The 114,406-nt window shown below is 72.3% G+C and carries 95 protein-coding genes, 6 tRNA genes, 1 other RNA gene, 2 pseudogenes and 1 riboswitch (2 of these 105 running past the window's edge); of the genes and pseudogenes, 52 read left to right on the top strand and 52 right to left on the bottom strand.

The window, feature by feature from the left end; translation table 11 throughout:
- Both ACIA6T_RS11840 and ACIA6T_RS11835 read left to right on the top strand, forming a co-directional pair.
- Positions 1-228 carry the 3' end of a response regulator gene (locus ACIA6T_RS11840; RefSeq protein WP_399446374.1) on the top strand. The gene continues 387 nt to the left of window position 1, outside the view, so 228 of the gene's 615 nt are visible here — the last part of the coding sequence; the start codon falls outside the window, past its left edge; its stop codon occupies positions 226-228.
- 22 nt (positions 229-250) lie between these two features.
- Positions 251-326, top strand: a tRNA-Gly gene (locus tag ACIA6T_RS11835).
- 42 nt (positions 327-368) lie between these two features.
- Here the strand turns inward: ACIA6T_RS11835 and ACIA6T_RS11830 are convergent.
- From ACIA6T_RS11830 to ffs, 6 genes are all read right to left on the bottom strand, one after another.
- Positions 369-1,268 carry a phosphoribosylaminoimidazolesuccinocarboxamide synthase gene (locus tag ACIA6T_RS11830; protein WP_399446373.1) on the bottom strand — a complete coding sequence of 300 codons (900 nt, stop codon included), beginning with the start codon at positions 1,266-1,268 and terminating at the stop codon, positions 369-371.
- Positions 1,269-1,337: 69 nt separating this feature from the next.
- Positions 1,338-2,864 carry a N,N-dimethylformamidase beta subunit family domain-containing protein gene (locus ACIA6T_RS11825; RefSeq protein ID WP_399446372.1) on the bottom strand — a complete coding sequence of 509 codons (1,527 nt, stop codon included), beginning with the start codon at positions 2,862-2,864 and terminating at the stop codon, positions 1,338-1,340.
- A 181-nt stretch (positions 2,865-3,045) separates the two neighbouring features.
- Positions 3,046-5,412, bottom strand: a complete 2,367-nt coding sequence (locus tag ACIA6T_RS11820; protein WP_399446371.1) for a hypothetical protein — start codon at positions 5,410-5,412, stop codon at positions 3,046-3,048.
- 281 nt (positions 5,413-5,693) lie between these two features.
- Positions 5,694-6,956 (bottom strand): phosphoribosylamine--glycine ligase, encoded by a 1,263-nt coding sequence (gene purD, locus ACIA6T_RS11815; RefSeq protein WP_399446370.1) that lies wholly within the window; start codon positions 6,954-6,956, stop codon positions 5,694-5,696.
- Positions 6,957-7,044: 88 nt separating this feature from the next.
- Entirely contained in the window at positions 7,045-9,240 is a 2,196-nt protein-coding gene (locus ACIA6T_RS11810) for a DNA polymerase III subunit gamma and tau (RefSeq protein ID WP_399446368.1), read from the bottom strand.
- A gap of 47 nt (positions 9,241-9,287) precedes the next feature.
- Positions 9,288-9,386: signal recognition particle sRNA small type (ffs, locus tag ACIA6T_RS11805), an RNA gene on the bottom strand.
- A gap of 73 nt (positions 9,387-9,459) precedes the next feature.
- Here ffs and ACIA6T_RS11800 point away from each other — a divergent pair.
- Positions 9,460-9,547, top strand: a tRNA-Ser gene (locus tag ACIA6T_RS11800).
- Between the two features lie 664 nt (positions 9,548-10,211).
- Here ACIA6T_RS11800 and ACIA6T_RS11795 read toward each other — a convergent pair.
- From ACIA6T_RS11795 to ACIA6T_RS11765, 7 genes and pseudogenes are all read right to left on the bottom strand, one after another.
- The gene (locus ACIA6T_RS11795) at positions 10,212-10,535 is read right to left on the bottom strand and encodes a hypothetical protein (RefSeq protein ID WP_399446367.1); all 324 of its coding nucleotides are present in this window, start codon (positions 10,533-10,535) and stop codon (positions 10,212-10,214) included.
- Between the two features lie 102 nt (positions 10,536-10,637).
- Positions 10,638-11,915, bottom strand: a complete 1,278-nt coding sequence (locus ACIA6T_RS11790; protein WP_399446366.1) for a WD40 repeat domain-containing protein — start codon at positions 11,913-11,915, stop codon at positions 10,638-10,640.
- A gap of 102 nt (positions 11,916-12,017) precedes the next feature.
- A pseudogene (locus ACIA6T_RS11785) lies at positions 12,018-12,293 on the bottom strand (WD40 repeat domain-containing protein); the annotation flags it as partial.
- Between the two features lie 104 nt (positions 12,294-12,397).
- Positions 12,398-14,494 (bottom strand): annotated as a pseudogene (locus ACIA6T_RS11780) (hypothetical protein); the annotation flags it as partial.
- Between the two features lie 3 nt (positions 14,495-14,497).
- The gene (locus tag ACIA6T_RS11775) at positions 14,498-14,938 is read right to left on the bottom strand and encodes a hypothetical protein (RefSeq protein ID WP_399446365.1); all 441 of its coding nucleotides are present in this window, start codon (positions 14,936-14,938) and stop codon (positions 14,498-14,500) included.
- Positions 14,939-15,360: 422 nt separating this feature from the next.
- Complete coding sequence (gene gap, locus ACIA6T_RS11770) at positions 15,361-16,359, bottom strand: type I glyceraldehyde-3-phosphate dehydrogenase (protein ID WP_399446364.1); 999 nt, start codon at positions 16,357-16,359, stop codon at positions 15,361-15,363.
- A 113-nt stretch (positions 16,360-16,472) separates the two neighbouring features.
- Positions 16,473-17,429 (bottom strand): GlxA family transcriptional regulator, encoded by a 957-nt coding sequence (locus ACIA6T_RS11765; RefSeq protein WP_399446363.1) that lies wholly within the window; start codon positions 17,427-17,429, stop codon positions 16,473-16,475.
- Positions 17,430-17,820: 391 nt separating this feature from the next.
- Here ACIA6T_RS11765 and ACIA6T_RS11760 point away from each other — a divergent pair, with 391 nt between their 5' ends.
- On the top strand, positions 17,821-18,483 hold the full coding sequence (locus ACIA6T_RS11760) for a maleylpyruvate isomerase family mycothiol-dependent enzyme (RefSeq protein ID WP_399446362.1): 663 nt from the start codon (positions 17,821-17,823) through the stop codon (positions 18,481-18,483).
- On the opposite strand, the gene ACIA6T_RS11755 is transcribed toward ACIA6T_RS11760, so the two are convergent.
- The 5 genes from ACIA6T_RS11755 to ACIA6T_RS11735 all read right to left on the bottom strand — a co-directional run bounded on the left by ACIA6T_RS11755 (position 18,473) and on the right by ACIA6T_RS11735 (position 25,068).
- Complete coding sequence (locus ACIA6T_RS11755; protein WP_399446361.1) at positions 18,473-20,227, bottom strand: copper resistance protein CopC; 1,755 nt, start codon at positions 20,225-20,227, stop codon at positions 18,473-18,475. The genes ACIA6T_RS11760 and ACIA6T_RS11755 overlap by 11 nt on opposite strands.
- 327 nt (positions 20,228-20,554) lie before the next feature.
- Positions 20,555-21,325 (bottom strand): SDR family NAD(P)-dependent oxidoreductase, encoded by a 771-nt coding sequence (locus ACIA6T_RS11750; RefSeq protein WP_399446360.1) that lies wholly within the window; start codon positions 21,323-21,325, stop codon positions 20,555-20,557.
- Complete coding sequence (locus tag ACIA6T_RS11745) at positions 21,322-21,795, bottom strand: cupin domain-containing protein (protein ID WP_399446359.1); 474 nt, start codon at positions 21,793-21,795, stop codon at positions 21,322-21,324. Before ACIA6T_RS11745 ends, ACIA6T_RS11750 begins: the two co-directional genes overlap by 4 nt.
- Entirely contained in the window at positions 21,792-22,403 is a 612-nt protein-coding gene (locus ACIA6T_RS11740) for a GNAT family N-acetyltransferase (protein WP_399446358.1), read from the bottom strand. The genes ACIA6T_RS11745 and ACIA6T_RS11740 overlap by 4 nt, the downstream gene beginning before the upstream one ends.
- Positions 22,396-25,068 (bottom strand): penicillin acylase family protein, encoded by a 2,673-nt coding sequence (locus tag ACIA6T_RS11735; RefSeq protein ID WP_399446357.1) that lies wholly within the window; start codon positions 25,066-25,068, stop codon positions 22,396-22,398. Before ACIA6T_RS11735 ends, ACIA6T_RS11740 begins: the two co-directional genes overlap by 8 nt.
- 43 nt (positions 25,069-25,111) lie before the next feature.
- Between ACIA6T_RS11735 and ACIA6T_RS11730 the strand changes: the two genes are divergently transcribed.
- The 3 genes from ACIA6T_RS11730 (at position 25,112) to ACIA6T_RS11720 (ending at position 27,366) form a co-directional block, all read left to right on the top strand.
- Positions 25,112-25,867, top strand: coding sequence for a siderophore-interacting protein (locus ACIA6T_RS11730; protein ID WP_399446356.1), 756 nt, complete (start codon positions 25,112-25,114; stop codon positions 25,865-25,867).
- A 454-nt stretch (positions 25,868-26,321) separates the two neighbouring features.
- The gene (locus ACIA6T_RS11725; protein ID WP_004943146.1) at positions 26,322-26,618 is read left to right on the top strand and encodes a type II toxin-antitoxin system VapB family antitoxin; all 297 of its coding nucleotides are present in this window, start codon (positions 26,322-26,324) and stop codon (positions 26,616-26,618) included.
- Between the two features lie 136 nt (positions 26,619-26,754).
- A complete protein-coding gene (locus tag ACIA6T_RS11720) occupies positions 26,755-27,366 on the top strand; it encodes a LytR C-terminal domain-containing protein (protein ID WP_399446424.1) in 612 nt (203 codons plus the stop codon).
- 27 nt (positions 27,367-27,393) lie between these two features.
- Here ACIA6T_RS11720 and upp read toward each other — a convergent pair whose 3' ends face one another.
- Positions 27,394-28,029 (bottom strand): uracil phosphoribosyltransferase, encoded by a 636-nt coding sequence (gene upp / locus ACIA6T_RS11715; RefSeq protein WP_030850262.1) that lies wholly within the window; start codon positions 28,027-28,029, stop codon positions 27,394-27,396.
- 137 nt (positions 28,030-28,166) lie between these two features.
- On the opposite strand from upp, the gene ACIA6T_RS11710 reads away from it, so the two are divergent.
- The 8 genes from ACIA6T_RS11710 (at position 28,167) to ACIA6T_RS11675 (ending at position 32,780) form a co-directional block, all read left to right on the top strand.
- The gene (locus ACIA6T_RS11710) at positions 28,167-28,370 is read left to right on the top strand and encodes a hypothetical protein (protein ID WP_399446355.1); all 204 of its coding nucleotides are present in this window, start codon (positions 28,167-28,169) and stop codon (positions 28,368-28,370) included.
- Between the two features lie 363 nt (positions 28,371-28,733).
- Positions 28,734-29,279, top strand: a complete 546-nt coding sequence (locus tag ACIA6T_RS11705; protein ID WP_399446423.1) for a hypothetical protein — start codon at positions 28,734-28,736, stop codon at positions 29,277-29,279.
- Between the two features lie 65 nt (positions 29,280-29,344).
- Positions 29,345-29,776 (top strand): tRNA adenosine(34) deaminase TadA, encoded by a 432-nt coding sequence (gene tadA, locus ACIA6T_RS11700; protein ID WP_399446422.1) that lies wholly within the window; start codon positions 29,345-29,347, stop codon positions 29,774-29,776.
- 45 nt (positions 29,777-29,821) lie between these two features.
- Positions 29,822-29,906 (top strand) — tRNA-Ser (locus ACIA6T_RS11695).
- A gap of 90 nt (positions 29,907-29,996) precedes the next feature.
- A complete protein-coding gene (locus tag ACIA6T_RS11690; protein WP_399446354.1) occupies positions 29,997-30,173 on the top strand; it encodes a hypothetical protein in 177 nt (58 codons plus the stop codon).
- The gene (locus ACIA6T_RS11685) at positions 30,173-30,466 is read left to right on the top strand and encodes a Dabb family protein (RefSeq protein ID WP_399446353.1); all 294 of its coding nucleotides are present in this window, start codon (positions 30,173-30,175) and stop codon (positions 30,464-30,466) included. The genes ACIA6T_RS11690 and ACIA6T_RS11685 overlap by 1 nt, the downstream gene beginning before the upstream one ends.
- Before the next feature lie 156 nt (positions 30,467-30,622).
- Positions 30,623-31,630 (top strand): RNA polymerase sigma factor SigF, encoded by a 1,008-nt coding sequence (locus ACIA6T_RS11680; RefSeq protein WP_399446352.1) that lies wholly within the window; start codon positions 30,623-30,625, stop codon positions 31,628-31,630.
- A 247-nt stretch (positions 31,631-31,877) separates the two neighbouring features.
- Positions 31,878-32,780 (top strand): RNA polymerase sigma factor SigF, encoded by a 903-nt coding sequence (locus ACIA6T_RS11675; protein ID WP_073933416.1) that lies wholly within the window; start codon positions 31,878-31,880, stop codon positions 32,778-32,780.
- Between the two features lie 515 nt (positions 32,781-33,295).
- Here ACIA6T_RS11675 and ACIA6T_RS11670 read toward each other — a convergent pair.
- Positions 33,296-33,493: a hypothetical protein gene (locus ACIA6T_RS11670; protein ID WP_399446351.1), complete on the bottom strand. Its 198-nt coding sequence runs from the start codon at positions 33,491-33,493 to the stop codon at positions 33,296-33,298.
- A gap of 264 nt (positions 33,494-33,757) precedes the next feature.
- Between ACIA6T_RS11670 and ACIA6T_RS11665 the strand changes: the two genes are divergently transcribed.
- The 3 genes from ACIA6T_RS11665 to ACIA6T_RS11655 all read left to right on the top strand — a co-directional run bounded on the left by ACIA6T_RS11665 (position 33,758) and on the right by ACIA6T_RS11655 (position 37,736).
- The gene (locus ACIA6T_RS11665; RefSeq protein WP_399446350.1) at positions 33,758-34,249 is read left to right on the top strand and encodes a MarR family winged helix-turn-helix transcriptional regulator; all 492 of its coding nucleotides are present in this window, start codon (positions 33,758-33,760) and stop codon (positions 34,247-34,249) included.
- 13 nt (positions 34,250-34,262) lie between these two features.
- A complete protein-coding gene (locus tag ACIA6T_RS11660; RefSeq protein WP_399446349.1) occupies positions 34,263-36,806 on the top strand; it encodes an MFS transporter in 2,544 nt (847 codons plus the stop codon).
- A gap of 108 nt (positions 36,807-36,914) precedes the next feature.
- Entirely contained in the window at positions 36,915-37,736 is an 822-nt protein-coding gene (locus ACIA6T_RS11655; protein ID WP_399446347.1) for a YceI family protein, read from the top strand.
- Positions 37,737-37,763: 27 nt separating this feature from the next.
- On the opposite strand, the gene ACIA6T_RS11650 is transcribed toward ACIA6T_RS11655, so the two are convergent.
- Positions 37,764-38,489 (bottom strand): ANTAR domain-containing protein, encoded by a 726-nt coding sequence (locus tag ACIA6T_RS11650; RefSeq protein ID WP_399446346.1) that lies wholly within the window; start codon positions 38,487-38,489, stop codon positions 37,764-37,766.
- A 245-nt stretch (positions 38,490-38,734) separates the two neighbouring features.
- Here ACIA6T_RS11650 and ACIA6T_RS11645 point away from each other — a divergent pair, with 245 nt between their 5' ends.
- Positions 38,735-39,091: an STAS domain-containing protein gene (locus tag ACIA6T_RS11645; RefSeq protein WP_399446345.1), complete on the top strand. Its 357-nt coding sequence runs from the start codon at positions 38,735-38,737 to the stop codon at positions 39,089-39,091.
- 9 nt (positions 39,092-39,100) lie between these two features.
- Positions 39,101-39,571: a PPOX class F420-dependent oxidoreductase gene (locus ACIA6T_RS11640; protein WP_399446344.1), complete on the top strand. Its 471-nt coding sequence runs from the start codon at positions 39,101-39,103 to the stop codon at positions 39,569-39,571.
- A gap of 56 nt (positions 39,572-39,627) precedes the next feature.
- Here the strand turns inward: ACIA6T_RS11640 and ACIA6T_RS11635 are convergent, their stop codons facing one another.
- The 7 genes from ACIA6T_RS11635 to ACIA6T_RS11605 form a co-directional block, all read right to left on the bottom strand.
- The gene (locus tag ACIA6T_RS11635; RefSeq protein ID WP_399446343.1) at positions 39,628-41,808 is read right to left on the bottom strand and encodes an ArnT family glycosyltransferase; all 2,181 of its coding nucleotides are present in this window, start codon (positions 41,806-41,808) and stop codon (positions 39,628-39,630) included.
- Positions 41,805-43,205, bottom strand: a complete 1,401-nt coding sequence (locus tag ACIA6T_RS11630; protein ID WP_399446342.1) for a glycosyltransferase — start codon at positions 43,203-43,205, stop codon at positions 41,805-41,807. The genes ACIA6T_RS11635 and ACIA6T_RS11630 overlap by 4 nt, the downstream gene beginning before the upstream one ends.
- Before the next feature lie 14 nt (positions 43,206-43,219).
- On the bottom strand, positions 43,220-44,791 hold the full coding sequence (locus ACIA6T_RS11625) for a sensor histidine kinase (RefSeq protein ID WP_399446341.1): 1,572 nt from the start codon (positions 44,789-44,791) through the stop codon (positions 43,220-43,222).
- A complete protein-coding gene (locus tag ACIA6T_RS11620) occupies positions 44,788-45,528 on the bottom strand; it encodes a response regulator transcription factor (RefSeq protein WP_398927433.1) in 741 nt (246 codons plus the stop codon). The genes ACIA6T_RS11625 and ACIA6T_RS11620 overlap by 4 nt, the downstream gene beginning before the upstream one ends.
- Before the next feature lie 102 nt (positions 45,529-45,630).
- Positions 45,631-46,533: an amidohydrolase family protein gene (locus ACIA6T_RS11615; RefSeq protein WP_399446340.1), complete on the bottom strand. Its 903-nt coding sequence runs from the start codon at positions 46,531-46,533 to the stop codon at positions 45,631-45,633.
- 217 nt (positions 46,534-46,750) lie between these two features.
- Positions 46,751-47,623 (bottom strand): DUF2797 domain-containing protein, encoded by an 873-nt coding sequence (locus ACIA6T_RS11610; protein ID WP_399446339.1) that lies wholly within the window; start codon positions 47,621-47,623, stop codon positions 46,751-46,753.
- A 41-nt stretch (positions 47,624-47,664) separates the two neighbouring features.
- Positions 47,665-48,063, bottom strand: a complete 399-nt coding sequence (locus ACIA6T_RS11605; protein ID WP_399446338.1) for an HGxxPAAW family protein — start codon at positions 48,061-48,063, stop codon at positions 47,665-47,667.
- Between the two features lie 95 nt (positions 48,064-48,158).
- Between ACIA6T_RS11605 and ACIA6T_RS11600 the strand changes: the two genes are divergently transcribed.
- From ACIA6T_RS11600 to ACIA6T_RS11590, 3 genes are all read left to right on the top strand, one after another.
- The gene (locus ACIA6T_RS11600; RefSeq protein WP_399446337.1) at positions 48,159-48,635 is read left to right on the top strand and encodes a MarR family winged helix-turn-helix transcriptional regulator; all 477 of its coding nucleotides are present in this window, start codon (positions 48,159-48,161) and stop codon (positions 48,633-48,635) included.
- An 83-nt stretch (positions 48,636-48,718) separates the two neighbouring features.
- Positions 48,719-49,150: a hypothetical protein gene (locus tag ACIA6T_RS11595; protein ID WP_399446336.1), complete on the top strand. Its 432-nt coding sequence runs from the start codon at positions 48,719-48,721 to the stop codon at positions 49,148-49,150.
- Between the two features lie 65 nt (positions 49,151-49,215).
- Positions 49,216-49,710, top strand: a complete 495-nt coding sequence (locus ACIA6T_RS11590; protein WP_399446421.1) for a potassium channel family protein — start codon at positions 49,216-49,218, stop codon at positions 49,708-49,710.
- Between the two features lie 65 nt (positions 49,711-49,775).
- On the opposite strand, the gene ACIA6T_RS11585 is transcribed toward ACIA6T_RS11590, so the two are convergent.
- Positions 49,776-49,848: transfer RNA gene (locus ACIA6T_RS11585), tRNA-Arg, on the bottom strand.
- A 191-nt stretch (positions 49,849-50,039) separates the two neighbouring features.
- Positions 50,040-50,130: transfer RNA gene (locus ACIA6T_RS11580), tRNA-Ser, on the bottom strand.
- 194 nt (positions 50,131-50,324) lie between these two features.
- Between ACIA6T_RS11580 and ACIA6T_RS11575 the strand changes: the two genes are divergently transcribed.
- The gene (locus ACIA6T_RS11575) at positions 50,325-50,810 is read left to right on the top strand and encodes an SSI family serine proteinase inhibitor (RefSeq protein ID WP_399446420.1); all 486 of its coding nucleotides are present in this window, start codon (positions 50,325-50,327) and stop codon (positions 50,808-50,810) included.
- A gap of 283 nt (positions 50,811-51,093) precedes the next feature.
- Positions 51,094-56,001 (top strand): PAS domain-containing protein, encoded by a 4,908-nt coding sequence (locus ACIA6T_RS11570; protein ID WP_399446335.1) that lies wholly within the window; start codon positions 51,094-51,096, stop codon positions 55,999-56,001.
- Between the two features lie 12 nt (positions 56,002-56,013).
- Here the strand turns inward: ACIA6T_RS11570 and ACIA6T_RS11565 are convergent, their stop codons facing one another.
- On the bottom strand, positions 56,014-56,592 hold the full coding sequence (locus tag ACIA6T_RS11565; RefSeq protein WP_399446334.1) for a TetR family transcriptional regulator: 579 nt from the start codon (positions 56,590-56,592) through the stop codon (positions 56,014-56,016).
- A gap of 130 nt (positions 56,593-56,722) precedes the next feature.
- Between ACIA6T_RS11565 and ACIA6T_RS11560 the strand changes: the two genes are divergently transcribed.
- A complete protein-coding gene (locus ACIA6T_RS11560; protein WP_399446333.1) occupies positions 56,723-57,946 on the top strand; it encodes an MFS transporter in 1,224 nt (407 codons plus the stop codon).
- A 103-nt stretch (positions 57,947-58,049) separates the two neighbouring features.
- Here the strand turns inward: ACIA6T_RS11560 and ACIA6T_RS11555 are convergent, their stop codons facing one another.
- From ACIA6T_RS11555 to ACIA6T_RS11545, 3 genes are all read right to left on the bottom strand, one after another.
- Positions 58,050-59,693: a long-chain fatty acid--CoA ligase gene (locus ACIA6T_RS11555; protein WP_399446419.1), complete on the bottom strand. Its 1,644-nt coding sequence runs from the start codon at positions 59,691-59,693 to the stop codon at positions 58,050-58,052.
- Between the two features lie 137 nt (positions 59,694-59,830).
- Positions 59,831-60,397, bottom strand: a complete 567-nt coding sequence (locus ACIA6T_RS11550) for a SigE family RNA polymerase sigma factor (protein WP_399446332.1) — start codon at positions 60,395-60,397, stop codon at positions 59,831-59,833.
- Between the two features lie 240 nt (positions 60,398-60,637).
- A complete protein-coding gene (locus tag ACIA6T_RS11545; protein WP_399446331.1) occupies positions 60,638-60,961 on the bottom strand; it encodes a hypothetical protein in 324 nt (107 codons plus the stop codon).
- Positions 60,962-61,330: 369 nt separating this feature from the next.
- Here ACIA6T_RS11545 and ACIA6T_RS11540 point away from each other — a divergent pair, with 369 nt between their 5' ends.
- The 4 genes from ACIA6T_RS11540 (at position 61,331) to ACIA6T_RS11525 (ending at position 64,861) form a co-directional block, all read left to right on the top strand.
- Entirely contained in the window at positions 61,331-62,203 is an 873-nt protein-coding gene (locus ACIA6T_RS11540; RefSeq protein WP_399446330.1) for a bifunctional DNA primase/polymerase, read from the top strand.
- Between the two features lie 77 nt (positions 62,204-62,280).
- Positions 62,281-62,727, top strand: coding sequence for a hypothetical protein (locus tag ACIA6T_RS11535; protein ID WP_399446328.1), 447 nt, complete (start codon positions 62,281-62,283; stop codon positions 62,725-62,727).
- A 428-nt stretch (positions 62,728-63,155) separates the two neighbouring features.
- Positions 63,156-64,334, top strand: coding sequence for a hypothetical protein (locus ACIA6T_RS11530; protein ID WP_399446327.1), 1,179 nt, complete (start codon positions 63,156-63,158; stop codon positions 64,332-64,334).
- 47 nt (positions 64,335-64,381) lie between these two features.
- Positions 64,382-64,861 (top strand): hypothetical protein, encoded by a 480-nt coding sequence (locus tag ACIA6T_RS11525; protein WP_399446326.1) that lies wholly within the window; start codon positions 64,382-64,384, stop codon positions 64,859-64,861.
- Positions 64,862-64,938: 77 nt separating this feature from the next.
- On the opposite strand, the gene ACIA6T_RS11520 is transcribed toward ACIA6T_RS11525, so the two are convergent.
- Together ACIA6T_RS11520 and ACIA6T_RS11515 are read right to left on the bottom strand one after the other, a co-directional pair.
- Positions 64,939-65,025, bottom strand: a tRNA-Ser gene (locus ACIA6T_RS11520).
- A 64-nt stretch (positions 65,026-65,089) separates the two neighbouring features.
- A complete protein-coding gene (locus ACIA6T_RS11515; protein WP_399446324.1) occupies positions 65,090-66,622 on the bottom strand; it encodes a S1C family serine protease in 1,533 nt (510 codons plus the stop codon).
- 288 nt (positions 66,623-66,910) lie between these two features.
- On the opposite strand from ACIA6T_RS11515, the gene ACIA6T_RS11510 reads away from it, so the two are divergent.
- From ACIA6T_RS11510 to ACIA6T_RS11500, 3 genes are all read left to right on the top strand, one after another.
- On the top strand, positions 66,911-67,741 hold the full coding sequence (locus ACIA6T_RS11510) for a glycerophosphodiester phosphodiesterase (RefSeq protein ID WP_399446323.1): 831 nt from the start codon (positions 66,911-66,913) through the stop codon (positions 67,739-67,741).
- Between the two features lie 166 nt (positions 67,742-67,907).
- Positions 67,908-68,552, top strand: a complete 645-nt coding sequence (locus tag ACIA6T_RS11505) for an ATP-binding protein (RefSeq protein WP_399446322.1) — start codon at positions 67,908-67,910, stop codon at positions 68,550-68,552.
- Between the two features lie 151 nt (positions 68,553-68,703).
- Positions 68,704-69,669, top strand: a complete 966-nt coding sequence (locus tag ACIA6T_RS11500) for a DUF5926 family protein (RefSeq protein ID WP_399446321.1) — start codon at positions 68,704-68,706, stop codon at positions 69,667-69,669.
- 817 nt (positions 69,670-70,486) lie between these two features.
- Here ACIA6T_RS11500 and ACIA6T_RS11495 read toward each other — a convergent pair.
- On the bottom strand, positions 70,487-71,152 hold the full coding sequence (locus ACIA6T_RS11495; RefSeq protein ID WP_399446320.1) for a bifunctional DNA primase/polymerase: 666 nt from the start codon (positions 71,150-71,152) through the stop codon (positions 70,487-70,489).
- A 504-nt stretch (positions 71,153-71,656) separates the two neighbouring features.
- On the opposite strand from ACIA6T_RS11495, the gene ACIA6T_RS11490 reads away from it, so the two are divergent.
- Positions 71,657-73,171, top strand: coding sequence for a PP2C family protein-serine/threonine phosphatase (locus ACIA6T_RS11490; protein WP_399446319.1), 1,515 nt, complete (start codon positions 71,657-71,659; stop codon positions 73,169-73,171).
- Positions 73,172-73,271: 100 nt separating this feature from the next.
- A complete protein-coding gene (locus ACIA6T_RS11485) occupies positions 73,272-74,729 on the top strand; it encodes an aminopeptidase P family protein (protein ID WP_399446318.1) in 1,458 nt (485 codons plus the stop codon).
- Between the two features lie 79 nt (positions 74,730-74,808).
- On the opposite strand, the gene ACIA6T_RS11480 is transcribed toward ACIA6T_RS11485, so the two are convergent.
- Complete coding sequence (locus tag ACIA6T_RS11480) at positions 74,809-75,273, bottom strand: ATP-binding protein (RefSeq protein WP_399446317.1); 465 nt, start codon at positions 75,271-75,273, stop codon at positions 74,809-74,811.
- A gap of 220 nt (positions 75,274-75,493) precedes the next feature.
- Between ACIA6T_RS11480 and ACIA6T_RS11475 the strand changes: the two genes are divergently transcribed.
- The 9 genes from ACIA6T_RS11475 (at position 75,494) to ACIA6T_RS11435 (ending at position 85,316) form a co-directional block, all read left to right on the top strand.
- Positions 75,494-76,291 (top strand): hypothetical protein, encoded by a 798-nt coding sequence (locus ACIA6T_RS11475; RefSeq protein WP_399446316.1) that lies wholly within the window; start codon positions 75,494-75,496, stop codon positions 76,289-76,291.
- A gap of 187 nt (positions 76,292-76,478) precedes the next feature.
- Positions 76,479-77,234, top strand: coding sequence for a YcnI family protein (locus ACIA6T_RS11470; protein ID WP_399446315.1), 756 nt, complete (start codon positions 76,479-76,481; stop codon positions 77,232-77,234).
- A 93-nt stretch (positions 77,235-77,327) separates the two neighbouring features.
- On the top strand, positions 77,328-77,984 hold the full coding sequence (locus ACIA6T_RS11465) for an SCO family protein (protein ID WP_399446314.1): 657 nt from the start codon (positions 77,328-77,330) through the stop codon (positions 77,982-77,984).
- Positions 77,981-78,430: a copper chaperone PCu(A)C gene (locus ACIA6T_RS11460; RefSeq protein ID WP_399446313.1), complete on the top strand. Its 450-nt coding sequence runs from the start codon at positions 77,981-77,983 to the stop codon at positions 78,428-78,430. The genes ACIA6T_RS11465 and ACIA6T_RS11460 overlap by 4 nt, the downstream gene beginning before the upstream one ends.
- 13 nt (positions 78,431-78,443) lie before the next feature.
- Positions 78,444-80,396 carry a copper resistance CopC/CopD family protein gene (locus tag ACIA6T_RS11455; protein WP_399446311.1) on the top strand — a complete coding sequence of 651 codons (1,953 nt, stop codon included), beginning with the start codon at positions 78,444-78,446 and terminating at the stop codon, positions 80,394-80,396.
- Positions 80,397-80,402: 6 nt separating this feature from the next.
- On the top strand, positions 80,403-81,689 hold the full coding sequence (gene efeB / locus ACIA6T_RS11450) for an iron uptake transporter deferrochelatase/peroxidase subunit (RefSeq protein WP_399446310.1): 1,287 nt from the start codon (positions 80,403-80,405) through the stop codon (positions 81,687-81,689).
- Between the two features lie 70 nt (positions 81,690-81,759).
- Positions 81,760-82,692, top strand: a complete 933-nt coding sequence (gene pheA, locus ACIA6T_RS11445) for a prephenate dehydratase (RefSeq protein ID WP_399446309.1) — start codon at positions 81,760-81,762, stop codon at positions 82,690-82,692.
- Positions 82,693-83,229: 537 nt separating this feature from the next.
- Entirely contained in the window at positions 83,230-84,507 is a 1,278-nt protein-coding gene (gene serS / locus ACIA6T_RS11440) for a serine--tRNA ligase (RefSeq protein ID WP_399446308.1), read from the top strand.
- On the top strand, positions 84,504-85,316 hold the full coding sequence (locus ACIA6T_RS11435) for an HAD family hydrolase (RefSeq protein WP_399446307.1): 813 nt from the start codon (positions 84,504-84,506) through the stop codon (positions 85,314-85,316). The genes serS and ACIA6T_RS11435 overlap by 4 nt, the downstream gene beginning before the upstream one ends.
- Before the next feature lie 465 nt (positions 85,317-85,781).
- On the opposite strand, the gene ACIA6T_RS11430 is transcribed toward ACIA6T_RS11435, so the two are convergent.
- From ACIA6T_RS11430 to ACIA6T_RS11415, 4 genes are read right to left on the bottom strand one after another with little or no spacing between them, the layout of a single operon-like run.
- Entirely contained in the window at positions 85,782-86,501 is a 720-nt protein-coding gene (locus tag ACIA6T_RS11430; protein WP_399446306.1) for an ABC transporter permease subunit, read from the bottom strand.
- A gap of 10 nt (positions 86,502-86,511) precedes the next feature.
- Entirely contained in the window at positions 86,512-87,423 is a 912-nt protein-coding gene (locus tag ACIA6T_RS11425; protein ID WP_385047006.1) for an ABC transporter ATP-binding protein, read from the bottom strand.
- On the bottom strand, positions 87,420-88,334 hold the full coding sequence (locus tag ACIA6T_RS11420) for an ABC transporter permease subunit (RefSeq protein WP_399446305.1): 915 nt from the start codon (positions 88,332-88,334) through the stop codon (positions 87,420-87,422). The genes ACIA6T_RS11425 and ACIA6T_RS11420 overlap by 4 nt, the downstream gene beginning before the upstream one ends.
- Positions 88,324-89,307, bottom strand: a complete 984-nt coding sequence (locus tag ACIA6T_RS11415; RefSeq protein ID WP_399446304.1) for an ABC transporter ATP-binding protein — start codon at positions 89,305-89,307, stop codon at positions 88,324-88,326. Before ACIA6T_RS11415 ends, ACIA6T_RS11420 begins: the two co-directional genes overlap by 11 nt.
- 158 nt (positions 89,308-89,465) lie before the next feature.
- Here ACIA6T_RS11415 and ACIA6T_RS11410 point away from each other — a divergent pair, with 158 nt between their 5' ends.
- From ACIA6T_RS11410 to ACIA6T_RS11395, 4 genes are all read left to right on the top strand, one after another.
- Positions 89,466-91,226 (top strand): SDR family oxidoreductase, encoded by a 1,761-nt coding sequence (locus ACIA6T_RS11410; RefSeq protein ID WP_399446303.1) that lies wholly within the window; start codon positions 89,466-89,468, stop codon positions 91,224-91,226.
- 263 nt (positions 91,227-91,489) lie between these two features.
- Complete coding sequence (locus ACIA6T_RS11405; RefSeq protein ID WP_399446302.1) at positions 91,490-92,038, top strand: RNA 2'-phosphotransferase; 549 nt, start codon at positions 91,490-91,492, stop codon at positions 92,036-92,038.
- Between the two features lie 63 nt (positions 92,039-92,101).
- Positions 92,102-93,004: an LLM class flavin-dependent oxidoreductase gene (locus tag ACIA6T_RS11400; RefSeq protein WP_399446301.1), complete on the top strand. Its 903-nt coding sequence runs from the start codon at positions 92,102-92,104 to the stop codon at positions 93,002-93,004.
- An 87-nt stretch (positions 93,005-93,091) separates the two neighbouring features.
- Entirely contained in the window at positions 93,092-93,979 is an 888-nt protein-coding gene (locus tag ACIA6T_RS11395) for an HAD hydrolase family protein (RefSeq protein WP_399446299.1), read from the top strand.
- A 1-nt stretch (position 93,980) separates the two neighbouring features.
- On the opposite strand, the gene ACIA6T_RS11390 is transcribed toward ACIA6T_RS11395, so the two are convergent.
- The 5 genes from ACIA6T_RS11390 to hisC all read right to left on the bottom strand — a co-directional run bounded on the left by ACIA6T_RS11390 (position 93,981) and on the right by hisC (position 102,540).
- Positions 93,981-95,033: a M23 family metallopeptidase gene (locus ACIA6T_RS11390; protein ID WP_399446298.1), complete on the bottom strand. Its 1,053-nt coding sequence runs from the start codon at positions 95,031-95,033 to the stop codon at positions 93,981-93,983.
- Between the two features lie 150 nt (positions 95,034-95,183).
- Positions 95,184-98,678, bottom strand: a complete 3,495-nt coding sequence (gene cydD, locus ACIA6T_RS11385) for a thiol reductant ABC exporter subunit CydD (protein WP_399446297.1) — start codon at positions 98,676-98,678, stop codon at positions 95,184-95,186.
- 12 nt (positions 98,679-98,690) lie between these two features.
- The gene (cydB, locus tag ACIA6T_RS11380) at positions 98,691-99,695 is read right to left on the bottom strand and encodes a cytochrome d ubiquinol oxidase subunit II (protein ID WP_399446296.1); all 1,005 of its coding nucleotides are present in this window, start codon (positions 99,693-99,695) and stop codon (positions 98,691-98,693) included.
- A 20-nt stretch (positions 99,696-99,715) separates the two neighbouring features.
- Entirely contained in the window at positions 99,716-101,221 is a 1,506-nt protein-coding gene (locus ACIA6T_RS11375) for a cytochrome ubiquinol oxidase subunit I (protein WP_399446295.1), read from the bottom strand.
- Positions 101,222-101,460: 239 nt separating this feature from the next.
- Positions 101,461-102,540, bottom strand: a complete 1,080-nt coding sequence (gene hisC / locus ACIA6T_RS11370; RefSeq protein ID WP_399446294.1) for a histidinol-phosphate transaminase — start codon at positions 102,538-102,540, stop codon at positions 101,461-101,463.
- 441 nt (positions 102,541-102,981) lie between these two features.
- On the opposite strand from hisC, the gene ACIA6T_RS11365 reads away from it, so the two are divergent.
- The 3 genes from ACIA6T_RS11365 to ACIA6T_RS11355 all read left to right on the top strand — a co-directional run bounded on the left by ACIA6T_RS11365 (position 102,982) and on the right by ACIA6T_RS11355 (position 106,803).
- Positions 102,982-104,094: a LacI family DNA-binding transcriptional regulator gene (locus ACIA6T_RS11365; protein ID WP_399446293.1), complete on the top strand. Its 1,113-nt coding sequence runs from the start codon at positions 102,982-102,984 to the stop codon at positions 104,092-104,094.
- A 564-nt stretch (positions 104,095-104,658) separates the two neighbouring features.
- Positions 104,659-105,750 carry a metallophosphoesterase gene (locus tag ACIA6T_RS11360; RefSeq protein WP_399446292.1) on the top strand — a complete coding sequence of 364 codons (1,092 nt, stop codon included), beginning with the start codon at positions 104,659-104,661 and terminating at the stop codon, positions 105,748-105,750.
- A gap of 183 nt (positions 105,751-105,933) precedes the next feature.
- A complete protein-coding gene (locus ACIA6T_RS11355) occupies positions 105,934-106,803 on the top strand; it encodes a hypothetical protein (protein ID WP_399446291.1) in 870 nt (289 codons plus the stop codon).
- Between the two features lie 103 nt (positions 106,804-106,906).
- On the opposite strand, the gene ACIA6T_RS11350 is transcribed toward ACIA6T_RS11355, so the two are convergent.
- The 3 genes from ACIA6T_RS11350 to thiC all read right to left on the bottom strand — a co-directional run bounded on the left by ACIA6T_RS11350 (position 106,907) and on the right by thiC (position 111,605).
- Complete coding sequence (locus tag ACIA6T_RS11350; protein ID WP_399446290.1) at positions 106,907-108,475, bottom strand: VWA domain-containing protein; 1,569 nt, start codon at positions 108,473-108,475, stop codon at positions 106,907-106,909.
- Between the two features lie 211 nt (positions 108,476-108,686).
- On the bottom strand, positions 108,687-109,553 hold the full coding sequence (locus ACIA6T_RS11345) for a hypothetical protein (protein ID WP_399446289.1): 867 nt from the start codon (positions 109,551-109,553) through the stop codon (positions 108,687-108,689).
- Between the two features lie 240 nt (positions 109,554-109,793).
- A complete protein-coding gene (thiC, locus tag ACIA6T_RS11340; RefSeq protein ID WP_399446288.1) occupies positions 109,794-111,605 on the bottom strand; it encodes a phosphomethylpyrimidine synthase ThiC in 1,812 nt (603 codons plus the stop codon).
- A riboswitch (TPP riboswitch) is annotated at positions 111,598-111,787 on the bottom strand. It overlaps the preceding gene by 8 nt.
- A 72-nt stretch (positions 111,788-111,859) precedes the next feature.
- On the opposite strand from thiC, the gene ACIA6T_RS11335 reads away from it, so the two are divergent.
- Positions 111,860-113,278, top strand: a complete 1,419-nt coding sequence (locus ACIA6T_RS11335; RefSeq protein WP_399446287.1) for a YibE/F family protein — start codon at positions 111,860-111,862, stop codon at positions 113,276-113,278.
- Positions 113,279-113,345: 67 nt separating this feature from the next.
- Here ACIA6T_RS11335 and ACIA6T_RS11330 read toward each other — a convergent pair whose 3' ends face one another.
- Entirely contained in the window at positions 113,346-113,780 is a 435-nt protein-coding gene (locus ACIA6T_RS11330; protein ID WP_030820186.1) for an SsgA family sporulation/cell division regulator, read from the bottom strand.
- Between the two features lie 98 nt (positions 113,781-113,878).
- Positions 113,879-114,406: the 3' portion of an IclR family transcriptional regulator gene (locus ACIA6T_RS11325; RefSeq protein WP_399446286.1), read on the bottom strand. 303 nt of this gene lie beyond the right edge of the window; the window shows 528 of its 831 coding nt (coding positions 304-831); its start codon lies off the right edge, out of view — the gene reads right to left on this strand; its stop codon occupies positions 113,879-113,881.

Here is a 114,406-nt window from a genome sequence, read left to right as displayed (position 1 = left end):
CCCGAGTTGGCCGCCGACGCGATCGCCGCCGGTGACTCCCCGCTGACCGCGCGCGAGGCCGAGGTGCTGGAACTCGCGGCGGACGGGGCGCCCGTGGCGGAGATCGCGGAGCGGGCCGCGCTGTCCCAGGGGACCGTGCGGAACTACCTCTCCTCGGCCGTCTCCAAGCTCGGCGCGGAGAATCGTCATGCGGCGGTCCGTCTCGCACGGGAGCGGGGTTGGGTATAGTGGGTGTCGCGCCACGGCGCATGCGAACGTAGCTCAGTTGGTAGAGCGCAACCTTGCCAAGGTTGAGGTCGCGAGTTCGAACCTCGTCGTTCGCTCCACATGAAGGCCCCGGTCGGTCGACCGGGGCCTTCGTCGTGCGCTCAGCCCCAGGTGGTGCCGGTCAGGCGCTCGTACGCCTCCACGTACTTGGTGCGGGTCGCGTCCACGATGTGCTCCGGCAGCGGCGGCGGGGGCTGCTCGCTCCTGCGGTCCCAGCCCGACTCGGCGGAGGTCAGCCAGTCCCGCACGAACTGCTTGTCGTACGACGGCTGCGCGCGGCCCGGCTCCCACTGCTCGGCCGGCCAGAAGCGGGAGGAGTCCGGGGTGAGCACCTCGTCGGCGATGACCAGGGTCTCGCCGTCGAAGCCGAACTCGAACTTGGTGTCCGCGAGGATGATGCCCCGGTCGCGGGCGATGTCCCGGGCGCGGGAGTAGGCGGCGAGGGTCGCCTGGCGCAGCTGTGCGGCGGTCTCCGCGCCGACCTGGCGGGCGACCTCCTCGTAGGAGACGTTCTCGTCGTGCTCGCCGACGGCGGCCTTGGTGGCCGGGGTGAAGATCGGGGCGGGCAGTTCGGAGCCGTCGACCAGGCCCTCGGGGAGGGCGAGGCCGCAGACCGTACGGGACTCGTCGTACTCGACCAGGCCCGAGCCGGTGAGATAGCCGCGGGCCACGCACTCCACCGGGACCATGTTCAGGGACTTGCAGACCAGGGTGCGGCCGGCCCAGTCGGCGGGGGCGCCATCCGGGAGCTCGGTGCTCAGGACGTGGTGGGGGAGCAGGTCGGCGAGCTGGTCGAACCACCACAGGGAGAGCTGGGTGAGGACCCGGCCCTTGTCGGGGATCTCGGTCGGCAGCACCCAGTCGTAGGCGGAGATGCGGTCACTGGCGACCATCACGAGGTCGCCCGCCTCGCTCCGGTACAGCTCGCGCACCTTGCCGGTGTGCAGATGCACCAGACCCGGAACCTGGATCGGCTCGGGCTTTTCGACGAATCCGGACACGGTTTCTCCTTGTGGTTCTTTCCAAGTGACTCGATTCTCCCGTACGGGGCGAACGGTCGCGGCCCGGGGTCAGTAGCGTTTGCAGATGCGGTCCAGGAGGTTGGCGGTGGCGCGCTGGACGCGGGGGTCGACGTGGCCGGGGCGGTCCAGGGCCGGTGACCAGGCGAAGGTGCCGGAGGCGAAGACCCAGGCGCCGGAGGGGGCCCGGTAGAGGGACGTCTCCTGGTGTTGGCGGACGCCCCGGCGGTCGGTGTACGGGGAGTGGGCGAGCAGCACGCGCTCCTCGTGCTCGGGCAGCGGGGTGCGCGGGTAGTAGCGGTCGGCCTCGGCCGCGACCATGCCCTCGATGCCGTCGCCCTCCTGCGCGCCGGTCGCCTCCCACATCCAGTGGCCGGCGTTGCGGACGATCAGCGGATGCGGCTCCGGGACGGGTCCCGCGTACTGGATGCCGAGCAGCTGCTGCTCGGCGCGGTCCTGTTCCCGCCACAGGGTCGGTCTGCCCGGACCCTGGCGTTTGCGGCAGGTCAGCAGGCGGGTGGGGCCGGACGGTGAGGGGGCGAGCTCCACCTGCCAGTACATGGTGTTGGCGGAGAGGAAGACGAGGGACGTGCCGTGCTCCCGGGCGTCCTCCACGGCGGTGCGCATGGGGGCCGACCAGTACTCGTCGTGGCCGGGGAAGACCAGGCCCCGGTAGCGGGCGGGGTCGATCCGGCCGGCGTGCAGGTCGCGGGCGTCGGCGTAGGCGAGGTCGTAGCCGTAGCGCTCGGCCCAGCGGATGACGTCGTAGGCGTGGCCGACGTGCAGCGGGAGGCCGGCGCCCGCGTACGGGCGGTCGAAGGAGACGGTGGTGGCGGCGTCGGCCTCGCCGAGCAGCCGGCCCTGCTCGTCCCAGGCGTGGTAGAGGCTCGCGCCGGTGCGGCCGTCCTCCGGGTAGAGGTTGTACGCCTGCCAGGTGACGTCGGGCAGGACCAGGAGAAGGTCGGCGGGGCGGTTGTCGCGGACGGTGAACGGGATGTGCGAGCGGTAGCCGTCGGCGGTGGTGAGGACGGCGACGTACGCGCCGACGCTCCAGTACGACGGGACCGGCAGCCGCCAGGACAGCCACCAGTGGTGGCAGGAGACGGTGCGGTCGGCGGTGAGGGGCGCCGGCTGCACGATGCCGGAGAGGCGGGGGCTGGAGGTGATCTTGGTGGCGCCATGGCCGCCGTAGTGGCCGATGCGGTAGACGTCGACGTCGAACGGCTGGGGCGGGTCGACGGTGATGTGGAAGTCGATGGACTCGCCGGGGGCGACCGCGCCGGTGGAGGCGAAGCCCTTGATCTGGCGGTGCACGTCGTCGGCGGCGCGGGGCCCGACGGAGTCGGAGGAGGCACGGGGGGCGGGGATCCTCGGGCCGCCCTGTTTCGGGAGGCGGGCGGCGGCCCGTTCCGTGTCCGTGTACGGCTCCGGGTCCACGTACCAGGGGACGACCTGGCCGCTGTCGCCGAAGTACGTCTCGCTGCCGCGCAGCCACGGGAGGGGGCCCTGTCCGAAGGGGTCGTTCACGGCGTGCGCCAGTGCTCCCGATTCCCAGCGGCGGATCTGCTCCGAACCCATGATCGCTCCCCTCCCTGGTGTTATGTGGTTGTCGTATGTCGCGCGCTCTTGCCAGTGGGCGCGAACGGTCCAAGCACATCACATTGCGCACGCCTTCCGTCACCGTTCGTCTTGAATTGACCGAAACCGGAAGGGTGAGCTCCGGAGCTCCGGGGGGAGGCAAAAGAGGCGGGGCGTCGGCTCAGACGAGCCGTACGGGCTTCTCCGGGCGTATGCCCTGCCGGGTCAGCCACAGCCGGAGGGCGGAGGGATCGCCGTCCTCGATGAGGGCCAGGACCTGGGAGGAGAGGTCGGTGGCCCGTGCGCCCCCGAGGAGAAGCGCGGGGCCGTCGAGCCAGTCGAGGCCGGGGGTGGCACCCGCGGTGTCCATCGCGGCGCAGCAGACCATCGCCGCGATGTGATCGGCGAGCAGCTCACGTGCGGTGCGCGGGGGCTGGAGCGGGAAAAGGGGGAGCGCCTGGTCGTCCCGGAGGGGAACGGTGTCCGCGCCGGCAGCGGAGAATCCCGCCGCCCCCTCCCGGGCCAGCTCGGCACTCAGCCGGACGGCGAGAGCGGCACTGCGGGGGGTGGCACCGGCCAGGTCCTCGTCATCGGGGTCGGGAGCCGAAGACAGGCCGAGACCCGTGACCGGCTCAGCGGGCCGGGCGGAGGGCGCGGCCGGGGCGGGCTCAGCGGGTGAGCCGGGCTCCGTGGAGGAGCCGGGCTCCGTGGAGGAGCCGGGCTCCGTGGAGGAGCCGGGCTCCGTGGAGGAGCCGGGCTCCGTGGAGGAGCCCGGATCCGTCGACGGGACGGGTTCCGTGGGCGGGATGGGCTCCGTGGACGGGACGGGTTCCGTCGACGGGACGGGCTCCGTCGACGGGACGGGCTCCGTGGACGGGACGGGTTCCGTGGACGGGACGGGTTCCGTCGACGGGACGGGCTCCGTCGACGGGACGGGCTCCGTCGACGGGACGGGTTCCGTCGGCGGGATGGGCTCCGTGGACGGGGCGGGCTCCGTCGGCGAGGGCGGCTCCGTGGACGGGCTGCGGTCCATGGGTGAGGCGGGCGCCGTAAGAGAGTCGGGGTCCGTAGGGCGGGCGGGCGCCGTGGACGAGGCACGGTCCGTGAACGGGGTGGCGGAGTCGCCCGACGGGTGCGACTCGGACGAGGCGGGATCCTCAGGTGAGGCGGGCGCCGTGGGCGGGACGGGCGCCGTGGACGGGCTGCGGTCCGTGGGTGAGGCGGGCGCCGTAAGGGGGCCGGGGTCCGTGGGGCGGGTGGGTGGGGTGGTCAGGTGGGCCAGGACTCGGGCGAGGGTGGGGCCGCCGGGGGCCGAGGGCTCGCCGGGGGCGGGCGTTACGTGGAGGGCGGCCAGGACGCGGTGGAGGCGGGCGGCGTCGGTGCGCCACTTGCGGTCGACGACCTCCTCCGGATAGTCGCCCCAGTGCACCGGGGACCAGTCCGGACCGGTTTCCGCGGGCCCGCCGTGGAAGAGACGGGCGGCGAGGAGCGAGGCGGCCTCGTCCACCGTGCCGGGCTCTTCCAGCAGGTCACAGGCCGGACGCTCGCCGAGACGGGAGGCGAAGCCCTCCGCCAGCCGGTCCCGACGGGACAGCTCGGTCAGCGCCGCCACCACCCCGGCGTTGAGCCGCGAGGGCCAGCGGCCCATCCGCCAGGCCGGCAGCGCCACCCGGGTGAGCAGCCGGTCCCAGCCCGCGTACGCCAGCCCCACCTGCTCCTGGGCGACGATCCGCAGCCCGTAGTCCACGGCCTGCGCACGCTCGGCCGCCGCCGCGGCGACCCCGCGCTCCATCTCGGCGGCATGCCCCCGGCAGCCGCGCAGCAGCAGACGGGCGACCCGGCCGACGCCGGCGAGCACCCCGCGGACCACCGGCCCCCGGCGGGGCGCCGAGGACACGGCCACCGCGGCGTCCAGCCCCCGCACGAAGCGCCGGGCGGCGGCTATGTCCGGGTGCGCCGACGGTCCCGTACCGGCGACGACCGGGGCGAGGACCGCGCGCAGCTCGCCCACCCGCATCCACCACAGGAACGGGGAGCCGATCACCAGCACGGGCGCGGCGGCGGCCCTGACCCGGGCGGGCTGCCCCGCACCGGCTATGTCACCGTGCTCCTCGGCGGGCGGGGGTCCGTGGGCCGGGTGGGTGCGGTCCTCCAGCCAGCTGTCGCAGTCCGGGGTGAGCGCTATCGCGGAGGGGGCGGGGACGTCGAGCCGGTCGGCGAGGTCGCGCACCATCCGGTACAGGTCCGGGGCCGAGTCCTCGGCGATCGGGACCGTGGGGCTCATGGCGGGCCGGGCCCGCGCGACGACCAGGGCGACACCGGTGGCGACGAGCAGGACCAGCACCGCGACCGGTGTGAGGAGCCGGCGGGCGAGGTCCCAGCCGCCGCCCGGCAGATGGCCGGTGGACCCGCCGACGAGCAGGATCACGGCGACGGCGGCCGGCAGCAGCGCGACGGCCAGCGCCCGGCTCCGGACGCGCAGCACGGCCAGCGCGTGCGACCGCGCGGTCCGCGCGCCCGTCTCCGCTCCCGCTCCGCTTCCGCTCATGGCCCGTCCTCACCCCCTCCCGGCGGTCCTGAATGCTGTCTCGGCGTTGCCCACTCCCCCACTGTGGCACCCGTCACCGACATCGCAATGCCGATGGGGCCAAGTGCCGGAACGCTTGCGCGGCACCATAGTTGGGGCCCCGGTTCTCGTCAGCCGGATGGCGTATCGCTCACCCGATGGAATGGCTTTGGGGAAAGGTGGACGACGGACGGCAAGGGTCAGGCCCCGGATCCTGAGACGGATCCGGGGCCTGCGGGGTTCATCGGCGTCGAGCGCCCGGCTTACGCCTCCCGCGCCTCCCGCGCCGCCTTCGCCGCGATGTCCGTACGGTGCTGGGAACCGTCGAGGCCGATGCGGGACACCGCACGGTAGGCGCGGTCGCGGGCCTCGGTGAGGTCCTTGCCGGTCGCCGTGACGGACAGCACGCGCCCGCCCGCGCTGACGACCGCGTCACCGTCCCGCTTCGTCCCCGCGTGCAGCACGTACGCGTGCGGGGCGTCCTGGGCGGCGACCTCGTCCAGACCGGTGATCGGGTCGCCGGTGCGCGGGGTGCCGGGGTAGTTGTGCGAGGCGACGACCACGGTGACCGCGGCCTCGTCGCTCCAGCGCGTCGGCTCCAGGTGGGCGAGGTTGCCGGTGGCGGCGGCCATCAGCACGCCGCCCAGCGGGGTCTTCAGCCGGGCCAGGACCACCTGGGTCTCGGGGTCGCCGAAACGGGCGTTGAACTCGATCACGCGGACACCGCGCGAGGTGATCGCCAGACCGGCGTAGAGCAGCCCGGAGAACGGGGTGCCACGACGCCGCATCTCGTCCACGGTCGGCTGGAGAACCGTCTCCATGACCTCGTCGACCAGCTTGGGGTCGGCCCACGGCAGCGGGGAGTACGCCCCCATGCCGCCGGTGTTCGGACCCTCGTCCCCGTCCAGCGCGCGCTTGAAGTCCTGGGCGGGCTGGAGCGGTACGACCGTCTCGCCGTCGGTGATCGCGAAGAGGGACACCTCGGGGCCGTCGAGGAACTCCTCGATCACCACGCGCTCACAGGCGCCGGCGTGCGCGCGGGCCGCCTCGACGTCGTCGGTGACGACGACACCCTTGCCGGCCGCGAGCCCGTCGTCCTTGACGACGTACGGGGCGCCGAACGCGCTGAGGGCCGCGTCGACCTCCTCGGGCGTCGTGCAGACGTAACTGCGGGCGGTGGGCACGCCGGCCCCCGCCATGACGTCCTTCGCGAAGGCCTTGGAGCCTTCGAGGCGCGCGGCCTCCTTGGAGGGGCCGAAGACCGGGATGCCCGCGTCGCGCACGGCGTCGGCGACACCGGCGACGAGAGGCGCCTCCGGGCCGACCACCACGAGGTCCGCACCGAGCCGCGCGGCCAGCGCGGACACGGCCGCGCCGTCGAGGGCGTCGACCTGGTGCAGCTCGGCGACCCCGGCGATGCCGGCGTTGCCGGGGGCGCAGTGCAGCGCCGAGACGTCGGGGTCGAGGGACAGGGAGTGGCACAGGGCGTGTTCGCGGGCGCCGCTGCCGATGACGAGGACCTTCACGGGGTCAGCCTAACGGGAGACGGCGGATTCGTTTTGTGCGGGCTTCCGAAGGGGCGAGCGGACGCCGTTCGTACATTCCTCCGAACGCCTAGTCGTTCGTGACCTCCTCGACGACCGTCGCGCCCAGCTCGCGGACGAGCAGGTCCTTCCCGGAGAGGGCGGACTCGTCCAGGTCGGGGTCGTCGTCCTCGGGAACGTCGTCCTCGGGCGAGACGGGCGGCGGCTCGGGGGCGGACGGGCGGGGAGCCGGGGCCGGCGCGGGCGGCGGGGTGCTCGCCGGCTGCGCGGGCGCGGCGGCCGGGGCGCCCGCCTGGGGGGCGGAGGGCCGCTGACCGCCACCGCCGTAGCCTCCGTTACGGCCACCGGCGGGTGGCCCGGCCGGCGCCATGGCCGGGGCCGGGGCCGTCATGCCCCCGCCCCCGCCACCGCCGGACGGGTCGACGACCGCCTCGATCTTCCACTGCACGTTGAACTGCTCGGCCAGCGCCTGACGCAGTACGTCCTCGCTGCCGCTGCTGAGGAAGTTGTCCCGCGCGCCGGCGTTCACGAATCCGATCTGGAGGATCGTGCCGTCGAAGCCGGTCACCTGGGCGTTCTGACTGAGCAGGATCCAGGTGAAGCGGCGGCGGTTCTTGACCGTCTCCAGGATGTTCGGCCAGAGCATGCGGGGGTCGAGCCCACCGCCGCCACCGCCCGAGGGCACGGGCGCGGGGGCCGCCTGGGGGGCGGCAGGCGTGGGCGCGGGGGCACCGGACGGAGCCGGGGCCGGGGGCTGGGCCCCGCCCGCCGGGGCGGCCGTGGGCCAGCCGCCCGGCCGACGGCCGCCCCCACCGGCGGAGGCTGCGGTGGGCCAGGCACCGGGGGCGCTGGGCGCGGGCGGAGCCTCGGACGGCACCGGGGCGGCGGGCGCCGGGGGCTGCTGAACCTGCGGGACGGGGGGAGCGGGCGCGGGAGCGGGCGGCGCCGGAACGGGGGCCGGACCGGGCCCTCGTACCGCCGCCCGGGCGGCAGCGGGACCGCCCCCCGGCTCGACGAAGCCCTGCCCCGGCGCTCCTCCGTGGGCCTCCGGCCCGGGAACGTACGCCACGGCGGGCATACCGGCACCGGCACCGCCCGCGGAGAAGTTCACCCCGCGCTCGATCCGGTCCAGCCGGGCCATGACCGAGCGCTCGTCGCCGTAGGCGGCGGGCAGCAGCACGCGCGCGCAGATCAGCTCGAGCTGGAGGCGCGGCGAGTTGGCGCCGCGCATCTCGGTGAGCCCCTCGTTGACGAGGTCGGCGGCGCGGCTCAGCTCGGCGGCCCCGAAGGTGCCGGCCTGTGCCTGCATCCGCTCGATCACGTCGGCGGGGGCGTCGATCAGCCCCTTCTCCGCGGCGTCGGGCACGGCGGCGAGGATGACGAGGTCCCGCAGCCGCTCCAGCAGATCGGCGACGAACCGCCGCGGATCGTTGCCCCCCTCGATCACCCGGTCGACGACCTCGAAGGCGGCGGCCCCGTCACCGGTCGCGAAGGCCTCGACGACGGAGTCGAGCAGCGAGCCGTCCGTGTACCCCAGCAGGGAGGTGGCCATGGCGTACGTCACACCGTCCGCACCCGCGCCGGCGAGGAGCTGGTCCATGACGGACATCGAGTCACGCACGGACCCGGCGCCGGCCCGCACGACGAGCGGCAGCACGCCCTCCTCGACCGGGATGTCCTCCTTGCCGCACACCTCGCCGAGGTAGTCCCGCAGGGTGCCGGGCGGCACCAGCCGGAACGGGTAGTGGTGCGTACGCGACCGGATGGTCCCGATGACCTTCTCGGGCTCGGTGGTGGCGAAGATGAACTTCAGGTGCTCCGGTGGCTCCTCGACGACCTTGAGCAGCGCGTTGAAACCGGCCGACGTGACCATGTGGGCCTCGTCGATGATGTAGATCTTGTAGCGGCTGCCCGCGGGCCCGAAGAACGCCTTCTCGCGCAGGTCACGGGCGTCGTCCACACCACCGTGGGAAGCGGCGTCGATCTCGATGACGTCGATCGAACCCGGTCCGTTGCGCGCGAGGTCCCGGCAGGACTGGCACTCCCCGCACGGCGTCGGGGTCGGGCCCTGCTCGCAGTTCAGGCACCGCGCCAGGATCCGCGCGCTGGTCGTCTTGCCGCATCCGCGCGGACCGCTGAACAGGTACGCGTGATTGACCCGGTTGTTCCGCAGCGCCTGCTGCAGCGGGTCGGTGACATGCTCCTGCCCGATGACCTCGGCGAAGGACTCCGGGCGGTAGCGGCGGTAGAGCGCGAGAGACGACACGCATACGAGGTTATAGGCGCCCACCGACAACCGGCCCCGGCGCCGGAAACACAAGCGCCCCCCACGCACCCGCCAGAGCCGACCTACCCTTGCTGCCTTCCGGCCCTGGGGGAGTTCAGTCAGATAGCGCCGCGTGAGGGGCTACGCCAGAGGCTACCCCATGTCGCGGGCGGAGAACGAGTTCGCGAGCACTCCTCTCGGTCATGTAATGTTCCCACCGGAGGATTCGCCTAGAGGCCTAGGGCGCACGCTTGGAAAGCGTGTTGGGGGCAACCCCTCACGAGTTCGAATCTCGTATCCTCCGCCAGTGCCTCACCGGGCACTAACGTCGAAGGGCCCCACCGCTTGCGGTGGGGCCCTTCGACGTGCGTGGTTGCAGTTCCCGTCCACCGCCCGTTGAGGACGGCCCGGCAGACGGTGCAGTACACGGCCGCGTTCCGCCCGTAGCGCCGCGTCATCCGGCCACAGCCGGCGCACAGCCCCAGCTCCCACGGCGGGCATCCCGGCGCGGCGGAGGCCGCTGCTCGTTCCACAATGGTGATCCGCATCGGGTCGCGGGAGCGCTGGACCGGCATGCGGGGAAGCGTGAAGCCGCCGGTCGGTTGGTCGAGGTCGCGGACGGGCCGGCCGTCGCTGACGAGCCGGCCCTCCTCTCCGGCTCGGCACGTGCGGCCGGTCTCCTGCTCGGCGAAGGTGATCACGTCGTCCTCGCCCTCGGCGGGGACCGTCGGGAGAGGGGTCTTCTCACCGACGAGCTCCCGCCACGGCGCGCGGTCGTCGGCCGACACCCACATATGCCGGCCGGCGCGGCCGTTCCCTCGGTTGGGCACGTGGACCGGGACGCCCTCGCCCGTCGCGCCCTGCAGGACGAGGCCCTCGATGTGGACGGGCTTCCGCTGCGGGAGGCACGGCGCGGGCACGAACCAGTCCGCGTGAATCGCGCCACAGTGACCCGCCCCCTCGCTGATGAGTCAGTGGAGCTCGCTGCCCGGTACGCACTTCCGGACTTCGAGGTACCGGTACCCACCGCGGATCACCATCTCCTTGCCGTCGGCGATGTCCCTCCACGGCATGTCGTCGACCCTCGCCCACGGAGCCCGGCCGATCAAGGAGGCCGTCCGGTCCTTCGCCACCCGGAGAGGGGTGATGCCGTGCTCCACGGCGTTGACCGAGCGCCTGTGCACGCTGCTGGGGCTGAGGTGGTGGTACCGGATCTCCCAGCCGGTCCTGAGACCCCCGGGACCGCAGAGGGGTGCCGACCAGCCGTGGTCGGCACCCTCCCCTGTTGATGTCATGGGCCGACAGCCGAACGACGGCTTGCCAGTCGTCGGCCCCGCCGTGCTCCCCGGGTTCCGTGCGCGATCCACAACCCGTGCACACGCCTCGCTGAACGCACGTCAGGCGCACGGCGGGGCGTACGCCACTCCCTCCCCGACGAAGCGGCGCCATTGCCCGGGGCTGAGGCGCTCGGTGTCGGCACAGATTCTCTCGATGCTTGTGTCCACGTCGAGCTGCCACAGCCGGGCCGACTGGTCGAGGCTGCCCGTGGCCAGCGTCTTCCCGTCCTGGCTGAAGACAACGGCGTACACGGAGTCGGTGTGGGCGTTCAGCGGCAGGCCGCGACGGCTCGGCCGGGCGGGCGTGCGGACGTCCCACAGCTGCACCGACGACTGACCGTAGCTGCCCGTGGCGAGGGTGCTGCCGTCCGGACTGAAGGCGAGGGCGAACACGGAATCGGTGTGTCCGGTCAGCGGCTCGCCAAGGCTGGTGGGGTGGCTGGGCGGGGAGATGTCCCACAGGCGCACCGAGAAGTCGTTGCTGCCGGTGGCGAGAGTCTTTCCGTCCGGGCTGAACGCCAGGGAGGAGACACCGTTGATGTGACCCTTCAGCGGCCGCCCGACGCGCTCGGGTCCAGTCCGGTCGCGTACGTCCCACAGCTGAGCCGTGGTGTCGTAGCTGCCGCTGACCAGCATGTCGCCGTCCGGGCTGAACGCCACGGCGAGCACCATGCCCTCGTGGTGCCGCACCGGACGGCCGACCGGCCCGGCGCGGCTTGGGTCCGTGACGTCCCACAGGCGGATTGTGGCGTCCTGGCCGCCAGTGGCCAGGGTCTTGCCATCCGGGCTGAACGCCATGGTCCAGATGCCGCCCTCGTGTCCGGTCAGAGGATCACCCAGGTACTTGGGTTCGGACGGTTCGGAGATGTTCCACAGCTGGATCACGCCGTCGTACCCGGCACTTGCGAAGAACTTCCCGTCCGGGCTGAACGCCAGGGACCTGACGCCGGCGGTATGAGCCTGGAACCCCCGACCGAGCAGTTTCGGAAGGCCGTGCTCCGACGTGTCCCACAGCCGCACCGCCCCGTCCAGACCACCGGTGGCGAAGAGCCGCCCGTCCGGGCTGAACGCCACCCCGATCACACCGTTGAAGTGGCCGGTCAGCAGCGTGCGCGGCACGTCCCACAGCCGGGCCGTCTGGTCGTAGCTGCCGGAGGCGAGGGTGTGTCCGTCGGGGCTGAACGCCACCGACGACACGGTGTTGCTGTGCCCCGTCCATGCCTGCCCGAGCGCCTTGGGACGTGTCGGGTCGGAGACGCTCCACATCTGCACGGTCGCGTCCGCGCTGGCGGTGGCCAGGACCCGCCCGTCCGGGCTGAACGCCACCGACGAGATCACGGCGCTGCGACCCTTGAGGAGCTGGTTCGCGTACGTCGGCTTGTCAGGGTCCGCGACGTTCCACAGCCGTACGGTGGAGTCGCCGCTGCCGGTGGCGAGGGTCCGGCCATCGGGGCTGAACGCCAGGGACGCGACAGTGTTGGTGTGGCCCTCGAGCGGGGTTCCGCGCCGCTTTGGCTCCTTCGGATCGGACACGTCCCACAGACGGGTCTTGAAGTCGTCCGCCCCGGTGGCGAGTGTCTTGCCGTCCGGGGAGAAGGCCACCGCCCAGAGCCTGCCCGGACCGTCCTTGAGCGGTTTGCCCACGAGCTTGGCATCGGCCGGGTCCGACACGTCCCACAGCCGAACCGTGGCATCGCCGGAGCTACTGGCGAGCAGGTGGCCGTCCGGGCTGAACGCCCCCCGCTGATGACGGCGTCATGGCCGGTCAGGGGCTGGCCGAGAGACTCGGGATCCGACGGGTCGGACACGTCCCACAGCCGGACCCACCGGTCGCGGTCATCACCGGCAGCGGCCAGAGTGCGCCCGTCCGGGCTGAACGCCACCGCCATCACGGCCTTGGTGTGGCCGGTCAGAGGCCGTCCCAGAGCGCGGGGGCTGCGTGGGTCGGAGTTGTCCCACAGTCGGATCGTGGCATCGCCGCTGCCGGTGGCCAGGGTGCGCCCGTCCGGGCTGAACGCCACCGACGAGACCCGTTCGGTGTGGCCCCGTAGCTGCTTGGACAGCGGGGTGCTCCCGGAGTTCAGCAGTCGGGTGTACGTCTCGTCGCCAGGCCGCATCCGGTGCGCCACGAGGTCGAGCTGGGAGGCCAGCGACTGGTCCGTGCCGCGCAGCCGGTCGGCTTCGGCGACGACCCGGTTGTAGACGGCGATGTCCCGCTGGTGCAATGCCTCCCCCTGCTGCTTGAGCGCCATGCCTGCGGCACCCGAGGCGAGCAGGGTCAGGACAACGAGGGCTGCGATGACCGCGCTCCGCAGCCGAGCGATACGGCGCCGCGCCCGCTCCCCAGCGGCAAGGAACGCCCTTGCCCTCGAACTCAAGCTGTCTGATGGTGCGTTGAGCGCCCGGGTACGCGCAATCTCAAGAGGGCTGCCACGAAACAGGAGCGCCGGGTCACGACCGCTCTCCTCCCACGCGGCCGCCGCCTCTTCCAGGTTCTGGAGGGTGAGGCGTCCGGCTCGGTCGGCGTCGATCCAGCCGCGGAGCCGGGGCCACGTACGCAGCAGAGCCTCGTGGGTGATCTCGACGGTCTCCTGCGCGCGGGTGAGCAGCCGGGCCCGAGTGAACGCGTCCACTACCGACTCGGCACGTTCGCCGCCGATATCCGCCAACTCGGCGCGATTCAGGTGCCGTCGGACGTCCTCCGTCCTGTCGCCGACCCGCACCATCCGCAGGAAGAGCGACTGCGCCACGCGCCGCTCGTCGTCGTCGAGTCCGCTGTAGACGCGGTCGGCGGTCGAGGCGATGGCGCCTTGGATGCCTCCGGTGTCGCGGTACCCGCGCACGGTGAGCGTGGCGCCGTGCCGCTGCTGCCAGCAGACACGCAGGGCGTGTGCGAGCAGCGGCAGGCGTCCTGCCTCGTAGCGCACTTCCCTTGCGGGCCCCATCGCCCTGGTGGCTCCCAGGTCGTGCAGGAGCAGCTCGACCAATCCGTCCTCCACGTCGAGCCCCACGTCCATGGCGGGCAGCAGGACGGCCGCGCGCAACTCCTCGTCCGTCATGGGACCGACGACCAGCGGGGCATCCTGCAGTGCGGCGCGCAGGGGCGGGTGATCGATGCACGCAGCGTAGAAGTCCGACCGGATGCCCAGGACCACGAGGGCCTGCGAGGTGCCCTCCGTACCGGTGCGTTCCTGGCCACCCGCAAGGCGGGTGAGCAGTGTGACGAAGGAGCGCCGTTCCTGCTCGTCGGTACACAGCGTGAAGAGCTCCTCGAACTGGTCGACCACGATGACCGCCCGCGCGGGCTGCCCCGGTAGGTCGTTTCGCAGAGCCGCGGCCAGGACCGAGAGGCACCGCAGCGGGTCGGCGACGAGATCTGCGGCCGTCACCTCCGAGCCGACGCCGCGGAGCGCCACGATCCGGTCGGTCAGAGCACGGAGCGGGTGGGCGCCGGGAGTGAGCAAAAGTTTCGGCCACCGGTCGGATCCGGGCAGCGCGGCCCGGTCCAGGTGCGGCAGCAGCCCGGCCCGCAGCAGCGAGGACTTGCCCGCGCCCGACGGGGCCACAACCGCCTGGAGTCGACCCGAGTCCAGGCGCTGGTCGAGGCGATCGGTCAACTCGGCGACGAGTGCCTCTCGTCCGAAGAACCACCGCTCGTGCTCCTGCCCGAAGGCGGCCAGCCCCGGGTAGGGGCAGTCCGGCACCGAACTTCCCACCTCGGTGCGGCGGCGTTTGCGCACTCCATCGGCGTAGTGGAAGTGCTGGTCACGGCCGGCGACGTTGATGCCCGCGTGATCGCGGGCGTATGCCCGGATATGGATGCCGTCGCCCGCATTGCGCGGCGCGCCGTCCGCCGGGTGGTCCGCGGAGTCCGGGCGTTCGGTGCCGTGATCCGCCTGCGGCTCTTCCGGGCTCATCGATCACCCTCCGCGGATGTGCTGATCGCGTCCAGCGACGGAGACCCGACTGCTGTCCGCGGCCCGCACGGACACCCTCACCGACGGCTCGTCCGGGCCGCTGCCGGACGGCTCGGGGCCCGGGTTGTCGGCGAGGATCCCGCGCAGTTCCGCGGCGAGTTCGGGCTCGGCCGCGAGTAGCCTGCGCAGCCGCCCCTGCCACTCGCCGACCAGCTCCGCTTCGGCCTGTTCGGCCTCGGCGGGATCGTTGGCGTCCTGCCGTGCGGCGAGCAGCACCGCACGGGATTGCCCGAGTTCGGACTCCACCGTGTTCGCCCGGTCCGGGTACACGCGACGCCACAGCGCACCCGTCGAGGTCTGGGCCCGCTCCCGACCGGCCGTCGTCAGCGGCCGCACCACTGTCGCAGCCGCTACGGAAGCAAGGCCCGCACGTTCCGGATCCATACGGTTCCCTCGTTCCCCCATGTCACTGCCGGCTCACTGCATCGTGTGTACTGCCTGAATCACCTCGGGCGCCAGAGGGAACCCGGTCGAATGACCGGAACTGCACGGGGTGCTGTCACGTTGCGGGTGGGGTCTGAGGCCCACTCCGCCGGTCTCGGTCCTGGTCTCGTTCGCGCACGTCCGGGCTCGTCCGGACCGCGTCGGCCCGAACGCTCCGCCGCAGTTCAGGACACCCCCGGCCCCGTCCGGACCCCGTACGAACAGTTGGAAAGCGTGTGGGGGGCAACCCCTCACGAGTTCGAATCTCGTATCCTCCGCCTGTGCCCCACCGGGCACGTTGTCGAAGGGCCCCCTGGGAACAGGGGGCCCTTCGACGTGTGTGGTCGCGGTTCCGCGGGGCGGGGCCGCCCCGCCCCGCCCCGTCAGCGGGTGGCGAGGAGTCCGAGCGTGTCGATCACGCGGTTCGAGAAGCCCCACTCGTTGTCGTACCAGGCGACCACCTTGACGTGACGGCCGTCGACGCGGGTGAGGGCCGAGTCGAAGATCGACGAGGCCGGGTTGCCCGTGATGTCGGACGACACGAGCGGGTCCTCCGAGTACTCGAGGACGCCGGCGAGCGGGCCTTCCGCCGCCGCGCGGTACGCCGCCAGCACCTCGTCGCGCGTCACGTCGCGGGCGACGGTCGTGTTGAGTTCGACGATCGAGCCCACCGGAACCGGCACCCGGATCGAGTCGCCCGACAGCTTGCCGTCGAGGTTCGGCAGCACCAGACCGATCGCCTTGGCGGCGCCCGTCGTGGTCGGCACGATGTTGACGGCGGCGGCGCGGGCGCGGCGGGCGTCGCGGTGCGGGCCGTCCTGCAGGTTCTGCTCCTGCGTGTAGGCGTGCACCGTCGTCATGAAGCCGTGCTCGATGCCGGCGAGCTCGTCGAGCACCGCGGCCAGCGGCGCGAGCGCGTTGGTCGTGCACGAGGCGTTCGAGACGATCGTGTGCACGTCCGGGTCGTACGCGTCGGTGTTGACGCCGAACGCGAGCGTGACGTCGGCGCCGTCCGACGGCGCGCCGACGAGCACCTTCTTCGCGCCGGCGTCGAGGTGGGCACGGGCGGCCTTGGCCGACGTGAAGCGGCCGGTCGCCTCCAGCACGATGTCCACGCCGAGCCCGGCCCAGGGCAGCCGCGCCGGTTCGCGCTCGGCGAGCACCTTGATGCGGCGGCCGTCGACGACGAGGGTGTCCCCGTCGGCGGTCACCGGGCGGCCGAGCCGGCCGGCCGTCGTGTCGTAGGCGAGCAGCCGGGCGAGGGTGGCGGGCTCCGTGAGGTCGTTCACGGCGACGACGTCGAGGTCGCTGTCGCGTTCGAGCAGTGCGCGCAGCACATTGCGTCCGATGCGGCCGAATCCGTTGATCGCGATGCGCGTCATGAGTGGTGTCCCTTCGGTCCCTGCGGGTTCGCCACCAGCGTCGCGTGCGGCGTCCGCCCGTGACAGCGGCGCGATCGCCATGGTTCAAAAGGATCGCGCCACGCGCCGGCGGGCTACTCACCCCGGGCGAAGGTGCGCCGGTACTCGCTCGGCGTGGTGCCGAGGATGTGCTGGAAGCGCAGCCGCAGATTCGCGCCGGTGCCGAGCCCGACGTCGGCGGCGATCTGCTCCACGCTCCGCTGCGAACGCTCGAGCAGTTCACGGGCCACGTCGACGCGGGCGCGCATGACCCACTGCATCGGCGTGTACCCCGTGTCCTCGACGAAGCGCCGCGACAACGTACGCGGCGAGACCCCCGCGTGCCGCGCGAGCACCTCCAGGGTGAGGGGCTCGCCGAGCCGGTGCAGCGCCCACTCGCGGGTGGCGGCGAACCGCTCGCCGAGCGGCTCGGGCACGCTGCGCGGCACGTACTGCGCCTGACCGCCGCTGCGGTAGGGGGCCGCGACCAGGCGCCGGGCCGCGTGGTTCGACGCGGCCACTCCGAGGTCGCCGCGCAGGATGTGCAGGCACAGGTCGATGCCCGAGGCGGCGCCCGCCGACGTCAGCACGCTGCCCTCGTCGACGAACAGGACGTTCTCGTCGACCCGGACGAGCGGATGCTTCGCCGCGAGCGCCCGCGTGTAGTGCCAGTGCGTCGTGGCGCGTCTGCCGTCGAGCAGGCCCGTGGCGGCGAGCGCGAAGGCGCCCGTCGAGATGGCGGCGAGCCGCGTGCCCCGGTCGTGGGCCGCGACCAGCGCGTCGACGACGGCCCCCGGCGGGTCGTCGCGGTCCGGGAACCGGTAGCCGGGGATGAAGACGATGTCGGCCCACGCGAGGGCGTCGAGACCGTGGGCGACGGAGTACGACAGCCCGTCGCCACCGGTTACCGGGCCGGGCACCGCCCCGCACACCCGCACCTCGTACGGCATGCTCGCGCGGGTCGTGAACACCTGCGCGGGAATGCCGACGTCGAGCGGCTTCGCCCCCACGAGCACGAGAACGGCGACACGATGCAGGCGGGAGGACGGCACGGGGACAGGGTACGAGGGAGCGCGGGCCCGGACCTCTCGTCCGGGTCCCCTCACCCGCCGCGTGCGGGACGAGCCGCCACCCGTGCCCACGCCGTCCACAGCCCGACGCTCCCGAACCCCGCCCCCGCGGCCGCCTCGTGCCGGAGTGCGCCGGGTGCGGCGTGCCCGGCCGCCCGGCCGCCTTCGTCGGCGGCCTGTGCCGGGGCTGCCGTACCGTCGCGCCGGGCCACAGCACGCGAGGCACCCCCACAAGGCAGCCGTACCGCCCCGCGCCGCCGTACTCGCCGCCCGCGACCACCGGAGACCGGTCACGTACCGTCGGACCTCGGCCTCGCCGACAAAGACCGCTCATGGACGATGACTTTGCTCCGGGGCAGGAGTCCTCCTTCGTATGACTGATCCGGCACTGACAACAGACCGTCCTCGCGGAACCGGGCTCTGGCCCCTGATCCACGCCGAACGGGCGGCGCTGGCGGCCGATCTCGCGGGCCTGACGGACGAGCAGTGGGAAACGCCCTCGCTCTGCACCGGTCTGACGGTGCGTGAGGTGCTGGCACACCTGACCGCGGGCGCGAGCCTCAACACCGTGCGCTGGCTGGCGGGCGTGATCCGCTGCCGGTTCGACTTCGACAAGCAGGTGGCCGTGCGGCTGGCCGAGCAGCTCGGCGCGACCCCCGGCGAGACCCTCGAACGCTTCCGGCGCGTCGTCCCGAGCACGACCAAGCCTCCCCTGCCCGCCATCGCCATGCTGGGCGAGACGATCGTGCACGGGGAGGACATCCGGCGCCCGCTGGGCATCCGCCGCGACCACCCGATCGACGTCGTCACGGAGACGGCCGAGTACTACCGGGGCACGGACCTCGTGGTCGTCGCCAAGGGGCGCATCGGCGGCCTGGGACTCGTGGCGGACGACGGTCCGTTCACGACCGGTTCCGGGCCCCTCGTGTCCGGCAGCACCTTGGCCCTGATCATGGCCATGACCGGGCGCGCGGCGTACTGCGACGATCTCGAGGGCGACGGTGTGGAACTCCTCCGCGGTCGCTTCAGCGGGTGATCTCCACCGAACGCGTCTCGCTCACCTGGTCCACCTCGGAGACCCGGATCGTCAGTCTCATCGTCCAGGTGCCTTCGAGGGGGAGGTCGAGGTCGTTGGTGGCCCAGTAGCCGCCGCGGTCGGTCAGTTTCGCGTCGATGGGGCCGATGTCCTTCGCCGCGAGGGTGAAGGAGGCGCGGAGTTCCGGTACGAAGGTCAGGGCACCTCGGGGGCCGAAGACCACCGCCTGGAGGCCGTTCTCGCCCACCCGGCCCGGGTCCATCGTGAGCTGCACCGTGCCCCGGCCGCCGGGGGTGCCCGCGTCGTAGGGGACCGTGAACGCCTCCGCGCCGGGGAGGCCGGCCACCTGCGGCTCGGGCGCCTTGGCCGCCTCCGCCTCCGCGCGGGCGGGGAGGGTGCCGGTCAGCACCGTGGTGACCAGCAGGACGACCACCGCCACGACGACTTCGGCCAGTACGGAGCGGCGCAGGGCGCGGCGGTGGCGGTCCTCCGGTCCGCCCGTTCCGTCCGCCGGTGAGGTCACCGGCCTCGGCTCCGGAGGAGCTCCGGACGCGCCCACCAGCTCCGGTACGCGTTCCTCGACCACCGCCGGTGTCGCCAGGAGGGCCGTCCAGCGGCGGGACAGGGCCGCCGCCGACAGCAGGAAGAGCGTCGCGGCGAGTTTGACGGTCAGGGTCCGGCCGTACGACGTCTCCGTGAGGGCGGACCAGGAGCCGAGGCCGCGCCAGGACTGGTAGACGCCGGTGACGACGAGGACGGTCACCGAGGCGAGGGCCAGGCGGGAGAAGCGCGTGACCGTGGCGGTCGGCGGCGGGGTCTTCGCGCGGTGGAGGGTGAGGAGGAGGGCCGTCAGGCCGCCGAGCCAGCACGCCATCGCCAGCAGGTGGAGCACGGACGACGTCATGGCCAGGGGGACCTGGATACCGGCGGAGGCGTGTTCGGCCGCCGCCCAGGTCAGGGCCAGGGCGAGGGAGAGTGCCGTGCCGGCCGCGAGGCGGGTCCGGGGGGCGCGGTGCCTCAGGAGCGGTACGAGAAGCGCTGCCGCCGGCAGCAGGGCCAAGCGGGTCGACAGGGCGATTCCCGGGCGGTCGGTGAGGGTGTCGGTGAACGCCGAGAGGTCGAGGGCGGTCGCCGGTGAGGTGCCGTTCTCGTACGGGGCGCGCAGGACGAGCAGGACGGTCGTGGCCGTCAGCAGGGTCCACCAGCCGGTGAGCAGCGGCAGCCGCAGCGGGGCGGGGTCCGGTGGCCGGCACAGTGCCGCGAACGCCGCCGTGCCGATGAGCAGCGCGGCGGCGATGTACGCGAGGTGGCGGCCGGTGTCGTAGAGGCTCTTGGTGACCGGGTGCTCGGCGTGGTCCGCCGGTGCCGCCGGTGCGGTGGGCGAGGGTTCGCCGATGGAGAAGGTGAAGGCGCCGGAGACCGGGTGGCTGTCGGCGGAGACCACCCGCCAGGCCACCGTGTACGTACCGTCGGCGAGGCCCCCGGGCAGGTCCGCGCGGGCGGTGTCGGAGGCGCCGTCCGCGTGCTGCGGCTCGCCCAGGTGGACCCGGCGGTTGTCGGGGCCGTAGACGCGGAAGGAGTCGTCGAGCAGGCCGACGGACTCCGTGAAGGTCAGGGTGAGCCGGTGGGGCGCGGACTTGACGACGCTTCCGTCCTCGGGGTCGCTGCCGCGGAGGGCGGCGTGGGCGCTCGCCGGGGCCGCGCCGCCGAGGACGAGCAGGACCAGCAGGGCACCCAGCAGCACCAGCCCTTGAAGTCGCCGTGTTCCGCGGCCGTTCGAGGTTCCGCAGCCATCCGGGATTCCGCGGCCGTTCGAGGTTCCGCGGCCGTTCGAGGTTCCGCGGCCGTTCGAGGTTCCGCAGCCATCCGGGATTCCGCAGCCATCCGGGATTCCGCAGCCATCCGGGATTCCGCAGCCATCCGGGATTCCGCAGCCATCCGGGATTCCGCGGCCGTCCGGGATTCCGTCTCGTCCGCCATCGCCCGCCGCCCCGCTCCGCCGTCGCTCCACGTCGTACCCGCCTCCCGGCCGTCCGCTCCGGGTTACGTACGGATGGCGGGCCCGGTGTGCTCACCAGGTCGGCCGGGCCGTGGCTCCCCCGTCCACCACCAGGTCGTGGCCGGTCACCCAGGACGCGAGCCGGGAGGCGAGGAACACGCAGGCGTCGCCGATGTCCTCCGGGCGGCCGAGCCTGCCCACGGCGGACGCCCGCCGCCAGCGTCGTACGCCCTCGGGCCAGGCGTCGGCCAGGCCCTCCCGGTCGATCAGGCCGGGCGAGACCGTGTTGACGCGCACGCCCCACGGGCCGTACTCCTGGGCCGCCGCGCGGGCGTGCGCCACCACCGCCGCCTTGGAGGCGGTGTAGTGGGCGTGGCCGGGCGCCGGGACGCGGGCCTCGACGGAGGCGATGTGGGTGATGGTGCCGCCGGCGTCACCGCGCATCAGCTCCGCCGCCGCCTGGGTGCAGGCGAAGACGGTGGTGAGGTTGGTGTCCACGACCGCCCGCCATTCGGCCGCCGTCATTCCGGCGAGTTCCCGGACCGGCTGGACGCCGGCGTTGTTGACGAGCGCGGTCAGCCGGCCGCCGAACCGGTCGGCCGCCTCGGCCACCACGCGGTGGCAGGCGTCCTCGTCGGTGAGGTCCGCCCGGAGGACGACGGCCTCGCCGCCCGACTCCCGGATGCGGTCGGCGGTCTCCCGCGCGGAGTCCACCGCCGTGCGGCAGTGCAGCGCGACGGCCGCGCCCTCCTCGGCGAACCGCCGCGCGACGCCCCGGCCGATGCCGCCGCCCGCGCCGGTGATCAGGGCGGTCTGGCCGTGCAGCAGACCCCGTTCGCTCATGGACGGCAGAGTTCCATGATGAGCGCCGTCTGATCCGGGTAGCGCGCCGTCAGTTCCGCCGCGTCACCGTGCTCGTAGCCCTCGTAGGTGAAGCCGGGCGCCATCGTGCAGCCGAACAGCGTCCAGGCGCCCGCCACGCGTGCGCCCATCCAGGTGCCGGCCGGGACGGTGAGCTGGACGTGCTGGCCGTCGAGGACGTCCGGACCGAGCACCGGTGTGCGGGCGGTGCCGTCGGGGGCGAGGAGGAGCAGGTGGAGCGGGTCGCCGAGGTAGTGGTGCCAGATCTCGTCGGCGGGCAGGCGGTGCAGGGCGGAGAAGTCGCCGGGGGCGTCGGTGAGCAGGACGACGACGGCGGTGCCCTCGGGGCGGCCGTCGGGGCGTGCGGGACCGGCCCAGGTCTGCCGGAACCGGCCGCCCTCGCGGGGGATCGGCTCCAGTCCGTAGTGGGCGACGAGGTCGTCGGGGGTCACCCGCCGAAGGCTACCTCCCGGGCCAGGAAGGCGAGTTGTGCCTTCTTCTCGGGCAGGTACACGTCCGGGAGGTCGATCTCCGGGAGTACGACCACGGGACCGGCGGTGAAACCCTGCCGGAGGAAGCGGGTGACGGCCTTCTCGTTGGCCACGTCCGGGTCGACCACTATGCGCTTGCGGTCGAGTCCGAGCAGGACGTACGCGGCCAGGGCGCCCATCAGGGCGGCGGTCCAGCCGTGGCGCGGACTCCCGGTTCCGGCGGCGGGGGCGAGCAGCAGGTGGATGCCGATGTCGCCGGGTTCGACGGGGTAGCAGTCGCCCACGCGGTCGGCCTCCGGTTCGTACGTCTGGAGCAGCGCGGCGGGTTCGCCGTCCTTGAGGACGAGGTACGCGTGGTGGGTGTCGAGGGTGTCCATGTGGGCGTAGATCTCGGCGACCTGCTGTGCGGTCAGGCCGTTCATGCCCCAGAAGACGGCGCGTTCCCCGCTCACCCAGCGGTGCAGGAGGGGCGCGTCGGCATCCGGGTCCAGCGGCAGGACGCGTACGGTGCCGAAGCCGTCGACCGCCTGCTCGTGGACGGTGGCGCGGGAGGCGTACGGGTCAGACATCGGTCTCCTTCTTCAGCCGTGCCCAGTCGGTGAGGACCGGGGCCAGGTCTCCGGCGAGCCACAGGGGCTGCTGGTCGCGGTGGTGGGGTGAGCCGGGTACGCCGGACGCGCCCAGCGGCACCACCCAGCGGCTGTTCTCCCGGTCGGCCAGGTCCCAGACGTAGCGGGCGGCCGGTCCGCGTGCGGCGAGGTCGGTGAGGCCGGGCACGGGGGAGGTGCACAGCACGCAGTCGTGGTCGCCGGAGAGGCCGGGTTCGTCGTACGGCGCGGCCGGCGGCAGCGCCCGCCAGGGGGCCAGACGGTGGGTGTCGCCCCAGGTGCCGGCGGGCGGCCGGGCGGCCACCTCCTCCAGCGCCGCGCGGACCACCGCCGGGCGGTCGATGCCGAACAGTTCCTCGGTGGAGAGGAGGTGTTCGAGGGCGTGACCGACGCGCGGGACGAGGGCGAGCCAGGGGAGGAAGACCTCGGGGTACGGGGGTGGTGTGGCCGCCGCGGCGAAGGCGGGCTGCGCGGCGAGCCGCCGTACGACGGCGCCCCGCACGGCCGCGAAGAGCGCCGCGTCGGCACTGTCCGCGTCCATGCGCCGGTCCCATTGGAGGAGACGGTCGCGCAGGGCGGCGGCGGGGGTGGAGAGGGGGCCACTGGCGGCCGGGGCGCCGAGCGCGGCAACGGGGGCACCCACGCCGGCGGGCGAACCACTCGACACCGGGTCGCCGAGCGCGGCAACGGGGGCACCCACGCCGGCGGGCGAACCACTCGACACCGGGTCGCCGAGCGCGGCGGCGGCGCCCACGCCCGAGCCGTCACTCCCGGCAACAGGGGCGCCCGAGCCGTCGGCCGCGGCGGCGGGGTCGTTCGGCGTGGGGCCGTCGAGGGCGGCGAGGAGGTTCAGGAGGGGGGTGGCGGAGGCGAGGTGGGTGTCCATGTGGATGGCGGACATGTCGGCGGCGGACCAGCGGGTCCGCCGCGCGAGCAGTGCGGTGATGCGGTCGGCGCGGTGCGGCGGGGCGAACTCGACGCCCAGCGGGGTCGCCGGGCCGCGCTGGTTCGCCATGACCGCGACACCGTCGGTCAGTCCGGCGCGCGGCGGCTCGTGCCAGCCCCGCCACTCGTGGCCGGGTTCCCACGCGGGCACCAGGCGGGTCCCGTTCGCCTCGGAGCGGACCGGGACCCGGCCGGCCACCCGGTGCAGGGTGCCGCCCTCGGTGTCGGCGGCCAGGACCACGTTGACCGGCTCGGCCCACAGGTCGACGGCCCGGTCCACGTCGGCGGCCCGGCGGGCCCGCAGCAGCGGCAGCAGGGCGCCGAAGCCGAGGTCACCGGTGACACGGGGCGGGTAACGCAGGGCGACGGCGAGCGGGGGTTCGCCGGGCTCGGGCACGCCGTCGTCGAGGCCTTCGGGGCCGCCGATGACGACGGGGCCGCGGTCGGTCTCGATGACCTCGACCTCGACCGGCTTCTCGCCCGCCACCTCGACGGTCTCGGTGTGGCGGGCGGCACGGCGCCACGTCCCGTCCGGTCCGAGCGCCTCCACGCCGGCGCCGGTGCGCCGCAGCCGCTCGCGGTAGAGGTCCTGGTAGTCGGCCATGGCGTTGGTGATGGCCCAGGCGACCGTGCCGGTGTGGCCGAAGTGGGCGATGCCGGGGACGCCGGGCACGGCGAGGCCGACGACGTCGAACTCCGGGCAGGACAGGCGGATCTGCTGGTAGACGCCGGGGTCCTCGATGAAGCGGTGCGGGTCCCCGGCGATGACCGCGTGCCCGGTGGTCGTACGGTCCCCGGTGACCATCCAGCCGTTGCTGCCGGCGGTGCCGGGACCGTCGGAGGCGAACAGGCCCACGGCGTCCGCACCGAGGTGGGCGGTGATGTGCGCCCGCCAGAGCTTGGCGGGGAAACCGGCGAACAGGATGTGGGTGGAGAGCCAGACCGCGAGCGGGGTCCAGGGCTCCCAGCGACCGGGACGAAGGCCCGCGCGGGCGAACTCGGGGACGACCCCGGACACCGGGCCCCCGCTGCCGGCCCGCCCGGCCGGGTCCCCGGCGGGGTGGTCCGCCGAGCCGGTCCCGCTCACGGCGGAGCCGCCGCCCGGCGCCTCGGCCCGGCCCCCGGAACCGGCCGCCGGCCTCCGCGTCCCCACGTCCCCGGCGGACGCGGGGACGGCCCCGGACGCCAGGCCCACGCCGCCGCCCTGCCCGGCGGAATCCCCGGCAAGGCGGTCCGCCGGAACGGTCCCGCTCACGGCGGAGCCGCCGCCCGGCGCCTCGGCCCGGCCCCCGGAACCGGCCGCCGGCAGACCGGGACCCTCGCCTCCGGCCGGCGCGGACGCCGGGGCGGAGTCCGCCTCACCGATGGATGCCAGGCCGTCGTTCACGCCGGACACGTACGCCCGTACCCACTCCGCCGTTTCCGGGTCCGTCCGCCGCAGTTCGGTCCAGCAGTGGCGGGCCGTGTCGGCCAGGCGGGCGCGGCGGGCGAAACGGTCCCAGGGGAGCGCCTCGGGGCCGAGGAACGAGGCCGAGGTGCCCTGCGCGCGGTGCCGTTCGACCTCGAGTTGCCAGGCCCGGTCGAGGGCGGTGACCCGGCCCTGGGCGTACGCGAGTTCGTTCGCGTTCCCCGCGCGCAGATGGGGGACGCCCCAGGGGTCCCGGAAGATCTCGCCACCCACTGTGCCCTCATTTCCCATTAGGTTAGGCTCTCCTAAGTGAACCGTGACGAAATCGTACGCGAAGGGTGAAGGCGGGAGGGGGCAGGGGCGGGGTTGGGAGGGCGCGGTCCTCAAACTGTTCCGCGCGAAGGACTTCACGTTCACCGCGACCGGCGCGGAGGACGTCACCGCCGACTACCGGCGGGTGCGCTTCACCGACGGCGGGATGCTGGCGGCGACCGGTGTCCACCCGACGATGTGGGTGCGGCTGTGGTTCGACAACGCGGGCAAACCGCACCAGCGGGCGTACACCCTGGTGGACCCCGACCCGGCGGCCGGCACCTTCGGCCTGGAGTTCGCCCTGCACGAGGGGTGCGCCGGCGACTGGGCCAGGACGGCGAAGCCCGGCGACACCATCGAGGCGACCGTGCAGAGCACGAGGTTCGAGGAGCCGGACCCCGGCCCCTCCCACATCGTCGCGATCGGCGACCCGGCCTCGCCGCCGGCCATCAACTCGCTGCTCGGCACGCTGAGTGCGGCCCCGGCGACCGTCTGGTTCGAGGGCGTCCTCGACGGGCTGCCCTTCCGGGCCGAACCCGGCCGGATCGAGGTGCGCGAGGTGCCCCGTTCGGGGGCCGGGGCGGCGCTGCTCGAACGGGTCCGGGCCGACCCGCCCGAGCTGCTGCGGTCCACCCCCGACCCGTACGCGTGGATCGCCTGCGACACCGCGACCACCCGCGCGCTGTCGGCGTTCGTGCGCAAGGAACTGGGCGTGCCGAAGCAGCGGGTGCACGCACTGGGGTACCGGCGCGCGGGCTGAGCCGGGACGCGGCCGGCCCACCGCGGACGATCCGGCCCACCGCGGACGATCCGGCCGCACACGGGATCGCGGCGTACGCCGCTGAGGCGTTCGCCGCGCGCCGGCACCTCGTCGAGCACTACGACGGTGACTCCGGGGCCGTCCGGCGGGGCGCCGCCGACGGCGGGGAGCCGCGGGGAAGACCGGAGGAGCCCCCGGCTCCGACAAGCGGCCCACAGCCCGGCGGGAGGCCGCGGCAACGGCCGCGAAGGATCCCGGGAAGCGGACCGAGGCCTCCCTCGGGGAGGGCGGAAGAACGGCCGGGGAGTCTCGGAGGTGGTGGCCGATGGCCCGGTCCCGTGATCGGTCGTATCAGATCACCATCCCGTTTCGCCCCGTATTCGGGTGCCTTTTCCGGCGTCGTACTGCGTCGCCATGGCTGCGCCCGGAACGCGTTGGCCGGTAGGCTTTCCGTGTGATCTTCAAGCGCATCGGAAACGGCCGGCCGTACCCCGACCACGGCCGGGAGAGCACCCGGCAGTGGGCGGACGTCGCGCCGCGCCCGGTCCGCCTCGATCAGCTCGTGACGACCAAGCAGCAGCTCGACCTCGAGACCCTCCTCGCCGAGGACTCGACCTTCTACGGCGACCTCTTCGCGCACGTCGTGAAGTGGCAGGGCGATCTGTACCTGGAGGACGGGCTGCACCGCGCGGTGCGGGCCGCGCTCCAGCAACGCCAGGTGCTGCACGCCCGCGTGCTCGAACTGGACTGACGCCCGACCGCCGTCCCCCCGCGCGGCACGGTTTGACCCTTTCGGGTTGGACTGCGCACAGTCGGATGATCATCTGGTATGCATTACCGTCCGAGCGCACTACGCTGCGCCCATGAGCATGCTCACTCCACCCGGCATGGGCGGCCAGTACCGGATCACGGGTGACAAGTACCCGCGGATGCGCCGGCCCCCGCGGCGCGGCAGGCTCGTCGTCCTGACCGTCGCCTCCGCAGCCGTGCTCGGCGTGGGCGGCTGGGGCACGCTCCAGCTCATCGACGTGTTCACCGGCGGCGGCGCCCCCGCTTCCGCGAACGGCACCAAGGCGGCCTGCGCCGACACGGTGAGCCGTACGACCGCCCCGAAGGCGCTGCCCCGGCCCGGGACCATCACGGTCAACGTCCTCAACGCCACGACCCGCGGCGGACTCGCCCAGAAGACCGCCGACGAGCTGAGGAAGCGCGGCTTCAGGATCGGCGAGGTCGGCAACGCGGCCAAGGAGTACGACAAGAAGGTCAAGGGCACCGGCGTACTCCTCGGGCCCGCCGCCGCCCTCGACACCTCGCTGCCGGTGCTCGGCACCCAGCTCGCCGACGCCGAACGCCGTACCGACCCCGCCCGCAAGGGCACCGAGGTCGACCTGATCATCGGCGACGGCTTCAGGACCCTGACGGCGAAGGCGGACGCCGACCGGGCCCTGACCGTACTGGCCGAACCCAAGGCGACGCCCGCCTCGAAGAAGAACTGCTGAGCCGCGGGGCCCACTGAGCCGCGGGGTCTACTCCGCCGCCCCGTACATCCGGTCCCCCGCGTCGCCGAGGCCCGGCACGATGTAGCCGTGCTCGTTGAGCCGCTCGTCGACCGACGCCGTCACCACCGTCACCGGGGTGCCGGCCAGCTCGCGCTCCATGATCTCGACGCCCTCGGGCGCGGCCAGCAGCACCACGGCGGTCACGTCGTCCGCGCCGCGCCGGATCAGCTCCTGGATCGCCGCGACCAGCGTGCCGCCGGTGGCGAGCATCGGGTCCAGGACGTAGACCTGGCGCCCGGAGAGGTCCTCCGGCATCCGGGTGGCGTACGTCGACGCCTGCAGCGTCTCCTCGTTGCGGATCATGCCGAGGAAGCCCACCTCTGCGGTCGGCAGCAGCCGGACCATGCCGTCCAGCATGCCGAGACCGGCCCGCAGGATCGGCACCACCAGCGGACGCGGGTGGGAGAGCTTGACACCCGTGGTCCGCTCGACCGGCGTCTGGATGTCGACCTGTTCGGTGCGCACGTCGCGCGTGGCCTCGTAGGCGAGCAGGGTGACCAGCTCGTCGGCGAGACGGCGGAAGGTCGCGGAGTCGGTGCGCTGGTCGCGCAGCGTGGTGAGCTTGTGAGCGACCAGGGGGTGGTCGACGACGTGGAGACGCATGGCGTCAACATTAACCGGGCCCGGTGGGCCCGGCGTCCCCGCACACGACAAGCCCCCCGTGCGCCCGCCACTCGTTCGCTGGCGTCAAACCGCCCGGCCGGGGGAAGGTGGGAGGGACGGACTGGGGTGGTGAACCGATGCCTGAGCAGGACGACCGAGACTTTCCGTCACCACGCGGGACACACGACCCGGAGGAGACGGAGGCCGAGCGGCGGCGGCGCCGCGCCCGGTTCCTGCGCGAACTCGCCGAGGCCCGGGCACTGCGCGACCGGGTCCAGCCGCGCCGTGCCAAGGCCGCCCGGCTGCGCCACGCGATGCGCATGCGCACCTTCCGCTGGTAGGCGGCACCGGAAGAATCGCACCCGGCCGCGGGAGACTCCCGCCCGGCCGCGGGAAAATCCCACCCGGCCGCGGGAAGATCGCGCCACTCGCACACGTTTGCCGAAGTGCCCGTGCGGGGAAGGCGCGTGAGTCCGCGTACGATCCGCACGTGGCGGCAAGGAGTGCGCTGGTGAGTCCTTCGTGGGCGCACTCGGCGTACTGCGATCAAAATGCCGGACACAGGGAGCCGAAGACGTCCCCTGATGGCCTTGTTTCTGCCACGATTCCGAGTGGGTGGGGCTCGGAGAACCGTCCCCCCGCCCGCGACACCTCCGCCGGGGGGACCCCCAACCGGCACGCCTATGACCAGTGGGAGAGTCACGGTGTACTTCGCCGCACTGCTCGCGCGCACCGAAGACGGGTGGGAAGCGAGCGACACGGAGATCGACGATGTGGAGACCCTGTCGGATCTGGCCGACCTGGCCCGGGAAGCCTCTCCCGACGAGGACACGGTGCTCGTGCTGATCGAGCAGGAGGACGGCTGGTTCGGTGTCGTCCGCGTGGACGGCGAGGAGGATCCCCGGGTCTACGTCTCCGACGCCGCCGCCGCCGCCCGCAGCAGCTACGGGGAGATCCTGCTCACCGACGAACTGCTCGGCCGGGAACCCGGTGACGACGGCACCGACCTGGACGCCCTCGACCTCGACGGCACGGAGGACGGTGAACCGGACGACGAGGACGACGGAGCGGACGACGGCGCCGCGTCCGCCGGCGGCGCCGACGCCGTGCCGCACGGGCCGGTCGGTGACGCGCAGGTCCTGGAGGACCTGGGCGTGAGCGAGAAGGAGCTGCGTTCGATGACCGAGGACGCCGTCACCGAGATCGCCGACGCCCTGGGCGCCTCGGAGGTCCTGGAGACCGTCCGCTGACCGTGTCGGCCACCACCACCCCGTCCGGACCGCCGGACCCGGTACGCGACCCCTGGCGGGCGGCGATGCGGCTCGCCCTGGACGAGGCCTCACGGGCCGTCCGGGGCGGGGACGTCCCCGTCGGCGCCGTCGTGCTGGCCCCGGACGGCACCACCGTGCTGGCCGCCGCCCACAACGAGCGCGAGGCCGCCGGCGACCCCACGGCCCACGCGGAGGTCCTCGCCGTCCGGCGGGCCGCCGCGCGGCTCGGGGAGTGGCGGCTGGCCGGCTGCACCCTGGTGGTGACGCTGGAGCCGTGCACGATGTGCGCGGGCGCTCTCCAGCAGTCACGGGTGGACCGGGTGGTCTACGGCGCCCGGGACGAGAAGGCGGGCGCGGTCGGCTCGCTGTGGGACCTCGTCCGCGACCGGCGGCTCAACCACCGCCCCGAAGTCATCGAGGGCGTACTCGCCGAGGAGTGCGCCCGGCTGCTCACGGAGTTCTTCCGGAACCGCTGAATACCGATTTCAAACCACGCCCCACCGTGCTGTAAGGTCTCCCTCGGTAGCGTGTCCGAGCGGCCGAAGGAGCTCGCCTCGAAAGCGAGTGTGGCGCAAGTCACCGAGGGTTCAAATCCCTCCGCTACCGCCGGTGAAGGGCCCCGTCGTCAGACGGGGCCCTTCGTGCGATCATGGGGCCGCTCGATGCTCGTGTGACACCAGTGACAGGGGGGCCGCGGTGGCGGTGAACGCGAAGAAGATCGCCGTCTACGTCCTTGTGGTCTTCGTGCTGTACCTGATCATCACGGACCCGGAGACCGCGGCCGACTACGTCCAGATAGGGTTCGAGGGCATATCGGACGCCGCGAAGGCCATCGGCGACTTCATGACCTGGCTGGCCAACGGAGGAAAGTGATGATCCGCCACCTGGTGCTCTTCCGACTGGACGAGGGCGTCGAGCGCGACGACCCCAGGGTCGTGAAGGGCGTGGAGGCCTTCCGTTCGCTGGACGGCAAGATCCCGGAGATCCGCTTCTGGGAGTGCGCCTGGAACATCAGCGACCGCCCCATCGCCTACGACTTCGCCATCAACTCGGCGTTCGAGGACGTGGAGGCGCTGCGCCGGTACGTGGAGCACCCGGAGCACCAGGCGGGTGTCGGACTGTGGCGCGAGTTCGCCACGTGGGTGATCGCCGACTACGAGTTCTGACACTCCGCTCCCTGGAGCCCCCCGCCGTGACGGCGGGGGGTTTTGTCGTTCCGTACGTCCGTTTTTGGCACTCAACACGGAATATGCGGTACTTGCGCATACTGAGTCAGTCTTGTGATGCTATGACCGCTTTTGAGGGATGAGTCGACGGACGATGTGAGCGATGAAGAGGTGGCGTTGACCGTGCCGGCCAGTACTGCGCCGCCCCAGGACGAGGTGTCCCCCGACGCGGTCCAGGCTCCGGCCCCCGACCGGTCCTCCCTCACCCCGTCCTCCCCTGCCCCGCCCTCTCCCGGCCCGCCCTCTCCCGACCCGGCCTCTCCCGGCCCGCCCTCTCCCGGCCCGGCCTCTCCCGACCCGGCCGCGACCGCCGACGACCGGCCGGTGAGCCCCGCCAAGCGGCGCGGCGCCGACACCCGGGCCCTGACCCAGCTGCTCTTCGGCCAGCTCAAGGAGCTGGAGCCGGGCATGCCGGAGCACGCCCGCGTGCGCGCCGCGCTCATCGAGGCCAACCTGCCCCTGGTGCGGTACGCCGCCGCCCGCTTCCGCTCCCGCAACGAGCCGATGGAGGACGTCGTCCAGGTCGGCACCATCGGGCTGATCAACGCCATCGACCGCTTCGACCCGGACCGGGGCGTGCAGTTCCCGACGTTCGCGATGCCGACGGTGGTCGGCGAGATCAAGCGGTACTTCCGGGACAACGTCCGCACCGTCCACGTGCCGCGCCGGCTGCACGAGCTGTGGGTGCAGGTCAACAGCGCGACCGAGGACCTGACGACCGCCTTCGGACGCTCCCCGTCGACCGCCGAGATCGCCCAGCGGCTGCGCATCACCGAGGAGGAGGTGCTGTCCTGCATCGAGGCCGGACGGTCGTACCACGCCACCTCTCTGGAGGCCGCGCAGGAGGGCGACGGGATGCCGGGACTGCTGGACCGGCTGGGGTACGAGGATCCCGCCCTGGACGGCGTCGAGCACCGCGACCTCGTCCGGCACCTGCTCGTCCAGCTCCCCGAGCGGGAGCAGCGCATCCTGCTGCTGCGTTACTACAGCAATCTCACCCAGTCGCAGATCAGTGCCGAACTCGGCGTCTCGCAGATGCACGTGTCCCGGCTGCTGGCACGTAGCTTCCAGCGGCTGCGGTCCGCAAACAGGATCGAGGCGTAACCGGAAAGAGCGAATCACCCCACAGCTCTTTTCTGTGCGCTTCTGGTCCGAAAGCCCGTCAGACCCCTTGTTTCCAGGGCTGATTCACATCTCAGATGTCGACATGTCACTACAGCGTGTTGCCGACATGTGACATTCTGCGGAAAGCGCGTTTGCCGGAGCCTCGGCGCCGGTATTCCAGGTGATGGCTGCGTTCCTCGATCGAGGAGCGTCCGCCGCGACCGTCCCGCGACCCAAAGGGGGTGGCATGTCCGCAGAACAGGGCAGCTCGAAGGTGCTCACGCTCGCGGAGAGCGAGACAGCTCCCCATGCTCTCGACGCACTCGGCCCCATCGACGAGGGCCCGGCCCTCCCGACCACGCCCGCTCCGGAACTCCCGGACACGGCGGCCCTCGACACCCGCACCCTGTCCCGCTCCCTGTTCCTGCGGCTCGCCGTACTGGACGAGGACAGCCCGGAGCGCGCCTACGTCCGGGACACCCTGATCGAGCTCAACCTGCCGCTGGTGCGGTACGCGGCGGCGCGGTTCCGCTCGCGCAACGAGCCGATGGAGGACATCGTCCAGGTCGGCACCATCGGGCTGATCAAGGCGATCGACCGCTTCGACTGCGAACGGGGCGTGGAGTTCCCGACGTTCGCGATGCCGACGGTGGTCGGCGAGATCAAGCGGTTCTTCCGCGACACGTCGTGGTCGGTGCGGGTGCCGCGCCGGCTGCAGGAGCTGCGCCTGGCGCTGACGAAGGCCGGCGACGAGCTCTCCCAGAAGCTGGACCGCTCCCCGACGGTCGCCGAACTCGCCGCCGTACTGGGCGTGTCGGAGGAGGACGTCGTCGACGGGCTCGCGGTCGGCAACGCGTACACGGCGTCCTCGCTGGACTCCCCCGCCCCCGAGGACGACGGCGGTGAGGGCTCGCTCGCGGACCGCCTCGGCTACGAGGACACGGCGCTGGAGGGCGTGGAGTACCGCGAGTCGCTCAAGCCGCTGCTGGCCAAGCTGCCGCCCCGGGAACGGCGGATCATCATGCTCCGCTTCTTCGCCAACATGACCCAGTCACAGATCGGCGAGGAGGTCGGCATCTCCCAGATGCACGTCTCTCGCCTGCTCACCCGGACGCTGGCCCAGCTGCGGGAGGGCCTCATCTCGGACTGAGGCACGGCACGGGGCACCGACGGGGCGCTCCGTACGTGGAATCGGATTCGTGGCCGCCGGGGCGCCTCGTACGGGCGCAACGGCGGCCGCCGCGTTTTCCGGTGATCCCGCACCCGGTTCTCCGGCGCCCGCGCCGGGCCACCGCGTTTTCCGGTGATCCCGCACACGGCTTTCCCGTACTCACGCCCGCGCGGGGCCACCGCGTTTTCCGGTGATCCCGCACACGGCTTCCCAGCGCTCGCGCCCGCGTCGGGCCGCCACCGTCACGCCTACGTGCCGGGAGCGGCCCCCGGCACCCTTCCCGTGCCTGGGCGGCTTCGCCCCCAGGCCCCGCTCGCGCCCACGTGGCAAAGTCGCACGCCGGTACGGCCCCGCGCCCCTGGGAGTGGCGTCACTTACAGGGGCGCGGGGAACTGCGCGAGGAACCACGACGTACCCGCGGCCGCCGGCTCCCGGTGAGCCGCAGCATGGCGGCGCGAACCGCGGTCATGGCGGCGCGAGCCGCGAGGCCGTCGTTACTTCAGTGCGAGCCAGGCCACCGCCGCGACGACCGCCACGGCGACGACGACGCCGACGATCAGACCGATCCGCGGGCCGCCGCCGGTGGTCGCGGCGGCCTGCCGGCTCTGGGGTTCCTCGTCGACGAACGCGCGGAACATCTGGGTGCTGCCGGCGGGGTCGTGGTTGCCCTGCGGGCCCTGGGTGTTAGCCATGCCCCGAGACCCTAGCGAATGCCCGGTGAGGCGCCCAAGTGGGGGCATGGGCAAGGGGTGATGGGCGGCCCCGGCGAGGGGTGGCGGGCGGCGTCGGCAGGGGCTGACGGGCGGTGTCGACGGTGCGGAAACGCCCGGACCTGCGGGTTTACTTTCGCGATTACTTGCCTTTGCCAAGTTTTTGGGCCAGGAGGCCCGTTTTTATTTGCCTTCAGCAACCATCGATTCTTATCGTTGCCCTAAGCAATCAAAACGGGAGGTGTCATGGCCGAGCAGGCGCAGTACGAGGAACTGGTTCGACAGTTCAGCGCCTTCGGCGCCGTCAAGCGGGAAATGAACCGGATCATGCCGACCGGCTGCCCCAGCGGCTCCGCCGCCGTGCTGGCGCTGCTCGGCCGCCACGGCGACATGCGCATGAGCAGGCTCGCCGAGCTGCTGTCCGTGGACATGTCGGTCACCAGCCGCCACGTCGCCCACCTGGCCGAGCGCGGCTGGATCGAACGCTCCCCCGACCCCGCCGACAAACGGTCCCGCATCCTGCACCTCACCCCCGCCGGCCGGACCCAGCTCGACGAGCTGTTCCGGCGGTCCACCCAGCTCCTCTCGGAGCGCCTGGACGACTGGTCCGACGACGAGGTCAGCCGGCTCACCCAGCTGATGACCCGGCTCAGGGACAGCTTCGGCGACTGCCGAGCGGTGCCCCGCCCGGCATCTCCCGCTCCCGAACAGACCACCCGTACACCCGCAAGCACGTAAGAGAAGGAAGTCCATGGCAACGACCACACCGAACGGTGTGCGGGCTCATGCCAAGCACGGGGGAGGCTCCTCCGCAGACGCTCCGATGACCCATCGGCAGATCATGGAGGCGCTGTCCGGGCTGCTGCTCGGCATGTTCTGCGCCATCCTGTCGTCGACCATCGTCACCAACGCCCTGCCCGAGATCGTGGGCGACCTCGGCGGCGGCCAGAGCGCCTACACCTGGGTCGTCACCGCCTCGCTGCTGACGATGACCGCCTCCACCCCCCTGTGGGGCAAGCTCGCCGACCTCACCAGCAAGAAGATCCTGGTCCAGGCGGCCCTGGTCGTCTTCGTCCTCGGCTCCGTCGTGGCCGGTCTGGCGCAGAACCCGGGCATGCTGATCACCGCGCGTGCCATCCAGGGCCTGGGCGCCGGCGGTCTGTCCGCCCTGGCGCAGATCATCATGGCCGCGATGATCTCCCCGCGCGAGCGCGGCCGCTACTCCGGCTACATCGGCGCCACCTTCGCCGTCGCGACCGTCGGCGGCCCGCTGCTCGGCGGCGTGATCACCGACACCAGCTGGCTCGGCTGGCGCTGGTGCCTCTACGTCGGCGTGCCCTTCGCGATCATCGCGCTGATCGTGCTGCAGAAGACGCTGAACCTGCCCGTGGTCAAGCGGAAGGTCAAGGTCGACTGGGCCGGCGCCTTCTTCGTCACCGCGGCCGTCTGCCTGCTGCTCGTCTGGGTCACCTTCGCCGACGACAAGTACTCCTGGATGTCCTGGCAGACCGGCGTCATGGTCGGCGGCGCGATCGTCCTGACGCTGATCTTCCTCCTCGTCGAGTCGAAGGCCGACGAGCCGATCATCCCGCTGCGCCTGTTCCGGAACCGCACCATCACGCTGGCCTCGCTGGCCTCGCTGTTCGTCGGTATCGCGATGTTCGCGGGCACCGTCTACTTCAGCCAGTACTTCCAGCTCGCCCGGGACAAGTCCCCGACGATGTCGGGCGTCATGACCATCCCGATGATCGGCGGCCTGTTCATATCGTCGACGGTCTCCGGCATCATCATCACCAAGACCGGCAGGTGGAAGAGCTGGCTGCTGGTCGGCGGTGTGCTGCTGACGGCGGGCCTGGGCCTGCTGGGCACCATGCGCTACGACACCCCGTACTGGCACATCGGCGTCTTCATGGCGCTCATGGGTCTCGGCGTCGGCATGATGATGCAGAACCTGGTCCTGTGCACGCAGAACCAGGTGGCCCCGAGCGACCTGGGCGCGGCCTCCTCCGTCGTGACCTTCTTCCGGTCCCTCGGCGGCGCGGTGGGCGTCTCCGTGCTCGGCTCGGTCATGTCCAGCCGGATCAGCGACTACGCCCGGGACACCATCGGGCAGCTCAGCCCGCAGGAGCAGGCCGCCGCCGCCAAGACCTCCGGCAGCGGCACGATCCCCGACATGGACCTGCTGCCCCCGTCCATCCGCACCTGGCTGGAGAGCGCCTACGGGCACGGCATCGCCGACATCTTCCTGTACGTCGCGCCGATCGCCCTGCTCGCCTTCCTGGTGACGCTGTTCATCAAGGAGGTCCCGCTGCGGACGTCCGGCGCGCTGGCCCAGGCCGCGGAGGCCTCGGACGGGACCGCCCCGGCGGAGGCCCCGGCCCCGGCGGGGGCCGCCCGTGCCGCCGCCGAGCCGGTTCCGGCCGGTGCGGTGACGGCCCCCTCGGCCGCCGGGACCGCCGGGACCGCCGCCACGCAGCGCCCCGCCGCCGTCGCCACGGCGGCCGGCCCCGGTGAGCCGGAGGCACCCGTCTCCGGTGGCATCCCGGTACGCGGTGTCGTGCGCGGCGCCGACAGCGCGCCCGTGCCGCAGGCCGCCGTCACGCTGATCTCACTGGGCGGGCGTCAGCTCGGCCGGTCGGTGGCGCAGGCCGACGGCGCGTACGCGGTGGACGCGCCCGGCGCCGGGTCGTACGTCCTGATCGCCGCCGCCGACGGCCACCAGCCGCAGGCGTCCACGATCGTCGTGAACGGCGAACCCCTCGCCTACGACATCCTGCTCAGCGGCACCAGCGGGCTGACCGGACTGGTCCGCACGGCGGACGGCGGGCTGCCGGTGAAGGACGCGATGGTGATCGTCACCGATGTGCGCGGCGATCTGCTGGCCACCGGGAGCACCGGTGAGGAGGGCGAGTTCTCGTTCGCCGAGCTGGTGCCGGGCGCGGTGACCGTGGCGGTGAACGCCGCCGGGTACCGGCCGCGCGCCCTGCCCGTCGAGGTGGGCGGCACCGGGGTCACTCGGGTCGAGGTCGACCTGGAGACCGGCGCCCGGGTGCGGGGTGTGGTCCGCGCCCCGCACGGGCCGCTGGCCGACGCCCGGGTCACCCTGGTCGACGCGGCCGGCAACGTGGCCGGCACGGCGACGACCGGTGCGGACGGCGCGTACGCCTTCGCCGATCTGGACGGCGGCGAGTACACCGTCATCGCCACGGGCTACCCGCCGGTGGCGACGGCGCTGACCGTCTCCGGCACCGGTGTCGACGACCACGACATCGAGCTCGCCCACCCGGGCGAGTAGCGAAACCCCGGCCCGTGGCGGGGGGCGCGTCCTGTAGCGGAGACGCGCCCCCGCCGCGGGCCGGTCTGTTCACGACCATTTCGTACGTATGTGCAGGGAGAAAACGGGATGTCACTGACCGCGAGGATCCGCACCCGGGACGGATGGGCCGTGTCGCACGCGGTCGTCACGGTGACCGACGGGACCGGTACGCAGGTGCTGCGCGCCGAGGCGGACCCCGAGGGCGCCGTGCGGGACGCCACCGCGCTGGCGCCGGGGGCGTACACCGTGATCGTCACCGCGGTCGGGTACGCGCCCGCCGCCGCGAGCGCCATCGTCACCGCGAGCGGGCGGGCCGAGGTCGGGACGGTGACACTGGCCCGGCAGGGCGGCACCGAGCTGCCGCCGCCGGGGCCGTGGACCGTGGACCCGGCGCATTCGAGCGTGGCGGCCGTCGCCCAGCACCTGGGCATCTCCAGCGTGCGGGGACGGTTCACCGAGTTCGCGGCCCTGGTGGAGGTCGCGCCGGACGACATCGCCAAGTCCCGTGTGGAGGCGGTGATCCGGGCGGCGTCCATCGACACCGGCAACGGGACGCGCGACGCCCATCTGCGGTCCGCGGACTTCCTGGACGTCGAGCGGTACCCCGAGATCACCTACCGGTCCACCGGTCTGACCGGGGCGGGTTCCGACCGCTGGACGGTCCACGGCGAGCTGGCCATGCGGGGCGTCGTCCGGCCCGTCGACCTGGACCTGGCCTACCTCGGCACCGGGGCGGACCCCTGGGGCGGCACCCGGGCGGCCTTCCGCGCCACGGCCGAACTGCGGCGCGAGGACTTCGCGATGAACTACAACCAGGTCGTCCAGGCCGGCATCGCGGCCATCGGCACGACCCTCCGGGTGGAGCTGGACGTCCAGGCCGTGCAGGGGGAGTCGCTTCCGGCCGCGTAAGGCCCCGACAGGTCCTGTCGGACCCTGTCAGGGGGTGTGGTCGGGGTCGACGATGCGGCGGGCGAGGTCGCGCAGTTTGATGTTCTCCCGCTGCGAGGCGCGGACCAGGCTGTCGAAGGCGCCGGCCGCGTCGATGTCCAGGCGCTCCATGAGGATGCCGGTGGCCTGGCCGATCAGGTCCCGGGTGCGCATGGCCTCGGTGAGCTGCTCGCGCACGGTGGCGGAGTCGAGGGCGATGCCGACGTGCGCGGTGAACAGCCGGCCGACCCGCAGCGCGGTCTCGTCGAAGGCGCGCGGCTTGCGGGCGTAGGCGGTGAGCACGGTCAGCCGGCGGCGGTCGGCCCGCAGCCGCAGCGACAGCGCGGACCGCAGGCCGAGCCCGGACAGCACCTCGTCGCCCTCGCCGTTCTCGCTGTCCTCGACCCCGGCCACGGGGGCGGCCCACAGGCGGTGCCAGTACGGCCGCCGCCCGTCCCCGGGGGCGTCGCCCTCCTCGGCGGCGCGTACGACGTCGTCGGTCCAGGCGAGCGTGGAGCGCCGGTCGTCCCGCTCGACGACGGAGATGCCCGCGTGGTCGGCACCGGGCACGAGGTCCACCGCGAGACGGACGGCGGTGTCCAGGGTGCTGTCCGGGGTGGACGTCTCGTGCAGTCGCCGTGCCGCAGCCGTGAGCGCTTCCGCCAGCTCCAACCCAGCCGGGAAACGGGGCAAATCAGAAAACCGGGACGCAGCCACCACGAACCTCTTCGGCATGCACGGCACCACGGCCGTGCGCAGGAGAGCTCCGCAGCACATTCCTGACTGCGAGCACAGGACGCACGGAATTCTATCTGTTCGGTTGCGATGAGGTGACGCCCGGACCTGCGGTATCGGCGTCCGGGCCGATCACCACCCCGGCTCCGCTACCACCGGCGCCCTCCGGCGTGGTGGAATGGCGGACGGGTCAGGAAGTGGCCTTGCCGGAATCCCGGACGACGCATGTCTGCCAGGTGAGCACCGTGACCTTCCTGCCGAACCCCTCCGACCCGCGTGACGTGTCCGAGCACACGCTGTTCCGCTTCCCCCCGGAGATCGACTTCTCCAACGCCGGGGGACTCCTCGACGTCATCGTGGCCAAGGGCCGCCCCCGCGACGGCCGGCGGGCCCGTGTCCTGGTCCTCGACCTCACCGCGACCGACTTCATGGACTCCCAGGGCGTCCGCCTCATCAACGACGTACGCCGGCTGCTGCGCCCCGGCACCCTCGTGTACGTGGTGGCCCGCCCGGACAGCGTGGCCGCCCGCGTGCTCGAACTGACGGGCCTGCGCCGCGACGTGCCCGTGTACGACAACCTCCCGGAGGCCATGGCGGCCTAGTCTGACGCCATGGCACCCAACATCGCGACGAACACCCGTGTCTCCCTCGACGGGCTGCTGGACTTCGTACGGCCCCGGCACCGGGCGGTCCTGCTGACCCGGCGGGCGGACGGCGGTCCCCAGGGCTCGCCGCTGACCTGCGGGGTCGACGACTCGGGCCGGATCGTGGTCTCCACGTACCCCGAGCGCGCCAAGACCCGCAACGCCAAGCGGGACAGCCGGGTGAGCCTGATCGTCCTCAGCGACGAGTGGAACGGGCCGTGGGTCCAGATCGACGGCACCGCCGAGGTGGTGGACTCGCCCGAGTCCGTGGAGCCGCTGGTGGAGTACTACCGGAACATCGCCGGCGAGCACCCGGACTGGGACGAGTACCGCGCCGCCATGGTCAAGCAGGGCAAGTCGATCATCCGGATCACCCCGGAGCGCTGGGGCCCGGTGGCGACCGGGGGTTTCCCGGCGCGGCTGGCCGAGGGGGAGTGAACGGGTGAGGGCGGTGACATGGGATGTCACCGCCCTCGTCCCCCATCGGGGGACCGTCAGCTGTCGGTCGTCTTCTGCGTGAGGTCGTAGAAGGTGGCCGAGCCGGCCGTCACCTCCTTGAAGTTCTCCTGCACCCAGGTGGAGATCTGCGAGGAGCTTCCGGAGTCCCCGCCCATTCCGCCGCCCATGCCGCCGCCGGCGACGAAGTAGTGGATCTTTCCGTCCGCCACGTACTTCTTGAACTGGGCGAGCGTCGGGGACGGGTCGGTGCCGTTGAAGCCGCCGATCGCCATCACGGGTTCTCCGGTGGAGAGCTGGTAGCTCGCGGCGTTCTGGGCGCCGATGGCCGCGGCGGCCCAGGTGTAGTCGCCGGCGTCGGCCTCCAGCAGTTCCTTCGCCTCGGAGTCGACGTCCGCGCCGCCGAGCAGACCGCCCATGCCGCCGCCACCCATGCGGCCCTCGGCGCTGTTCCCGGTGCCGTTCTGCGGGGCGCCCTGGCCGTTCTGGCCGTTCTGGCCCATGGGTCCGCCGTCGGGGAAGCCGCCGGTGCCGCCCGCGCCGGGCGGGGTCTGGCCCTGGCCCTGACCGCCCTGCTGCCCCTGGCCGCCCTGCTGGTTCTGCCCGCCGGGTCCGCCCCCGCCGGGGAAGCCGCCGCCGCCCCCGCCGGGACCGCCGCCCATGCTCGCCCCGGCCGGACCGGCGGTGACGATCGAACCGGTGTGTCCCTCCTGCACGGTGCTCAGCGTGTACGCCGTCGGACCGGCCAGCGCGGCCACCAGGCCCAGCCCCGCCGCCGCGAGCGCCACCCGCCGCCCCACCTTGCCCGCGAAGACCAGCCCGAGGGCGGCGACCAGCCCGCCGACCAGGACCAGCCACTTCAGCCACGGCAGGTAGTCGGGCGTGCGGTTGAGCAGTACGTACCCCCAGGCCGCCGTGGCCGTGACGGCGGCCGCGAGGGCGAGCGACGCCCACAGTGCCCGCCGCTTCTCCCACAGGGCCGCCGCGCCCATGCCGGTCACGGCCGCGAGGTACGGAGCGAGGGCCACCGTGTAGTACTGGTGGAAGATGCCGGCCATGTAGCTGAAGACCACCATGGTCATCAGCAGCGAGCCGCCCCACACCAGGAACGAGGCGCGGGCGAGGTCGGTCCGCGCGGCCTTCCGGGTGAGGACCAGGCCGGCGACGAGCAGGATCAGCGCGGCGGGCAGCAGCCAGGAGATCTGGCCGCCGATCTCGGAGTTGAACATCCGGTCCCAGCCGGTCTCGCCCCACTGTCCGCCGCCGCCCATGCCGCCACCGCCGCCGACGCTGCCGGTCTCCTCGCCGTTGAGCCGGCCGAGACCGTTGTAGCCGAAGGTCAGCTCCAGGAAGCTGTTGTTCTGCGAACCGCCGACGTACGGGCGCGACGACGCCGGCCACAGCTCGACGACCGCCACCCACCAGCCGCCGGAGACGACCAGCGCGACGGTCGCCAGGGCCAGTTGCCCCAGCCGCTTCTTCAGCCGCACCGGCGCGCAGACGCCGTAGACCAGCGCGAGGGCCGGGAGGATCAGGAAGGCCTGGAGGGTCTTGGCGAGGAACGCGAAGCCGATCGCGGCCCCGGCCCACACCAGCCACTTCGTACGGCCGTCCTCCAGGGCGCGGACGACGAGGTAGCAGGCGACGGACATCAGCAGCGCCAGCAGCGCGTCCGGGTTGTTGAACCGGAACATCAGCGCCGCGACCGGGGTGAGCGCGAGGACCGCGCCCGCGATCAGCCCGGCCGCCGGGCTGAAGCGGCGGCGTACGGCCGCGTAGACGACGGCGACCGTGCCGACGCCCATGAGCACCTCGGGCACCAGGATCGCCCAGGAGTTCAGGCCGAAGATCCGCACCGAGAGCTCCATCGGCCACAGCGAGGCCGGGGGCTTGTCCACGGTGATGGCGTTCGCCGCGTCCAGCGAGCCGAAGAAGAACGCCTTCCAGGACTCGCTGCCCGCCTGGACGGCCGCCGAGTAGAAGGAGTTGGCGTATCCGGAGGCGCTCAGGCCGTAGAGGTAGAGCAGCCCGGTCACCAGCAGCAGACCGAGGAAGGCGGGGCGCACCCAGCGGGGGTCCTCGGGCCAGCCGCGCCACGCTCTGCGGGCGAGGGGTCCGCGGGGTTCGTCCGGTCCGGGGGCGGTGTGGCGGCCCTCTTCCGGAGGTCCCCAGGTGGCGGGGTCCGCCGGGGGACTCGTCTGGTCGTACTGCGTGGTCATCGGAAGTCCCTCGGGTCGAGGTCGGAAGGGCTGGAAGGGCTGGACGGACGGGTGGGGAGCGGCGAGCGGACCGGCTGGAGCGGCAGGGTCGCGTCCTGCCAGGAGGGAGCGGCGGGGGCGTCCTGCCAGGCGGGAGCGGCGGGGGTCTCGTGGGACCGGCCGCGGTCCGGGAACACCCACGCCCGGAAGAGCAGGAACCGCAGCACGGTCGCCGCGAGGTTGGCCGCGACGAGGACCGCCAGCTCGGTGGAGTGGGCGGGGTCGCTGGTCGCGGTGTTGAGCGCGGCGAGCGAGCCGCTGGTCAGGACGAGACCGATGCCGAAGACGACGAGCCCCTGCGCCTGGTGCCGCACGGCCCCGCCGCGCCCCCGCACCCCGAAGGTGAGCCGCCGGTTGGCGGCGGTGTTGGCGACCGCCGAGACCAGCAGGGCGAGCCCGTTGGCGATCTGGGAGCCGGTGAAGGTCCGGAAGCCGCTGTAGAGCAGCAGGTAGAAGAGGGTGGACAGGGCGCCGACGACACAGAAGCCGACCAGCTGGCGGGCCAGTCCCTGCGGTACGTCCTGGATGGTGCGGTCGCGCGGGTCGTCGCCGAAGGGGCGGGCGAGCCGGTCCAGCGGCAGCGAGCCGGTGGCGAGGGCCTTGCCGACCCGCCAGACGCCCTTGAGGTCGTCGGTCGCCGTCTTCACGATGTGCACGGTGGAGTCGGGGTCGTCGACCCAGTCGACCGGCACCTCGTGGATGCGCAGCCCCGCACGCTCGGAGAGGACCAGCAGCTCGGTGTCGAAGAACCAGCCGCTGTCCTCCACCAGCGGCAGCAGCACCTGGGCCACGTCACGGCGGATCGCCTTGAACCCGCACTGCGCGTCGGAGAAGCGGGCCTGCAGCGAGCCGCGCAGGATCAGGTTGTACGAGCGGCTGATGAACTCCCGCTTGGCGCCCCGCACGACGCGGGAGCTGCGGCTCAGCCGGGAACCGATGGCGAGGTCGGAGTGGCCGGAGATCAGCGGGGCGACCAGCGGCAGCAGCGCGTTGAGGTCGGTGGACAGGTCCACGTCCATGTAGGCGAGGACGGGGGCGTCCGAGGCGGACCAGACGGTCCGCAGCGCCCGGCCGCGTCCCTTCTGCTCCAGGCGCACCGACCGCACCTCCGGGAGCCGCTCCGCCAGCCGGCCGGCCACGTGCGGGGTGCTGTCCGTGGAGGCGTTGTCGGCGATCGTGATGCGGAAGGCGTAGGGGAAGGTGCGGGTCAGGTGCTCGTGCAGTCTGCGGACGCACGGCTTGAGGTCCTTCTCCTCGTTGTAGACGGGGATCACTACGTCCAGGACCGGCGTGCCCGCTCCGGCGGCCGGGAGGTGCTCCCGCGCCGGCAGGGTGCCGGGAGAAGAATCGGTTCGCATGGAACCGACTCTGCTCAGGCGCCCTGTCGTGCCCATGTGGTGACGCTGTGCCGCGGCTGTGAGTACGGCTCGGGCGCCGACCGCGGTTCGACGGCGGGGAGATGGAGCGTGAACGCGGTGTGTCCGGGCACGCTGTCGACGGTCACGGCACCCCCGTGGGCGGTCGCCACGGCCTGCACGATGGCCAGGCCCAGACCGGTCGAACCGGTGGCACGGGTGCGCGCCGAGTCACCGCGCGCGAACCGTTCGAAGATGCGCGGGAGCAGCGCGGGCGGGATGCCCGGCCCGTTGTCGACCACGTCCACGCAGAGCCAGGGTCCGTTGCGGCGCACCCGCGCGGTGACGGTGGTGCCCGGCGGGGTGTGGTTGCGGGCGTTGCCCAGCAGGTTGACGAGCACCTGCTGGAGCCGGGCGGCGTCGGCGCACACCGGCGCGGGTTCGTCGGGCAGTTCGAGCCGCCACACATGCTCCTGCCCGGCGGCTCGGGCGTCGCTGATGGTGTCCACGACGAGCGGTACGAGGTCGGTCTCCTCGAACTGCAGCGGCCGGCCCGCGTCCAGGCGGGCGAGCAGCAGCAGGTCCTCGACGAGCAGGGTCATCCGGCTCGCCTCGGACTCGATCCGTCCGAGCGCGTGCCGGGTGTCGGGGCCGACCTGCTCCCGGCCGCGCCGGGTGAGTTCGGCGTACCCCCGGATGGAGGCCAGCGGCGTACGCAGCTCATGGCTGGCGTCCGCGACGAACTGCCGTACCCGGGTCTCGCTCTCCTGGCGGGCGTGCAGCGCTCCGTGGACGTGGTCGAGCATCCGGTTCAGCGCGGCACCGACCCGGCCGACCTCGGTGTGCGGATCGCACTCGGACTCGGGGACGCGCTCTTCGAGGTTCACCTCTCCGGTGTGGAGCGGCAGTTCGGAGACACGGGTGGCGGTGGCGGCGACCTTGCGGAGGGGGCGGGTGGCGACACCGACGATGACGGCTCCGGCGAGGGAGGCGGCGATCAGGCCGGCGGCGGTGACGCTGATCTCGACGAGGATCAGGGTGTTGATGGTGTTGTCGACGTCCGCCGTGGGGAGGGCGGTGTAGAACGCCCCGTTGCGGCCGCTCTCGTAGGTGACCCGGTACTGGCCCAGCCCCGGGACGTCCACGGTGTGCGGCTTCTGGTCCTGCGGGACGGCGGCGAGCGCCGCCAGCTGGGACGCGGAGAGATCGGCGGCCTCGGGCGTGGTGAAGCCGTTCTCCACCTTGGACTCGCTGACGATCCCCTCGGTCACCGTGCCGTCCTCGACGACCGCGCCGATGGTGCCGAAGCCCTGCGGCCCCTTGACGACGAAGTCGAGGGGGTCCTCCTGGTTCAGCAGGTCGGGGCGCGGCCGCTCGCCCACCGGCCCGCCGGCCGCGCGCATGGCCACCTCGCGCAGCTGCCCGTCGAGCTGCTCGTAGAGATGTGACCGCAGCGCCAGCGTGGTCACGGAACCGATCACCGCGCACACCACCGCGATCAGCACCACGGACGCGACGACGAGCCGCGTCCGCAGTGTGCGCGGGGTGCGTGCCCGCCGCTGCGGACGCGGCCGTCGCCGTCCGCTCATGCGACCGCGGGCTTGATCATGTAGCCGGCGCCGCGCCGGGTGTGGATCATCGGCTCCCGGCCCGCGTCGATCTTCCTGCGCAGGTACGAGATGTACAGCTCGACGACGTTCGCCTGCCCGCCGAAGTCGTACGACCAGACCCGGTCGAGGATCTGGGCCTTGCTGAGCACGCGCCGCGGGTTGCGCATGAGGAAGCGCAGCAGCTCGAACTCGGTGGCGGTGAGGTGGATGTTGTCGCCGCCGCGGGTGACCTCGTGGCTGTCCTCGTCGAGGGTGAGGTCGCCGACGACGAGCATCGACTCGGAACGGCGGTCGGCCGCGCCGGAGCGGCGGATCAGTCCGCGCAGCCGGGCGACGACCTCCTCCAGGCTGAACGGCTTGGTGACGTAGTCGTCGCCACCGGCGGTCAGTCCGGCGATACGGTCTTCGACGGCGTCCTTGGCGGTGAGGAACAGTACGGGCACGTCCGGCAGCTCGCGGCGCAGCCGGCCGAGGATGGCCAGGCCGTCCATGTCCGGCAGCATCATGTCCAGGACGACGGCGTCGGGCCGGAACTCGCGCGCGGTGCGGAGGGCCCCCTGGCCGTCACCCGCGCTGCGGATCTGCCAGCCTTCGTACCGCAGGGCCATGGACAGCAACTCGGTGATCGACTGCTCGTCGTCCACCACAAGCACGCGGACGGGGCTCCCGTCCGGCCTCAGCAGTTCGGTGCGCCCCTGGGGCGAGATCGTGGTCATACCGCACACGATGTCCGGGGCCTCTGAGAACACCCTTTCGGGAACCTGTGTTTTACCTGAGAAACTCACAGGCTGTTCTCAGCCGGGGCGGGGCGGCCCCGCTCAGCCGGGCAGGCCGAAGAGCCGGGCCGCGTTGTCGTGGCACACCGCCCGCAGCCAGGCGTCCCCGAGCCCCAGCCGCTCCAGCGCGTGGAGCTGGTGGAGGTAGGGGTACGGGATGTTCGGGAAGTCCGAGCCGAGCAGGATCCGGTCGCCGAGGGCGGCCAGCCGGGGCAGGGCCCGCCGGGGGAACGGCGCCAGGCGTTCGCCGAAGTCGGTGAACGCCATCGTGGTGTCCAGCCGCACCTCCCCGTACCGCTCGGCGAGGTCCAGGAAGTCCTCGTACTCGGGCATCCCCAGGTGCGCCACGATCAGCCGCAGCCGGGGGTGCCGGGCCAGGACCCGGGCGATCGGCCCGGGCCCGGTGTGCTTGCCGGGCGCGGGCCCGGACCCGCAGTGGACCACCACCGGAACGCCCGCCTCGGCGAGCAGTCCCCAGGCGCCGTCGAGTGATTCGTCGGCCGGGTCGTACGCGCCCACCTGCACATGTGCCTTGAAGACCCGCGCGCCGGCGTCGACGGCGTCCCGGACGTGGTCCACGACCCCGGGCTCCGGGAAGAGGGTGGAGGTGTGCAGGCAGTCGGGGGTGCGGGCGGCGAAGTCGGCCGCCCAGCCGTTCAGCCAGGGCCCCATGCCCGGCTTGTGCGGGTAGAGCATGGCGGTGAAGGCCCGTACGCCGAACTCCCGCAGCAGCGCGGTCCGTGCCGCCTCCTCCTCCCGGTAGGTGATCGGCCACTCGACGCCGCCGGTCAGCGGCCCGAGCGCGTCGAAGTAGGCCCACACCTTGTGCAGCACCCGCTCCGGCATGAAGTGCGTGTGCACGTCGACGAGCCCGGGCAGTCCGAGCCCCTCCCAGAAGCGCCGTACGTCGTCGGCTTCGGTCCGGGTGTCGGGATGAGCACTCATGCCGCCCACGATCACCCGCGACCGCGACCGGGGTCCAGGGTCCGGGGTCCGGGGGGATGCTGTCGGCGGACCTCGTCACCGTTCGGTGAGGGGAGCGTTTCTCCCGGCGAAACACCGCGCAAGCGGCGTCATAGCGGGAGAAACGCTCCCCTCATGGTGCCGGGCGGCCGCCCGACGGATTCGCCGACAGCGTCCAGCGGGTGTCGCGGCCTCCGGATCAGAACAGCCCGTCCTGCGCCACCGCCCGGTCCCTCACCGCCCTGACCGGCACCGAGAACTCCCGTCCCGGGGCCGGGAGCAGTTCCCACCCGGTCAGCAGCCGGGTGTCCAGCACCACGACGCCCTTCCCCGTCGCCAGATGCAGATCGGGGCCGGCGGCGGCCACCAGCTCACCGCTCACCGCGCCCCCGGCAACCAGCTCGCTCACCTCCCCCACGGCGGCCGGCACCCCCGCAAGACCGAACACCCCGACGTGATCGACCGGTCGGAACGGCTCACGGGCGAGCGACGCCGGCCATCCGTCCAGGGCGACCGCCCGCGCGTGCAACCTGGCGATCTCCGCCGCCCGCTCCTCCTCCCCGTCCGGGAGGACCGCCCGCACCGCCCGCTTGTCGGCGTAGGGGATCCGGTCGGGCACGCGGAGCGCGGCGCGCAGCAGCTCCTCGGTGCGCCGCGCCGCCATCAGCGGCCCGGTGCCCAGCCAGCTGAAGCAGACCGCCCCCTGCTCCAGCAGCCGTGCCGGCCCCCGCTGCACCGCGGTGATCCCGACCTTGGTCATCCCCGGCCCGAACCACGCCAGGTACACGCGGTAGGGCCGCGGGTCGTCCGCGAGGGTGTCGGCGGCCACCGAGTGCGCCCGGTCCAGCCGGGCGCACTCCTCGCAGCGCGCCCCCGTGCTCCGCCCCGGAACGGCCGCCCCGAGCGGACACGCGTGCCCCCGTGCCCCCACACATGTCCGCACTCCCCCTTCCCCGACCCCGAAGGCCACCCGTTTCCCCCGGGTCGGCGCGGAGCTCCGGCCGCCCTCCCACGCCAGTACGGGACCGTCCGCCGACCATCGCAGCCCCGAACATCGCCATGCCTGTGCCATCTCTGCCGAGACTAGGGGGCACCACTGACAACGGCCGCGGTTCAGCCGTCGGTCCGCCCTGACCCCACGGAAGGCCGCGCGTCCGGTGCGCCACCGCGCGCCGCGGGTACGACGACCGGCCCGGCCGCCCGCGCCGCGACCCGCCCCCGGCCGGCCAGCCGGCAGCCCAGGCACCGCGCGTGCCCCTGCCGGGCGCTCAGGTCCCGCACCCGCCACCCCCATTGCTCCCTCGGCCGGGGGCCCGGCTGCTTGCCCCACCCGGCGAGGTGCAGCACCCAGGTGACGACGAGGCCCGCGAGCGCGATCGACGCCCCGCCCACCAGCAGCGGTCCGGACACCGTGACGATCCCGAACCCCACGACCGCGGCACCGGCCCCGGCGATCCCGAAACCCGTCCACCCCGCGACCGTGTGCCCGTGGTCATATGAATGTGCGCTCACGTGTCTGCCCCTCCGCCACCGACGCCAGAATCTCTCACATCGTAAGAGATTTAGCACGAAACTCCTCACGATCTAAGAGAAACGAGGAAACCGGAATGCAAGCCAAGCCGCGCCAGCCCGCCACGCCGGAGCAGGCGCTGTGGGCGATGGACCAGCTCGTCGCGACCCACCTGGTGGGCCGGCACGAGATCGCCCAGCAGGTCGGTCTGAACGTCACCGACCTGACCTGTTTCGCCTTCGTCATCGAGGCCGGCGAGGACTTGCTCACGGCCGGCGAGCTGGCGGACCGCGTCCACGTCACGACGGGCGCGATGACCGGGATCCTCAACCGCCTGGAACGCGCGGGCTACATCACCCGCCGCCCCGACCCCGCGGACCGCCGCCGCGTCCGCGTGGAAGCGCTGCCGGACGCCCTGGCCCGCACGCGCGAGATCTACGACCCCTACTACGCCCGCGTCAACGAGCTCTTCGCCGACTACACCCCGGAGGAGATCGCCGTGCTCCACGACTGGTTCCGCCGCGCGAACACGGTCGCGGCCGACTACCTGGAGGAGCACTGCCGCACCGACTGAGACACCGAGGTGCCGAGTGCGGACCGGAGTGCAAACCTGGTGGAGGGGCCGCAACGCTCGGGGACAGCCGAAAGGTCGAACACATGGCGAGCAATGTCAGCGGCACGCGCCACCACCAGGCCGGGTGGGAGGCCAGGAGCCCTTGGGCGACGGGTTGGACGGCGGCAGCGGCGGTCCTGATGACGTTCGGCGGCATCATGGCGATCTTCCAGGGCATCGCCGCCATCGCCCAGGACGACGTCTTCGTCACCACCCAGAACTTCACCTACGAGTTCAGCCTGACCGGCTGGGGCTGGATCCACCTGATCCTCGGCGCCCTGGTGACCGTCGCCGGTCTCGCCCTGTTCACCGGGGCCACCTGGGCCCGCGTGGTGGGCATCGCGCTGGCCGGGCTCAGCATGGTCGCCAACTTCGTGTGGCTGCCCCACGCACCGGTCTGGTCGATCGCCCTCCTCATCATCGACGGCTTCATCATCTGGGCCCTGTGCGCACCGCGCCGCGAGTCCCGGGCGTAGAGCGCACGTTCGCGGGCTGGAGGACCTTCTGGCCCGGACTGGTCGGGGTGACGGGTGTGGTGGCGATGGTCACCGCCTACTTCCTCCTGCCCCTGAACGGTCTGGGCCCGCACCGGCCGGCCCTGAGCTGGACCCTCTTCGTCCTCGCCCTGGCGCTCGTGGCCGTCCTGCTGCTGAGACAGGTGGTCCGCGTCCTGCTCGGACACCCGAACATACGTCCAGGACTGGTCATCCCCCTGCTGACGACCCTGTCCATCCTGGTCTTCGCGACCACCTACCTGGCCCTGGCCCAGAACCCCGGCGAGCTCGTCGGCCTCGACACCCGCCTCGACGCCCTGTACTTCACCCTGGTCACCCTCGCCACCGTCGGCTACGGCGACATCACCCCGCACGGCCAGGCGGCCCGCCTGGTGACCATCCTGCAGATCCTCTACACCTTCATCTTCCTCACGGCGGCGGCCACCGCCCTGACCCACTACCTGCGCACCGCACTCCTGCGCCAGCGGGGCCCGCACCGCCATGACACCCACGCGGACGACGCGGACGCCGACACCGAATGACTCGACGACTCGATGACCCCGGAAACGCCAGAGGCCCCGGATCTCTCCGGGGCCTCTGTCCTGTGTGCACTCGGCAGGATTCGAACCTGCAACCTTCTGATCCGTAGTCAGATGCTCTATCCGTTAAGCTACGAGTGCTTGTCTCTTCAGTTTTCTCGCCGCTCCCCGGTCCTTTCGGCCCGCTCGCGGCGACAGGAAGAACATTACATGACTGCCGCCGCCATGTGAAATCCGTTTGGCCCACCCCTTGTGACCTGCGCAAACGCGGGATCGGCAGGGGAGACAACGACGAAGCCCCGGCCGCAGGGGCCGGGGCTTCGTGATCGGTGCGGAGGCGGAGGGATTTGAACCCTCGATGGGCTTTAAGACCCAAACCGCATTAGCAGTGCGGCGCCATAGACCGGACTAGGCGACGCCTCCATGCACAGAACCCTCCGCGCGTGAGCGCGAGTGGAATCGGTGCGTGCCGATGATGACACACCCGCGTGGGCTGTCACCAATCGCCACCCACGGTACTAGGCGGGGAGCCCGCAGGGCAAAGCGCTTCCGGCTGTCGCGTCGGTATGGCGCAACGTCCCGCGCGGTGGCGCGTTGATCAGGTCATGTCGCAGCTCATGTCACAGCTCATCTCTCAGGTCGTGTCGCGGATCCGGCGTGCGGGCACCGCGCGCCCCGTGCTGCGGCGGCTCGTCGCCGTCGCGGCCCTCACCTCGCTGTCCACCGCGCCCCCGGCGGCGTACGCGCAGGACGCGCCTCCGCGCGGTGACCGCCTCACCGTCACCGTGCGCGACGCGGGCGGCGGGGTGGACGGGACGTACGAGGTGCGGTGCCGGCCCGGTGGCGGCAGCCACCCCGACCCCGCCGGGGCCTGTGCGGCCGTCGAGCGGAACGCACGGTGGGGGCGGGACGCCTTCGCCCCGGCACCGCGGGACGCCGTCTGCACCCTGCAGTACGGCGGGCCCGCCACCGCCCGCGTCACCGGCACCTGGGCCGGCCGTCCCGTCGACGCGGCCTACGACCGTACGAACGGATGCGAGATCGCCCGCTGGGACCGGCTGGTGCCGCTGCTGCCCGAAGCGGGCGCCGGGGGACGCGGGTGAGGGAGACCTCCCGAGTGGCGGAAGTGGCGGGGCGCGTGGTGGCGAGTCGGGGCACAGGGGGCGTAAAGGTCCCGCGAAGGTTCGTGGCGCGTCGGCGCAGGCAGTCCCGGGTTCCGGGCCCACCGGGCGTCACACCGCCGTCACTTTCCCGTGCGATGTCCGTCGCATCCGGCGTCGCGAGCGCAATCCCAGCCCTTAGACTCCCTCGCGTGACACGCTGCGGGCAGGTTGGCAAGATGGCCCGAGCGGTCGGCACGTCGCGGTAACAGGGAGGAAGCGTCTCGTGAGCAGCAGGCCATCCCGGGGCACTGCTCGCCTCGCAGCCATACTGGACGCGCTTCCGGACGCCTTGGTGCTGGTCAACGCCAACGGGACGGTCGTCAACGCCAACGCCATCGCCCTGGAGGCCTTCGAGACCCCGGGCACGGCCCTGGTGGGGCGGGGGCTGCTGGATCTGCTGCCGGAGTTCGACTCCAAGCTCATCCCGGGGTCCATGCGGCGGCCCGACCACATCGATCCCCGGGCCCGCACCAAGCCGACGCGGATGGTCGCCCGGCGGACCGACGGGACCGAGTTCCCGGTCGAGGTCACCAGTGCGAATCTGGAGACCGGCCAGCAGGCGTACGACACTTACGGCTACACCGGCGACGAGCTGCTGATGCTCGTCGTCCGCGACCTCTCCGGCACCGTCGACACCGAGGCCGAGCTGGCGCGTTCGCAGCGGCAGACCGAGATGATCCTGCGCGCCGCCTCCGAGGGCGTCGTCGGCACCGACACCGACGGGCGGATCGTCCTCGTCAACCCGGCCGCCGCCCAGATACTGGGCTACCGGGCCGGCGAACTCGGCGGGCGCGAACTGCACACGCTCGTGCTGCACTCGCGCGCCGACGGAGCCCCCTTCCCGTACGACGAGTCCCCGCTCGCCGACACCCTGCGCTCCGGGCGCAAGCACCGGGTGCGCGGTCAGGTGCTGTACGCCAAGAACGGCGACAAGCTGCCGGTCGACCTGACGACCGCGCCGGTGCGCGACGGCGACCAGCTCGTCGGCGCCGTCATGACGTTCCTCGACCGCCGCCCCTACGACGCGCTCGCCGAGGAGAAGGAGCAGGCCGAGCGGGAGCACGCCGAGGAGCTGGAGCGGCTCGCCGAGGAGCACGGCTCCGAGCTCACCGCCCTGCGCCAGGGCCACGTCACCGAGCTGGAGGAGCTGCGCGAGCAGCACGCGGAGGAACTCGCCGCGAACGAGGAGCGGTACGCCGCGCTCGGCGAGCGGGAGAAGGACCGCTACGAGGCCCTCGCCGCCCGGCACGACCAGTTGCTCACCCTGCTCGGGCGGTCCCTGCGGGGCCCGCTGGACGAGCTGCGCCGGGAACTGTCCGCGCTGGCCTCCGACGACGCCGGGCAGTTGTGGCCCGAGGCCAACCAGGTGCTCCACCACCTGTCGGCCGGCTACGCCCGGATCACCACCCTCATCGACAACGTCCTCGGCTACCAGCGGCTCGACGCGGGCGGCGAACAGATCGCCCGTACGAAGGTGATGCTCGACGCCGTCGTCGCCGCCGGGGTCGACGGGGCCGTGGAGCTCATCGGCCCCGGACGGGTGCAGTTCGCGGTGCACGCGCCGCCCATCGAGGCCGAGGTCGACCCGCGGCTGCTCGCGACCGCCCTCGCGCATCTCGTCGCGGACGTCGCGGGTGTCGACGCGACCGGCAACACGCCGGTTTCGGCGGGCGGTTACCTGGACAACACGGTCGTCGTCGCGGCGGCGCAGCGCGGTGAGGTCGTACGCATCGAGGTGCGCGGGCCGTACGGCGGCGGCGACCCGGTGCACGAGCCGATCGTGCGCGGGATCGTCCGGGCGCACGGCGGTGTGCTGCAGACGCACGAGGTGCCCGGGATGAGCGGCAGCGCGTTCGTCCTCGAGGTGCCGATCGGGGGCGGGGCGGGGTCCGTGCCGACCGCCGAAGTGGCGGTGCCGGCCGAGGAGACCGTTCCCGCCGAGCCGGCCCCCGGTGGCGGCGGGCGGCGCCGGGCGCGGCGCGCGTCCGTGGACGCCTTCCTGGAGAGCGAGGTGCCGGGCGCCGACGACGGCTCCGGTACGGACTCCGCGCCCACCGGCCGGCGCAGGCGCCGGGCTGCCGCCGCCGTCGACGACGAGCCCGCGCAGGCGTCCGGCGGTACCGGGCGGCGGCGCGGCCGGCCGGCCGAGAACGCGCCGGCCGCGGTGGGTGCCGAGATCGAGCTCGCCGGGGCCGCCGGGGTGTCCGAGGGGGCCGTCGTCACCGCCGCCGAGCATGCGGCGGGGGCCGCCGCGTCGAACACGGGGCTGGGCGGGACCGTACCGCCGCAGGGGATGCCGGGGCCGTCCGGGCAGCGTGCCCGGCACGAGTCCGGCGAACAGCACGCGCTGCCGCCGGCGCTGCCCGCGCCGTCCGACGCGCCCCAGGCCGAGGTCGCGGTGCATGTTCCGGCTCAGGCTTCGGAGCAGGCGCAGTCGCAGCCGACGGGACGGCGCCGGCGTGCGCTGGCCGCCGCCACCGAACGGGCGGCGGCGCAGGAGGCCGCGCCCCGTACGGTGTTCGCACTGCCACCGGCCGAGGCGGACCAGGAAGAGCACACCGGCCGGCCGGCACAGGCCGAGGCGGTCGGGCAGGCCGACGCGGCCGGACGAGCCGGGGCGGTCGGACGAGCCGGGGCGGTCGGGCAGGCCGGGGTCGACAACGGCCACCATGACGCCGTTCCGCACGACCAGGCCGACGATCACACCCCACCGCAGCCGCATCCCACCAGCGCGCCGACGGGCCGCCGGCGGCGGGCCGTCGCCCAGCCGGCGGAGCCCGAGGGCACACCCGCCGAGGCCCCCGCTCCGGCCGCGCAGACGGCGACCGCCCAGGCTCCAGGGGCTTCGGCGCAGTGGGGTGCGGCGCCTGTCGCGCCGCAGGGCGCTCCGGTTCCGCCACAGGGTGCTCCCGTGCCCGCGCAGGGGGTGGCTGTTCCGGCCCAGGGGGCCACGGTCCCGCCGCAGGGCACTCCCGCGGCGCCGCAGAGTGCTCCCGTCCCCGCACAGGGGGCGAGTGTTCCTTCGCAGGGGGCTCCCGTTCCGGCACACGGCGCCGCGGTCCCGGCGCAAGGGGCTGCTCCCGTACCCGCACAGGGCACGGCCGTCCCCCCGCAGGGCGCTCCGGTCCCCGCACACGGCGCCGCGGTCCCGGCGCGAGGGGCCACGGCCCCAGCACATGGGGCTCCGGTCCCCGCACAGGGCGCGGCCATCCCCTCACAGGGCGCTCCCGTTCCGGCACACGGCGCTCCGGTTCCGCCGCAGGGCGCCGCGATTCCCGCGCAAGGGGTTCCGGTCCCGGCACAGGGTGCGGCCATCCCGCCGCAAGGCGCCACACCCTCAGCACCTGGGGCCCCCGTCCCTGCACAAGGTACGGCCGTTCCCCCGCAGGGGGTTCCGGTCCCGGCACAGGGGGCTGCGGTCCCGGCGCACGGCGCCCCCGTACCCGCGCAGGGCGCGACCGTCCCCCCGCAGGGCGCTCCCGTGCCGGCACAAGGCGCGGCCGTTCCCCCGCAGGGCGCTCCGGTCCCCGCACACGGCACTGCGGTCCCGGCGCAAAGCGGCGCGGCCCCAGCGCATGGGGCTCCGGTCCCCGCGCAGGGCGCGACCGTCCCCCCGCAGGGCGCTCCCGTGCCGGCACAAGGCGCGGCCGTTCCTCCACAAGGAAGCCCCGCCCCGGCACACGGCGCCGTCGCCCCGCCGCAAGGCACCGCACTCCCGGCGCACGGTGCCCCCGTACCCGCACAGGGGCAGGCGGCGCAGCCGCTTCCCGTCGCTCAGCCGCTTCCCGCCGAGGCCGTGCCCGGGACGGGTGCTGCGGCCGAAGGTGGTCCCGTCCCACAGCAGTGGCCCGCCGCCGGTGACACCTCCGGTGCCGGTGTGGCCGTACCGGCGGCCGCGGGTCCGTCGCAGCCGACTCCCGCCGCCGGCACCCCGTTGCCGCCCGAGGGCGCTCCGGTGCAGCGGGCCGCTCAGCCGTTGCCCGCGGAGGCCTCGGCGCCGGTCGATCCGAACTCCACGCAGGGGCGGGCGATCAGCGTGCGGACGCTGGGGCAGGGGGTGCCGTTCAACCGGCAGGCCGCCCAGGTGCAGCAGCCGCTGCCGTCGGCCACGCCTCCCCCGCACCAGCCGGGTGGCTCCGGCCGCCGCCGCAAGCTCGGTACGCGCCCCGACCCGGCCGCGGGCAGCGAGCAGAACGCGCGTCCGCACCCGTCGGCCGAGCCCGCCCACGCGCACGCGCCGGCGCACTCCCGGCTCGCGCCGGCGACCGAGGGCACCGGACGGTCGTACGCCATAGGGGCGCCCGACGCGGACGCCGCCGAGGGGCCCGAGCCGCTGGACGGTCCGGGCGGAGCCGTCGAGGTGGCGGACCCGCCGCGTCCGCAGCCGATGGACGACGAGCTGCCGCCGGAGCCGCTGGACAACCCGCGCCGGCTGCTGGTGTGGCCCGCGCCGGACGTCACCACGCAGCAGGCGCTGAGCGACCGCGGCTACCGGCCGGTGATCGTGCACTCGCGCGAGGAGGTCGACGCGCAGATCGCGGCGTTCCCCGCCGCGCTGTTCGTGGACCCGCTGACCGGGCCGATCACCCGTACGGCCCTGCAGTCGCTGCGGCAGGCCGCGGTGGCCGCCGAGGTGCCGGTGCTGGTCACGGCCGGGCTCGGACAGGCCTCGCGCGATGCCGCGTACGGCGCCGATCCCGCCGTACTGCTGAAGGCGCTCGCGCCGCGCGACAGCGATCAGCACCCTCCGCGCGTGCTGCTGATCGAGGAGCACGCGGAGATCGCGCTGGCGCTGACCGGGACGCTGGAGCGGCGCGGGATGCAGGTCGCGCGGGCCGCGAGCGACGCCGACGCGGTGGCGCTGGCGGGGCAGTTCCGGCCGAACCTGGTGGTGATGGACCTGATGCGGGTGCACCCGCGCCAGGCCGGGCCCGCCGGGATCATCGACTGGCTGCGGGCGAACGGGCAGCTCAACCGCACCCCGCTCGTCGTCTACACGGCCGCCGTCGACCAGGCGGACCTGCCGCGGCTGGCCTCCGGCGAGACGGTGCTGTTCCTGGCGGAGCGGTCCACCAGTGAAGAGGTGCAGGAGAGGATCGTCGACCTGCTGTCGCGGATCGGGACCAACTGACCCGCACCGCGGTCAGCGGGCGACCAGGCGGCGCGCCGCCTCCTTCACGGAGGCTCGCAGCCGGACACGGTCGTCCGCCTCCTCGCCGACCAGGATGCGGCGCATCTGCGGGACGACGGCCGTCCAGTTGGCCAGCGCGGTCAGCAGGAACAGCAGGTCGCCGGCCGGGATGGCGTCGGTGACGACGCCCCGGTCCTGGCCGTCCTGGAGCAGGGCGACCTTGCGGACGTAGTGCTCCTGGCGTTCGCCCTCGTGGGGCAGCTCGTCGGTGCCGTACTCCAGGCCTTCCCAGAAGAGCAGGCGCAGCAGTTCGGGGTGGGCGGCGTGGTAGTCCATCAGCCGGTCGACCCAGCTCTCGATGTCGTCCGGGTCGACGGGGACGGACTCGGCGAGGTCCAGCATCTTCCGCTCGAGGACGATCGCGAACAGCTCCGCCTTGTTGCCGAAGTAGGCGTAGATGAGCTGCTTGTTGGCCTTCGCCTCGGCCGCGATGCGGTCGATGCGGGCGCCGGCGATGCCGTGGCGGGCGAACTCGGCGACCGCTGCCTCGAAGATCCGTGCCTTGGTGGCCTCGGGGTCCCTGACTGCCATGGGGACAGGGTAGCGCCACTTGTAACCAACTGTTTGGTTGACATGGAATCCGGCGGGGGCGCAGACTGTTCCCTCCATCAGCCAACCAACCAGTTAGTTGTTAGAGTAGGCTCGAAGGGGTACTCCGCTCATGTCCTCAGCGCCCAGCGCCACCGGCCGGCAGGGCCGCAGGCCACCGGTCACCGCTCCCGGTCAGGGCCCGGGTCCGTCCCGCGGCTCCGGCGCGTTCCTCACGCTCATCGCCGTCTGCACCGCGGTCACGGCCGCCAACATCTACCTCGCCGCGCCGCTGCTCTCCCTCATCGCCCGCGACTTCGGCTCCACACCGTCCGCCGTGGCCTGGATCGCCTCGGTCGCCCAGCTCGGCTACGCCGTCGGCCTGCTCTTCTTCGCCCCGCTCGGCGACACCGCCGACCGGCGCCGGCTGGTCACCGTCCTGACCCTGGTCACCACCGCCGCCCTGATCGCCAGTGCGGTCGCCCCCGGCACCGGCGCGCTGGCGATCGCCGTGTTCGTCGCCTCGGCCGGGACCGTCGTACCGCAGCTCCTCGTCCCGCTGGTCGCCGAACGCGCTCCCGCCGCCCGCCGCGCCCGCCATGTCGCGGCCGTGATCGCCGGCCTGTTCACCGGCATCGTCGCGGCCCGGGTCCTCGGCGGTCTCGCCGGGGAGGCCTTCGGCTGGCGGTGGGTGTTCGCGGGCGCGGCCGTCCTCACGCTCGCCCTGGGCGTCGCCACCGCCCTCGTCCTGCCGTCCGGGCGGCGCCGCCGCGACGGCTCGCTGTTCGGCGGCCTCGCCGCACTGCCCGGACTGCTGCGCCGCTCGCCCGACCTGTGGCGCGCGTCGGTGCGCCAGGCGGGGATGTTCGGCGCGTGGAGCGCCCTGTGGACCTCGCTCGCCCTGCTGCTGACGGGCCCGGCCTACGACCTGTCCACCGCCACCGCCGGGCTGTTCGGCCTCTTCGGGCTCGCGGCGAGCGCGGTGGCGCCGCTGGCGGGCGGGCTGGTCGACCGCTTCGGCGCCGCCAGGGTCGTACGGGGGGCGTATCTGCTCGCGGCCGTCTCCGTGCCGCTGTTCTGGCTGGGCGGGCAGGTCATCTGGGCGCTGTTCGTCGCCGCGACCGCGATCCACGCGGCCCTGGTCGCCTCCCACGTCGCCAACCAGACCCTCGCCCTGACCACCACCTCCAGCCCGGCCGTCGCCAACACGGCCTACGTCGTCTCCGGCTTCGCCGGCGGCGCCACCGCCTCGGCCCTCGCGGGCACCGCCTTCACCCACTTCGGCTGGGGCGGGGTGTCGGCGGTGGCGGCGGTCTGGCTGGCGCTGGGTTGGGGGAGCACGGCGGTACGGCGGTGACGGCCGTCGCCGTACGACTCACCCGTCCACCGGTGGCGGAGCCGCACGCCGCCGGGCGGTGAGGTTCCGCCCCACCGCCCGGCGCATCCGGCGTACGCGGGTGTCAGAGCCGGGTGACGTCCAGCTCCCCGGCGGCGTACTGCCTGCGCAGCACCTTCTTGTCGAACTTGCCGACGCTGGTCTTCGGCACCGACGTGATCACCGTCCAGCGCTCCGGGAGCTGCCACTTGGCGATCCTGCCCTCCTCCTGGAGGAAGGCCCTCAGGGTGGTGAAGTCGGCGGTGGAGCCCTCCTTGAGGACGACCGTGGCCAGCGGGCGCTCGCCCCACTTGTCGTCCGGGACGGCGACGACGGCGGCCTCGGCGACGTCCGGGTGGGACATCAGCGCGTTCTCCAGTTCGACCGAGGAGATCCACTCGCCGCCGGACTTGATGACGTCCTTGGCGCGGTCGGTGAGGGTGAGGAAACCGTCGGCGGAGATCGTCCCGACGTCACCCGTCTTCAGCCAGCCGTCCTCGCTGAACTTGTCGGCGGGGCGCAGGGGCTCCGCTTCGGGGCCGTTGTAGTAGGCGCCGGCGATCCAGTTGCCGCGGACCTCCAGCTCACCGGCGGACTCGCCGTCCCAGGGGAGGCGTTCGCCGCCGGGGCCGGTGAGGCGGGCCTCGACGCCGGCCGGGAAACGGCCCTGGGTCAGCCGGTAGGCGAACTCCTCCTCGGTGCCCACGGCGTGGGCCGGCGGGCGGGCGATGGTGCCGAGCGGGGAGGTCTCCGTCATGCCCCAGGCGTGACAGACCCGCATGCCCAGCTTGTCGAACGCCTCCATCAGGGAGGGCGGGCAGGCGGAGCCGCCGATGGTGACCTGGGTGAGGGAGGAGACGTCCCGGGGCTCGGCGGTCAGCTCGGCGAGCAGACCCTGCCAGATGGTGGGGACGGCGGCGGCGTGGGTCGGCTTCTCGCCCTCGATCATCTCGGCGAGCGGGGCGGGCTGCAGGAAGCGGTCCGGCATCAGCATGTTGACACCGGTCATGAAGGTGGCGTGCGGCAGGCCCCAGGCGTTGACGTGGAACTGCGGGACCACGACCAGCGAGGTGTCCTGGTCGGTCAGGCCCATCGACTGCGCCATGTTGACCTGCATGGAGTGCAGGTAGATGGAGCGGTGGCTGTAGATCACGCCCTTGGGGTCGCCGGTGGTGCCGGAGGTGTAGCACATGGCGGCGGCGGCGCGCTCGTCCAGCTCCGGCCAGTCGTAGGCGACGGGGTGCCCGGCGAGCAGGTCCTCGTACTCGTGCACCCGCGCGGTGGCGTCCGCCAGCGCGGAACGGTCGCCGGGACCGGAGACGACCACGTGCTCGACGGTCTTGAGGTGCGGCAGCAGCGGCGCGAGGAGGGGGATCAGCGAACCGTTGACGATGATCACCCGGTCGGCGGCGTGGTTGACGATCCACGCGAGCTGCTCGGCCGGGAGGCGGAGGTTCAGGGTGTGCAGGACGGCGCCCATGGAGGGGATCGCGAAGTACGCCTCGACGTGCTCGGCGTTGTTCCACATGAGGGTGGCGACCCGGTCGTCGCCGGTGACGCCGAGGTCGTCGCGCAGGGCGTGGGCCAGCTGGGCCGCCCGGGCGCCGATCTCCGCGTAGGAACGGCGGTGCGGTGCGCCCTCGCCGGTCCAGGTGGTCACCTGTGAGGTGCCGTGGATCGTCGACCCGTGGGTCAGGATCCTCGAGATCAGCAGCGGTACGTCCTGCATGGTGCTCAGCACGGCGTCCTCCTGGGCGACATTGCCTTCGGGGCGGTAAGAGTTGCGCTGATTCTGCGCACATACCGCGCGGTATGTCACTAGGGGAGCGAATGATCGATCACGCCGCGTCGGCGGACCGGTGCGCGTCAGCCGCGGACGAGCCCCAGTTCGGCGTCCTCGCGGAGCTTGCCGAGCGCCCTCGACACGGCCGACTTCACCGTGCCCACCGAGACACCGAGCACCTCTGCCGTCTGCACCTCGCTGAGGTCCTCGTAGTACCGCAGCACGACCATCGCCCGCTGCCGCGCGGGCAGCCGCATGATCGCCCGCCACATCGCGTCGCGCAGTGCCTGCTGCTCGGCCGGGTCGTCGCCGCCGGGCACCGGGGCGGGCTCGGGCAGCTCGTCGCAGGCGAACTCGTCGACCTTGCGCTTGCGCCACTGCGAGGTGCGCGTGTTCAGCAGCGCCCTGCGGACATAGCCGTCGAGCGCCCGGTGGTCCTCTATGCGCTCCCAGGCGACGTACGTCTTGGTGAGCGCGGTCTGCAGCAGGTCCTCCGCGTCGCTCGGATTCCCGGTCAGCGACCGGGCGGTACGCAGGAGCACCGGCTGGCGAGCCCTCATGTACGACGAGAACGACGGGTACGGGAGGGTCTGCGCCGCTGTCGCTGGAGTGGCGGCCTTCGAAGCGCTGGTGCAGACGGGTGTGGTCATGGCTCAACGCTATGAGCGGGGCCGGTCCGGCGGATCGCCCGCAGGTCCCGAAGGCACGTCCCCCTCAGGTTGTAGGGGTGGGGCCGGCTGCACCTCCTGAAGGTGGAGCAGCGGGTGAGGGGTACTACGGGTCGGCCCCTGAGGGACCGCCCCCGGAACGTCCGGGCGACGGTACCGAAGCACCGCCGCCCGGACGCCCCGCACCCCACCAAGCACACCCGCACGGTCAGGGCGCCGGCCTCACCACAGCGGGGTGAAGCCGATGACCACGTTGTCGTTGCCCTGGTTGACGGTCGTGAAGGCGGAGCCGGTGACCTGGGCGGTGTTGTTCTGGTTCGTGGCGCCGGCTCCGGTGGCCTGCTGCTGCGAGGTGGCCGAGTTGCCGAAGTTGTCGCCGCCGACACCGCTGCCGAGGGCGTCGGCCTCGGAGCTCGTGGCCGTCGCGTTCGATCCGTCGTCCGCGAGGGCGCCGCTGTCCGCCGCCGCGACGCCACTGAAGAGGGCGGCCGCGAGCGGCAGGGCGGAGACCGCGGCGATGACGCGGGCGGTACGGATGCTTGCCATGTTGTGTTCCCTCCAGAACAAGGACGCACCGGCCCATGACCGTGTGTGGCTCATGACCGTGCGTGCGTGAAGTACGGCTGTCACCAGGGAAGTTGTCCCCCCGCCCCGGTACTGTGCACGACGTCGCGAGATCAGGATTGCCCAGGGAGTCCCCGGCGAACCACCCCGGACGACGTCATTCGCACGCAAGCGTGACGACAAGGCGATAAACCCAGACGCGCCCCTTGAATCCCACCCCTTTCCGACAGGACTCCCCACCCCGCTCCCCGTAAGGGACGAAGCGTTCCGCCACCTTTCCCACCCACGCCCCACTCCGGCGCGCCGCACGCCCCCCTTCCCATCCTCGAACATGTGTACGAAAATGGAGGCATGGCCACCACCGACCGGCAGGCCGCGACCCTGGCCCTCGCACACGCCCTGTCAGCCGCCGAACGCGGACTGGCCGTCATCCCCCTGTCCCGGACGAAGCTCCCGGCCCTGCGCTCCCCGCACCACGACGACCCGGAGCCGTTGAGTCCGCCCTGTCACGGCGAGTGCGGCCGCTTCGGCCACGGCGTCCACGACGCCTCCACCGACCCCACCCGCATCCGCGCACTGTTCGCCGCCGCGCCCCGCGCCACCGGTTACGGCATCGCCTGCGGACTGCCCCCGCATCACCTCATCGGCGTCGACCTGGACACCAAGACCGGTACGGACTCGTTCGCCGCCCTGCGCGAACTGGCCCGACGCCACCTGTTCACGATCCCCGCCACGGTGATCGTCCTGACCCCGAGCGGCGGCCGCCACCTGTGGCTGAGCGGCCCGCCGGACGTCGTCGTCCCCAACTCCGCGGGCCGGCTGGCCCCCGGCATCGACATCCGGGGCGCCGGCGGCTATCTCGTCGGCCCCGGCTCCCACACCGACCACGGCCCGTACACCACCGCTCCGGGCACCGGGCGCCTGCCCCCGGCACCCTGCCCGCCCGCCCTCCTGCGCCTGCTCCTCCCACCGCCCCGCACCCACCACCCGGCGCCCCCGCCGGCCGACGGACACGGCCAGGGCCTGATCCAGTTCGTCCTCGCGGCACACGAGGGCCAGCGCAACACCCGCCTGTTCTGGGCGGCCTGCCGCGCCTACGAGGACGGAATCGGCCCGGCCCTGGTGGACCCCCTGGTCGGCGCGGCCCTCAGCACCGGCCTGTCCGAACGCGAAGCCCGCGCGACGATCGCGTCGGCGGCACGAATGACGGGACACCGCCCCTGACCACCCTCGCCCGCCACCCACGCCCTCTCCCGGAAAACCGAAAGACCCCGATGCACCACTGTTCCAAAGCGCCGACCATGTCACTCGCCCGCGTCCTCCTCGACTCCGGCCGCTCGGTCGACCTCTCCGAGCTGCGGATGTCGTCGACGTACGGCGGACTGCTCGAGGGCTACCCGTGCAAGCCCCTCAACGACAGGACGATCGACTGGCTGCTCCGGTCCGCCGAGAGCGCCTTCCCCGGCACCCCGGTCCACCTGATCCCGCCGCCGCGCGAGCACCCCGACCAGTACGCGGGTGCCTTCGGCCCCGTGGAGGTGCTGCCCAGCGTGACGTGCGTCGGCAGCTTCCGGTCCGAGGCGCTCGACCCGGCCCACGACCGCTCCCTGTACCGCTCCCGCCTCACCGTCATCTGGTTCCAGCCCTCCCCGCGCGTACCCTCCGGCTGCGACGCGGAGCCCTCGCTGCGGGACCTGCCCTGGGAACGGCTGGCCGAGGACGAAGAGCTCCAGGGGCCGCCGCTCTGATCATTCCGGGCGCGCGGGATGACGGTCCCGCGAGGTGATGCACACGTACGGAGTGGCGACAGCCTGAACCTCATCACACGTACGGGTGAGTGTCAGGCCCCATCACCGGGGTACGAAGCCGCTGCCCCGGCCTCCGCGAAGTCCACCCCCGCCGATGGCCCGAGAGGCGAAAAAGCCTGGTGGCAGGGGGTCGCGCGAAAGAAAACGATGCCGCGGAAGACCTTTTCGATCATCTGCTGTCAGCAGCGTGCGCGTGTCTACAGCGCCCCAAACGTCCTGATTGTTCAGAATGTTGCCCACTGCCCCAGTTGAAACTATGAAGTTTCGTTGCCGAGGAGCATGACATGCAGGTTCGCAGGTGGCTCCCAGACCAGCCCACTCGTATCGGCCGTCACGACTGGCCGGACGAGGGGGACAACGGAACGCACATGCGACTGCGAGCCGGCTCCATCGTGGTACTGGACCGGCAGGGGTGGCGGATCCTGGAGATCAACGGCTACCCGAGCAACTGGTGGCCGGACTCCTACGAGAAGGCCTGGCGCGACCACGTGGAACTGTGGTGGCACGCCAACGAACTGCGGCGGGCCAACAACCAGGCGGTCAAACCGGCCCCCGAGCGGGCCGAGTTCTACAAGCGCCCGGTGGTGCTGGTGCTGCGCAACGAGAACCTGCCCCGCTCCACACCGAAGCACTGGTGCGCCCCCGCCAGCCACGACTGGCGGGTCCTCCCCGAGCACTACGCCGTCTGCCGCGCCTGCGGCGAGCTGCCGCCCTGCCACCACGGGGAGTACCGATGGGAAGGCGGTCCCCGCTGGCCGGAGCAGGACGGCGGCATCCCGCTCATGGTGCCGGAGGGCTGCTGCATGGGGTGCGCCGAGCCGATCAGGCCGCGGGTGCGGACCGTGCGCTTCCCGGGCCCGAACCTCTGGTACCCGGACCTCGGGGAGGACACGGCCGTCTTCCACGCCCGCACGGCCTGCGCCGACCAGGTCGACCGCTACCGCATGCAGTGGCAGGCCGAGTACAACCCACGCTCCTCCACCCACCCCGCCACTCCCTCGTTCCCGGGTTTCGAGCACTTCGTACTCCCCCGCACGCGCCACGCGCCGGACGTGTCCCCGCACGACCGGCGGGCCCCCCAGGACCCGCACCGGCCGGAAGCGGAGGAATGCGCCTCCGTGACCGGCGACTTCGGCGCCTTCCCCGCCCCGTTCGACGGACGCCGGGCAGACCCGGGAACCGGCACACCACCGACCGCCCCACCGACCGCCCCGTCGGCACCCCCGGCCACGCCCGAGCCGGCACACCAGTCGGCACCCGCGGTCTCCGGCACACCCGCGGCGGACCCGACGGCACCGGGGCCCCTTCCCGCGGCCGGTACGAGCGTGCCCGCCACAGCGCCGGCCGAGGCGCCCGCGCCCGCGTCCCCTTCCCTCGAAGGCCTCGGGCCGGCCCTCCGGTCCGCGCAGGAACTGGACCTGGCACTGACAGGAAGCCCGTCCTTCCACAACGCCGAGCAGGCGGCCCGGGTGATCGAGGAACTCACCGCCGCGGTCCGCAACATCGCGCTCTGCCTGAACAACCCGGCCACCCGCGAACGCCCCTGACCCGCACTCCCCGGCCGGCAGGTTCCCGCGCAGGTACGTCGTCCGGCGTGGCCACCCGGATCATCACCTTGGCCGGCGTCCTCATCGGCGCCCTGACATCCCACTTCGCGACGGCCATGGCCGAGCGGACAAAGCTGCGGCACCTGATGGCCACCCGGTGGGACGAGCGGAAACTCGACACGTCCATCGGGTACGTGTCGTGCATCAAGGAGGTCCGGGGGGCCGCCATGGACGCCGGGCGGGCCCATGACCAGGGGAAGGACCCATCCGACGCGCTGACCGAGATGGAGGGGAACGAGAAGAGGAGAACGATCCTCTTCGAGACCTTCGTCCTGCTGAGCGACGACAAGGCCGCCACCGCCGCACACGCCGTCAACCAGCGGACCTGGGAACTCCTCGGAACAGCGCGCGTCCCCTCGAACGGGATGGCCGGACTTCGCCCGATCCCCTTGGTGGAGGCGCTGAACGTCCTCCATGAAGCAGCAAGGTCGGACCTGACGATATCCAGCGGCGCCCCCACCCACTGAAGCGCGCACGAGCACCACGACACACAACGGCCCCCGACCGTGCACCTGGTCGGGGGCCGTTCTCACTGCTCGTCGCGCGGAGGCGGTGGGATTTGAACCCACGGTGACATCGCTGCCACGACGGTTTTCAAGACCGTTCCCTTCGGCCGCTCGGGCACGCCTCCCCGCGCCGGCCGGTGATCGGCGGCGCGGGGACAAGGGTAACGGGTTCGGGGTCCGTGGGTGAGGTCAGCTGTCGCCCGTGCGGGAGCCCAGGGTGAGTTCCGTGGTGTGTTCCTTGCCGTCGCGCTCGTAGGTGATCGTGACCCCGTCGCCCGGCTTGTGGGTCCAGATCTCGCCGATCAGGGTGGGGCCGGAGTCGATGACCCGGTCGTCGAGCTTGGTGATGACGTCGCCGGGCTGCAGGCCGGCCTTGTCGGCGGGGCCGCCGGGGTCGACGGGCTCGGAGCCGCCCGCGCCCTGCTCGGTGATCTTCGCGCCGCCCGTCGCGTCCTCCAGGGAGACCGACGCGCCGATCTTGGCGTACACCGGCTTGCCCGTCTTGATCAGTTCCTGGGCGACGTACTTGGCCTGGTTGATCGGGATGGCGAAGCCCAGGCCGATCGAGCCGGCCTGCCCCGTGCCGAAGCCGCCGTTGCTGGTGGACTGGATCGCGGAGTTGATGCCGATCACGTTGCCCTGCGCGTCGAGCAGCGGACCGCCGGAGTTGCCCGGGTTGATGGACGCGTCGGTCTGCAGGGCGCTCATGTAGGAGGCCTGGCTGCCGCTGCCGTCGCTGGAGGCGACCGGGCGGTTCTTCGCGCTGATGATGCCCGTCGTCACCGTGTTGGACAGGCCGAAGGGCGCGCCGATCGCGATCGTCGAGTCACCGACGGCCACCTCGTCGGAGTTGCCCAGGGGAAGCGGGTTGAGGTCCGAGGGGGCGTTGTTCAGCTTGATGACCGCGACGTCGTAGCCCTGCGCGTGACCGACCACCTCGGCGTCGTACTTCTTGCCGTCGGGGAAGGTCGCCGTCACCTTGCCGCCGTCGACGGCCTCGGCCACGACGTGGTTGTTGGTGACGATGTGGCCCTCTTTGTCGAAGACGAAGCCGGTGCCGGTGCCGCCTTCTCCGCTGCTGCTCTCGGCCTCGATGGTGACCGTGCTCGGCAGCGCCTTGGCGGCCACGGCGGCGACCGTGCCCGGGTCGCGCTTCACGTTGCCGCCGCTGGTGGACGCCGAGACGGTCGTCGAGCCGTTGCTGTCGTTCTCCTTGGCCAGCGTGTAGCCGAGGCCACCGCCCGCGCCGCCCGCGACCAGCGCGGCCACCAGGACCGCGGCGAGCAGACGGCCGCGCCCGCCGCCCTTCTTCGGAGCCGGCTGCTGGTAGGAGGAGCCCCAGCCGCTCGAACCGTGCCCGGCACCGCCGTCGCCTTCGCCGCCACCGCCGTACGACGGGGTGGACGGCGGCGGGGGCGGGGGCCAGGAGGCGTCAGGGGTGGAGGAGGAAGGGGTGGGGTCCTGGCCTCCATGGGCACCCTGGCCTCCGTGGGCGCCGTGCGGGCCCCAGCCGGTCTCGCCCGCCGGGGTCTGGGGGCCGGATCCGTATCCCTGGTCCATGTTCTGTGCGGGTGCCTGCGGCGGTGCGGACGGGGCCGGGTCCGGAGCCGCTCCCGGGGCCGGGTGTCCCTGGGGCGCCGAAGCAGCGGGAGCATCCACCGGCGCGGGCGGCGGTGCGGACGGTGCCGGGGGTACCGCGGTGCCCTCGTTCTCGGTGCTCACAGCTTCTCTCCTCGATCCACGGCTGTTGTTGTCGGTCACACTCGGTCACGCTCGTTCACGCCCGTCCACGAGTCCGGCGCGACGCAGCTGTGCATGTCTCTTTGTATGACGTCAGCTTTTCCCACGGGCCGTCAGGGCACCATAAGCCGTTCCTGTGGGTCCGGAGCCATTCTTTATATAGGGCATTACTCACGTAAGGCACGCCATTCGATGCCTCCGACCGGACGGCGACACCGTTCACCCCACTCCGGGCACCCGTCTACCCGTGCACGGTGGCACCATGACGCGGTGACCCACGCACGGCAGCACCTGACCCAAGTCGTCGCGCACCGCGGGGCCTCCGAGGACGCCCCCGAGCACACCCTGGTCGCGTATCACAAAGCGATCGAGGACGGTGCGGACGCGCTCGAATGCGATGTGCGCCTGACCGCCGACGGTCATCTCGTGTGCGTTCACGACCGTCGCGTCAACCGTACGTCCAACGGGCGCGGTGCGGTGTCGGCGCTCGAGCTCTCCGATCTGGCCGCCCTGGACTTCGGCTCCTGGAAGAGCCGCGACGCCTTCGGGGGACCGCGCGTCGAGGAGCCCGACTGGGAGCACCGCCCGGAGGACAGGGAGGCCACCTCCGTCCTCACCCTGGAGCGGCTGCTGGAGCTGGTCTCCGACGCCGGGCGCCGGGTCGAGCTGGCGATCGAGACCAAACATCCCACTCGGTGGGCGGGACAGGTGGAGGAGCGGCTGCTGCTCCTGCTCAAGCGGTTCGGCCTCGACGCGCCCGCCGCCGCGGAGGACTCCCCGGTGCGCGTGATGAGCTTCTCCGCGCGGTCGCTGCACCGCGTGCGCGCCGCCTCGCCGACGCTGCCCACGGTCTATCTGACGCAGTTCGTCTCGCCGCGGCTGCGCGACGGACGCCTGCCCGCCGGCGTACGGATCGCGGGGCCCTCGATCCGCATCGTGCGCAGCCACCCCGCGTACATCGAGCGTCTGAAGCAGTCCGGGCACCAGGTGCACGTGTGGACCGTGAACGAGCCGGAGGACGTGGACCTCTGTGTGCGTCTCGGTGTGGACGCCATCATCACCAACCGCCCCCGCGCGGTGCTCGATCAGCTCGGCCGCTGACCGCGCGGCGCACCACCCGCCCCACCGGCCCCAGGAGCAGCGCGCACGAGTCTTGACCCCGTGCCCGATCCCGGCGCATCCTCACATCTCGGCCACAGCGACGAAATCCAGCCACACGGCTACGGGGAGTGCTCCGGCGCGTTCGGTGCGTATTCGATCGCTTGGAGTGCGTCACCGCTCACGGATCGACCGGTTTCCCGTTCGGGCCCATGGGGCATCCACACCGTGGCGTGGGGCGAAGGAGGTCTCGGGGGTGGCGTTGGTGGTGGCACAGGAGGTGCCCACGTCGTCGAGCATGGCCGTACCCCATGGCCCTGCGGGCGTGGGACAGGCGAGGCGCCGTATGCGCGCGCAGCTGCGCGACGGCGGGGTGGCGGACCCGGTCATCGACGACGCCGTACTGATTCTTTCCGAGCTGCTGAGCAACGCGTGCAAACACGGCCGGCCGCTCGGTGACGCCCTGGCCGGGGACGGGGACGTACGCGCCGCCTGGCGGGTGGACCCGTGCGGACGGCTCGTCGTGGAGGTCACGGACGGCGGTGGCCCGACCCGTCCGGCTCCGGCCACCCCGTCGGTCACGGCGCACGGCGGACGGGGGCTGAACATCATCACCGCGCTGGCCGACGACTGGGGCGTACGCGACGAGGTGCCGGGCGAGGTCACGGTGTGGGTCGTCGTCCACGACGACGTGTACGACCCGGACGCCGGAGCCGGGCACCGGCGCGAGGACTTCGCGGCACGGGTGACGGCGCCCGCGGTCTCCCGCATACCCGGGCTGGGCTTCGCGGACGTCTTCGACGACCTGGACTGAGGGCGGCCCCGGACGGGGAGACGGCGCCGGTCCGGCGCGGTGTCCTCGGTGTCCACAGATCGGCACGTCGTCCACAGGTTCCCGCCGGCCGTGGCGTGAACGGCTAGGCTCGCGCCCGTACGAGACGAGCCGTAACCGGGAGACACCCACGATGGCCAAGAAGCGACCCCAGACGAAGGCCAAGCGCCCGCAGCTCACGGACGGGCAGATCCCGGTCGTCGGCGCCCGCGAGCCCTGCCCGTGCGGCAGCGGCCGCCGTTACAAGGCCTGCCACGGCCGTGCCGCCGCGCACGCGGTGACCGAGCTGGTGCACCGCCCGTTCGAGGGCCTGCCGGGCGAGTGCGACTGGGTGGCGCTGCGTGAGCTGGTGCCGGCCGCCACCGTCGAACTGACGCTCAAGGGCGGCCTGCCCGAGGGCGTCCCGTCGGTCACGCTGGCCACGGTGCTGCCGATGGCCTGGCCCGCGCTGCGCCGCGACGACGGTTCGGTCCTGCTCGGCCTGCAGAACGACACCTCCTCCGGCGACATCAGCCGCGACCTCGCCGACACCCTGCAGCATGCGCTCACCGCCGACCCGGGCACCCCCGTGCAGGCCCGGCGCGCCCCCGCCGACGGTCCCCGGCTGCAGGAGCTGCTCGACCCCGAGAGCGCTTTCGAGCCGGTCGTGCACAGCGGGTTCGAGTTCTGGGTCCCGGACCCGGAGAACGCCACGCCGGAGGTCACCGCCTCCCTGGAGCGGGCCAACGCCGCGGCCATCCCGACCGTCAAGCTGTCGGGCGTGGACTCCGCGTACTGGTGCGAGACGCCCGAGAAGAACCATCTGCGGTGGGTCATGCCGCATCCCGAGGAGCAGCTTCTGGACGCTCTCGCGCGGCTGCACGCGGCGGGCGGCTCCTCCCTCGGTGAGGGCACCCGTCTCGTGGGCTCCTTCCGCGCTCACGGGCTCACCGTGCCCGTCTGGGACCTGCCCAGCGGGGTCGGCGCCGAGGACGTGGAGAAGCCGGCGGCCGAGTTCGCCGAGCGGCTCGCCGCCGCGCTGGCCACGGACGCGCCGCTGACCGCCGACGAGCGCCGCGCGCGCGGCGGTCTGACGAACCGCCAGGTCACGCTGAGCTGAAGTCCGGCCGCACCCCCCGGTTCCGCCGGCCGCCCGGCCGGCGGAACCGCCCTGTCACGCACCATCGGCCCGCTGCGCAACTCCCGGCGCGGGCAAGCCAGTCGGTGACCGGAAAAGCCGAGATCGAATTTGCGAACCGCCGATCTCTTGTTACCGTTCCAGTAGCCCGGTTGCTGGTGCATCCCCCGTCGCCAGCAACCGGGTCTCTGCGTGTCGGCCACCGCTCACGGAAAGCGGTCGCCCGCCAACCGCCCGTTGTCATAGGGGAGTTGATTCCGGAGCGCAACGGCTGCGGTCCCCTTACGGCGTCGGCCTCGACCACCCTGACCGTGCCGGCCCGGCGTCTCGCGTGGGGCAGCCCGTTCACTGCGCGGTGTGCCCGTCGCCGGATCCCAGCCGGATCCCATGAGGCCGGGTACGGCGTTCCAGGCCCGCCGGTGGCGTTGCGGTGGTGGGTCCGCGCCCAGAAGTCCTGCCCTCGCGCCGGCACACAGGTCCGCACCCCCATGCCGTCGGGGAAGGGGAGGAGAGCGCGGGACCACGCCGCACGGCGGCATCACGCCGTCGCCGCGCGCGGTGGGCCGTGCGGAACCGGTGCGGTCCCCGGGCCCGGACGGGTGGCCCTCGTCGGCGGCAGCGACCTCTTGACGTCCCACGCACGGCGGGCCGTACCGCGACCGGTCGGCCCCGCAGGCGTGATCCCCACCCCACCACGGCGGCACACAACCGCGCAGATCGCCACGGCGCCCGTGAGGCGCGCGGACACCCCGGTCCGGGCGGAGAGACCGCGCCCCGGCCGGGATGCCGTGCGCGCCCGCTACAGCTCGGGCGCGCTCACACCCGTACGAGTGAGGGCGTCCACCACGGCGTCCACCACCGCCTCGACATCGGGCACCCACGGCGAGGCGGAGCCGGGCAGCGGCGCCCGTTCCCAGCGGATCTCGCCCTGCGCGGTCCCGGACGGGGGCAGTGCGAGGTAGCCGCCCTCACCGTGGAAGCGGAGGGAGCCGGGGACGAAGTCCTTGGCGTACAGCAGCTCGCCCAGCTGCTCCATGGAGTACGGCTTCACCAGGATCGACCAGCGGGCCGGCGAGGCGACGACCGGGCCGAGCCGCATGCCGTGGCGGTCGAGCGCGGCGAGGGCGCGGGCGGCCGGCAGTGCGGGCAGGGACACCGCGCAGGGGGCCTTGCCGCCGGTGGCGAGGACGATCGGCGCCGTCGGCCGGTTCCCCCACCACCAGCGCACCATGCGCGCGTCGGTGGTGGCGGCGAGGAGGCCGGGGTCGAACGGGTGGGCACCCGGCACCGTGCACTCGGGGTCGGGGCAGGCGCAGCGGGACCGGCCCTGCGGGTCCGCCGCCACACCCGGGAGTACGGGCCACTGCCAGTCCGTGGCGAAGGTCAGGGCCGCGCCGATCAGATCGGGCCCTCCGTCGCCGCGCCGGGACAGGAGCCTGCGTCGCCTTCCGAGGATCTCGCGCATGAGCGCTCGTTCCTTTCCGTTGCACGCCTGGCAACACCGTGGTCCAGATCACGTCATGTGTCGATCACTTCACTGTGCGTACCTATGGGCGCATCACACCCCCGCGCCGGGCAGGGGATACCCCTATGGGCCGAGCACGGGCTGCCTCCGCGGCCGTTCCACCCGTACCGCGTCTATCAGAAGTACGGGCGTGGCGTGGGGGTGGCGAAGTCTGGCGTTTGCCGTCGCGCGTGGTTCTCTCCGCCTCCGCCACGGGAGGATGGGGCACGGTCGTCAGTGGTTAAGACGCCCGGGTCCGTCGCCAGGTTCCCGAGCGGTTCCCAACCGCCCCTGGCCTTCACCGAGTACGTACCCATCACGACCATTGTGACGCTCCGTCGAGCAGGGCCAGTCGACCGCAATATGCCTCCCCCTGAGGCAGTTTCAAGCCAACTTCATATTTCGGCAAGGGGTCTGCGGGGAGTTCTCTCCAGTCCCACGGACACCAGGAATCCCAGCAGGACAATGCTGGACATCTCCTCACGAGTACGTGTACATGTGGAGACACTGCCGGCGACGCAGAATGACATGGGGGTTTGCGATGCTTTTGAGCAGTACGTACCGGTCGGAAAGCCGGACACCATGAACGCTCCGCACCCTCCGAAAGTGGCCGGAATCGATTCAACGGTTCCCTCACCCGCACACACTGTCGCGTCCGTCACCGCGGGTACCTCCCCGGCTCCCCCGGCAAACCCCCAGAACGCGCCGGGCGCGCTGCTCCAGGACCGGCTCGCCGGCTGGGTCTCCGATCTCACGACCCTCCACGAACTCACCGAACGCCTGGCCCGCGCGAGCACGCTCGACGAGGCGCTCCGGGAGCTGCTGCGCGCGGGAGCCGCCCTGGTGGGCGCGCGGCGCGGGCTCGTCGCCCTGGAACCCGCCGACGGCCTCGGCCCGGCCACCACCATCGGCCTGGGACTGGCCCGCGCGGATCTCGGACACATGGAGACGGTGCCGCGCGGCTCACTGCCGTACGGCAGGATCCTCGACGGACTGCCCGGCGCCGACGACGGCATCGCCGAACCCGACCTGTTCGCCGAGAAGGGACTCGACCCCCGGCACCGCGAGGTCGCCGCCCGCCTCGGCTACGCCGCCAGCTTCACCCTCCCCCTCGTCACCGGGGCCGCCGGGCGCCTGGGCGCCGCGGTGTGGCTCTACGACGAGCCGGCCGAGCCGTCGGAGCGGCAGCGCCACCTCGTGGGCCTGTACGTCCGCCACGCCGCCGAGCACCTGGCCCGGCTCCTCGAACTCGAGCGCACGCGCGCGTGCATGACCACGATGGCCGAGGAACTGCTGCCCTCCCGTCTCCCCCGGGTCGCCGGCGTCCAGCTCGCCGCGCGGCACCGCACCTCCCCGCGCGGGGGCGGCGACTGGTACGACGCGCTGCCGCTCCCGGACGCCGCCCTCGGTCTCGCCGTCGGGTCCGTCACCGGGTCGGGACCCAGCGCGGTCGCGGCGATGGGCCGGCTGCGGGCGTCGCTGCGCGCGTACGCCGTGATGGAGGGCGAGGACCCGGTCGCCGTCCTGTCCGACCTGGAGCTGCTGCTGCGGCTCACCGAACCGGCCCGGTCGGCCACCGCCCTGTTCGGCTACTGCGAACCCGCGCTGCGCCGGATCACCCTGGCCGGCGCCGGGCACAGTCCGCCGTTGCTGCTCGGCGAGCGCCGCACCGAGTTCGTCGAGACGTCGGTCTCCGCTCCGCTGGGCATGCTCGCCTGCTGGGAGGCGCCGAGCGTGGAGGTCCAGGCGGAGCCGGGGGAGACGGTGCTGCTCTACACCGACGGGCTGCTGCACCGCACCGGCGACCCGACCGACCGCGCCTTCGCGCGGCTGCACACCGCGGCGGCGGGGGTGCCGAAGGCCCTGCGCCACGACCCCGGCGCCGTCGCCGACCACGTCCTGCGCGCGGTGCTGCCCGAGGCCGCGGACACGGCGGACTCCAGGGAGGACGTGGTGCTGCTGGCGGCGCGGTTCGAGTAGTCGTCCCGTCCCTCTCCGCCACCGGTCCGTGCCCCATTCGGCCGTTTCCGCCCGACCGTACGATGGGGGGTGGTCCAGTGCCGTATCAAGGAGGATGACCGTGGCCGAGGAGCTGCCGGAGACCCCGGAGACTGCCGAGGAAGAGCCCGTCAAGCAGCGCAAGAACGGCCTGTACCCGGGCGTGTCCGACGAGCTGGCCGAGAGCATGAAGAGCGGCTGGGCCGACACGGAGCTGCATGATCTGCGGCCGATCCCCCAGGCCGCCGAGACCGCCGCCCGCCGCGCGGCGCTCTCCGCCCGTTTCCCGGGTGAGCGTCTGGTCGTCCCCGCGGGCATTCTGAAGACGCGTTCGAACGACACGGAGTACTCCTTCCGCGCGTCGGTCGAGTACGCGTACCTCACCGGCAACCAGACCGAGGACGGCGTCCTCGTCCTGGAGCCCACGGCCGACGGCCACAAGGAGACGATCTACCTCCTGCCCCGTTCCAACCGTGAGAACGGCGAGTTCTGGCTGGACGGGCAGGGCGAGCTGTGGGTCGGCCGCCGGCACTCCCTCGCCGAGGCCGAGCAGCTGTACGGCATCCCCGCCTCCGACGTCCGCGAGCTGGCCGGCGCGCTGCGCGAGGCCACCGGCCCGGTGCGGGTGGTGCGCGGGTACGACGCCGGGGTGGAGGCGGCGCTGACCGACAAGGTCACCGCCGAGCGCGACGAGGAGCTGCGCGTCTTCCTCTCCGAGGCGCGGCTGGTCAAGGACGACTTCGAGATCGGCGAGCTGCAGAAGGCCGTCGACTCCACCGTGCGCGGCTTCGAGGACGTCGTGAAGGTCCTCGACAAGGCCGAGGCCACCAGTGAGCGCTACATCGAGGGAACGTTCTTCCTGCGCGCCCGCGTGGAGGGCAACGACGTCGGCTACGGCTCCATCTGCGCCGCCGGACCGCACGCCTGCACCCTGCACTGGGTGCGCAACGACGGCCCGGTCCGCTCCGGTGACCTGCTGCTGCTCGACGCGGGTGTGGAGACGCACACGTACTACACGGCCGACGTCACGCGCACGCTGCCGGTCAACGGCACGTACAGCGAGCTGCAGAAGAAGATCTACGACGCCGTGTACGACGCCCAGGAGGCCGGTATCGCGGCGGTGAAGCCGGGCGCCAAGTACCGCGACTTCCACGACGCCGCCCAGCGCGTGCTGGCCGAGCGGCTCGTCGAGTGGGGCCTGGTCGAGGGCCCGGTGGAGCGGGTGCTGGAGCTGGGTCTGCAGCGCCGCTGGACGCTGCACGGCACCGGTCACATGCTCGGCATGGACGTCCACGACTGCGCCGCCGCGCGGACCGAGACGTACGTCGACGGCACGCTGGAGCCCGGCATGGTGCTCACCGTCGAGCCGGGTCTGTACTTCCAGGCCGACGACCTGACCGTGCCCGAGGAGTACCGCGGCATCGGTGTCCGCATCGAGGACGACATCCTCGTCACGGCGGACGGCAACCGGAATCTGTCCGACGGGCTGCCCCGGCGGTCGGACGAGGTCGAGGCGTGGATGGCGGCCCTGAAGGGCTGACGTACCGCGCGACGGCCGGGCACACGCGCGTGCCCGGCCGTTCCCGTCGCCGCACCGCGACTCGCTACACCGCGACTCGCTACACCGCGACGAGCGGGGCGTCCTCGCGCCACTTGAGGATCTTGTCGAAGCTCACCACCGCGCCGCCGCGGCCCGGCTTGTTGCCGATGTGGACGTGGTCGGCGAGCTCCCGGATGAGACACAGGCCCCGTCCGTGCTCCGCGTCGGACGGCGCGGGACGGGCCGGCGGGCGGGGGCGGCTCCCGGTCGCGCCGGGGAAACCGGGGCCCGCGTCGGCGACCTCGATGCGGCACTTCTCGCCGTCGAGATAGGCGGTCACCCGGAACGCCTCCGAGGTGCCGCCCCGCGCGGTGTCCCCGCCGTGCTCGACCGCGTTCGCGCAGGCCTCGCTGAGGGCGACGGAGAGGTCGTAGGAGATGTCGGGGTCGACGCCCGCGGTCTCCATGGTGCCGAGCAGCAGGCGCCGGGCGAGCGGCACGCTGGCGGCGTCGCGCCGCAGATGGAGTGACCACCAGATGCTCATGCTCCAGCCTCCTGGCTGCGGCTCGACATACCGTTACGTATTGCCCTGAGTTCTCATCTGTAAGCGTGGAGTTGACGTGACACCGCCCATATGGCGGGTGTGCCGTGGATACGATCGGTGTATGTGGGGCATGTCGTAGCAGATGTGATCTTCCGGTCGTACCTCATCTTGCGGACCTGCCGTACGACGGCCGGTGGGCCGGTGCGATGATGAGCGCGCCATGTCTGCCCCCCACCCGTGTACGACACGCTCCGGACGAGGCCTCCGGATCCTGCGGGCCGCGGTGTTCGCCGCGGTCTGCGTCGTGCTGGCCGGGGCAGGGCACACGCTCGCCTCCTGCACCGCCGTACCGCTGTGGACACTGGGCGCGGGCTTCCTCGGGGCCCTCGCGGTCGCCGCGCCGCTCTCCGGACGCGCGCGGTCGCTGCCGGGTATCGCGGTGCTGCTGGCCTGCGGCCAGACGGCCCTGCACACACTGTTCGGCCTGGGGCAGCACGGCACGCCCGCCACGGGTTCGTCGTCCGCGCTCTCCGACGCCGCACTGGTCGAGCGGGCCGCGCGGCTGCTGTGCGGGACCACCGCGGCGGAACTCAGCCCCGCGCAGGCCGAGCGCGTCCTCATCGACGCGCGGGTCCACCACGTCGGGGCCGCCACCCACGCGGAGACCGCCGCGGACGCCCCGGCGTCCCTGCTGCCGTCGCTGCCGATGCTGCTCGGCCACGTCCTCGCGGCGCTGGCCGCGGGATGGCTGCTGCGCCGCGGTGACCTGGCCCTGCTGCGGCTGGCCGAACTGTCGGCGCACGGTGTCGCCGAAGGCGCCCTCGTACGGTCGCTCCGCGCGGCGCTCGCCCTGGTGCGTGCCCTGCGCGCCGGGCTCCCGGGAGCACCGGAAGGGACCCCGTGCATGGCGCGCACCGCGCTGCTCGCCCCTCTTCCGCCCCGTTCCGCCGGACTGCACCACACGGTGATCCGCCGGGGCCCGCCGGCCGCCGGCACCGCACTCGCTCTCGCCGCCTGACGCGAGGCGACCACCACTCCGGGTTTTCGGCCGAGGAGCCGAGGAGAGGGGCGCCGGCGTGCGGCACGCGCGCGTGCGGCCGCTTCCGTGTGCGCCCGGCCGTCCTGCCCGAAGGGCCCCTCCGGCCGTACGCGCGGCACATCCCTCACCGTCAGTGAAACCTCAACCGAAGCGGAGTGCTTCTGCCATGAAGGCTTCCCGTATCGCCGCCGCCGGCGCCGTCGCCGGTGTCGCCGTCCTCGCCGTGTCCACCCCCTCCTTCGCGCACGTCAGCGTGCAGCCGGAGGGCGAGGCCGCGAAGGGCGGCTACGCGGTCGTCGACTTCAAGGTCCCCAACGAGCGGGACAACGCCTCGACCACCAAGCTCGAGGTCACCTTCCCCACGGACCACCCGCTGGCGTCCGTGATGCCGCAGCCGGTCGAGGGCTGGGACGTCAAGGTCACCACGTCCAAGCTGGACAAGCCGCTGGAGATGCACGGCAAGAAGATCGACGAGGCCGTCTCCAAGGTCACCTGGACCGCCGAGGGCGACGGCATCGAGCCCGGCTTCTTCCAGAAGTTCCCGGTGTCCGTCGGCACGCTGCCCGAGGACGCCGACGAACTCGTCTTCAAGGCCCTGCAGACGTACTCCAACAAGGAGGTCGTCCGCTGGATCGAGGTGCCGCAGGAGGGCCAGGAGGAGCCCGAGTACCCGGCCCCTGTGCTCACCCTGTCCGAGGCCTCCGAGGACGGCCACTCCCACGGTGCCGCGGACGACGACAAGGCCTCCGACGACGCCGCGGCGGCCGAGAACGCCTCCGCCCGGACCTCCGCCTCCGACGACGAGGGCGACTCCGGCGGCACGGACACCACCGCCCGCGTCCTGGGCGTCGTCGGCATCGTGGTCGGCGCCGCGGGCGTCGCCTACGGCGTCCTCGCCGGTCGTCGGCGCACCACCGCCTGACCACCTTTCTCTTCTTCAACGGCGCGCACCGGGCCGCCCACGGCCCCGTGGTCTCCCGGTGCGCGCCGGAGCACTCACCTCTCAGGACCATTCATGCGCAAGAAGACCTTCGCGGCCGCGGCCCTGCTCGCCGTCGCCTCCCTCACCCTCTCCGCCTGCGGGAGCGGGTCCGGCGGCAGCGGCGACCCCGTCGCCGTGGTGTCCGAGGAGGCCGGCGCCCAGAAGGCGGCCACCGTCCTCGACAAGCCGTTCGAGAAGCCGGACCTCGTCCTCACCGACACCGACGGCGAGGAGTACGACCTCCGCGAGCAGACCGCGGGCCGGCCCACGCTGATCTACTTCGGCTACACGCACTGCCCCGACGTCTGCCCGCTGACGATGAACAACCTCGCCGTGGCCAAGAAGCAGCTGTCCCAGGAGCAGCAGGACGAGCTGCGGATCGTGTTCGTCACCACCGACCCGGAGCGTGACACCTCCGCCGCGCTGGGCGAGTGGCTCAAGGGCATCGACTCCCAGGTCGTCGGCCTGACCGGCGACTTCGACACCATCCAGGCCGGTGCCCGCACCCTCGGCATCTCGATCGACCCGCCGCGCAAGGACGACAACGGCAAGACCGTCTCCGACCACGGCACCCAGGTCATCGCCTTCTCGCCGAAGACCGACGGCGGGTACGTCCTCTACGGCGAGGACGCCACCGTCGAGGACTACACCAAGGACCTCCCCAAGATCATCAAGGGCGAGAACCCGTGAGGCGCCCGGCAGCCGCGGCCCTGGTCGTCGCCGGGGCGCTGGCCCTGGCCGGCTGCGGCGGCTCGGACGGCGGTGCGGCGGAGCTGTCCGTCGGCTCCGCGTACATGCCGCAGCCGGTCTCCGACATGGCCGCCGGCTTCCTCACCATCACCAACGACGGCGCCTCCGCGGACCGGCTGACCTCGGTCAGCAGCGACATCGCCGACCAGGTCACCGTGCACGAGACCGTCGACGGGGCCATGCAGGAGGCCGAGGCCCTCGACATCCCGGCCCACGGCAGCCTGGTGCTGGAGAGCGGCGGCAGCCATCTGATGTTCGAGCAGCTGAAACGGAAGCCGAAGCAGGGCCAGAAGGTCTCCGTCGAGCTGCGCTTCGCCGAGTCGGACCCCGTCACGGTCGAGATCCCGGTGAAGCCCGCCACCTACACCCCGAAGACCGGACACTGAGGGAGACACCCCTGTGACCCAGACCACCGCCCCCCGCGTGCGGACCCTGGTGCTGCTGCTCCTGGCGGTCATCGGCGCGCTCCTCGCCGGAGCCGCTCCCGCCTCCGCGCACGCCGCGCTGACCGGCAGCGATCCCGGGCAGGGGGCGGTGGTCGACACGGCGCCCACCCAGGTCTCGCTCACCTTCTCCGAGCAGATCGCGGTGAGCGCCGACGCCGTGCGCGTCCTCGACCCCAAGGGCAAGCGGGTCGACAAGGGCGACCCGGCCAACCTCAGCGGTACGACCTACACCGTGCGGCTGCTCAGCGGGCTGCCCGACGGCACCTACACCGTGGCCTATCAGGTGGTGTCCGCGGACAGCCATCCCGTCGCCGGTGCCTTCACCTTCTCCATCGGCGCCCCTTCCGAGACCTCCGTCTCCGCCTCCGCGCAGGCCTCCGACGACGGCCTGGTCGGCCGGCTGTACGGCATCGGCCGCTACGTGTCGTACGCCGGCTTCGCCGTCATGGCCGGCGGGGCCGCCTTCGTGCTCGCCTGCTGGGGACGTGGCGCCGGGGTGCGGGCGGTGCAGCGGCTGGTCGTCTCCGGATGGCTGGCACTCACCGCGGCCACGCTCGCGCTGCTGCTCCTGCGCGGCTCCTACACCACCTCCGGGGCGTTCGGCGACGTCTTCGACCTGTCGCTGCTCGGGGACGTGCTCCAGACGAAGACCGGCGCGGCACTGGTGTCCCGGCTGCTGCTGCTCGCCGCGGCGGCCCTGTTCATCGCGGTGCTGTTCGGCGCCTATGCCCGCCCCTCGCCCACCACCCTGACCGACGGCGCCACGCGCCGGCAGACCGATTCAGGGGAGGCCGAGGAGAAGCGGGACCTGACCTTCGGACTGGCGATCGGCGGGATGGTCGTGGCGGCCGGGATCGCCGCGAGCTGGGCCATGTCCGAGCACGCCTCCCAGGGACTCCAGCCGGGTGTCGCCATGTCCGTCGACGTGCTCCACCTGCTGGCCGTCGCCGCCTGGCTCGGCGGACTCACCGCCCTGCTCGTCGCGCTCTACCGGGCGCCCGCCGACACCCCGGTCGACCGGGACGCCGTCCAGCGGTTCTCGCGGCTCGCCTTCGGCAGCGTGGTGGCGCTGGTCGTCACCGGCGTCTACCAGAGCTGGCGGCAGCTCGGCTCCTGGTCGGCGTTCACCGACACCCGGTACGGGCAGCTGCTGCTCGCCAAGATCGGGCTCGTGGCGGTGATGGTCGCGATCGCCTCGTTCTCGCGACGCTGGACGGCGCGGCTGGCGGAGGCGTCGGCCCCGGCGGCGCGCGAGGAGGAGAAGGAGAAGCAGCCGACAGGGGCAGGCAGAGCCACCGGGGCCGAAAAGGGCGGCGACGCCCGGGCCGCTCAGCTCGCCCGGCAGCGGGCCGCGATGGAGAGCGCCCGGCAGAAGCGGCTGCGCGACGCCGACCCCAACCGCTTCGGTCTGCGCCGCTCGGTACTCGCCGAGGCGGGCGTCGCCGTCGTCCTGCTCGCCGTCACCACCGTGCTGACGCAGACCGAGCCGGGGCGCACCGAGCAGGAGGCCGCGGCGGCCACCTCCGCCTCGTCCCCGTCGTCCGCCCCGACCGGCCAGGGCACCGGCGCGGTGACGCTGGACATGCCCTTCGACACCGGCGGTGAGAACGGCAAGGGCGTCGTCACGGTCGACCTCGACCCCGCCCGGGTCGGCGACAACGACATGCACGTCTATGTGGAGGGCCCGGACGGCCAGGCCGTCGACATCCCCGAGGTGAAGGTCGCCTTCACCCTCTCCGCCAAGGACATCGGACCGCTGCCCGTCGTCCCCGACCACATCACCACCGGACACTGGTCGGCGAGCGGAGTACAGATCCCCATGACGGGCGACTGGAAGGTCGAGGTGACCGTGCGGACCTCCGACATCGACCAGGTGACCGTCTCGAAGAACACGAAGATCGGCTGAACCACCATGGCTGACCAGACCCTTTCGCAGGCCCGGACCCCCGGGGCACCCCAGGAGGAGCCCGGGGACCGGACCACCGGGAACGGCATCTCCCGGCGCCGGCTGCTCGGCACGGCCGGTGCCACCGGGCTCGTCCTCGGGGCGGCGGGCGGGACCGCGGGATACGCGGCGGCGCCCGCCGGAGCCACCCCGCTGACGTCGGTGGGCGACAGCCGGGTCGAGTTTCACGTGAAACATCAGCCCGGCATCACCCAGCCGCTCCAGGCCCGCGGCCATCTCATCGCCTTCGACCTCGCCCCCGGGGCCGGACGCAAGGAGGCTGCCGCCCTGCTGCGCCGCTGGTCGGACACCGCCCGCCGGCTGATGGCGGGCGAGGCCGGCGCACAGGACGACACCGGCGTGGCCCGTGACGCCGGCCCCTCCTCACTGACCCTCACCTTCGGCTTCGGCCACAGCTTCTTCGCGCGCACCGGTCTGGAGAAGCAGCGCCCGGTCGCCCTGGACCCGCTGCCCGACTTCTCCTCCGACCACCTCGACAAGACCCGCAGCGACGGCGACCTGTGGGTGCAGATCGGCGCCGACGACGCCCTCGTGGCCTTCCACGCCCTGCGCACCGTCCAGAAGGACGCGGGCTCCGCGGCGAAGGTGCGCTGGCAGATGAACGGCTTCAACCGCTCACCCGGCGCCACCGCTCACCCCATGACCGCCCGCAACCTGATGGGCCAGGTCGACGGCACCCGTAACCCCAAGCCCGCCGAGTCCGACTTCGACGAGCGGATCTTCGTCCCCGGAAAGGGCGAGCCGGCCTGGATGGCGAACGGCTCCTACGTCGTCGTACGTCGTATCCGCATGCTGCTGGACGACTGGGAGAAGCTGCCGGTCAAGGAGCAGGAGAGCGTCATCGGGCGCCGCAAGTCCGACGGGGCGCCGCTGTCCGGGGGCACCGAGACGTCCGAGATGGACCTGGAGAAGACGGATTCCCGGGGCAACCTGGTCGTCCCGATCAACGCCCACGCGAGGATCACCCGGCCCGACCAGAACGGTGGCGCCGCCATGCTCCGCCGCCCGTTCTCGTACCACGACGGCATCGACGCGGACGGGGCGCCGGACGCGGGGCTGCTGTTCATCTGCTGGCAGGCCGATCCGCTGCGCGGCTTCGTGCCGGTGCAGCGCAAGCTCGACCGGGGCGACGCCCTGACGCCGTTCGTCCGCCACGAGGCGAGCGGGCTGTTCGCGGTGCCGGGCGGCGCGGCGGAGGGAGAGTACGTGGGGCAGCGCCTGCTGGAGGGGTGAGAACCGTCCTGTGTCACCCCTGAGTGCTCTGACGGAGCTGCCGTCGGCCGGGGCCCATTAGGGTGAGGTCATGCCAGCGAGCTATGCGTATCTCGGACCAGAGGGCACCTTCACCGAAGTCGCCCTGCGCACGCTTCCCGAGGCGGCCACCCGTGAGCTGATCCCGTACGTGTCCGTGCAGTCCGCGCTCGACGCGGTGCGCGTCGGCGAGGCCGAGGCCGCGTTCGTCCCCATCGAGAACTCCGTCGAGGGCGGTATCACCACCACCCTCGACGAACTGGTCGCGGGCACCCCGCTGATGATCTACCGCGAGGTGCTGCTGTCGATCACCTTCGCACTGCTCGTCCGGCCGGGCACCAGGCTGTCGGACATCAAGACGGTCACCGCCCACCCGGCCGCCCAGCCGCAGGTCCGCAACTGGCTCAAGACGCACCTCCCGGACGCCGCCTGGGAGTCGGCCGCCTCCAACGCGGACGGTGCGCGGCTGGTCCAGGAGGGCCGGTACGACGCCGCCTTCGCCGGTGAGTTCGCCGCCGCCCGGTACGGCCTGGAGGCCCTGGAGACGGAGATCCACGACGCGGAGAACGCCCAGACCCGGTTCGTGCTGGTGGGCCGCCCCGCCCGGCCCGCCGCGCCCACGGGCGCCGACAAGACGTCCGTCGTGCTGTGGCAGCGCGACGACCACCCCGGCGGGCTGCGTGACCTGCTGGGCGAGTTCGCCACCCGTGGCATCAACCTGATGCTGCTCCAGTCCCGGCCGACCGGTGCCGGGATCGGCAACTACTGCTTCTGCGTCGACGCCGAGGGACATATCTCGGACCGCCGGATGGCCGAGGCGCTGACGGGGCTCAAGCGGATCTGTCTGCAGGTGCGTTTCCTCGGTTCGTACCCGCGTGCGGACGTACGTCCCGGGGAGGTACTGCCGCCGTTCCCCGGGACGTCGGACGAGGAGTTCGCGGGGGCGGCGGACTGGGTCGCACGGTGCCAGGACGGGCGGTTCTGACAAGACCGGCCGGTCCTACCTGCTGATTTTCGTTATCCACAGGAGTTATCCACAGGTCCGCTTCTCCATCTGGGGACAAGTCGACACCGAATCCCCATCCAGTCGACAAATCGCTCCACAGCGCATGGCCTTGTTCATCACCCCGCACATCCTCCTTCGTCCACCCTTTTCCTTTGGTCAACCCTTTGGGATGAGCCTTTTCCACTCAAAAGTGGGGAGGAGGGGAGTTTGTCCTGGGAATCCTCGGCTTTGATCAGACGTTTCGGAGCGATCAATTCCGAAGTCCACAGACCTTCCCCACACCCTGTGGATAACTCCCCGAGAGTGTGGATACCTGTGGACAACCGAAGCCCAAGTTCCGCGCCGCGCAAGGAATCCCGGTCAACCGGCGTCCCGCGAACTGACCCGTTCCAGGGGGAGCACCTCATTCATTGACCTTGCGGAACATTCTGCGCAATTCCCTCATAACGGCACGTGCGTCGCCGCACCGCAATAGTGAGTCGTGAGGCGTCACCCCGCACCGGTAGCCTTGACCGCGTGATTGACCTTCGCCTGCTTCGTGAGGACCCCGACCGTGTGCGTGCTTCGCAGCGCGCCCGTGGAGAGGACGTCGCGCTCGTCGACGCCCTCCTGTCTGCCGACGAGCGGCGCAGGTCGTCCGGCGTCCGCTTCGACGAGCTGCGCGCCGAGCAGAAGTCGCTCGGCAAGCTCATCCCCAAGGCGGCCGGTGACGAGAAGGCCGAGCTGCTGAAGCGGGCCGGCCAGCTCGCCGCCGACGTCAAGGCGGCCGACGCCGACCGCGACACCGCCGCGAGCGAGACCCAGGAGCTGCTGCTCAGGCTGAGCAACCTCGTCCACCCCGACGTGCCCGTCGGCGGCGAGGAGGACTTCGTCACGCTGGAGACGCACGGCGACATCCGTGACTTCGACGCCGAGGGCTTCGCGCCCAAGGACCACCTGGAGCTCGGCCAGCTCCTCGGCGCCATCGACGTCGAACGCGGCGCCAAGGTCTCGGGCTCCCGCTTCTACTTCCTGACCGGCGTCGGCGCACTGCTCGAACTCGCCCTGGTGAACGCCGCGATGGCGCAGGCCACGGCCGCCGGCTTCACGCCGATGCTGACCCCCGCGCTGGTGCGCCCCCAGTCGATGGCGGGCACCGGCTTCCTCGGCCAGGCGGCCCAGGACGTCTACCACCTCGACAAGGACGACCTCTACCTGGTCGGCACGTCCGAGGTGGCGCTGGCCGCGTACCACATGGACGAGATCATCGACGCCGACCGGCTGCCGCTGCGGTACGCGGGCTTCTCGCCCTGCTTCCGCCGCGAGGCCGGTTCGCACGGCAAGGACACCCGGGGCATCTTCCGCGTGCACCAGTTCGACAAGGTCGAGATGTTCTCGTACGTCACCCCGGAGGACTCCCAGGCGGAGCACCAGCGGCTGCTGGAGTGGGAGAAGCAGTGGCTGACCTCGCTGGAGCTGCCGTTCCGCGTGATCGACGTCGCCTCGGGCGACCTGGGCTCCTCGGCCGCGCGTAAGTACGACTGCGAGGCGTGGATCCCGACCCAGGGCAAGTACCGCGAGCTGACCTCGACCTCGGACTGCACCGAGTTCCAGTCGCGCCGGCTGTCGATCCGCGTCCGTGAGGACAAGAAGGTGCGCCCGCTGGCCACGCTCAACGGCACGCTGTGCGCCGTACCGCGCACGATCGTGGCGATCCTGGAGAACCACCAGCAGGCCGACGGCTCCGTGCGCGTGCCGGAGGTGCTGCGTCCGTACCTGGGCGGCCGGGAGATCCTGGAGCCGGTCACCAAGTGAGCACCACCCCCGCGCCCTTCCCGTACCGGCTCATCGCCACCGACCTCGACGGCACGCTGCTGCGGGACGACCACTCGGTCTCCCGCCGCACCCGTGACGCGCTCGCCGCGGCCACCGCGGCGGGCGCCGCGCACATCGTCGTCACCGGCCGCGCGGTGCCCTGGACCCGTCCCATACTCGACGACCTCGGCTACGAGGGCCTCGCCGTCTGCGGCCAGGGTGCCCAGGTGTACGACGCCGGGGCGCACCGCCTGCTGACGTCGGTGACCCTGGACCGGCAGCTCGCCGGAGTGGCGCTGGCCAAGATCGAGGCGGAGACCGGCCCGCTGTACCTGGCGGCGAGCCGCGACGGCCTGGACGGCGAGGTGCTGGTCGGTCCCGGTTACGAGGTCGTCGGCGCCCTGCCCGCGACCCCGTTCACGGACGCGTCGGACCTGTGGACGGCGCCCCTGAACAAGCTGTACATCCAGCACCCGACGCTGACCTCGGACGAGCTCGCCGACGCGGCCACCCGCGCGGCGGGCGGGTTCGTCACCGTCACCATGGCGGGCGAGGGCATCGTCGAACTGCTCCCGCTCGGCCTGTCCAAGGCCACGGGGCTGTCACTGGCGGCACGCCGACTGGGCATGAAGGCCGCGGAGACGATCGCCTTCGGCGACATGCCCAACGACATCCCGATGTTCGCCTGGTCCGCCCACAGCGTAGCCATGGCCAACGCCCACGAGGAACTGAAGGCGGTAGCCGACGAGGTGACCACCTCCAACGAGGAGGACGGCATCGCGGCGGTCCTGGAACGCCTCTTGCCCTAGGTGCGGGCAAACCGTGCCTCCCCCAGTGCCTAAAGGGCCTGGGAGGTGCCCCCAGCGGCACGGGTGGGCGGTGGGGGCCCCTCCCGCTCATGGGGGCCCCTCCCGCTCGAGCGAAGCCGAGAGTGGGGGAGAAGCCGAGAGTGGGGGAGGCACCTCGCAGCGCCGAGTTGCGCAGCCCACCCCCGCCCCGCCACAACAAAGCAGGGAAGGGCGGCCCACGCGACAGAGATGCGCGTGCTCGAAGCGGCCGCCCCGGGCAGCTCCCGTACTGGCGGACTCAACGGAGCAGTAGGGACGACTCCGGAGTCAGCCACGGGCTGCCCTGACAGGAGTGGGACGTGCCGTGCATGGACACCGTCCCGCTCCCCTCCCAGCAGATGACGCCGGACTTTCCCGGCGATGCGGACACAACCACTCTGCCCGCCGAGAATGCCCGGCGCCACCGAATAACCCGGCGAGGACCGTCTACTCCTCCCCGGCCAGCGTCAGCGACCGCAGCTTCTGCCCGGCGTACCACGTCGCCAGCACGGTCACCGCGACCAACAGCACCGTCGCGGTCGTCAGACCCACGTCCGAGGTGACCAGGTCACCCCCGGAGACCTTCTGCGCCACCGCCAGCGACCACTGCTGGACGCTCAGCGTGCGCGCCCCCGGCACCAGGGAGCCGAACAGCGCCTCCCAGACCAGCGCGTAGACCAGCCCGAACACCACCGCGTGCCGCGAGACCGTGCCGAGCAGCAGGAAGAGCGCCGCGTACGCGATGGAGGCGACCAGCGCGGCCACGGTGTAGGCGACGGCGACCTGCTGGCCGTTGCCGTTCAGGATGAAGCCCGCGATCAGGGTCGGCACCGCCGAGAACACCATGGTGACGGCGATCGCGACGATCAGCTTGGTGTAGATGATGGTCGGCCGCTTGATCGGCTTGGACAGCAGGTACACCACCGAGCCGTCGTCGATCTCGGGACCGATGGCTCCGGTTCCGGCGATGACACCGATGATCGGCACCATGGTGGCGAGCGCGAGCCCGCCGAGGACGTCGGCCGCGGTCTGGTCGTCGGCGCCGGCGAGGGCGCGCACCGCCAGGGAGATCGCGATCAGCAGCAGGGGCAGGGCGCCCAGGATGAGGGCCCGGCGACGGCCGAGCAGGGCCCGGTAGGTGAGCCGGGCGACTGTGGGGTCGTACATCTTCGGCCTCCTACGCGGCGACGAGATACGAGAAGACGGACTCGAGGGACTCGTCGGACGGCGAGACCGTGAGCAGCCGGATGCCGTGCTCGCGCGCGACCTTCGGCAGCAGGGCGGTGAAGCGGCCGAAGTCGACGGCCTGGATGCGCAGCGCGCCCTCGGCGTGGTCGACCTCGATGCCGGACGTCGACGGGTCGGCGATCAGCGCGGCCGCGAGGGCGCGGTCGTCGCTGGAGCGCACCAGGTAGCGGTGCGGGCGGTCCGTCATCAGGCGGCGGATCCTGCGGAAGTCACCGCTGGCCGCGTGCCGGCCGGCGACGACGACCTCGATGTGCCAGGCGAGCTGTTCGACCTCTTCGAGGATGTGGGAGGAGAACAGCACGGTGCGGCCCTCGTCGCCCATCCGCCGCAGCAGGTCCATCAGCTGCATGCGCTGGCGCGGGTCCATGCCGTTGAAGGGCTCGTCGAGGAGGAGCAGCGACGGCTGGTGGACCAGCGCGGACGCCATCTTCACGCGCTGCCGCATGCCCTTGGAGTAGGTGGCGATCTTGCGGTCCTGCGCGTACTCCATCTCGACCGTGGCCAGCGCCTGCTGGGCGGCCTTGGCGCCCAGACCGTGGAGTTCGGCGTTGGCGAGGACGAATTCGCGGCCGGTGAGGAAGTCGTACATCGCCTCGCGCTCGGGGACGATGCCGATGTGCCGGTAGATGGCCTCGTTGCGCCACACCTGCTGTCCGTCGAGGGTGACGGTGCCGGTGGAGGGGGCGAGGAAGCCGCCCATCATGTTGATGAGGGTGGACTTCCCGGCGCCGTTGGGGCCGAGCAGGCCGGTGACGCCGGGACCGATGGTCATGGTGATGTCGTTGACGGCGACCACGTTGCCGAACCAGCGGGAGACGTGGTCGATGCTGAGCGTGGTCACAGTCCCACCTTCTTGTAGCGACGCACCAGGAGGCCGTAGCTCGCGGCGATCAGGCCGAGGGTGAACAGGACGTAGACGACGCCCTCGGCGTTGCTCGGGCCCACCCCGCCCGGGAAGGCGGAACTCGCGCCCAGGAAGGCGGACTGCACGCCGTCGATGAGGGTGATCGGCGAGAACAGGCCGATCCAGGCGATGCCGTCGCCGCTGTTCTGGGTCTCCGCGATCGCCTGGAGGGTGGAGACCGCACCGTAGGAGATGGTCAGTACGGCGATGACGGCCGCGATGCCGAAGCCGCGGCGCGGGGTGACCGAGGCGATGACCAGGCCGATGCCGGCGAAGAGCAGCGAGAGCAGTGCCACGGAGACGAGTCCCTGCGCGAATCCCTTGGTCTGGTCGGTGAAGTCGAGCTTGGCCAGCAGCGCGCCGATGTACAGCACCAGCAGGGGAGCGGCGGTGAGGATGAACAGGGCCGACGCCAGCGCGGCGAACTTGGCGCGTACGTAGTCGGCGGTCTCGATGGGCCGCGAGAAGTACAGCGGTACGGTCTTGAAGCGCAGGTCGCGGGAGACGGACTGGGGTGCCTGCGAGGCGACGTACAGGCTGATGACGGCCTGCATGACGATCGCGTAGCGCGTGTAGTCGAGGGGCAGTTCCTTGGCCTTGGTGGCGACGGCGACGGCCACCATGATGGCGGCGGGCACGCACATCACCACGAACAGCAGCATCGGCAGCACCTTGGACTTCACCGAGCGGCCGAGGCCGTAGGCGCCGCGCAGGGACTGCGAGAACAGCGAGAGCCTGGCGTAGGAGCGGCCGAGGCGGGGGCCGTCGTAGGAGCGGTAGCCGATGTTGTGGATACGGGTGTCACCCGATGCAGTGGCTGGTGTCTGCGAGGACTGCTCAGTTGCCATGGCCGACCGCCTCCTTCCGCTGCGCGTCGTTGTCCGTGTCGTCCTTGAAGACCTCGGAGATGTGGTGCCGGCGCTGTTCCATGCGCACCAGGCCGAGGCCGAGGTCCGCGATGACGTCCCGGACCAGGTCGTAGGTGTCCTCGCCCTGCGCGGTGAGCAGCAGGATGTGTCCGGCGCCCGGCAGTCCGCTGCCGTCCTCGACGGTCACCCCGCGCGCGTGGAGCGCGTCGCGCACCGCGCGGGTGCCGTCCGGGTGCTCGTCGGTGTCGGTGACCTCGATCGCGAGGGTCGTGGTGTTCTGGGTGAAGTCCGTGGTGGAGCTGGAGCGCAGCAGCTTGCCGCCGTCGACGACCACGACGTGGTCGCAGGTGCGCTCCAGTTCGCCCAGCAGGTGGGAGGTGACCAGGACCGAGATGCCGAAGTCGGTGTGGATGCGGCGGATCAGGCCGAGCATCTCGTCGCGGCCGACCGGGTCGAGGCCGTTGGTGGGCTCGTCCAGGAAGACCAGCCGGGGGTCGTGCACGAGGGCCTGCGCGAGCTTCACCCGCTGCTTCATGCCGGTGGAGTAGCCGCCCATGGGGCGGTAGCGCTCCTCGTAGAGGCCGACGTGGCGCAGGGTGTCCGCGGTGCGCTCCCGCGCGGCGGTGGGCGGCAGGCCGGACATGCGCGCCATGTGGACGACGAACTCGGTGGCCGAGACGTCCGGCGGCAGGCAGTCGTGCTCCGGCATGTAGCCGACCCGTTCGCGGATGGCGGCGCCCTCGGTGGCGACGTCGAGTCCGAGCACTTCGGCGCGGCCCTCGGTGGCGGGGGACAGACCCAGCAGGATCTTGATCAGTGTGGACTTGCCGGCTCCATTGGCTCCGACGAGTCCGGTCACACCGGGCCCGACGTCCACGGAGAGCCGGTCAAGAGCGGTCACCCGGGGGAACCGCTTGCTCAGGCTTTCGGTCGCGATCACAGTCACGTCCATGACACTAGTGACCCGTACCACTCCGGTCGTCAGACCGGAGAGCCGTCTTGGTGTCCGTCTGGAGTCGTACGGGCCCGTAGGGGAGCCCTGCCTGAGAGTTATGCACAGGCTCCGGGGCACCGTTGACGGGCTCTGCGACAACTGCCACATTCGCCGGTGTGACGGGACTGAGGGGGGCGCGGGAGCGCCGGGTGCGTACGGGCGGGGTCGAGCTGTGCGTGGCCGAGCTGGGTGAGCGCGGGCGGCCGACGGTCGTCCTGGTGCACGGCTACCCGGACAGCAAGGAGGTGTGGTCGGAGGTCGCGTCCCGGCTCGCCGAGCGTTTCCACGTCGTGGCGTACGACGTCCGGGGCCACGGCCGGTCCACGGCGCCGCGCCCGCTGCGCGGCGGGTTCACCCTGGAGAAACTGACCGACGACTTCCTGGCCGTCGCCGACGCGGTCAGCCCGGACCGGCCGGTGCATCTGGTGGGGCACGACTGGGGTTCGGTGCAGTCCTGGGAGTTCGTCACGGTCGGGCGCACCGCGGGGCGGATCGCCTCCTTCACCTCGATGTCGGGGCCGTCGCTCGACCACTTCGGGCACTGGATCAACCGCCGTCTGAAGCGGCCCACCCCGCGCCGGGTCGGCCAGCTGCTGGGCCAGGGCGCCAAGTCCTGGTACGTGTACCTGCTGCACACGCCCGTGCTGCCCGAACTCGCCTGGCGCGGCCCCCTGGGCAGACGCTGGCCGCGGATCCTGGAGCGCGTCGAGAAGGTGCCCGCCGGCGGCGGCTACCCGACCCCGTCCCTGCCGTCGGACGCGGCCCACGGGGCCTGGCTCTACCGGGACAACGTGCGTCCCCGGCTGCGCAGCCCGCGCGCGGACGCCCACGCGCACGCGCCCGTGCAGCTCATCACGCCGCTGGGGGACGCGTTCCTCTCGGAGCGGCTCCACGAGGACCTGGAGCTGTGGGCGCCGCGGCTGACCCGGCGGACGCTGCCGGCCGGGCACTGGATCCCGCGCACCCGCCCCGACCTGCTGGCGACGTGGATCGGCGAGTTCGTGGCGTCCGTGGAGGACGGCCGGCCGGAGGTGACGGCTCCGGGCCGGTACGCCGACCGCTTCGGCGGGCAGCTGGTCCTGGTCACCGGGGCGGGCAGCGGGATCGGGCGGGCGACCGCGCTCGCCTTCGCGGAGGCGGGCGCGCGCGTGCTGGCGGTCGACCGGGACGCGGAGGCCGCGGCCCGTACCGCCGGGGAGGCCCGCGGTCGCGGAGCGGCGGCGGCCTGGGCGGAGACGGCGGACGTGTCCGACGAACAGGCCATGGAGAAGCTCGCCGAGCGGGTCACCACCGAGTACGGCGTGGTGGACGTCCTGGTGAACAACGCCGGCATCGGGCTGGGCGGCTCCTTCTTCGACACCACCCCGGAGGACTGGAGGAAGGTCCTCGACGTCAATCTGTGGGGGGTGATCCACGGCTGCCGGCTCTTCGGACGGCGGATGGCCGAGCGCGGACAGGGCGGCCACATCGTCAACGTCGCCTCGGCGGCGGCGTTCCAGCCGTCCAGGGCGCTGCCCGCCTACAGCACGTCCAAGGCGGCGGTGCTGATGCTGAGCGAGTGCCTGCGGGCGGAGCTGTCGGGCCGGGACATCGGTGTGACGGCGGTGTGCCCCGGGTTCGTGAAGACCTCCATCACCTCCACCGCGCGCTTCGCGGGCGCGGACGCCGAGGAGGAACGGCGGCTGCGGAGGCGGGCGGCCCGCCTGTACGGGCTGCGGAACTACCCGCCGGAGAAGGTCGCCGCCGCGATCCTGCGGGCGGTGGCGCGTGACGAGGCGGTGGTGCCGGTCACCCCGGAGGCGCGGACCGCGTACGCGCTGTCGCGGTGGATGCCGGGGGTGCTGCGGAGGATCGCGCGGGTGAAGCCGCCGGTGTGAGGGTGGCCGGTGTGAGGCCGGTCGGTGTGAGGCCGGTCGGTGTGAGGCCGGTCGGTGTGAGGCCGGTCGGTGTGAGGCCGGTCGGTGTGAGGCCGGTCGGTGTGGGGATGGTCGGTGTGGGGATGGTCGGTCTGAGGTCGGTCTGAGGTCGGTTGTCCACAGCGGGCGCCAATTCCCCTGTGGATAAACACACTTGGCTGTGGATCAAACCTCCGGAGCTAAATCGATCGCGTGATGCGCGTCTCTCCCGGCAATCTGAACGGATGGATGAAAGACGCACCGTGAAGGTGTCGAAGTACCTCTCCAAGCATCTGCGCCATCAGCCCGAGAGGATCGGGCTCGCCCTCGACGAGGGCGGCTGGGTCGAGATCGAGGCGCTGATCGCCGCGGCGTCCGCGCACGGCTTCCGGTTCACCCGGGAGGAACTGGACCACGTCGTCGCCGCCAACGACAAGCGGCGCTTCGCCGTCGAGGGCACCCGGATCCGCGCCAGCCAGGGCCACAGCGTCGAGGTCGACCTCGGCCTGGCACCGGCCGTCCCGCCGCCGTACCTGTACCACGGCACCGTCGCCCGGAACCTGGAGGCGATCCGTGCCGAGGGGCTGCGGCCCATGAACCGGCACGACGTGCACCTCTCCGCCGATCGCGGGACGGCGACCCGCGTCGGCGCCCGCCGGGGCCGCCCGGTCGTGCTGTCCGTGGACGCGGCCGCCATGCACCGGGACGGCCATGTCTTCCACATGAGCGCCAACGGCGTGTGGCTGACCCGGGCCGTGCCGAGCCGGTATCTGCGGTTTCCCGCGAGCCACTGAGGCGGAACACGGACGGCGTGATCGTTTCACGTGAAACACGGCTCGCCGCATAGGCTCGGTGGTATGACTCTGCGCCTGAGCACCGTGATCCTCCCGTACCGCCGCTGGCACGAGGGCAGCCGTTCGGCGTGGGTGCGTGCCGAGGAGCTCGGCTTCCACACGGGGTACACCTACGACCACCTGTCCTGGCGCACCTTCCGGGACGGCCCCTGGTTCGGCGCCGTTCCCACCCTGACCGCCGCCGCGGCCGTGACCGACCGGATGAGGCTGGGCACGCTGGTGACCTCGCCGAACTTCCGGCACCCGGTGACCCTCGCCAAGGAGCTCATCTCCCTCGACGACATCTCCGGTGGGCGCGTCACACTCGGGATCGGCGCGGGCGGCACCGGCTTCGACGCCACGGCGCTCGGCCAGGAGCCCTGGACACCCCGCGAGCGCGCCGACCGCTTCGCCGAGTTCGTGCCGCTGCTCGACCGGCTGCTCACCGAGGACTCGGTGTCGTACGAGGGTGATTTCTACGCGGCGCACGAGGCGCGCAACATCCCGGGCTGTGTGCAGCGGCCCCGGCTGCCGTTCGCCGTGGCGGCCACCGGACCGCGCGGACTGCGGCTCGCGGCACGCCACGGGCAGGCCTGGGTGACCACGGGCGATCCCCGGCTGTACGAGAACGGCACGCCCGAACAGTCGGTTCAGGCCATTCGCGGCCAGGCGGAGAAGCTGGCCGACGCCTGCGCCGAGCTCGGCCGGGACGTGACCGGGCTGGACAAGATCCTGCTCACCGGATTCACCCCGGACCGGGGCCGTCCGCTGGAGTCCCTGGACGCCTTCGTCGACTTCGCGGGCCGCCACGCCGAGCTGGGATTCACCGAGATCGTGATCCACTGGCCCATCCCCGACTCGGACTTCGCCGCGGACCAGAAGGTCTTCGAACGGATCGCCATGGAGGCGCCGGCGCAGCTGCGGTGACCCCGGCTGCCCCGGGGCGCGGGAAAGACCGCTGGTGACAGCGGTAACCACTCAGATGTGCGGAGTCCCGCACGGCCGTGCGGGCATATGCGGAACAATGGCCGGGTGACCTCAGCGACCCGACAGCCCGAGACCCAGGCAGCCCCCACTCGACCGCGGCTCATCGCCACCGACCTCGACGGCACCCTGCTGCGCGACGACAAGTCGGTGTCCCCGCGCACCGTCGCCGCGCTCGCCGCCGCCGAGGAGGCGGGCATCGAGGTCTTCTTCGTCACCGGCCGCCCGGCCCGCTGGATGGACGTCGTCAGCGACCACGTCCACGGCCACGGCCTCGCCATCTGCGGCAACGGCGCGGCCGTCGTCGACCTGCACGGCGGCCCCGGCGCGCACCGCTTCGTGAAGGTGCGCGAGCTGCCCCGGAAGAACGCGCTGGACGCCGTACGGCTGCTGCGCGAGGCGGCGCCGGGCACGGTGTACGCCGTGGAGCAGACCTTCGGCTTCAACCAGGAGCCGGCGTACCCGAAGCTGCACATGGAGGTCCCGGACACGCTCGCTCCCGCCGAGGAGCTGCTGGCCCCGGACTCCCACACCGCCGGCGAGCCGGTGCTCAAGATCCTCGCCCACCACCCCGAACTCGACCCCGACGCCTTCCTGACCCTGGCCCGGCTCGCCGTCGGCGACCGTGCCAACGTCACCCGCTCCAGCCCCAGCGCCCTGCTGGAGATCAGCGGCCCCGAGGTGTCCAAGGCCAGCACGCTCGCCCTGTGCTGTGCCGAGCGCGGCATCTCGCACGAGGAGGTCGTCGCCTTCGGTGACATGCCGAACGACGTCGAGATGCTGACCTGGGCCGGCCGTTCCTACGCGATGGGCAACGCCCACCCGGACGTGATCACCGCCGCCTCGGGCCGCACGGTCGCCAACAACGACGACGGGGTGGCCGTGGTGATCGAGCGGCTGCTGAACGAGCACCCGTAGCTCAGAGCGACACCCCGTGCCGCGCCAGCCACGGCACGGGGTCCACCGCCGACCCCGTCTCCGGCGTGACCCGCACCTCGAAGTGCAGATGCGGGCCCGTGGAGTTGCCGCTGGTGCCGGACTGGCCGATCCACTGTCCGGGCGTGACCCGCTCCCCCTGGTCGACGGCGACGGCCGCGAGATGGGCGTACTGCGTGTGGTAGCCGCCCGCGTGCCGGATCACGATCTCGATGCCGAAGGCGCCCCCGCAGGACACCTTCACCACCTCCCCGGCGCCCGCGGCCCGCACCGGCGTGCCGATCGGCACCGCGAAGTCCTGCCCGGTGTGCCGGTTCGCCCACCGGGCGCCGCCGCTGCCGTAGGAGGCGGACAGTTCGTACGTCTCCACCGGCGCCACCCAGCTGGTGGTGAACCGCGTCCTGGGCTGGTCGAGACGGACCGCGCCGCGGCAGGCGCCGGCCGCGACGGAGGCGTCCGCCTGGCCCTGGAGCTTCCACCGCGCCGCTTCGAGTTTCCGCTCGATGTCCCGCCGCAGGGCGGCGAGCTCCGTGTTCCGCTCCTCCAGCCTCTGCCGTGCCGCCGCGGCCTTCGCCTCGTCTCGGGCGAGCCGGGCCTCGGCCCGTTCGCTCCTGCCGATCGCCTTGTCGAGCGACATCTCCGCCTGCCGCACCACCCGCTGACCCCGCATCAGCTCTTCGGGGTCGTCGGCGAGCAGCATGTGCGCGGTGAGCGGCAGCCCGCCGCCGTCCCGGTACTGGGAGCTCGCGATCCGGCCCAGGTCCTCGTGCAGCACGGCCGTCTCCCGCCGCTCCCGGTCGAGCCGCTCCTCCAGCCGCTGCCCCTTGGCCCGCTGCTCCTCGGCCTCGCGTCGGCCGGCCTCGTACCGCTCCGTTGCCGCCGCCGCCTCCTCGTACAGCCGCGCCACCTCCGCGCTGACGCCGGACGCGGAGCCGTGACCGGGGGCGTGGTCGCCGTCGGCGGGCCGGGCGGCGAGCACGGCGAGCGCGCACAGCAGCACGGCGGTGAGCAGCGGATGGCGGCGGGTGAAGCGCATGACTGCGATCCTGTCCCCCGCCCCGGCGCACGGTCCTGTTCATGTCGTACACATGGGGGACCACTGGCCCCGTACGGACCAGCGATACCGCCGAACAGCCGTCTTCTCCGCCGCGCTTGACGTCCCGTCACGCGGAGTGCGTCCACCGGGCTAGCGTGCCGCCACCAGGAGTCCGGCCTGCTCCTCCCGGCGCGCCATCGCCCGCAACGGACCGGCAGCGGCCACCAGTCCGGCGTACGGACCGCGCTGCACCACCCGTCCCTCGTCCAGCACGACCACCTCGTCCACCGCCTCCAGACCGGCCAGCCGGTGGGTGATGAGCAGCGTCGTACGGCCCTCGGTGGCGGCCAGCAGGTCGGCGGTGAGCGCGTCGGCGGTCGGCAGGTCGAGGTGTTCGGCGGGTTCGTCCAGCACCAGCACGGGGAAGTCCGCGAGCAGCGCCCGGGCGAGCGCCAGCCGCTGCCGCTGCCCGCCGGACAGCCGCGCCCCGTGCTCGCCGACGAGCGTGTCGAGCCCGTCGGGCAGGCCGTCGGCCCACTCCAGCAGCCGGGCCCGGCGAAGAGCGTCGCGCAGCTCGTCCTCGGTCGCGTCCTTCCTGGCGAGCAGCAGGTTCTCCCGTACCGAGCTGTTGAAGAGGTGCGCGTCCTGCGCGCACAGTCCGACCAGCCGCCGCACGTCGTCGCCGTCCAGGGCGTACGCGTCCACCCCGGCCAGGGTGTAGGCGCCCGCGTCCGGGTCCAGGAACCGCAGCAGCGCCTGCGCGAGGGTCGTCTTCCCGGAGCCGGACGGGCCGACCACCGCGATCCGGCGGCCCCGTTCCAGCGTCAGGTCCACCCCGGCGAGCGCGTCCCGGTCCTGCCCGGGGTGCCGGGCGGCCAGCCCCTTGACCACGAGCGGGAACGGCGACGCGGGCGCCTGCCGGGGGGCCTCCGGCTCCCGTACGGGCACCGGGGCGTCCAGGACCTCGTACACGCGCTCGGCGCTCCGGCGCACCCGCTGCCGGTACTGCACGGCGAGCGGCATCCCGAGGACGGCCTCGAACACGGCCAGCGGAGTGAGGACGACGACGGCGAGGGCCACACCGTCCAGCCGGCCGGCGGCCACGGCCTGAACGCCGACGAGGGCGGCGCCCGCGACGGTCAGTCCGGAGATCAGCGCGGTGAGCCCGTCGCCGAGCGCGATGGCGGTGGCGGCGCGCGAGGCGATCCGGGTGAGCGTGCCGTCGGCCCGGCGCGCCTCCGCGGCCCGTGCGGGCAGGGCACCGGAGACGGTCAGCTCGGCGGTGCCGGTGAGCAGGTCGGTCACGCGGGTCGCGAGGACGCCCCGCGCCGGTGCCAGCCTGCGCTCCGCGCGCCGGGCCACGGCACCGGTCAGCAGGGGCACGCCGGAGCCCGCCGCGAGCAACCCGGCCGCGAGGACGGCCCCGGCCTCGGGCAGCAGCCAGGCGGTGAAGCCCACGGACAGGGCGGAGACGGCGACGGCCGCACCGGCCGGCAGCAGCCAGCGCAGCCAGTAGTCCTGGAGCGCGTCCACGTCGGAGACCAGCCGGGAGAGCAGGTCGCCCCGGCGGGCGCCGCGCAGTCCGGCGGGCGCCAGCCGCTCAAGGCGCCGGTACACCGCGACCCGGGTGTCGGCCAGCATGCGCAGCACGGCGTCGTGCGACACGAGCCGCTCGGCGTAGCGGAACACGGCCCGGCCGATGCCGAAGGCGCGGGTCGCCGTCACGGCCATCATCAGATACAGCACGGGCGGCTGCTGGGAGGCCCGGGAGATGAGCCACCCGGAGGTCGCCATGAGCCCGACGGCGCTGCCCAGGGCGAGGGTGCCGAGCAGCAGCGCGAGGGTGATCCGCCCCCGCCGGGCGCCGGACAGGGCACGGACTCGGGCGAGGACACCGCCCGGGACCGTGTCCGCCTCGGACCCGGCGGGTTCGCTGACCGGCGCAAAAGCGCCTTCTGCGGCCGACGCGGGGCTGGCCGCCCGGTGTACGGGCTCCCCGTGGACGCCCGCGGGAGCCGGTTCCGCGAGCCGCACCACCCGGTCCGCGACGGCCAGCAGCGCCGGCCGGTGCACCACGAGCAGCACCGTCCGTCCGGCGGCCAGCCGCCGCACCGCCGCCACGACATCGGCCTCGGTGGCGCCGTCCAGCGCGGCCGTCGGCTCGTCGAGCAGCAGGACGGGCCGGTCCGCGAGGAACGCACGGGCCAGCGCGAGCCGCTGCCGCTGCCCGGCCGACAGTCCCGTTCCGTCCTCACCGAGCACGGTTTCGGCACCGTCCGGCAGCGCGTCCACGAACTCCAGCGCCCCGGCGTCCCGCAGGGCGCGCCGCACGGCGTCGTCGTCCGCGTCGGGCCGGGCCAGCCGTACGTTCTCGGCGATCGTCCCGGCGTACAGGTGCGGCCGTTGCGGCACCCACGCGACGCGGCCGTGCCACTCGGCGAGGTCGAGTCCGGCGAGGTCGGCTCCCCCGATCCGCACCCGGCCCCCGGTGGGGCGGACGAACCCGAGCAGCACGTTCAGCAGGGTCGACTTGCCCGCGCCGCTCGGTCCGACGAGCGCGACCGTCTCCCCGGGGGCGACGGTGAAGGACACGTCCGTCACCGCGTCCGTGGACCGGCCGGGGTGGCGGACCGTCACGTCCTCGAAGGCGAGGGCACCCGTCGGCACCGCCGCCGTCCCCGGCGCGGGCACGGGCGTCTCCAGTACCGAGAAGATGTCCTCGGCCGCTCCCAGCCCTTCCGCCGCCGCGTGGTACTGGGCGCCGACCTGCCGCAGCGGCAGATAGGCCTCGGGCGCCAGGATCAGGACGATCAGACCGGTGTAGAGATCCAGCTCGCCGTAGACGAGCCGCATGCCGATCGTCACGGCGACCAGCGCCACCGAGAGCGTGGCGAGCAGTTCCAGCGCGAAGGAGGAGATGAAGGCGATCCGCAGCGTCCGCATGGTCGCCCGCCGGTACTCGGCGGTGATCCGGCGGATCGACTCCGCCTGCGCCTTGGCCCGTCCGAAGACCTTCAGCGTCGGCAGTCCTGCGACGACGTCCAGGAAGTGGCCCGACAGCCGGGACAGCAACAGCCACTGACGGTCCATCCGGGACTGGGTGGCCCAGCCGATCAGCACCATGAAGACCGGGATGAGCGGCAGGGTGCCCACGATGATCGCCGCCGAGACCCACTCCTCGGTGACGATCCGCGCCAGCACCGCCACCGGGACGACCACCGCGAGTCCCAACTGGGGGAGGTAGCGCGAGAAGTAGCCGTCGAGGGCGTCGACCCCGCGGGTGGCCAGGGCGACCAGCGATCCGGTGCGCTGACCGTCCAGCCACCCCGGTCCCAGCGCCGTCGCCCGCTCCAGCAGCCGCCCCCGCAGCTCCGACTTGACCGCGGCGCTCGCCCGGTGCGCGGCCAGCTCGGTCAGCCAGCCGACCAGTCCGCGGCCGGCCGCGACGACGACGAGAAGCAGCAGGGGGGTGCCGAGTTCACCGGCGGACAGTCCGTCCTGGAACGCGCCCACCACGATCTCGGCGATGAGCATGGCCTGGGCGATGACCAGCACCGCCCCGAGGGCCCCCAGGCCGACGACCGCCGCCAGGAAGCCACGGGTGGCACGGGCGTACCGGAGCAGGCGCGGATCGATCGGTTTCACGTGAAACACACCTCAGTGCACGGGATCGGCGATGTGCTGGGTGCCGATCCGCTTGCGGAACACCCAGTACGTCCAGCCCTGGTAGAGCAGCACCACCGGTGTGGCGATCACCGCGAGCCAGGTCATGATCTTCAGGGTGTAGGGGCTGGAGGAGGCGTTGGTGACGGTCAGGCTCCAGTCGGCGTCCAGGGTGGACGGCATGACGTTCGGGAACAGCGTCAGGAAGAGCATCGCCACCGCGGCCACGATGGTGAGGCCGGACAGGGTGAACGACCATCCTTCGCGGCCCGCCTGGTTCGCCAGCAGGGCGGCGACCAGTGCGGCGACCGCCACGACCAGCGCGACCAGGCTGGTGCCGTCGCCGCGGTCGGCCTGGGTCCACAGCAGGAAGGCCGACGCCAGTACGGCGGTGACGAGACCGACGCGCAGGGCCAGCCTCCGTGCCCGCTCCCGGATCTCACCGACCGTCTTCAGGGCCGTGAAGACCGTGCCGTGGAAGGTGAACAGCGTCAGCGTGACCAGGCCGCCCAGCAGCGCGTAAGGGTTGAGCAGGTCCCAGACGTTCCCCACGTACTCGAACTCGGCGTCGATCTTCACCCCGTGCACGATGTTCCCGAAGGCCACGCCCCACAGGAAGGCCGGGAGCAGCGAGGTCCAGAAGATCGCCGTCTCCCAGTTGCGCTGCCAGTTCTCCTCCGGCCGCTTGGCCCGGTACTCGAAGGCGACACCGCGGACGATCAGACAGACCAGGATGAGCAGCAGCGGCAGGTAGAAGCCGGAGAAGAGGGTGGCGTACCACTCGGGGAAGGCGGCGAAGGTCGCGCCGCCGGCCGTGAGCAGCCACACCTCGTTGCCGTCCCAGACGGGGCCGATGGTGTTGATCAGCACCCGCTTCTCGGCGCGGTCGCGGGCGAGCAGCCGGGTGAGGATGCCGACCCCGAAGTCGAAGCCCTCCAGGAAGAAGTAGCCGGTCCACAGGACGGCGATCAGGACGAACCAGACGTCGTGCAGTTCCATGACGGTGCAGCTCCCTCGGCCTAGTACGAGAAGGCCATCGGCTTGTCGGCGTCACGGACGTCGCCGCCGAGCTTCGTGGGCGGGTTGAGGTCGGAGTCACTGAGCTCGGGCGGGCCCGCCTTGACGTACTTGGCGAGCAGCTTGACCTCGATGACGGCCAGGACGGCGTAGAGCAGGGTGAAGACGGACATCGAGGTGATGACCTCGGCCGTGGAGACACCGGGGGAGACCGCGTCCTCGGTCCGCATCACTCCGTAGACGACCCAGGGCTGCCGGCCCATCTCGGTGAAGATCCAGCCCCAGGCGTTGGCGATCAGCGGGAACGCCATGGTCCACAGCGCCAGGAGCCAGTAGAGGCGGGTGAGCCGGGAGCCGAGGGGCCGCTTCAGCAGCACCAGGCGCGGCACCTCGTCCTCGCCGGTGCGGTGGGCGGCCGGGAGCAGGAACTTCTTGCGGGTGAGCCACAGCCCGAGGAGGCCGAGCGAGAAGGAGGCCATGCCGAAGCCGATCATCCAGCGGAAGCCCCAGTAGGCGACCGGGACGATGGGCTTGTAGTCGCCGGGGCCGAACTTCTCCTGGAGGGCCTCGTTGGTGTCGTTGATGCCGGGCACGTACGACTCGAAGTCGCTGTGGGCGAGGAAGGACAGCAGGCCGGGGATCTCCAGGGCGACCTTGTTGTGGCCCTGGTCGACGTCGCCGTAGGCGAACACGGAGAACGGCGCCGGTTCCTCGCCGTCCCACAGGGCCTCGGCTGCGGCCATCTTCATCGGCTGCTGCTCGTACATGACCTTGCCGAGGGTGTCGCCGCTGATCGCGGTGAACAGTCCGCCGACGGCCAGGGTGACCAGGCCGAGCCGGAGCGAGGTCCGCATCACCGGGATGTGCTTCTTGCGCATCAGGTGGAAGGCGGCGATGCCCACCATGAAGGCGCCGCCGGTCAGGAAGGCCGCCGAGAAGCTGTGGAAGACCTGGTTGAGGGTGGTGTTCTGGGTGAGCACCAGCCAGAAGTCGGTGAGCTCGGCGCGGCCCTTCTCCTCGTTGATCCGGTAGCCGACCGGGTGCTGCATCCAGGAGTTGGCGGCGAGGATGAAGTACGCCGACAGCAGGGTGCCGATCGAGACCATCCAGATGCAGGCCAGGTGGATCCTCTTGGGCAGCTTGTCCCAGCCGAAGATCCACAGCCCGATGAAGGTGGACTCGAAGAAGAAGGCGATCAGGGCCTCGAAGGCGAGCGGGGCACCGAAGACGTCACCGACGAACCGCGAGTAGTCGGACCAGTTCATGCCGAACTGGAACTCCTGCACGATGCCGGTGACCACCCCCATCGCGATGTTGATCAGGAAGAGCTTGCCCCAGAACTTCGTCGCCTTGAGGTACTTCTCCTTCTCCGTGCGCACCCAGGCGGTCTGCAGCCCCGCGGTGAGGGCGGCGAGGGAGATCGTCAGGGGAACGAAGAGGAAGTGGTAGACGGTGGTGATACCGAACTGCCATCGCGCCAGGGTCTCCGGCGCCAGAGCCAGATCCACGTCGTCGCTCCTTACTTCGCCGTGGTCGCGGCGGCCTGCTTGATCCCGTTCGTCCCCGACATCTCGGAGGAAAACGGGATGCGCTTGTGAACGCGTTCACATTCACAAGCAATTATGACCTACTGCTTTTCTGACCGGGAAGGGGGGTCCCCTGTGACGTCAACCCCTCTGCGCGCGCTTCCGGCACACACGAAGGCGGCCGACGGGCAAGCCGCCGGCCGCCTGGACGTACGCGCCGGTCAGAGCTGCCTGCGGAAGCCTTCCGTCACCTTCAGGAAGATGTCGTTCGCCTCGGTCTCGCCGACCGTGACCCGCACGCCCTCCCCGGGGAACGGCCGGACGACCACGCCCGCCTGCTCACACGCCTGCGCGAACGCCGCCGTGCGCTCCCCCAGCCGCAGCCAGACGAAGTTGGCCTGGGTCTCGGGCACCGTCCAGCCCTGGTCCCGCAGCGCGTCCATCACGCGGTTGCGCTCACAGACCAGCGAGCCGACCCGGCCGATCAGCTCGTCCTCGGCACGCAGCGAGGCGATCGCCGCGTCCTGCGCGATCTGGCTCACCCCGAACGGCACCGCCGTCTTGCGCAGCGCCGCCGCCACCGGCTCGTGGGCGATGGCGAAACCGACGCGCAGCCCCGCCAGGCCGTACGCCTTGGAGAAGGTCCGCAGGACGCAGACGTTGGGCCGCTCGCGGTAGATCTCGACGCCGTCCGGCACCTCGGTGTCCCGGATGAACTCGCGGTAGGCCTCGTCGAGCACCACCAGGACATCACTCGGCACCCGGTCGAGGAAGCGCTCCAGCTCGGCCCGCCGCACGACCGTGCCGGTCGGGTTGTTGGGGTTGCAGACGAAGACGAGCCGGGTCCGGTCGGTGACCGCCTCGGCCATCGCGTCCAGGTCGTGCACATCGCCCGGGGTCAGCGGCACCTTGACCGAGGTGGCACCGCTGATCTGCGTGATGATCGGGTACGCCTCGAAGGACCGCCAGGCGTAGATCACCTCGTCGCCCGGGCCCGCCGTGGCCTGCACCAGCTGCTGGGCGACACCGACCGATCCGGTGCCGGTGGCCACGTGGGACACCGGGACGCCGAAGCGCTCTGACAGCTCGGCCATCAGCGCCGTACAGGCCATGTCCGGGTACCGGTTGAAGGAGGAGGCCGCGGCCGTCACGGTCTCCATCACGCCCGGCAGCGGCGGATAGGGGTTCTCGTTGGAGGACAGCTTGTACGCCACCGGTCCGTCGGCCGCCGCCGGCCTGCCCGGCTTGTACGTGGGGATCCCCTCCAGCTCGGCACGCAGCTTGGGGCTCGTCTCGCTCACCGCAGTCCTCCTCGCGAAGACCGGCGGCACCCGTGTCCGCCGCCGACATCCAATACTGCTCACCTTAAGAGGATTCGCCGCCGCTGCGTAGAGGAGCGGCGGACGCTCACGCCTGCCTCGTACGTCACAGCGGCAACAAGGGCAACGTAACCCGAAGGTGTACGAATGGCGTGCGGGCCAGGGGCGCGCTGTACATATATCTACGCGCCGGTGGCTTGCGCCGTGGCGCGCGTCCCCCGTGCAGGTGAGTTGAGACCTCTTCGCAACATCGCACCCACGGCAGGCTCGCATGCGCCGACACGCCAGCTCCTGGCATGGGAACGTTCAACGTCCTTTACTTCCAAGGTAATTGGCTCTAAATGATCATGCAGAAACGTGCCTGTCAATACGTGCATATGCGTCCGCCCTACCCCACCGCATGAGCCCTACTATCGGCTCGCCATGACAGCAGCAGGGAAGCACCAGGTGAGCCGCGCGGATACCTCACGCCGAGGCAGCCGGCCGGAACGAGCGGGCATCAGGGACGTGGCCGCCGCCGCCGGAGTCTCCATCACGACCGTCTCCGACGCCCTCAACGGCAAGGGCAGGCTCCCGGACGCCACCCGGCGCCACGTCCGCGAGGTGGCCGACAGACTGGGGTACCGCCCCTCGGCCGCCGCCCGTACGCTCCGCACCGGGAAGTCCGGACTCATCGGCCTGACCGTGACGACGTACGGGGATGAACCTTTCACCTTCACCGAGTTCGCGTACTTCGCCGAGATGGCGCGCGCCGCCACCTCCGCCGCGCTCGCCCGCGGCTACGCCCTCGTCATCCTGCCCGCGACCTCCCGCCACGACGTGTGGTCCAACGTCGCCCTGGACGGCACGGTCGTCATCGACCCCTCCGACCAGGACCCGGTCGTCAGCGAGCTGGTCCGCCAGGGCTTACCGGTCGTCTCCGACGGCCGCCCGGCCGGCTCGCTGCCGGTCACCGCCTGGGTCGACAACGACCACGAGGCCGCCGTGACGGGCATCCTCGACCACCTCGCCGACGCCGGCGCCCGCCGCATCGGCCTGCTCACCGGCACCACCACCGACACGTACACCCACCTGTCGACCACCGCGTATCTGCGCTGGTGCGAGCGCGTGGGCCAGGACCCGGTCTACGAGGCCTACCCGGCGCACGATCCGTGCGCGGGCGCCGTCGCCGCCGACCGGCTGCTCGCCCGCCCCGACCGGCCCGACGCCGTCTACGGCCTGTTCGATCCGAACGGCACCGACCTGCTCGCCGCCGCCCGCCGTTACGGCCTGCGCGTCCCGGACGACCTGCTGCTCGTCTGCTGCAGCGAGTCCACGGTCTACGCCAACACCGAGCCGCCCGTCACCACGCTCTCCCTCAAACCGCGCCGCATCGGCACGGCGGTGATCCAGCTGCTCATCGACGCCATCGAGGGGGTCGACTCGGACCAACCGGTGGAGCAGGTCATACCGACCGAGCTGATCGTGCGGACCTCCTCGCAGCGGCGTCCGCCCCGTACGACGGTCAGTCCGCCGAGGTCGCCGAAGGGGTCGTGAGGCGGAGGCCCGCGTGGGGGCCCGTGTGGGGGTGCGTCGTGGGGCCGGGGGTGTGGTGCGGCGAGGCCGCCGCAGTCGGGCCCGTACCGTGCTGCCGCAGTGAACCGGGGTGGGGACCGGGTAAGCGGCGGCCTCCGCCGCACCACCACACCCCACTCCCGCGGATGGGCGCCTGCGGGAGCCCCGGTGGTCGGGATGCGGGGGCGCCACGGTGGGGCGTATCGCGGTCGGAGCGTGGAGCTTCCGCTTCCGGAGGGGGGAAGCGGCAGTTCCGCGGCGACCCGGAGGAGAGGAAAGAAAGGGCTCTCCGGTCGCCCCTCCGGGCGAAACAGGCGGGCCCCCGGAACACGATGGTGGCCGGTCACTGGCGGAAGCGCGCGGCAGGGGCGAGTCCAGGGCGGACGAAGACCGCCTCAAACGGGGCGAAAGCCGCGGTGAACCGGAGTCTTGCTCTGATTCACCACCCCTGGGTCATCACACGGCGCGATCCGCATTCCTATGATGGGCCCACGACACCGCGGGCCGCTGCGACCAGGCAGTCCGACGCGGTGCAGAAGCGGCGCGATGGTGGAGGGGTCGATGACTCAGGGGGCCGGTCAGGGACCCGAGGTGGAGCGGACGGCGACGTTGCGCGACTTCCGGGTACCCGCGTACGTCCACGAGACCGGTCCGTACGCCCAGAGCACGCACCCCGGCGACGTCGTCCCGCCCTCCGAGGAGACCTACCCGGAGGGATACACACCCACCCAGCGGGACCTCCCCATCATCAATCGGGGTGACACTGTTCAGGTGACCGTCGACCCCGCGTCCGCCCCCGCCCCGCAGCCCGCCACCGGCCAGGGACCGCTGTACGTGGTCGGCGACGTCCACGGCTACCTCGACGAGCTGGTGGCCGCCCTCCAGGAGCAGGGCCTGCTCGACCCGGCGGGCCAGTGGTGCGCCGGCACCGCGCGGCTGTGGTTCCTCGGCGACTTCACCGACCGCGGCCCGGACGGCATCGGCGTCATCGACCTCGTGATGCGGCTGTCCGCCGAGGCCGCCGCCGCCGGCGGCTACTGCAAGGCCCTCATGGGCAACCACGAGCTGCTGCTGATCGGCGCCAAGCGGTTCGGCGACACCCCCGTCAACTCCGGGGCCGGCACCGCCACCTTCCAGGCGGCCTGGCTGCTCAACGGCGGGCAGAAGACCGACATGGACCGCCTCCAGGACCACCACCTGCAGTGGATGTCCCGCCTCGACGCCGTCGAGGCGGTCGACGGCCATCTGCTGCTGCACTCCGACACCACCGCCTACCTCGACTACGGCCGCTCCATCGAAGAGGTCAACGACACCGTCCGCGAGACGCTCACCCGCAACGACGCCGACGAGGTCTGGGACCTGTTCCGCAAGTTCACCAAGCGGTTCTCCTTCCGTGACGAGGGCGGCGCCGACGCGGTGCGCTCCCTGCTGGATACGTACGGCGGCACCCGGGTCGTTCACGGCCACAGCCCGATCCCCTATCTGACGGGTCAGGTCGGTTCCGAGGACGACGAGGACGACAGCGGCCCCGTGGTCACCGGACCTCATGTCTACGCCGACGGACTCGCCATCGCGATGGACGGCGGGGTCACCATGGCCGGAAAACTGCTGGTCCAGCAACTGCCGCTGGGCGTCTGACGGTTCAGCGGGCCGTGACCGTGCGGCCCGAAACCGCCCCGTGCACGTGCCAATTTCGGTAAACCCCCTGTCACCGCGCGCCGTCACCGCTCTACCATCGGCTTATCCGTAGCAGGCTCCCCTCCGTTTCTGCCCGACGGCTCGTCAGCATGCCGAGCCCCAAGCCCTACGGAGCATCGGGGGATGCACATGAACAGCGTTCCGCAGCACCTGCTGAGCGAGGACCGCCGGGAATACCAGCGGATTCTCGATGAGGCGCTGCGCTCCGCACCACACCACCCGGAACTGGCCGCGGTCGGACAGCGGCTCAACTCGGAACAACTGCGCACGATGGCACTCGACGCCACGGCGATCATCACGACGGCCGCGGCGACCGAGTACCAGCACTATGTGAAGGTCCGCGAGGAACGGCGCCGGCCACCGGAGTCGTCCACCCCGTCCGTCCGTGAGTCCGGCCCCACCGAGCCGGGCACGAACGCGATGGGGCTCGCCGCCACCATGGGAGAGGTCGCCGAGACCACCGGGGCCGGCGCCCTCGCCGTCGTCGCCGTCCTGGCACCCGTCCTGGCCGGAACCGCGGCCGCGATCTTCCTGCTCGTCGGCTACGTCCTGCGGATGCTCGACCCCGACGCCGCGTTCGCCCGGACCATGCTCACCACGGGGTGGGTGTTCGGCGCGGTGACGGCGGTCGCCATCCTCGTCGCCGCCGTGGGCCTGCTGCTCACCGCACTGCGCAACAAGCCCTCGGCGCTCGGCAGGTCGTACGACGAACTCGACGGGGAGGTGGCCCTGGCCAGGGACGCCTGGCGCGATGCCCTGCTGGAGCGGGGGATCCTGCCGTTCCTGCGGGACGCGCTCACCGACCCGGCGACGGTCACCGCGCTGCAGCACACGGCACCGCCTCCGCCGACCAGCCGTATCCCGCACCTGGGGTACGGCCGGCCGGGCTTCTCCAGCCCGGAGGAGGGAGCGGCCCGTGGCACACGGCCGAGCTACTCCAGCCCGGACTACTCGAGCCCGGACTTCGGGGGACCGGAGCACCGGCCGGAGTAGCCGGGCGGCCCGTCCGTCGGCTTGCGCTCTCCGTACCGGAGGCGCGAGCCGGATGGACGGATCCGACGACGGGCCGGACGGCCGGGCCGGGCCGGGCCGGGTCTCAGAGGATGCCCGCCCGTCCCGCGGCCGTGATCCACTGCGGGAACTCGGAGAGCAGACGGTCGTACAGCTCCGCGTCCGGCACGGTGCTGATGTCGTCGACGGCGAAGAACCCGACGTTGTCGACACGGCGTCCCGGCAGCGTGTCGAACCGCTCCAGCACGCCGTAATTTGACTTTCCCAGCCCCACGAACTGCCAGAAGACCGGTTCCTCCACCGCCTCACGGAGCTCGCGCTCGATCTCCTTGTTGCGGTAGACGCCGCCGTCGGAGAAGAACAGGACGAGGGTCGGAGCGGACGTGGGCTCGCCCCGGACGAACGCCCGCACCTCGGCGATGACCTTCTGCTCCTCGTTCTGGATGCCCACCTCCCGCATGTCGACCTGGCTGGGCTCCAGCCCTTTCTTCCGTCCGCGCCGGAACAGGCCCACCTCCCCCACCCGCACATGCAGCCGCAGCCACTCGGGAAGCTCACCCAGCCGCAGATCCGGCAGCCGGGCCGGGTTCGAGGCGAACGTCCAGGCCTGCATCTCACCGTCGTCGTCCAGCTGCGCGGCGACCGCCGCCATCCGCTCGACGACGTCGGCCACGACCCCCTTGGAGTACAGGAAGGACATGGACCCGGAGGCGTCGAGTACGAGGATGACGCGTGCGGTGACCTCGGCGGCCCCGTGCTTGCGCAGACTGACCGCCACCTGTTCCTTGCGCAGCGACAACCGCTTGCGCATGTCGACGGGCAGCCTCTCCTCGCCCTTGGTGAGCCGCGGAGCACCGGGGTGGGGGTGGGGCACGGCAGACTGCTGGGCGGGCGCGGCCGGCACGGCGGGAGGCACGGGCGGGGGCGGCGGAACCGGGGCCGAGGTGGCCGCGGATGAGACCGGCGGGGCCGGGGGCGCGGCGGCCACGGGGGAAGCGGACGGGACCGGGGGCGCGGCGGCCACGGGGGAAGCGGACGGGACCGGGGGCGTGGCGGCCACGGGGGAAGCGGACGGGACCGGGGGCGTGGCGGCCACGGGGGAAGCGGACGAGGCCGGGGGCGCGTCGTCCACGGTGATGCCGAAGTCCGTGGCCAGACCCGCGAGTCCGGAGGCATACCCCTGCCCCACCGCCCGGAACTTCCACTTCCCCTGCCGTCGGTACAACTCGCCGCCGATGAACGCGGTCTCCGTCCCCGCCGCCATGTCGAACCGGGCCAGCTCGGTCCCCGCCCCGGCGTCGAGCAGCCTGAGCACCAGTCCCGGCACCTGCCCGAACGTCCCGCCGTCCGCCGACGCGCACAGCACGATCCGCTCGACCGCCCCCTCCACGGCCCCCAGGTCCACCTCCACGGTGTCGGTCGTGTCCCGCGCTCCGCGCTGTTTCCCGAGATGCGTCACGGCGCCGGACGTGTGACGAGGCTGGTTGTAGAAGACGAGGTCCCCGTCGTCCCGCACCCGCCCGGCCTCCGTGAGGAGCAGCGCCGAGGCATCGATGTCGGGCACACCGGCCCCGGCCGCCCAAGCGAGCACAACGCGCACCACGCGGGCATCGACGGGAAGATTGGACCCCTTGCTCATCGGACTCGCTGTCATGGGGCCAGTCTGCCCACCCGCCCCGGCGAAGGGGAGGGGCCACCACACCTGCCGCCCCGCGGAAGCGGCACCCACGACGGGCACCGCCCCCGCGTCGCCCGCGGCGAACGCCCGGTCCGCGATCGGCAGGCGCACGCGGTTGCCCGCCGCCGCGAACCCCTTCGGCTTCTGAGCCGTCCCCTCCTCGGTCTCGTCCCGGCTTCCGCCGTGTTCACGACGGATGTCCCGGAAAGCTCCGTCGATGACCGCACGAGGCTGGTGTGCACCACAGGCGGCGGAGAATCCGCGTCTCGACCCGTTCGACGGTCGAGCGGCCGAAGGCGTGCACGAGAGCGAGGTGGAACAGCGTGGGTGCCGTCACCGCCCACCGGTGGACGCGGTCCTCCCGCAGCAGGTACCTGACCACCGTCGCCGGACGGAAGGGGACGAAGTCGATGGTCCGGTGCTCCCACCGGTCGGCGACGCCCCGGCTCATGCGCGTCTTGAGGCCCGTGCTTCCGAGGTCCTTCAGCCGTGCGTGGAAGTGGGCGCCCCAGCCCCGACCGTCCACGTCCAGCACGAGGGCCAGGAGGTCGAGCGAGTATGCGTGGAACTCCAGGGACAGTCCCTCCCGCATTCCGCGGCGGGTCACCGCGTGGAGATCGGACGCGTTCCTCCCGGAGGAATCGATGTGTCTCGACAGTCCCTCGTTGACGGAGGAGTTCCAGACGCCCGGTGCCGTACGGACCCGATCGCCGCGTCGGGTCACCACGAGCATGTCGTCGGCGGTGACCACCGCGGCATTGACGCCCAGGCCGCACTGCAGAAAGGAGGGGGCCTTCGACGGCTCGTCCGGATCCAGGTAACGGGACCGGGGCGTCGTACCGTCCGGAAGCCGGCGGTCGAGTTGTCGCGCGGCCAGGAAGGTGCAGTAGTCGGTCGGACGGAGCCTCAGGTGCACCTCGGACTTCTCTTCGAGAGCGGTACGGGAGACGTCCAGGGAATCGACGGCGTACCGCGGACCGTTCCACAGCGGAGCTCCTCCCTCCGCTCGCAGCCGCTCGCTCTCCTCGGCTGTCTCGTCCCGCCAGCCGGTCATGTCCGGAGGCAGTTCCCCCACGCAGGCGCGGGAATCTGAGCACGGAGTGGTGCGAGAGGTGCCCGATCGGTCCCATGGTTCGGCGCTCACGGCGTTGTCCGCCGTTCCACGCCCAGGACCCGGGCGGCGACCCCTTGGGTTCAAGGGGCCTCCGCCGTCACCCGCACGACACCACGAGGTGACGGAGCCGGAGAATCCGGTCCGGTACGCGGCACACCGGACCGGATTCCCGGGAAGGACTCAGTCGGCCAGCGGGAGGTACACCCGGTTGCCCGCCTCGGCGAACTCCCTGGACTTCTGGAGCATGCCCTCGGCGATCTCCTCGGGGGAGGCCCCCTCGGCCGCCGTACCGCCGAACCGCTCCGTGATGCTTTGACTGATCTTCATGGAACAGAACTTCGGGCCGCACATCGAGCAGAAGTGGGCCGTCTTGGCGGGTTCCGCCGGCAGGGTCTCGTCGTGGAACTCGCGTGCCGTGTCCGGGTCGAGAGCGAGGTTGAACTGGTCCTCCCACCGGAACTCGAAGCGGGCGTCGGACAGCGCGTCGTCCCACTCCTGGGCACCCGGGTGGCCCTTGGCGAGGTCGGCGGCGTGGGCTGCGATCTTGTAGGTGATGACGCCGGTCTTGACGTCGTCACGGTTGGGCAGGCCCAGGTGCTCCTTGGGCGTGACGTAGCAGAGCATGGCCGTGCCCCACCAGGCGATCATCGCGGCGCCGATGCCGGACGTGATGTGGTCGTACGCGGGCGCGACGTCCGTCGTCAGCGGGCCGAGCGTATAGAACGGGGCTTCATCGCAGATCTCCTGCTGAAGGTCGATGTTCTCCTTGATCTTGTGCATCGGGACATGCCCCGGGCCTTCGATCATGGTCTGAACGTTGAAACGCTTCGCGACCGCGTTGAGTTCCCCGAGCGTGCGCAACTCCGCGAACTGCGCCTCGTCGTTGGCGTCCGCGATGGACCCGGGCCGCAGGCCGTCGCCGAGCGAGTACGTGACGTCGTACGCGGCGAGGATCTCGCAGAGCTCCTCGAAGTTCTCGTACAGGAACGACTCCTTGTGGTGCGCCAGGCACCACGCGGCCATGATCGAGCCGCCGCGCGAGACGATGCCGGTCTTGCGGTTCGCGGTGAGCGGCACGTACGCCAGACGCACGCCCGCGTGGACCGTCATGTAGTCCACGCCCTGCTCGGCCTGCTCGATGACCGTGTCCTTGTAGATCTCCCAGGTCAGTTCCTCGGCCCGGCCGTCGACCTTCTCCAGGGCCTGGTAGAGCGGCACGGTGCCGATGGGGACGGGGGAGTTCCGCAGCACCCACTCGCGGGTGGTGTGGATGTTCCGGCCGGTGGAGAGGTCCATAACCGTGTCGGCGCCCCAGCGGGTCGCCCAGGTCATCTTCTCGACCTCCTCCTCGATGGAGGACGTCACCGCCGAGTTGCCGATGTTGGCGTTGACCTTCACCAGGAACCGCTTGCCGATGATCATCGGCTCGATCTCCGGGTGGTTGACGTTGGCCGGCAGCACCGCCCGGCCCGCCGCGATCTCCTCGCGGACCACTTCGGGCACGACGTTCTCCCGGATCGCCACGTACTCCATCTCGGGCGTGATCTCGCCACGGCGCGCGTACGCGAGCTGTGTGACCGCCTGACCCGCGCGGCCCCGGCGCGGCAGGCGCGGCCGGCCGGGGAACACGGCGTCCAGATTGCGCAGGCCCCCGCGCGGAGAGGTGTGCTTGATCCCGTCGTCCTCGGGACGGACGGGACGGCCCGCGTACTCCTCCGTGTCACCGCGGGAGATGATCCAGTTCTCCCGCAGCGGAGCCAGGCCCCGGCGGACGTCGGTGTCGACGAGCGGATCGGTGTACGGGCCCGATGTGTCGTACAGCGTGACCGACCGCCCGTTGGTGAGGTGCACCTGGCGGACCGGCACCCGCAGGCCGGGGCGTGTGCCCTCGACGTACGCCTTGTGCCAGCCGACGGACTTCCCGGCCTCCGTGTTCTCCTCCTGGGCGGAGTTCTGCGTGGAGGCAGGCGTGCGTGCGTCCTTGTTGGTCATGAGACCTACTCCCTACGCCGGCATTACCCGGTAACAGGTTCGGCGGTCGACGCAGCGGTTTCCGTCTGCCGACGTTCCGTGGGAAACATCACTCGCCTTCGGTGATGTTTCATGTGAAACGTCGCTGGGACGGAGGTCAGCGCCCTCTCAGCCCGGTGCTCCGAGCTCCCGCGTGTACAAAAGCGACTCCACGCTAGCGTCATTTCTGGCGCGGTGAACAGAGGGCCCCATCCCGTTCTTGCGATGATCGGGCGGTGACCCCCACTCAACCTCCTCCGTTTCCACCGCCCGAACCGTCGCGCGCGCCCGGCGCCGGAGACGGCGGCGGCCACGCCCACGGGCACGGGCACAGCCACGGTCACGGCCCGGCGGCGCCCGTCTCCCAGCACCTGCGCAAGGTCATCGCGGCGATCCTCATCCCGTTCGCGGCGGCGGTGCTGATCGGGCTCGCCGTGCTGTGGCCGGGCGGTGCCCCGGCGCACGAGCGCACCGGCGTCGGCTTCGACCGGCAGACGCAGCACGCCACGGTCACCAAGGTGGTCGAGCTGAGCTGTCAGTCCGTCAACGCCTCCGGAGGCGTCCCGACCGGCGACACCTCCACCGCCGAGGGCTCCTCCGCCCAGCAGCAGGCGGACGGCACCTGCAAGAAGGCGACGATCCGGGTCGACACCGGTGACGACAAGGGCCGTACGTTCAACGAGATCGTGCAGCCGGACCAGTCCCGGCAACTGCACGAGGGCCAGAAGGTCGTGGTGGCCTACGAGCCCTCCGCGCCCGAGGACCTCCAGTACTCGGTCACCGATGTGAACCGGCGCTTCCCGCTGGCGCTGCTCGCGGGCGTCTTCGCGCTCGCCGTCGTGGCCGTGGGGCGGCTGCGCGGCGTCATGGCGCTGGTCGCACTGGCGATCAGCTTCCTGGTGCTCAACTTCTTCATCCTGCCCGCGATCCTGCAGGGGTCGAACCCGCTGGTCGTGGCGGTGGTGGGGGCGAGCGCGATCATGCTGATCGCGCTGTACCTGTGCCACGGGCTGTCGGCGCGTACGTCGGTGGCGGTGCTCGGCACACTGATCTCGCTGCTGCTGATCGGCTTCCTGGGTTCGGTGTTCATCGAGTGGGCCGCGCTGACCGGCAACACCGACGACAACACCGGTCTGATCCACGGGCTGTATCCCGGGATCGACATGAGCGGTCTGCTGCTGGCCGGCGTCATCATCGGTTCGCTCGGTGTCCTCGACGACGTGACGGTCACCCAGACGTCCGCGGTCTGGGAGCTGCACGAGGCCAACCCGTCGACAGGCTGGCGCGGGCTGTACCGCGCGGGCATCCGCATCGGCCGCGATCACATCGCGTCCGTGGTCAACACGCTGGTCCTCGCCTACGCGGGCGCCGCGCTGCCGCTGCTGCTGCTGTTCTCCATCGCGCAGAGCAGCGTGGGGACGGTCGCCAACAGCGAGCTGGTCGCGGAGGAGATCGTGCGCACCCTGATCGGCTCGATCGGCCTGGTGGCCTCGGTGCCGGTGACCACGGCCCTGGCCGCGCTGGTGGTCTCCGCCGACCGCCCGACGGCTCAGGCGCAGGGACACGGACCGGCACAGACGCAGGGAGCCGGGCAGGCATCGGACGCGCGGCCGGCCGTGGGGCGCGGCGGGCGGGGCAGGCGCCGTAAGCGCTGATGTCCCGCGTGGCGGGCGGAGCGCGCTGAAGCGTTCCGCCACCGGTCCACCCGACTGGCGTAACGCTTCAGCCGGCGCTCTGCTCCGCCAGGATCCGGTCCAGTGCGTCGTCGAGGTGGGCGTCGAAGTCGGCGAGCGCCCCCTCCTGGCCCAGTGGCACCAGCTTGTCGGTGCGGTCGAGGAAGGCCACGAGCGGCGCCGTCGACGAACGGAACAGTGCCTGGTCGCTGCCGACCTGAAGCCGGATCAGCACCTCGCCCAGTACGTCGGGGTCCACCGGCGAGACGCGTACGTCGCCCTCCCCGCACGGCCGTCCGACGCCGTCGATCAGCAGCTCCCGGCCGAACGCCCAGGTCACGGGGGCGTCCCCCGGCAAGTGGAAGGTCAGCCGCACGGCGTAGGGATCACAGGTGTCGTAGCGGAGCTCCACCGGGATGCGGAAGGACAGCTCCTCCGACACGAGAAAGCTCATCATGACCTCTGCCTGTACGGATTCGCGCATCGCCTACCCCGTCATTCGCCACGGACTGGCCGGGCATGGACCCTGACACCAGAGGGAATCTTGCTGAACGTACACAGCAGATCACAAGGAGTGAGTTTTCAGATACTGATAGACAGCGTGAGTGACCCGACGAAGCACTCCATCTCGGCCTGCAGTCGCTGTGTCGCGGGGACGAGCCGGTCGGCCTGGTGCGTGGGCAGCGAGATGGCCACCGACGCGGCCACGGAGCCGACGGTGACGGGGATCGCCGCACAGACCGTGCCCAGCACGTACTCCTGGCGCTCCATCACGGGTCCCATGCGCCGCGTCCGCTCCAGGCGCCTCAGCAGGCTGTGGTCGTCGCGCACGGTGTACGGGGTGACGGACCGCACGGGGTGGCGGTCGAGGTGGTCGCGGCGGGCGTCCTCGTCGAGCTGGGAGAGCAGGCACTGGCCGATCGCGTGGGCGTGTCCGGTCTCCCGGAAGTCGGCCCACTCCTCGACCGCGGGATGGGCGGGGGTGTCGGAGACGCAGACGACGTCGATCTCGCCCTCGCGGTACACGGCGTAGTACACGGGGGCGCCGATCGCGTCCCGCCAGCGGGCGAGGGCATCGGCCACCGTGCTGCGACGTTTCTGCTCCGCTCC

The sequence above is a fragment of the Streptomyces sp. NPDC051740 genome, from assembly GCF_044453165.1.
Classification (GTDB): Bacteria; Actinomycetota; Actinomycetes; order Streptomycetales; family Streptomycetaceae; genus Streptomyces; species Streptomyces atrovirens.
Note: the sequence above shows the minus strand (reverse complement) of the source record. Positions and strands in the feature narration are given on the sequence as shown.

What these genes read in the sequence shown, in the direction of transcription:
- ACIA6T_RS11825 (WP_399446372.1), bottom strand. Translation starts at nt 2,864, where the DNA reads ATGGGTTCGGAGCAGATCCGCCGCTGGGAATCGGGAGCACTGGCGCAC.
- ACIA6T_RS11820 (WP_399446371.1), bottom strand. Translation starts at nt 5,412, where the DNA reads ATGAGCGGAAGCGGAGCGGGAGCGGAGACGGGCGCGCGGACCGCGCGG.
- ACIA6T_RS11795 (WP_399446367.1), bottom strand. Translation starts at nt 10,535, where the DNA reads ATGACATCAACAGGGGAGGGTGCCGACCACGGCTGGTCGGCACCCCTC.
- ACIA6T_RS11775 (WP_399446365.1), bottom strand. Translation starts at nt 14,938, where the DNA reads ATGGATCCGGAACGTGCGGGCCTTGCTTCCGTAGCGGCTGCGACAGTG.
- gap (WP_399446364.1), bottom strand. Translation starts at nt 16,359, where the DNA reads ATGACGCGCATCGCGATCAACGGATTCGGCCGCATCGGACGCAATGTG.
- ACIA6T_RS11760 (WP_399446362.1), top strand. Translation starts at nt 17,821, where the DNA reads ATGACTGATCCGGCACTGACAACAGACCGTCCTCGCGGAACCGGGCTC.
- ACIA6T_RS11750 (WP_399446360.1), bottom strand. Translation starts at nt 21,325, where the DNA reads ATGAGCGAACGGGGTCTGCTGCACGGCCAGACCGCCCTGATCACCGGC.
- ACIA6T_RS11740 (WP_399446358.1), bottom strand. Translation starts at nt 22,403, where the DNA reads ATGTCTGACCCGTACGCCTCCCGCGCCACCGTCCACGAGCAGGCGGTC.
- ACIA6T_RS11720 (WP_399446424.1), top strand. Translation starts at nt 26,755, where the DNA reads ATGGGCGGCCAGTACCGGATCACGGGTGACAAGTACCCGCGGATGCGC.
- upp (WP_030850262.1), bottom strand. Translation starts at nt 28,029, where the DNA reads ATGCGTCTCCACGTCGTCGACCACCCCCTGGTCGCTCACAAGCTCACC.
- ACIA6T_RS11710 (WP_399446355.1), top strand. Translation starts at nt 28,167, where the DNA reads ATGCCTGAGCAGGACGACCGAGACTTTCCGTCACCACGCGGGACACAC.
- tadA (WP_399446422.1), top strand. Translation starts at nt 29,345, where the DNA reads ATGCGGCTCGCCCTGGACGAGGCCTCACGGGCCGTCCGGGGCGGGGAC.
- ACIA6T_RS11685 (WP_399446353.1), top strand. Translation starts at nt 30,173, where the DNA reads ATGATCCGCCACCTGGTGCTCTTCCGACTGGACGAGGGCGTCGAGCGC.
- ACIA6T_RS11675 (WP_073933416.1), top strand. Translation starts at nt 31,878, where the DNA reads ATGTCCGCAGAACAGGGCAGCTCGAAGGTGCTCACGCTCGCGGAGAGC.
- ACIA6T_RS11670 (WP_399446351.1), bottom strand. Translation starts at nt 33,493, where the DNA reads ATGGCTAACACCCAGGGCCCGCAGGGCAACCACGACCCCGCCGGCAGC.
- ACIA6T_RS11665 (WP_399446350.1), top strand. Translation starts at nt 33,758, where the DNA reads ATGGCCGAGCAGGCGCAGTACGAGGAACTGGTTCGACAGTTCAGCGCC.
- ACIA6T_RS11660 (WP_399446349.1), top strand. Translation starts at nt 34,263, where the DNA reads ATGGCAACGACCACACCGAACGGTGTGCGGGCTCATGCCAAGCACGGG.
- ACIA6T_RS11655 (WP_399446347.1), top strand. Translation starts at nt 36,915, where the DNA reads ATGTCACTGACCGCGAGGATCCGCACCCGGGACGGATGGGCCGTGTCG.
- ACIA6T_RS11650 (WP_399446346.1), bottom strand. Translation starts at nt 38,489, where the DNA reads ATGCCGAAGAGGTTCGTGGTGGCTGCGTCCCGGTTTTCTGATTTGCCC.
- ACIA6T_RS11640 (WP_399446344.1), top strand. Translation starts at nt 39,101, where the DNA reads ATGGCACCCAACATCGCGACGAACACCCGTGTCTCCCTCGACGGGCTG.
- ACIA6T_RS11635 (WP_399446343.1), bottom strand. Translation starts at nt 41,808, where the DNA reads ATGACCACGCAGTACGACCAGACGAGTCCCCCGGCGGACCCCGCCACC.
- ACIA6T_RS11630 (WP_399446342.1), bottom strand. Translation starts at nt 43,205, where the DNA reads ATGCGAACCGATTCTTCTCCCGGCACCCTGCCGGCGCGGGAGCACCTC.
- ACIA6T_RS11625 (WP_399446341.1), bottom strand. Translation starts at nt 44,791, where the DNA reads ATGAGCGGACGGCGACGGCCGCGTCCGCAGCGGCGGGCACGCACCCCG.
- ACIA6T_RS11620 (WP_398927433.1), bottom strand. Translation starts at nt 45,528, where the DNA reads ATGACCACGATCTCGCCCCAGGGGCGCACCGAACTGCTGAGGCCGGAC.
- ACIA6T_RS11615 (WP_399446340.1), bottom strand. Translation starts at nt 46,533, where the DNA reads ATGAGTGCTCATCCCGACACCCGGACCGAAGCCGACGACGTACGGCGC.
- ACIA6T_RS11610 (WP_399446339.1), bottom strand. Translation starts at nt 47,623, where the DNA reads ATGGCACAGGCATGGCGATGTTCGGGGCTGCGATGGTCGGCGGACGGT.
- ACIA6T_RS11600 (WP_399446337.1), top strand. Translation starts at nt 48,159, where the DNA reads ATGCAAGCCAAGCCGCGCCAGCCCGCCACGCCGGAGCAGGCGCTGTGG.
- ACIA6T_RS11595 (WP_399446336.1), top strand. Translation starts at nt 48,719, where the DNA reads ATGGCGAGCAATGTCAGCGGCACGCGCCACCACCAGGCCGGGTGGGAG.
- ACIA6T_RS11590 (WP_399446421.1), top strand. Translation starts at nt 49,216, where the DNA reads ATGGTCACCGCCTACTTCCTCCTGCCCCTGAACGGTCTGGGCCCGCAC.
- ACIA6T_RS11575 (WP_399446420.1), top strand. Translation starts at nt 50,325, where the DNA reads ATGTCACAGCTCATCTCTCAGGTCGTGTCGCGGATCCGGCGTGCGGGC.
- ACIA6T_RS11565 (WP_399446334.1), bottom strand. Translation starts at nt 56,592, where the DNA reads ATGGCAGTCAGGGACCCCGAGGCCACCAAGGCACGGATCTTCGAGGCA.
- ACIA6T_RS11560 (WP_399446333.1), top strand. Translation starts at nt 56,723, where the DNA reads ATGTCCTCAGCGCCCAGCGCCACCGGCCGGCAGGGCCGCAGGCCACCG.
- ACIA6T_RS11555 (WP_399446419.1), bottom strand. Translation starts at nt 59,693, where the DNA reads ATGCAGGACGTACCGCTGCTGATCTCGAGGATCCTGACCCACGGGTCG.
- ACIA6T_RS11550 (WP_399446332.1), bottom strand. Translation starts at nt 60,397, where the DNA reads ATGACCACACCCGTCTGCACCAGCGCTTCGAAGGCCGCCACTCCAGCG.
- ACIA6T_RS11545 (WP_399446331.1), bottom strand. Translation starts at nt 60,961, where the DNA reads ATGGCAAGCATCCGTACCGCCCGCGTCATCGCCGCGGTCTCCGCCCTG.
- ACIA6T_RS11540 (WP_399446330.1), top strand. Translation starts at nt 61,331, where the DNA reads ATGGCCACCACCGACCGGCAGGCCGCGACCCTGGCCCTCGCACACGCC.
- ACIA6T_RS11535 (WP_399446328.1), top strand. Translation starts at nt 62,281, where the DNA reads ATGTCACTCGCCCGCGTCCTCCTCGACTCCGGCCGCTCGGTCGACCTC.
- ACIA6T_RS11530 (WP_399446327.1), top strand. Translation starts at nt 63,156, where the DNA reads ATGCGACTGCGAGCCGGCTCCATCGTGGTACTGGACCGGCAGGGGTGG.
- ACIA6T_RS11500 (WP_399446321.1), top strand. Translation starts at nt 68,704, where the DNA reads ATGGCCAAGAAGCGACCCCAGACGAAGGCCAAGCGCCCGCAGCTCACG.
- ACIA6T_RS11495 (WP_399446320.1), bottom strand. Translation starts at nt 71,152, where the DNA reads ATGCGCGAGATCCTCGGAAGGCGACGCAGGCTCCTGTCCCGGCGCGGC.
- ACIA6T_RS11490 (WP_399446319.1), top strand. Translation starts at nt 71,657, where the DNA reads ATGCTGGACATCTCCTCACGAGTACGTGTACATGTGGAGACACTGCCG.
- ACIA6T_RS11480 (WP_399446317.1), bottom strand. Translation starts at nt 75,273, where the DNA reads ATGAGCATCTGGTGGTCACTCCATCTGCGGCGCGACGCCGCCAGCGTG.
- ACIA6T_RS11475 (WP_399446316.1), top strand. Translation starts at nt 75,494, where the DNA reads ATGTCTGCCCCCCACCCGTGTACGACACGCTCCGGACGAGGCCTCCGG.
- ACIA6T_RS11470 (WP_399446315.1), top strand. Translation starts at nt 76,479, where the DNA reads ATGAAGGCTTCCCGTATCGCCGCCGCCGGCGCCGTCGCCGGTGTCGCC.
- ACIA6T_RS11465 (WP_399446314.1), top strand. Translation starts at nt 77,328, where the DNA reads ATGCGCAAGAAGACCTTCGCGGCCGCGGCCCTGCTCGCCGTCGCCTCC.
- efeB (WP_399446310.1), top strand. Translation starts at nt 80,403, where the DNA reads ATGGCTGACCAGACCCTTTCGCAGGCCCGGACCCCCGGGGCACCCCAG.
- pheA (WP_399446309.1), top strand. Translation starts at nt 81,760, where the DNA reads ATGCCAGCGAGCTATGCGTATCTCGGACCAGAGGGCACCTTCACCGAA.
- ACIA6T_RS11430 (WP_399446306.1), bottom strand. Translation starts at nt 86,501, where the DNA reads ATGTACGACCCCACAGTCGCCCGGCTCACCTACCGGGCCCTGCTCGGC.
- ACIA6T_RS11420 (WP_399446305.1), bottom strand. Translation starts at nt 88,334, where the DNA reads ATGGCAACTGAGCAGTCCTCGCAGACACCAGCCACTGCATCGGGTGAC.
- ACIA6T_RS11415 (WP_399446304.1), bottom strand. Translation starts at nt 89,307, where the DNA reads ATGGACGTGACTGTGATCGCGACCGAAAGCCTGAGCAAGCGGTTCCCC.
- ACIA6T_RS11405 (WP_399446302.1), top strand. Translation starts at nt 91,490, where the DNA reads ATGGATGAAAGACGCACCGTGAAGGTGTCGAAGTACCTCTCCAAGCAT.
- ACIA6T_RS11400 (WP_399446301.1), top strand. Translation starts at nt 92,102, where the DNA reads ATGACTCTGCGCCTGAGCACCGTGATCCTCCCGTACCGCCGCTGGCAC.
- ACIA6T_RS11395 (WP_399446299.1), top strand. Translation starts at nt 93,092, where the DNA reads ATGCGGAACAATGGCCGGGTGACCTCAGCGACCCGACAGCCCGAGACC.
- ACIA6T_RS11390 (WP_399446298.1), bottom strand. Translation starts at nt 95,033, where the DNA reads ATGCGCTTCACCCGCCGCCATCCGCTGCTCACCGCCGTGCTGCTGTGC.
- cydB (WP_399446296.1), bottom strand. Translation starts at nt 99,695, where the DNA reads ATGGAACTGCACGACGTCTGGTTCGTCCTGATCGCCGTCCTGTGGACC.
- ACIA6T_RS11365 (WP_399446293.1), top strand. Translation starts at nt 102,982, where the DNA reads ATGACAGCAGCAGGGAAGCACCAGGTGAGCCGCGCGGATACCTCACGC.
- ACIA6T_RS11360 (WP_399446292.1), top strand. Translation starts at nt 104,659, where the DNA reads ATGGTGGAGGGGTCGATGACTCAGGGGGCCGGTCAGGGACCCGAGGTG.
- ACIA6T_RS11355 (WP_399446291.1), top strand. Translation starts at nt 105,934, where the DNA reads ATGCACATGAACAGCGTTCCGCAGCACCTGCTGAGCGAGGACCGCCGG.
- ACIA6T_RS11350 (WP_399446290.1), bottom strand. Translation starts at nt 108,475, where the DNA reads ATGACAGCGAGTCCGATGAGCAAGGGGTCCAATCTTCCCGTCGATGCC.
- ACIA6T_RS11345 (WP_399446289.1), bottom strand. Translation starts at nt 109,553, where the DNA reads ATGACCGGCTGGCGGGACGAGACAGCCGAGGAGAGCGAGCGGCTGCGA.
- thiC (WP_399446288.1), bottom strand. Translation starts at nt 111,605, where the DNA reads ATGACCAACAAGGACGCACGCACGCCTGCCTCCACGCAGAACTCCGCC.
- ACIA6T_RS11330 (WP_030820186.1), bottom strand. Translation starts at nt 113,780, where the DNA reads ATGCGCGAATCCGTACAGGCAGAGGTCATGATGAGCTTTCTCGTGTCG.